This window comes from Stenotrophomonas sp. YJH_SMC_91, from assembly GCF_059368495.1.
In genome coordinates, this window is record NZ_JCAFRT010000014.1 from 1 (window position 1) to 106,756 (window position 106,756).

Consider the following 106,756-nt stretch of genomic DNA (forward strand, 5'->3'; position numbering starts at 1 on the left):
GACCGTTGGCCGGCATCAACTCCGGTGGGTGCCGACCGTTGGCCGGCATCAACTCCGGTGGGTGCCGACCGTTGGCCGGCATCAACTCCGGTGGGTGCCGACCGTTGGCCGGCATCAACTCCGGTGGGTGCCGACCGTTGGTCGGCGCACCTTATTCCGCCACCACGCGCGCGCGCAGCGAATTGGTCAGCGCCTCGGTGATCACCACATCCACGAACTGGCCGATCAGCCGCGCCGGCGCCGGGAAGTTCACCGAACGCATGTTCTCGGTCTTGCCGGTCAGTTCGTTCGGGTTCTTGCGCGAAGGGCCTTCCACCAGCACGGTCTGCACGGTGCCGACCATCTTCTCGGAGATGCCGGCAGCGTGCGCATTGATGCGCTCCTGCAGGCGCGACAGGCGCGCGTGCTTCTCGGCATCGCTGATCGTGTCCTCCAGGTCGGCCGCCGGGGTGCCCGGGCGGCGCGAATAGATGAAGGAGAAGCTGTGGTCGAAGCCGATGTCCTCGATCAGCTTCATGGTCTTCTCGAAATCGGCATCGGTTTCGCCGGGGAAGCCGACGATGAAGTCCGAGCTGATCGAGATGTCCGGGCGCACCGCGCGCAGCTTGCGGATCTTCGACTTGAATTCCAGCGCGGTATAGCCGCGCTTCATCGCCGACAGTACGCGGTCGCTGCCGGCCTGCACCGGCAGGTGCAGGAAGTTGGCCAGCTGCGGCACGTCGCGGAACGCATCGATCAGCGAGTCGCTGAACTCCAGCGGGTGCGAGGTGGTGAAGCGGATGCGGCCGACGCCGTCGATCTCGGCGATGGTCCGGATCAGCAGGCCGAGATCGGCGAACTCGCCATCTCCATAGGGGCCGCGATAGGCATTGACGTTCTGCCCGAGCAGGTTGATTTCGCGCACGCCCTGCGCGGCCAGCTGCGCCACTTCCACCACCACGTCCTCGAACGGGCGGCTGACTTCGGTGCCGCGGGTGTAGGGCACCACGCAGAACGAGCAGTACTTCGAGCAGCCTTCCATGATCGACACGAACGCCGAAGCGCCTTCGGCACGCGGTTCCGGCAGACGGTCGAACTTCTCGATCTCGGGGAAGCTGATGTCCACCTGCGGGCGCTTCTGCTCGCGTCGGGCGCGGATCAGCTCCGGCAGCCGGTGCAGGGTCTGCGGGCCGAACACAAGGTCCACGAACGGCGCACGCTTGATGATCGCCTCGCCTTCCTGCGAGGCAACGCAGCCGCCCACGCCGATGATGACCTCGCGGCCCTTGTTCTTCAGGCCCTTCCAGACGCCCAGCTGGCTGAACACCTTCTCCTGCGCCTTCTCGCGGATGGAACAGGTGTTGACCAGGATGACGTCGGCGTCTTCCGGGGTATCGGTCAGTTCCAGGCCATCGCTGGCGGCGAGCACGTCGGCCATCTTGGCCGAGTCGTACTCGTTCATCTGGCAACCGTGGGTCTTGATGTACAGCTTGCCTTTCACCTGGTCGGGCTTGCGCGGACCGGCGGGCAGGGCAACGAGCGGGGCACCGCCCGGCGGGGCGGGCGGAAAGACGTCTGGCGTCCCGGTCATGGCGCTTAATCCATTCGGGTGGCGGGAAAGCCGGCAATTCTACCTGCATCCCGGCGCGTACGCCGCGCTGTGCGCTCGCGGGGCACGGCCCCGCGCTACCCGCATCCCGCCGGCCCCGGTAGCGCCGGGCGGTGCCCGGCGGGCGCCCTTACGCCGCCGCCAGCTCCGCATCGATCTGCCGCGAACGGTCGAACGCGGTCATCGCGCTCATCCGTGCGATGTAGTCAGCCGTGGCCGGCGCCGGCTGTACCAGGCCAAAGGCCGTGGTCCACGCCAGTGCATTGCCCCACAGCACGTCGGCGGCGCTCATGACCTCGCCCAGCAGGTACGGGCCCTGCGCCAGCTGGGCCTCGACCACCTGCAGCACGGTCTCGGCATCGTTGTACGGCGACATCAGGCGCGGCGGCGGCTCGCGGTGCATCGCCTTGTCGATCATCGCCGGCTCGAAACAGGCGCCATAGAAGGCCATCCAGCGCAGGTAGGGGCCGCGCAGGGCGTCGCCGATCGGCGGTGCCAGCCCGGCTTCCGGGTAAAGGTCGGCCAGGTACAGATAGATCGCCACCTGCTCGGTCACCAGTGCGCCGTTGTGGACGATGGCCGGCACCTTGCCCATCGGGTTGATGGCCAGGTAGGCCGGGGCCAGGTTGGCGCCGGCTTTCAGGTCCAGCACCTGCATGCGGTAGTCGGCACCCAGCGCTTCGAGCAGGGCCACGGCGCCGCTCGAGCGGGAACGGGCGGCGTGGTAAAGGGTGATCTGGCGTGAATTCATGGCATTGCTCCTTGCGGTGGGTGGTGAACTGGAGGCCATCCTGGGGCACTATTGCGGACGACTTCTGTCCTCGATCCTTCATGCGCCATACCGCCCATCGTCTGCTGCGCCTGATCGCCCTGCTGCAGGCCCGCCGCCAGTGGTCCGGGGCCGAGCTGGCCGAGCGCATGGGCGTGGACCGGCGCAGCATCCGCCGTGATATCGAGCGCCTGCGCGAGCTGGGCTATCCGGTGCAGGCCTCGTCCGGGGTCGGCGGCGGCTACCAGTTGGGGGCCGGGGCCCCGGTGCTGCCGATGCTGCTGGACGAGGAGGAGGCGACCACCCTGGCCATCGCCCTGCGCGCAGCCTCGGCCACCGTTGCCGGGATCGACGACACCGCGCGTGGCCTGTTGTCCAAGCTCGATCCGCTGGTGCCGACCCGTCGTCGCCAGCAGGCCGGCGAGGTGCATGCAGCGACGGCCACCCTGTCCGACCTTCCGTCCACCGACGCACGCCTGCTCGGGCGGCTGGCCCAGCACTGCCGACAGGCGTCACGGCTGGCCTTCGAGTACCGCAGCGCGCAGGAAGCCGTCACCCAGCGCGAGGTCGAGGCCCAGCACCTGGTCAATTACGGGCGACGCTGGTATCTGCTTGCCTGGGACCTGGGGCGGCAGGACTGGCGCACCTTGCGCGTGGACCGCATGGGCGCCGTACGTGAGTGCGCCGGGCCGGGCCTGCACCGGCGCGCCCCGGCGCCGCCTGATGTGATGGTGCGGCAGGCGGTCAGCCAGGCGCCGTTCGCGCTGCAGGCCATCCTCCGCCTGTCCGGCAGCCATTCCGAGCTGGAAGGCCGCATCCCGCCGTGGTGTGGAGTACTGGAAGCGGATGGCCCCGACCACTGCCTGCTGCGCATGGGCGCCGAGAGCCGCGGCATGATGCTGGCGCAGATTCTCAGCCTGGACCGCCTGCCCGTGGCGCTTTGGACCACCCCGCCGGGCCTGCGCGACGAACTGGCACAGCGCCTGGCGGGCCTCGGCCAGCTGCTGGCTGTGCCGCCGGTCACAGGCTGAGCCACGTCGCTTGGCAAGCCCCGGCGAAGCTGGGACACTCGCCGCCATGAAGGGGATACTGGGGACAACGGCGATCATCATCGCTGCGCTGACCGCTGCGCCGGCCAGCGCTGGAACCCTGTACAAGTGCCAGGGGCCTGATGGCGTTACCAGTTATGTGAGCAAGCGGGTGGCGGGTGCGCGCTGCAGCACCATCAGCTACACCCGTGACACCCGCCCGGCACCTCGACCGGTGGTGGCCGCGCCCAGGCCGGCACCGACCACGGTGGCCAGCATCGAACGCAATCCGGTGGCCGTTGCCGCGAGTGCCGCAGCGCCGGCAACGGTCGCGCCTGCGTCCGTGCCGGCATCCGGTCCCGCACAGCCGGTCGCCTCGCGCAGCGGGCGCATGGTCAGTGGCCAGGTGTATTCCTTCATGAAGGATGGCGTGCGCCACTACACCAGTGCGCGCCCGACACAGGTGGCCAACCTCGGCCCGGTCCGGACCATCCGCTACAGCTTCATGGAGCGCTGCTATGCCTGTGGGGTCAATCCACGCGTGGACTTCGGCACCGTGCGACTGAACACCTCGGCCTTCCAGGCCGAGATCACCTCGGCCGCGCGCGAGTTCGGTGTGGAGGAGGCGGTGGTGCGCGCCATCATCCATGCCGAGTCGGCCTACAACCCGACCGCGCTCAGCCGTGCTGGCGCGCAGGGCCTGATGCAGCTGATGCCGCCGACCGCCGCGCGCTTCGGTGTAAGCGATTCCTATGACGCCGGGCAGAACATCCGTGGCGGCGTGCAGTATCTTGCGTGGTTGCTGAAACGCTTCAATGGCGACCTGACCCTTGCCGCAGCCGGCTACAACGCTGGCGAAGGCGCGGTCGACCGCCACGGTGGCGTGCCGCCCTACAGCGAGACCCAGTACTACGTGCGCCGGGTCGGGCAGCTGGCCGAGCGTTACCGCACCGCCCTGAGTCACCAGTAGGTGCCGACCGTTGGCCGGTACTCCTTGAACGGTAGGTGTCGACCGTTGGTCGGCACTCCTTTGAAAGGTCGTGCCGGCCGCTGGCCGGCAACCCCGCAATCAATGTTGTTGCAATGCGTTGTGTGGCGCGCGACGGTTCCGCTACACTCGACCGTGATTCAATGCGGCTCTGGCCCCCACCGGATCCGCTGGCAGCCTTAAAGCTACCTAATCAATATCGGAGTGCCGGATGGCCAACGATGGGGTACACGATCCAGTCAACACCGGACGTCGGCGTTTTCTTTCTGCCACCACAGCCGTGGTGGGCGCCGTCGGCGTCGGATTCACCGCCGTTCCTTTCATCAAATCCTGGAACCCCAGTGCCCGCGCCAAGCTTGCCGGCGCACCGGTGGTGGCCGACATCAGCGCCCTGCAGGAAGGCCAACGCCTGATCGTGGAATGGCGTGGCCAGCCGATCTGGATCGTCAAGCGGTCCAAGGCCATCCTCGATGCGCTGCACGGGCTGGACGGCCGGCTCAAGGACCCCGAGTCCGGCGAGAAGGACCAGCAGCCGGACTACGTGCTGAAGCAGAACCCCGAACTGCGCTCGATCAAGCCGGATATCTCCGTACTGGTCGGCCTGTGCACGCACCTGGGCTGCTCGCCGGAAATGGTCGCCGAAATCCGGCCTGAGCCCTACGACCCGCAGTGGAAGGGCGGTTACTTCTGCCCGTGCCACAAGTCGCGCTTCGACATGTCCGGACGCGTCTTCAAGGACGTGCCGGCGCCGATCAACCTGAAGGTGCCCGCGCACCATTACCAGGACGACAACACCATCATCATCGGTGTCGATCCGCAGGGGGCTGCCTGATGGCCAATATCCTCAGCCGTACCGCCAGCGGCGTGGCCGACTGGGTCAACGCCCGCGCGCCCGGCCTGATGCCGGTCTACCGGAAGCACGTCAGCGAGTACTACGCACCGAAGAACTTCAACATCTGGTACTACTTCGGTTCGCTGGCGCTGCTGGTGCTGGTCAACCAGATCGTCACCGGCATCTTCCTGACGATGCACTACAAGACCAGCGCCGCCGAGGCGTTCGGCTCCATCGAATACATCATGCGCGATGTGGAGTGGGGCTGGCTGATCCGCTACATGCACTCCACCGGTGCCTCGCTGTTCTTCATCGTGGTCTACCTGCACATGTTCCGTGGCCTGCTGTACGGCAGTTACCAGAAGCCGCGCGAGCTGGTGTGGATCCTCGGCATGCTGATCTACCTGGTGTTGATGGCCGAAGCCTTCATGGGCTACGTGCTGCCGTGGGGCCAGATGTCGTTCTGGGGCGCCAAGGTGATCATCTCGCTGTTCGGCGCGATACCGGTGATCGGCAACGGCCTGACCGAATGGATCATGGGCGATTACCTGCCCAGTGACGCCACGCTCAACCGTTTCTTCGCGCTGCATGTCATCGCTCTGCCGCTGGTGCTGTTGCTGCTGGTGGTACTGCACCTGGGCGCGCTGCACGAAGTGGGTTCGAACAACCCCGATGGCGTGGAGATCAAGAAGGGGCCGAAGGGCAACCGCTGGTCGCCGAACGCACCGGCCGATGGCATTCCGTTCCACCCGTACTACACGCTCAAGGATGGCGTCGGCGCCGGTTTCCTGCTGATCATCGCCGCCTTCATCATCTTCTTCGCGCCCGGTTTCGGCGGCCTGTTCCTGGAGCACGACAACTTCACCGAGGCCAACCGCCTGGTGACCCCGGAACACATCAAGCCGGTCTGGTACTACACGCCTTACTACGCGATGTTGCGCGTGGTGCCGAACAAGCTCGGTGGCGTGCTGGTGATGTTCTCGGCCATTGCGATCCTGTTCCTGGTGCCGTGGCTGGACAAGGCCAGGGTGAAGTCGGTGCGCTACCGCGGCTGGATATCGAAGGTGATGTTGGGCGTGCTGGCGGTGTGCTTCGTGTGGCTGGGCGTGATTGGTTCCGGCCCGGGCACCGACGTGCACGAGACCTACATCGGGCGGGTGCTGACCTTCCTGTACTTCGCGTTCTTCATCACCATGCCGCTATGGACACGGTTGGACAAGACCAAGCCGGTACCGGAGAGGGTGACCACCCATGACTGATCGCTGGATGGTCCGGTTGGCCCTGACGGCCACCCTGATGCTGGGCAGTTTCCTGGCCTCCGCCGCCGAAGGTGGCACCAAGCTGCTGCAGGCCGGCAACGATCTGGGCGACCGCGCTTCGCTGCAGCGCGGCGCGCAGCTGTACATGAACTACTGCTCCGGCTGCCACGCGCTGAAGTACCTGCGCTATTCGCGGATGGCGCAGGACCTGGGCCTGACCGAGGAAGAGGTGATGAACAACCTCAACTTCACCGGCTCGGCGATCGGCGACCCGATCCCGGTGGCGATGCCCAAGGAGAACGCGGAGAAGTGGTTCGGCAAGATGCCGCCCGATCTCAGCCTGATCGCGCGCGTGCGGGGCAGTGACTGGGTCTACACGTACCTCAAGTCGTTCTACCTGGACAGCAGCCGGCCGCTGGGCTGGAACAACGCGCTGTTCGCCAATGCCTCCATGCCCAACCCGCTGTGGGAGATGCAGGGCCTGCAGCATGCGGTCCATGGCAAGGCGGAAGCGCCCGGCATGGACCCGCCGGTGACCGGCCTGAAGATCGAAACGCCGGGGTCGGTCGATGCCGGGCAGTACGACCAGGCGGTGCGGGACATCACCAACTTCCTCGAGTATGCCGGCGAACCGGCCGCGCTCAAGCGCCAGCAGCTGGGCGTGTGGGTGATCCTGTTCCTGGCCCTGCTCACCTTCCTGCTGTACCTGCTGAAGAAGGAATACTGGAAGGACGTTCACTGAATCTGCCGCCGGCCATCGCACGGGCCTATTGGCTTTTGTGATGGTCGGTTGCACACTCGGGGAGGAGTCGACCGCCGGCACGGTGCCGGCGGCGCCGATGCGGCAGGCGGTCTCCTGTCGTGGGAGAGCCTTTGATGGCGGCGAGCGTACGCATGCGCAATACACTGACGCTGTTTTCCTCGAACGACGATGTACTGTGCCACCGTGTACGCCTGGTGCTGGCGGCCAAGGGTGTGACCTTCGACTTCGTTCCGGTCGATCCGCAGAACCCGCCTGAAGACCTGATCGACCTCAATCCGTATCACTCGGTGCCGACCCTGGTCGAACGCGAGCTGGTGCTGTACGCCGCATCAGTGGTCAGCGAGTACCTGGACGAACGTTATCCGCATCCGCCGCTGATGCCGGTCGATCCGCTCTCGCGTGCGCGCATCCGCCTGGCGATGCTGCGCATCGAGCACGACTGGGTGCCACAGGTGCAGGCCATCCAGCTCGGCAACAAGACCCAGGCCGAGGCTGGCCGCAAGCGCCTGAAGGAGCTGCTGACCGCCTCGCTGCCGCTGTTCAAGGCCAGCAAGTTCTTCCTCAACCCGGAAATGAGCCTGGCCGACTGCGCGATGGCGCCGATCATCTGGCGCCTGCAGTCGCTGGACGTACCGCTGCCGAAGGACGGCAAGGCGATCGAGGACTACGGCAACCGCATCTTCCGCCACCCCGGTTTCGTCCGCAGCCTGACCGATCAGGAAAAGAAGCTGCGCGATCTGCCGGTCTGATCCGGGCCTGCGTTACCCGTCTGCACGCCGACCGGCGTGCAGGTGATCCGCCCCGGCGGGGCGCCGGGCGCGTACACTTCACGCATGACCGAAGACTTCTTCCACATGACCAGCCACCGCCCGTACCTGCTGCGGGCGCTGGTGGAATGGATCAACGACAACCAGCTGACCCCGCACATCCTGGTCGACGCCGGCGTTCCCGGCGTGCAGGTCCCGCCTTCGGCGGTCAAGGATGGCCGGGTCGTGCTCAACATCGCCGAACGTGCTGTCGTGCGGCTGATGATCGACAACGAGATGGTGAGCTTCTCGGCGCGCTTCTCCGGTACCAGCTACCCGGTGCAGGTGCCGATCAGCGCCGTGCTGGCCGTCTACGCCCGCGAGACCGGGCAGGGCATGGCGCTACCGGATGACATCCCGGGCAACGAGACCGCTCCGACCAGCGATGAGCTGCTGCACGAGGAAGGCACGCCGCCGGACGATACGCCGCCAGCCAGCCCGCCGCCTAAGGGGCGCCCGAACCTGCGCGTGGTCAAGTAACCAGGTAACGGTGGGTGCCGACCATTGGTCGGCACGCCTTCAGCCCTTACACATCCTCGGCATCGTCCACATCCGCGCGGATCTGGCTGATCCGCGCCGCGCCCGGACCAGTGAATGAGATCAGCTGGTCGCCGCGCAGCACCATGCGGCCCACGTGGCGATCGATGCCGTCGTAGGAATACTCGAACTTGAAGGTACGTTCGAAGCCGAGCCGGCCATCTTCGCCGCGCGACAGGCGCAGGCCGGTGGCGTGCACCGCCTGATCCAGCCATTGCACGTCGGCAGCACGGCAGGCATTGCGCCCCAGTTCGACCGCGCGCTCGGCGGCCGAACGCGCCGCGTTCCAGAAGAAATAGATGATTCCGCCGGCAATCAGCAACAGCAGCAGGGTGGGCATGGCGTCAGCCGTCAGGGGTCGATCCCGCAAAGATGGCGGCGAACGCGCGCGGGATCAAGCGCTGCACTCACCGCCGCGGCTGCGGTTCGCTGGACATCGGCTGCGCGGGCACGATGACCGGTTGCGGTGCCGGAGTGGGCTGCATCGGCGTCGCAGTGGGCGAGGGCATCACCAGCGGTGAGGTTGCAGTGAGCTGCAGCAGCGCTGCCCAGTCCTGCCGGTTGAAGCTGCATTCGTCCTCGCGACCTGGTGTGCAGCCGGGGTCGATGCCGGTGCTGTTGCGTTCGCGTGCCGGAGGCAGCTTGATCAGCCCCGTACGATCCAGCTGCAGCAACCGCATCGCTACGGTGTTCATCACGTTGCCACCGACCAGGTACAGGGTCTGGTCGCCGCCGAGGTTGGCCGCCACCACCACTTCGCAATGCGATTTCCAGTGGCCCACCGAGCCATTGCCCAGTGCCTGCACCAGCCCGCTGTAGCTGAGCGTGGTGCTGCGGTCGCGCAGGAAGCACAGCAGGTCGCCCGGTGCGGGTTTGGCCGTGGCCGGGTCGACCAGCCGGTACGGCACGCCCGAGGGGCCGCCCTGGTAGGCGGCACGGATGTAGTCGATGTGGCGTGGCGACGTATTGAAGCCAGGAACGCCGGACTGGACCATCACCCAGGAAATGAACGCGGCCGACCACGGGTTGTCGATCAGGAAGGCGCGGCAGTCGCTGTCGGTGTAGCGCGTGCCCAACGGCGCCAGGCAGCTGCTGGCGCCCGCGATGCTGCCCATCGCATTGAGCGTGCCGCTGTTGCGCCAGTAGCCGGCCACGCGCTGCCAGGCGATCAGGCCATTGTCTGCCAGGTGATCGCTTTCGGCCTCGGTGACGCTGAGGCTGGCGGCACGGCCTTCACGATCGATGAAGGGCCGGTACCAGAGCCGGTGCTCATTGCAGGCGGTGTTGCGGATGGCCACCGCCAACGGACTCAGGCCGAAGCGGGGCGGAACATCGCAGGCTTCGGCGGCCGCTGCGGACAACGGTGCCGCGGCCAGCAGCAGGCAGGCAGGCAAGAGCATCCGGCGCATGCGCGGCTCCTGTGGGGGATACCTCAGCGTCGCAGCGCTGTCGTGAACGCCGGGTGTGAGAACGGGGTCAGATCCCTTTTCCACGGGAAAAGGGATCTGACCCCGGCCAGGCCTCAACCCGGCGGCGGGCCCAGCTTCAGCGACAGATCGATGGCCTGCACGTGCTTGGTCAGTCCACCGATGGAGATGCAGTCAACGCCGTCCTCGGCGATCGAACGCAGGCCGCCCAGGCCCACGCTGCCTGACACTTCCAGCGGAATGCGGCCGGCCGTGATGCGCACTGCCTCGCGGCGCAGGTCGGGGCTGAAGTCATCCAGCAGGATGCGTTCGCAACCGGCTTCCAGCGCCTGGCGCAGCTGGGCCAGGTCCTCGACCTCGACCACCAGCGGCAGCGCGGGCCATTGCCGGCGCGCGGCGGCCACCGCCGCGGCCAGCGAACCGGCGGCACGGATGTGGTTTTCCTTCAGCATCACCGTGTCATAGAGGCCGAAGCGGTGGTTGTCGCCGCCGCCACAGCGCACTGCGTACTTCTGCGCCAGGCGCAGGCCAGGCAGAGTCTTGCGGGTGTCGAGGATGCGCGTGCCGGTACCGGCCACCGCCGCCACGTAGCGGGCAGTGGTGGTGGCGGTGCCAGACAGCGTCTGCAGGAAGTTCAGCGAGGTGCGTTCGGCGCTGACCAGGCTGCGGCTGCGCCCGTGCAGCAGGGCCAGCACGGTGCCTGCGGTGACCGCGTCACCTTCGGAGACACGCCATTCGATGCGCACGTCCGGGTCGAGTGCGCGGTGGGTGGCGTCGAACCACGGACGGCCGGCAATCACCCCGTCCTGCTTGCACAGCAGGTAAGCGCTGTCGGCCTGGTCGGGCAGCAGGGCGGCGGTGACGTCGCCGCTGCCCAGGTCCTCGGCCAGCGCCCGCGCGACATCGGCGGCGACAACGGCCGCATCCGGCGTCGGCAGCGCGCTCATGCGGCCGGGAAGTCGGCGATCTGGGCGGTCGGGATGGCTTCTTCGGCCAGCAGCACCGGGATGCCGTCGTCAACGCGGAACACCTGCTTGCGGTCGCGGGTGACCAGCGCTTCGCGCAGCGGCTGCGCCAGCGGGTTGCCATCGGCCTTGTTCACCGCGCCGGCCGAAATGGCCTTGTTGAGGGCTTCCAGGCCCTTGCCATCCAGCAGGGACAGGGGCTGGCGGGTGTCCGGCGACACCAGCAGGTCGAGCAGCTTGCGATCCATGGTTCTTCGTCTTGCGTGGAAGATGGCTAGAATACGTCTTTAAGGCAGGTGACGGCCAATGACCCCCAACCCGATCGCGCCGCTTGTCGGCATCGTCATGGGTTCCCGTTCCGACTGGGAAACCATGCAGCACGCCGCCCAGAAGCTTGAAGCCCTGGGTGTTCCGTTCGAAGTGAAGGTGGTGTCCGCGCATCGGACGCCGGATGTGTTGTTCAGTTACGCCGAGCAGGCGGGCCCGCGTGGCCTGCGCGCGATCATCGCCGGCGCCGGCGGGGCCGCCCACCTGCCGGGCATGATCGCCGCCAAGACCGCCGTGCCGGTGCTGGGCGTGCCGGTGCAGTCCAAGGCCCTCAACGGCATGGATTCGCTGCTGTCGATCGTGCAGATGCCGGCCGGCATTCCGGTTGCCACCTTCGCCATCGGCAATGCCGGCGCGTCCAACGCGGCGCTGTTCGCTGCTGCGATGCTGGCCAGCGACCAGCCGGCGATCGGCCAGGCGCTCGACGCCTTCCGTGCACGCCAGACCGAAGACGTGATGGCCCACGACGATCCGCGCCAATGAGCCTGACCGTCGGCATCCTGGGCGGCGGCCAGCTCGCCCGCATGATGGTTCTGGCCGGTGCGCCGCTGGGACTGCGCTTCCAGCTGTACGACCCGGCGGCCGACGCCTGCAGTGGCCCGCTGGCGCCGCTCACCGTCGGTGCCTTCGATGACCGCCACGCGCTGGCGGACTTCGCCGCCAAGGTCGATGTGGTCACTTTCGATTTCGAGAACGTGCCCGCAGACAGCGCGCAGTTCCTGGCCGACCGCGTGCCGGTCTATCCGCCGCCGGCCGCGCTGGCGGTGGCCCAGGACCGGTTGAGCGAGAAGACCCTGTTCCAGCAGTTGGGCATCCCGCTGCCGGCCTTCGCTGATATCCGCAGCCGTGACGAGCTGGCTGCGAAGGCGGCTGAGTTCGGCCTGCCGTGCATCCTCAAGACCCGCCGCCTTGGTTATGACGGAAAGGGCCAGTTCCGCCTGCGCAGCGAGGCCGACATCGACGCCGCGTGGGATGCACTGGGCGCGCAGGTCGAGCGTACCGGCCTGATCCTGGAAGGCTTCGTGGCGTTCCAGCGCGAGGTCAGCGTGGTCGCCGTGCGTGGCCGCGATGGCAGCTTCGAAGCCTGGCCGGTCACCGGCAACTGGCATGTCGACGGCGTGCTGTCGGCCAGCGTGGCACCGGCTGTGCTGTCCGATGCCGAGCAGCAGGCCGCGATCGGCTATGCCCGCCGTGTCGCCGAGCACCTGCAGTACGTCGGCGTGTTCGCGCTGGAGCTGTTCTGTCGCGATGGCGAGCTGTTGGCCAACGAGATGGCGCCGCGCGTACACAACTCCGGCCACTGGACCATCGAGGGCAGCGAGACCTCGCAGTTCGAGAACCATCTGCGTGCCGTGCTGGGCCTGCCGCTGGGCAGCACCCGCATGCTCGGCCACGCCTGCATGCTGAACTGGCTGGGCGCGATGCCTGGCCCGGCACCGGTGCTGGGCCAGGCCAGCGGCCATTGGCACGACTATGGCAAGGAGCCGCGCGAAGGCCGCAAGGTCGGCCACGCCACGTTGCGCGATGACGATGCTGCCGCGTTGGCCGATGCGCTGGAGCAGGTCGGCCTGGAGCTGGATCGCCAGGCCCAGGTGGCGCCGGCGGTGCACGCGCTGCGCAATCGCTGAGCCCGGTAGTGCCGGCCGCTGGCCGGCAGTGCAACGCTGTGAAGCGCCGGTGCAGGCATCGGCGCAACATTCCCGGTGGTAGCGTGGAGCTCCTTTCACAGGAGTCACCCCCATGCTCGACTGGAATGCCTACCGCAAGGAACTGAAGGGCCGTATCGGTGAGATCGGCAAGCTCTCACCGGATACGGTCAAGGGCTACGCCACCCTGGCCAACGCTGGCGCGCAGACCAACCACCTCGATGCGAAGACCCGCGAGCTGATCGCGTTGGCGGTGGCGGTGACCACCCGCTGCGACGGCTGCATCACCGTGCACGTGGATGCCGCGCTGAAGCACGGTGCCAACCGCGAGGAAATCGCCGAGGCGCTGGGTGTGGCGGTGTCGCTCAATGCCGGTGCGGCGCTGGTGTACTCGGCGCGGGTGATGGATGCGGTGGCCGCGCACGAGAACGCGTGAAGCCACGCTCTGCTTTCCGGTAGTGCCGGCCGCTGGCCGGCAGATTCGCCATCTCTTGTACACCGATGGGGATGCCGGCCAACGGCCGGCACTACCCCGGGGCGGAGCCGTTGCCTCAGCGTAGCTGGCTCTCAGCGAATTCCCAGTTGACCATCTGCCAGAACGCATCCAGATAACGCGCGCGGTCATTCTGGTAGTCGGTGTAGTAGGCGTGCTCCCAGACATCGCAGCACAGCAGCGGCGTACTTTCACCCGTCAGCGGCGTGCCGGCATTGCGGGTCGCCTGGATGCCCAGCTGTCCGCCCGGATGCTGCACCAGCCACACCCAGCCGGAGCCGAACAGGCCCAGCGCGGTGCGGTTGAATTCCTCGCGCAGGCGCTGCACGTCGCCGAACTGGCGCTTCACCAGCTCGCCCAGGCGGCCCTGCGGTTCGCCACCGCCACGGGGCCGCAGGCACTGCCAGTAGAAACCGTGGTTCCACGCCTGGGCGGCCGCATCGAACAGCTTGCCCTGGGCCTGGCGGACGATCTCTTCCAGTGGCGCGTCTTCCCACTCGGTGCCGAGGATGCCGGCATTGACCGCATCCACGTAGGCGCGATGGTGGCGGCCGTGGTGCAGCTCCAGGGTCTGTGCGGACAGGTGCGGCTGCAGGGAGCCGGAAAGGTAGGGCAGGGCAGGCAATTCGACAGGCATGGACAGGTTCGTGGCCAGAGGGGCGGCGGCAGCCGGTTCCATCCGCTTACAATGGCGGCTACCGTGGGCAGTCTAGCCGACCACCGCGGTCGGTTTGTCCGGCGAAGCAAGGAGTGAGGTTGTGGCGGTAATGCAGCAAATCCAGGCCGAGGTCGATCGTTACCCGCTCGTGCTGTTCATGAAGGGCACCCCGCAATACCCGATGTGCGGTTTCTCCAGCCGCGCCGTACAGGCGTTGATGGCTGCCGGCGCGGTCACCCTGCGCACCGTCAACGTGCTGGAAGAACCCGAGATCCGCGCCAACCTGCCGCGGTTCTCCAACCTGCCGACCTTCCCGCAGCTGTTCATCAATGGAGAGCTGATCGGCGGCTGCGACATCGTCCTGGAACTGTTTGAAGCCGGCGAGCTCAAGCGCATCGTCGAAGAGGCGACCCAGGGATGAGTGCCTGGCCATCGACGTCACCGACCAACGGGGCGCTCGATGGCCGCCCGTTGCAGGATCGCGTGGTGCTGGTTGCCGGCGCCGGCGGTGGGCTGGGCAGTGCGGCGGCCGTTGCCGCCGCCGCCGCCGGGGCCACCGTGGTCCTGCTGGGCCGCAAGCCGCGCCGCCTGGACCGTGTCTACGCCCAGGTCCAGGCCGTCGGCCCGGAACCGCTGCTGTATCCGCTGGATCTGGAGGGTGCGGGCCCCGACGACTATGCCGAACTGGCCCAGGCCCTGCAGCGCGAGCTGGGGCGCCTGGATGGAGTGCTGGTCTGTGCCGCCCATTTCCCCGGATTGACCCCGTTCGAACTGGCCGACCCGGCCAGTTTCGCCCGTGCGGTGCATGTCACGCTCACTGCCCCGGCGTGGCTGGCCCAGGCCTGTCTGCCGCTGCTGCGGCAGCGCGAGGACGCGGCCCTGGTGTTTGCGGTCGATGCCTCCGAACGGGTGGGGCAGGCCTATTGGGGGGGATACGGTGTGGCCCAGCATGGCCTGCGCGGGCTGATCACCAGCCTGCATGACGAACTCGGCCGCAGCCCGGTGCGGGTCAGCGGCCTGTATCCGGGCCCCCTGCGCACGGCGCTGCGCGCCAGGGCCTATTCCGTCGACCAGGACCCGGCCGCCCGGGGCCCGGAGGCCGCCGCTGCGGCGGCCGTGACCCTGCTGTCCAGCGCTGGGCTTGCCTGGCGGGGCCGGATTCTCGACGCCAGTGAGGCGCCCCTGCCGGAATGAGGCCGGGGGAAAGGCGGAGTGAAGATCCCGTCACGATTGCGTTGCGATCCGGTGCCGTTTGTCGCACAACCGTCACATTGATGGCGTAGCGTGTTAATCTAGTGTTAACCGTTGTGGCTGCCTTCAGCCAAGCGGTAGGGAACCCCAGATAAATCTCCGACCAGCCACCCGCAGGGCTGTTTGGATGCGCTTTTTTTCCGCCATCGCCAACTCGCATCGAGGCTACCGAAAAATGACCCACCCACTCCGGATGTCCAAGCTCACCCTTGGTCTCGTGGCTGCGCTCGCCGCCGCTCCCGCCTTCGCCCAGAGCACCTCTGCCGGTGTCGGCGGCCAGGTGATGTCCGCCGCAGGCCAGCCTGTCGCCGGCGCTGAAGTCACCATCACCCACACCGAGTCGGGCACCGTTTCGCGTGCCACCACCGATGCGTCGGGTCGATACAACGCGCGCGGCCTGCGCGTGGGTGGTCCGTACACCATCACCATCACCAAGTCCGGTGAAGGCACCAAGACCGAAGAGGGTGTCTACCTGAACCTGAACCAGGTCAACACCGTCAACGCCAACCTGGGCGGTGACCTGGCTGCGACCAACCTGGACGCGGTGAACGTTGTTGCGACCGCCGGCGGCCTGGACCTGTTTAGCGCCAACAAGATGGGCACCGGCAGCAACGTGACGCGCGAAACGATGGACGCGCTGCCGTCGGCCAACCGCAACATCCAGGACTACATCCGCCTGGACCCGCGCATCTCGCAGGTCAGCAAGGCTGACGGCGCGATCTCGGCCGGTGGCCAGAACACCCGCTACAACGCCATCCGCATCGACGGCATCAGCGCCTCCGATCCGTTCGGCCTGGGCTCCAACAACCTGCCGACCGAGCGTCAGCCGGTGTCGATGGATGCCATCCAGGAAATCAACATCGACCTGGCCAACTACGACACCACCATCGCCGGCGGTACCGGTGCGGTGATCAACGCCGTGACCAAGTCGGGTACCAATGAGTTCCACGGCACCGTGTACGGCTCGTACCGCGACAAGGACATGGTCCGTTCGCGCCTGGAAGGTGACAAGTCGGACTTCAATGGTTTCAAGGACGAGAAGACCTACGGCATGACGTTCGGCGGTCCGATCCTCAAGGACAAGCTGTTCTTCTTCACCAACTATGAAAAGTACGAGCGTAGCGGCGGCGGCGTGAGCCTGAGTGACAGCCCGTACAACAAGGATCCGTCCAAGGGCGGCATCAGTGACGCCGACATCTCGGCAGTCCAGAAGCGCATGAGTGATCTGGGCTATCCGGTCGGCGGCGTTGACGGTCTGAACAACAAGACGACGATCGAAGAGTACGCCGTCAAGCTCGACTGGAACATCAACGAGAACCACCGTGCGGCCTTGCGCTACAACAAGATGAAGCAGGACGTCGTCCGCTTCCCGCAGGTCAGCAGCAGCGCGCTGTCGCTGAGTGACTTCTGGTACACCCAGCCGACCCAGTACGAAACCTGGATGGGTGAACTGTTCAGTGACTGGTCCGAGAACTTCTCGACCGAGTTCAAGGTTTCGCACAAGGACTACTCGTCCAATCGTGTCGCGGCTTCGCACCTGCCGCAGATGCGCGTGCGCTTCGGCAACAACTCGCTGTACCTGGGCACCGAGCAGAACACTCACACCAATCTGGTCGAGTCGAAGGAACTTAGCGCCTTCGGTGCCGGTACCTGGTACATCGGTGACCACACCGTCAAGTTCGGTTTCGATTACACCGACAATAACCTGATGAACTTCTACGGCCGTAATCTGTACGGCGCGTACGACTTCCGCGACTTGGCGTCGTTCCTGAAGGGTACCGCCAACGGCTACCAGCTGCGCGTGCCGCGTCCGGGTGGCAGCTTGGATGATATTCCGGCCAAGTTCCATCTGAAGAACACTGGCCTGTTCATCCAGGACACCTGGGCGATCAACTACAACCTGAGCCTGATGTTTGGTGTCCGTCTTGATATCCCGGACTTCACCAGCCAGAACAAGTACAACACCGACATCCAGTCGCGCTACGGCTACGACAACACCAAACTGGTGGACAAGAGCCTGTTCCAGCCGCGTGTTGGCTTCAACTACACCTTCGACAGCGATCGTCCGACCCAGCTGCGCGGTGGCGTTGGCTTGTTCGGCGGTGCAGCACCGAACGTGTGGCTGGCAGGTGCCTACCAGAACACCGGTCTGAACTACGTCGAGTACAACGTCAGTGGCAACCCGGGTGGTTTCAGTGCTGATGCCGACAATCCGTTCATTCCGGATCCGTCGAAGATCATTGCTCGCCAGAACGTGGACATTATCGCTCCGGGCACCCGCCTGCCGTCGGTGTGGAAGGCCAACCTGGCGTTCGACCATGAGCTGCCGTGGTACGGCATCGTGGCGTCGGCTGAAGTGCTGTTCACCAAGGTCAAGGATGGTCTGTACTTCGAACGTCTGGACCTGACGGACGGCAAGGGCAAGGGTGCGACCTTCGTTTCGGCGCAGGACGGTCGTGAGCTGTACTGGAACCCGGCAGGTCTGAATCAGGCCAACAGCAAGATCGACAGCCGTTCCGGCGACAACCTGGGCATGGAGAACGGCACCAACGGCGCGCTGAACCGCGCCAACCGTCCGAACAACATCGGTGACGTGATGTTGCTGCGCAACACCGACAAGGGTCGTGGCAGCCAGGCTACCTTCTCGCTGGCCAAGCCGCTGACCGAGAACTGGGGCTGGTCGCTGGGTTACACCTACACCCAGTCGAAGGAAGTTAGCCCGCTGACCAGCTCGCAGAACACCTCGAACTGGAACAACACCCAGATCCTGAACGCCAACGAGAACATCGCGTACAACTCGCGCTATGCAATCAAGGACCGTATCACCGGCACCCTGGAGTGGAAGCACAACTTCTTCGGTGACAACGCTACCCGTATCGGCCTCTTCTACGAAGGTCGCTCGGGCCGTCCGTACAGCTACGTGTTCTACAACGATGCCAACGGCGACAGCGCCATCGGCAACGATCTGTTCTACGTGCCGAAGGGTGTGGGCGACGTGCTGTTCACTGGCGGCGCAACGATGGAGAAGAAGTTCTTCGATTGGCTGGCGCAGAACCCGGAACTCGAGGCCTACCGTGGCAGCGTGGTCCCGGCCAACTCGCACCGCGCCAAGTGGGTCAACAGCTTCGACGTTCGTATCAGCCAGGAATTCCCAGGCTTCGTGAAGGGTCACAAGGGTGAAGTCGCCCTGGACATCATGAATGTCGGCAACCTGCTGAACAAGAAGTGGGGCCTCATTGACGACTACGGCTTCTATGCAACCCGCCGCGTGGGCAACTTCGCAGGTATCGATCCGGCCACCGGGAAGTATGTGTACTCGTTCACCGGTGCGGATGATTCCTCGATCCAGGAAAACAACAATGACAAGGGCAACACTGCCGTGTCGCGTTGGTCCATGCAGCTGACTGTGAAGTACAAGTTCTGATCCGTCAGAGCTTGATGATGTAAACGGAAACGGCCGGGGAAACCCGGCCGTTTTCCGTTCAGGCGAAAGTCCTTGCAGGCCACTCTGCATCGGCGTAGCATCCAGAAATGTGCGCGGTGCCAACGCCGCCGATGCGGTCCCGGAAAGGCGAACGCGGGGAGCACACATCCAACGGTCGGGCTTCCCGGCCGTTTTGCTTTTTAAGGGGGCGGCAGTACAGTCGGAAACCTTGAAGGAAGCAAAAAATTGGACATGACCACGAACGAAAAATCAGCCCGCGCACTGCCAGTGCAGGACGCGCGGATCTACCCGCGCGGTGGGCTGGATGTGCTGTCGCGGGCCGAAGTGGCCCGCTTGCGCGATGCCTCTGCCGGCGGCATGCACGAGCTGCTGCGCCGCTGCGCGCTGGCCGTGCTGACCAGCGGCAGTGCCTCTGACGATCCTCGCGCGGCGCGCGATCTGTATCCCGATTTCGACATCCAGGTGGCGCAGCAGGATCGCGGCGTGCGCATCGACCTGGTCAACGCACCGGCCATGGCCTTCGTCGATGGCGAGATCATCCGCGGTGTTGCCGAACTGCTGTTCGCCGTGGTGCGTGACCTGGCCTACATGGCCATCGAAATGGGCCCTGCCTACGCGGCCGAGCTGGAGTCGTCCGAGGGCATCACCAACGCGGTGTTCGGCCTGCTGCGCAATGCGCGCATCCTCAACCCGGGTGACCCGAACCTGGTGGTGTGCTGGGGCGGCCACTCGATCTCGCGCGACGAGTATCTGTACACCAAGCAGGTGGGCTATGAACTGGGCCTGCGCGGCCTGGACATCTGCACCGGCTGCGGCCCGGGCGCGATGAAGGGCCCGATGAAGGGGGCCACGATCGCCCATGCCAAGCAGCGCCGTACCGTGACGCGCTACATCGGCCTGACCGAGCCGGGCATCATCGCCGCCGAGTCGCCGAACCCGATCGTCAACCACCTGGTGATCATGCCGGACATCGAGAAGCGCCTGGAGGCCTTCGTCCGCATCGGCCACGGCATCATCGTGTTCGCCGGTGGCGTCGGTACCGCCGAGGAAATCCTGTACCTGCTCGGCATCCTGCTGCGCGAGGAAAACAAGGACCTGCCGTTCCCGCTGATACTGACCGGACCGACCGTGGCGGCGCCGTACTTCGAGCAGATCGACCGCTTCATCCGCCTGACCCTGGGTGACGCGGCCGCCGAGCGCTACGAGATCATCGTCGGCGACCCGGTGGCGGTGGCGAAGAAGATGGCCAACGGCATCAAGCGCGTGCGCGAGCACCGCCTGGCGCAGAAGGACTCGTTCTTCTTCAACTGGTCGATCGAGATTCCGTGGGAGTACCAGCAGCCGTTCGTGCCCACCCACGAGGCGATGGCCGCATTGGACCTGCACCACGGGCGTGCGCCGCATGCGCTGGCGGCCGACCTGCGCCGCGCGTTCTCGGGCATCGTCGCCGGCAACGTGAAGGAAGACGGCATGCGTCGCATCGAACAGTTCGGACCGTTCCAGATCCATGGCGACCCGGACATGATGCAGGCGCTGGACGCGTTGCTGCGCGCTTTCGTCGAGCAGCGCCGGATGAAGATCTCCGGCGAATACCAGCCCTGCTACCAGGTGCTGGCCTGAGCCCGGGCCGGTGCGATGGGGATCGCGCCGGCCGGGGTGGGAAGGTGCGGGTCGTCAAGGCTTTGACGCCCGTCGCCCTGGATTGACCGTTCATCCTGCCGCCGCTTGCCGGTGGCGGGACGATGGCCCATCGTGGCCATCAACACGCTGGGGAGCGTCCAATGTCTTTGCGCCGGCAAAACGGCTTCACGCTGGTCGAGTTGATGATCACGCTGGTCATCCTGGTCATTCTGGCCAGCATCTCCTATCCCAGCTTCCGCACCGCGATGCGCTCGAACCGGCTGACCACCACCAACAACGAGGTGATCGGTCTGTTGTCGCTCGCTCGCAGCGAGGCCATCCGCAACCGCCATGGTGGCGGGGTGTGCGGCAGCAGCAACGGCACGTCCTGCGATGGTGAGTGGAGCAAGGGCATGCTGGCCTGGGGCGACGCCGATGGCGATGGCTCCGTCAGCGGCAGCGAAAGCGTGCTGCGCTTCTCCAAGGGCAGCAGCAGCCTGGCGGTCGAGGCTCCCAGCCCAACCGTCATCACCTTCGATTCCCAGGGACGCCGCCGCGCGTCCGCCGACCAGGTCGTGAGCCTGGTGCCGCAAGGCTGCAAGACGGGTGACCCCATGCGGACCCTGACCGTCCTATTCTCCGGCCAGGTCCGCTCCACCGCAGGAACCTGCAAATGAAACGTCGTCGTTCCGGCATGGGCGGGCCTGCCCGCAGTCGTGGCTTCAGCCTGATCGAGGTGCTGATCGCGCTGCTGGTGCTGGCGTTCGGCCTGCTTGGCTTTGCGCTGCTGCAGACCATGAACGTGCGGTTCGTGCAGAGCGCCAGCCAGCGCACCCAGGCCACCAGCCTGGCCTACGATCTGATCGAGCTGATGCGCGTACAGCGCAGCGAAACCCTCAACGGTGGCGAATACACCAAGGCCTCCTTCACTGCCGGCTCGGTCACCGCGCCGGCTGGCCCCTGCACCTGGCCCAACAGTGCCGACGTGACAGCCTCCAAGGCGAACGTGGCGCGCTGGCAATGCCAGGTCGTCAAGGTGCTGGGAGGCAAGGCCAGCGCCAACGTGACCGTCAATGATGGTCTGGTCACGGTGGGCATCGGCTGGGGAGACGAGCGATGGAACGCAGCCAATCCCGACAGCATCACCACGTTCACCCTGGTTACCCGTCTATGAAGCGCGCGCCTTCCGCTGCCAGCCATGCGGCTGGCCTCTCGCTGGTTGAACTGCTGATCTCGCTGGTCATCGGCCTGGTGCTGATGCTGGGCGTGACCCAGATCTTCATGGCTTCGCGGGCGGCCTCGCAGCTGTCCGAAGGTGTCGCGCGCACCCAGGAGAACGCCCGATTCGCGTTGGAGTTCCTCGAGCGCGACATCCGGATGGCCGGGCACATGGGCTGCGTGAATGACCAGGCGCACCTGGTGCGCGCCCAGGACAGTGTCAAGGTCAACATTGCCGGCGTGAAGTCGGGTGATGGCAGCCCGATGGACTTCTCGGTGCCGATCCAGGGTTACGAGGCACAGGGCACCGCGCCTGGCAACAAGCTGACCCTCGGCGCAAGCTGGGGGGCTGCCGGCAGCACGCCGTCGGCGATCACCAATCTGAAGCCCAAACCGCTTGGCGGCAGCGACATCATCGTGATGCGCTACCTTGCGCCGGAAGGCTCGCCGGTGCTGTCCATCGGCTCCGGTACTTCGCCGGACATCACGATCGCCAGTGACGCGGCGGCCCGCCTGTCGGCCGGTGCCGTCACCACGCCCTCGGCGTTTGCCGTGGCCGATTGCAGCAAAGTGGACGTGTTTGCCGGAAAAATCGCCGGCAGCACGATCACGGCCAGCAAAGCCGATCTCTCGGCGTATTCGGCCAACAACGCGGTGACCATGGTCTATCGGGTGGAATCGATGGCGTACTACGTGGCAACGAATACCGCCGGCGAACCCGCGCTGTACCGCGCGCGTGGCGCTGGCGACAACACGTTCGCCACCGGTGAGGAGCTGGTGGAGGGCATTGAGAGCCTGCAGTTCCTCTACGGCCAGGATACCGAGACGGCGATCAGCAGCACCGCGCCGCCGACCGGGTTAATCGCCTTCCAGAAGACTGCCAGCGGGGTCAGTACCGGTACCGATGCCGCCGCTGTCGCTGCGTGGCGACGGGTTGGCCTGGTGCAGTTTGGACTGCTGGTGCGCAGCCCGCAGCGCGCCGCGGCCGAGCAGGCCAATACGGCCGTGGCCCAGCTGGGCGTGCTCGGCGTTGGCTTCAATCCGCCCACGACCTACGACGATCGCTACCGCGCCTCCTACGAGGTGTCCGTGGCACTGCGCAACCGACTGTTCGGGAACTGACCCATGAAGCCCTCCGTCTCCCGTCGATTCCAGGGGCGTACGCAGCAGCGCGGTGCGGTGCTGTACGTGGCTCTGATGCTGTTGATCCTGCTGTCGCTGATCGGCGTGGTCGGCATGCAGGTGGCGAGCATGCAGGAGCGCATGTCCTCCAACTACCGGGCCGCCAACGTGGCGTTCCAGGCCAGCGAGCGGGCGGTCCGTGACGCCGAGCGGTCGATCGAGGAGATCGACAACAATACCGGCGACGGCGGCTCGTTGAAGGCTGACGCCATCAAGCGCATCTGCGATGACGGCTTCGATCCCACCCGCTGGGTGGGAGAGCAGAAACTGTCGGCGGCGCCGGTGGTCAGCGTGCGCCGCATCGACGCCTGCATCCAGGGCGAATCGACGCTGGGCATGGGCACGCCGGAAAGCGAAGAGCCCACCCGCGTCTACCAGATCACCGCGTTCGGCTCCGATCGCGATGCCGCCACCAGCAACGAGGGTACTTCCTCGGCGGCTGTCGACACTGTTTTCAAGCTTTGAGGAACCCGGTCATGGCGACCCGAAAGATCAAGATCCTGGCCGGCTCCGGGCTGTTGCTGGCGGTGGCTGGCGGCACCTGGCTTGCGATGAACCTGTTCGCCGCGCAGGCGCAGGGCACATTGTCGCAGCACCCGATGAACCTGAAGGTCTCCGCGCCGCCGTCATTCATCATGGCGGTGGACGATTCGGGTTCGATGACCTTCCAGACCCAGTTCCCGGGGCAGGACGGAACGGCGTGCTGGCACTACGGGAGGAAGAGTTTCTTCCGGTCGGCCGGTGTTCTCAACACGCCCGATGACGTACTCCCCACCTATGATCGGTGGGGCAATGCCATCCAGACCGGCGAATGCAGCTATTTCTACGTGTTGCCGGGCGCCCGGATCAACAACTACAACGGCATCCCCGCTCTGGATGTCTTCGGGTTCGCACGATCAGCGGCCTACAATCCAACCTACTACGACCCCGCAATCAAGTACGAGCCCTGGTTGCGGATCGTAAATGAAGAGGTGCAGTCGTATCCGGACGCGAGCACGTCGGCCACCCTCATCGATCCTCGTGAGACAGATACACTCGCGATCGCCAGCAGCTATCTGGGTACTTCGTCCTGGGACGTCCAGAGGATGCAGGAAGGGATGACGGTACCGGCCGGGCAGTCCTACAGGACTGCAAGCAGGGCCAATGGTAATTTTGGCAACGAGAACGCCAATACGAGAGGCACGACCTGGAGCTCGGCGGGCTATGCGTCGCTGCGCTATGTGCCCGCAACGTTCTACATGCCGTACACCAGCGATGGTGACGCCTATCCGCAGTTGCCAGGCACTGCCAATGCGTATGCAGGTATCCAGCGAACCAAGGTCACCGGCGCCTGCGGTTCCGGATGTGACATGTGGAAGTACGTCATCGGGACCGGTGATGCTGCCGCATTGCAGAACTTCGCCAACTGGTACTCGTACTACGGTAACCGCAACCGGGCGATGATCGCCGGCATGACGCGCGCATTGAATGTCAATGACATGTATGTCGGGTATTTCCGGATCAACGATTTCCAGAATTACAACAGTTCGACAGACTCCAACAAACGGCTTGCGATCCGGGACATGAGCGTGATCGGGCAGAAGTCCGCGCTCTACAGCAGCATGATCGCGCTGACGGCCAGTGGTGGCACGCCGAATCGACATGCCGTCAACGCTGCGGGCCTGCAGTTCATGCGGACCGATGACAATGCCCCCATCAAGCTGTCCTGCCAGAAGAATGCGGTGATGCTGTTCACCGACGGCTACAGCAACAATGGCAACAACCTTTCGTCATCCCTCGCACCTGCCCCGGGCAACGTGGACGGGGACATGGGCACTCCCTTCTCGGATGGCAATTCCAACACCATGGGTGATATTGCCGCGTACTACTACGTGAACCCGTTGCGAACCGATGATCGGATGCCCCGGGGACAAGTGCCGGTGCCGGAGCAATGTGCGACCAGCACTGACAAGTCGCTGGACTGCAAGAAGGACCTGCATATCAACTTCTACGGGATCACGCTGGGCGCGCGTGGCAATCTGTTCGATCCGAACAAGCAACAGAACCCGTATACCGATTCGGCGGTCTACAGCAACTGGCCAAGTCGCCAGAACGACAACCCCAGCACCGTGGATGACATCTGGCACGCCGCGACCAATACCCGCGGTGAGTACATCAACGCGCGTACTCCGGCAGACATCACCACGGCCATGCGCCGGGTGCTCTCGTCGGTCACCTCCGGGCCAGCGCCTTCGGGCAGCCAGGGCCTGACCGGCGCGCGTATCGGTACCGGGTCGCTGGCGGTCACGCCCCAGTTCGAAGTGGCCAACGAGGAAACCGATTGGTTCAGCCGCCTGAAGGCATCCAAGCTTGCGGTGAACGACAAGACGCAGCAGACCGAGTACACGCAGGTGTGGGAAGCGGCCGAGAAACTGGGCGCGCAGCGTTCGCGCACCATCGTCGCCACCAAGGGCAATGCTGCAGTTGACTTCAGCAGCACCAACATCGCCTTCACCGATCTCTGCAACAAGGACGAGAAGCAGTATCCGGGTATTGCGCGCTGTTCTGCGACCGAGGCTGAAAAGCTGGGCGGCGACATCGCCACGGCCATGGCTTATCTGCGCGGCGACGCATCACGCGAAGTGCGCAACTCGGGGGGCATCTATCGCACCCGTACCACCGTGCTGGGTGACATTGTCAATTCCAGCCCGGTGATCAGTTCGCCCCGCGACGACTATGGCTACCAGCGCATCAGCACCGCGATGGCGACCTCGTATGCGACGTACCTGACCCGCAAGCGCAACAATGGCCGCTACATGGTCTATGTCGGTGCCAATGACGGCATGCTGCATGCCTTCGACGGTGGCATGAACGGCAATGGCGTAAGTGACGGTGCCGGTGGCAGCGAGACCTTCGCCTACATCCCTGGAACCGCGCTGGGCCACATGGCCAACCTGCTGTATCCCTACGTGGCGGCCAACAAGTCCGACCAGCGCTTCCGTCATCGCTACTACGTGGATGGACCGATCGCGGTGGCGGACGCGCAGATCGGTGGCAACTGGGCCACGGCACTGGTCGGTACGGCCGGCGCCGGTGGGCGCTCGGTGTTCGCGCTGGATGTGACCACGCCGTCCAGCTTCGGTACCGGCAATCGCCTGTGGGAAATCAGTGACGTGGCGCCGGGGCTCGACAGCACCGTGAAGGCGAATATCGGTCATGTCCTTGGCAAGCCGGTGATCGTGCCGGTGAAGGAAGGGACCGGGGTGGCGTGGAAAGCGATCTTCGGCAACGGTTACAACAGCCTCAGCCGCAAGGCCGTGCTGTTCGTGGTCGACCTGGGATCGGGCGCGGTGCGGATGATCACTGCTACCGAGGCCGCAGCAACCGCACCTGCCGGTGACAATGGCCTGGGCAACATCGTAGCTGTCGACCGTTGGCGCGCCGACAGCGCCGGTGGGACCGGGCGTGTACGTGGCCGTGACGGCCTGGCGGACACGATCTATGCGGCCGACCAGCGCGGCGCGCTGTGGAAGTTCGACCTGGAAAGCACGGCGACCTCGGTCACCACGCCGGTGTTCACCACGGCGCGCCAGACCAACAACAACAACCAGGTGTATCGCCAGCCGATTACCGGTGGCATGACCGCCGTGACCGGACCCGGTGGTGGCGTGATGCTGGTGCTGGGTACCGGCAGCTTCTCCTTCGACAATGACCCTCAGGATCTCACCGCGCAGTCGCTGTACGGTGTCAACGACACCAGCAAGGATCAGCCGGAGGCCACGATCGTGCCCGCCAATCTGGTGGCCTATACGGTGACCACCACCAACAAGTTGCGCACGGTCACGGCCACGCCCTTCTCCGGGGCGGCGCGCGGATGGAGCATTGCACTGCCCGGCGCAGGTGAACGCTTTGTTGGTAATCCTGCCGTGGCGTCGGGAACGGTGTTCATGCCGACCTACATGCCTACCGCGGGTGGCCGTGGCTGTTCGACCGAGGGAAGCAACTGGCTGTTTGGCCTCAATCCGATCTCGGGTGTTGCATCGCTGGAGCAGGCGCGGGTCGGGTCCATTACCGGCACGCCCTACGGAGCGGGCACGGCTGGCGTGAGTCTCGACACCGGCGGCACCGCACCGGTGAAGGACGTCAATGTCTCGGTGATGCCGCGCCTGGCAAAGGGTGCCGATCGAGGCGGACGTGCCTGCTGGATGGCGGTCAATGTGGCGGGTGCTCCGACGATGTACGTGCCTTATCCCTGCGGTCGCCAATCCTGGCGCCAGATCCAGTAACGAAGACATGCCCATGAGCCTGAACACTCTTTCCCGTACCCTGCGTCGTCCCGGCAAACAGCACGGTTTCTCCCTCATCGAACTGATGATCGTGGTGATCGTGCTCGGCATCCTGGCCGCGATTGTCGTTCCGTCGTACCAGCAGTACATCCGCCAGTCGCACCGGGGCGTGGCCAAGGCGGACCTGGTGGAATACGCGCAGCGTGCTGAGCGCTACTACTCGGTGAACAACACCTACTCGGGCTTCGCGCTGCCCAGCAAGGTGTCGCCGCGCGAGGGCGGGACCACACGGTACGCGATCACGTTCGATGGCAAGGCGTCCTCGTTCACGCTGACTGCGACGCCCCAGGGCAACCAGACCAAGGACAGCTGCGGGACGCTGAGCGTGGACCAGGCCAACCGCAAAACGGCCAGCGGCACGGTTTCCGATTGCTGGTAAATCAGGTGTTGATCTTCCTCTGAACGCCCAGTACAATGCGCCTCCCCGCCCGAATAGCTCAGCCGGTTAGAGCACTTGACTGTTAATCAGGGGGTCGTTGGTTCGAGTCCAACTTCGGGCGCCAGATACTGCAAAAGCCGCGAGAAATCGCGGCTTTTGTCGTTTTGGCCCGTCAGCAGGGAAGGGTGCGGTCGACACGCTCGCTGCGGATGCGGCCGCCGTTGTTGATGACCAACCTGCCATGCAGCCGGTCTCCTGCGCAGATGCGCAGCGTCAGATTGGCACCGGGACTGCGCCCGTCAGGCTGGAAGAACAGCAGCGGCCGTCCACCGCTGGCCTGGGCGACGATGGCGATGTCGGTCCGGCCTTGATGGTGGATCAGGATGTCCTGGGCGGATGCTGGTGTCCCCCGGTGCCTGCCGCTGCGATAGATGATCCACCCTGCGCTCCAGTCGCGGGAGCACTGCTCACCGTCGTCGCTGGCGCACAGCCCGATCAGTTCGCGGCGCTTCAGGGCCTCGCTTCTGGCGCTGGAAAGACTGGCATGCAGGGTCAGCTGCAGGGCGTCGGCGCGTTGCCGCAACAGCACCGGGCGCAGGGCCGGCCAGCCCACGGCCAGCAGAACGGAAAGGATGGCGATCACCACCAGCATCTCAACCAGATGCATGCCGGGTGATGCTGAACGACAGTGGGCGGGAGTGCGATGCATGGCATCAAGCCTCGCGCCGCAGCGGGACGGCCGCCATCAGGCACTGCCGCGCCCGCCTGCCCGGAAAGCCCTCAGCCGGCCGTCACCCCTTGCCCCGTATACTTGTCCTTCCCGGGAACTGGCAACACCATGAGCGACCGTTTCGAACTCGTCTCGCCGTATTCGCCGGCGGGCGACCAGCCTGATGCCATCGCGAAGCTGACCAGCAACTTCGAGGCGGGCATCGCCAAGCAGACCCTGCTGGGCGTCACCGGCTCGGGCAAGACCTACACCATCGCCAACGTCATCCAGAACGTGCAGAAACCGACGCTGATCATGGCGCCGAACAAGACGCTGGCGGCGCAGCTGTATGGTGAGTTCAAGGCGTTCTTCCCGCACAACGCGGTCGAGTATTTCGTCAGCTACTACGACTACTACCAGCCGGAGGCCTACGTGCCTTCGTCGGACACCTTCATCGAGAAGGACAGTTCGATCAACGAGCACATCGAGCAGATGCGGCTGGCCGCGACCAAGACCCTGCTGTCGCGCCCGGATGCGATCGTGGTGGCCACGGTGTCGGCGATCTATGGCCTGGGTGCGCCGGAGGACTACCTGTCGCTGCGCCTGATCCTGTCCAAGGGCGAGCGCATCGACCAGCGCGACCTGATCAATCACCTGACCCAGCTGCAGTACACGCGCAATGAGTACGAGCTGCAGCGCGGCACGTTCCGCGTGCGTGGCGAAGTGATCGACGTGTTCCCGGCCGAGTCGGACAGCGAAGCGCTGCGCATCGAGCTGTTCGACGGCGAGGTCGAGAGGATCACCCTGTTCGACCCGCTCACCGGTGAGACGATGCGCAACATGCAGCGTTTCACCGTCTACCCCAAGACCCACTACGCCACTACCCGCGAGCGCGTGCTGGCCGCGGTGGAAACGATCAAGGTGGAGTTGAAGGAGCGGCTTGAGCAGCTGTACGCGGAAAACAAGCTGGTGGAGGCGCAGCGCCTGGCACAGCGCACCCAGTTCGACATCGAGATGATGGCCGAGGTCGGGTTCTGCAACGGTATCGAGAACTACTCGCGGCACCTGACCGGCAAGAACGCCGGCGAGCCGCCACCGACGCTGTTCGACTACCTGCCGCCGGACGCGCTGCTGGTCATCGACGAATCGCACGTGACCATTCCGCAGATCGGCGCCATGTTCAAGGGCGATCGCTCGCGCAAGGAGACCCTGGTCGAGTTCGGATTCCGCCTGCCGTCGGCACTGGACAACCGACCGCTGCGTTTCGAGGAATGGGAGGCGCGCTGCCCGCGCGCGATCTACGTGTCCGCCACGCCGGGCCCGTATGAGTACCGCGAGGCCGGCGACGAGATCACCGAGCTGGTGGTGCGCCCGACAGGCCTGATCGATCCGGTGGTGGAGATCCGCCCGGTGGGCACCCAGGTCGACGATCTGATGAGCGAGGCCAACGCGCGCATCAAGGCGGGTGACCGAGTGCTGGTCACCACGCTGACCAAGCGCATGGCCGAGAACCTCACCGAATACCTGACCGAACACGGTATCCGCGTGCGTTACCTGCACTCGGACGTGGATACGGTCGAGCGCGTGGAGATCATCCGCGACCTGCGCCTGGGCAAGTTCGATGTGCTGGTGGGCATCAACCTGCTGCGCGAAGGCCTGGACATGCCCGAGGTGTCGCTGGTGGCGATCCTCGACGCCGACAAGGAAGGCTTCCTGCGCTCCACCGGTTCGCTGATCCAGACCATCGGCCGCGCCGCCCGCAATGTGCGCGGCAAGGCGATCCTGTATGCGGACAAGGTGACCCGCTCGATGCAGGCAGCGATCGACGAGACCGACCGCCGCCGCGCCAAGCAGGTCGAGTACAACGAAGAACATGGCATCGTGCCGCGCTCGGTGGCGCGCCCGATCGTCGACGTCCTCGAAGGTGCGCGTTCGGATGCGGCGGAGAAGGAAGCCAAGAAGGGCAAGGGCAAGGGCAGGGCGGGTGTTGCCGAGGACGGAGCCGATTACCGTTCGCTCGGTCCGGCCCAGCTGGCGGCGCGTCTCAAGGCGCTCGAACAGCAGATGTACCAGCACGCCAAGGACCTGGAATTCGAGGATGCCGCACGGGTGCGTGACCAGATCCGGCAGCTGAAGGAAGCGAGTCTGGGCTGAACGCGGCGGTGCAGCATCTTCTTCACAAAAGTGTTGCGCTTCACGGCCGGCATCCGTAATATACGCGGCCTGCACCGACGCAATCGCGGACGTTCAGAAGCAAAAACGGGCGGTTAGCTCAGCGGTAGAGCACTACCTTGACATGGTAGGGGTCACAGGTTCGAACCCTGTACCGCCCACCACGAAGTCTCCGGAAGGGGGCTGTCGTGAACTGAAGAGCCCGGCCCTGGCGCCGGGTTTTTACGTAGCAAGGCCAGCTTTCGGGCGGCAGGAACAAGATGGGCGGTTAGCTCAGCGGTAGAGCACTACCTTGACATGGTAGGGGTCACAGGTTCGAACCCTGTACCGCCCACCACTTTGCTCCCGGCATTGCCGGTGCAGCGGTGGATCACGATGAAAGCCGGCCCTGGGCCGGCTTTTTCGTTTACGACGGTTGCCGGTGTCGAGCGTCAGCGCTGGGCAACCCATTCGTCGATGCTGATCATGCGCTGCAGCCGCCAGTGCCCGTCCACGCGTTCCCAGACCTGCGCGAAGCGCGCCGAGCCGGCTTGTCGCTGAGGGGCGTCGGCCTGTGGCGGCTGATTGCCCACGCGCAATACGCGATCCTGGCGTAGCCGGTACAACTGCAGGGTGGCCGGGGCCGCTTTCCGATCCGGCACCGACGATGTTTCTGCCTGCCCGACGTCGGCCTGCAGGATCTGGCTGCGCAGGGAGGCATCCCCGGCGTCGGCATCGCGGCCGAACAGGCCAGCGCACAACAGCAGCAGGGCAAGCATCGGCATGGCACGGTGCTCCGGAGAAGGGAGTCCAGCGTGGCACTGCCCCCCGCACTGTGAAACCGGTATGCGACGAAAGCCGGAAAAGCGCCCGCCAAGTCGCTGCGGGAAGGATGAATCCGGGCCAGGAAGTGCCGGGCCGCGCTTCAAGGCGGCCCGGCGTGGTGGGCCACTGCGGGGTGGCCCGGTCATGGCCGCGGCGCTGGCTCAGCTCCGCGGCGGGTGTGGCAGGTCAGCGATGCCGACCCCATGCACGCATCCGGTTACAACGGATCGCAGCACAGCAGCTGGCCGTGCTTGCCCGCGTTGCCGAACGGGCACTGCGGGTGTGGTTCGCAGCCCGGTGCATATCCGGTCTTGGGCGAGACGGCGAAGGCCTGGCTGGCGCCGAAGGCCATGGCCGCGACAACGACGATACCGGCGACGGACGAAAGCACTTTCTTTCCGATCATGTGTATCTCCTTGGTTGGCGTTGTGGAGTTGCAGTTGCCGAAGGCACGGGAGTGCCGGTTGTGGCGCGAATGCGGTAACAGGGGGCCGCGACGCAATGCGCGGCACGCGGGATCAGGGCAGCGCCGGCTTCGGTGCGAGCGACGCGACGGCAGCCTGCACGACCTGGGCGTCGAGCTGGCCGACATGCTTGTAGGCAACGCGGCCATCGGCAGCCAGCACCATCAGCATCGGCGTGACGGTGGCGCGATAGCGCGTGGACGCGGCGGCTTCGTTGTCGATGGCGATCGGGAAGCGCAGTGCATGTTTGCCGGCGTAGTCCGCCAGCTGGTCGTATGGCGGCATGCCGACACCGACCAGTTCGCTGTTGCCGCGGGCCGCAGCGATCTGTTGCAGCTGCGGTACCGAGGCCAGGCAGTAGCGGCATGCGGTGGAGAAGAAATAGAGGATCTGCGGAACCTCGCGGGCACCGCCGATATCGACGAAGGTCTGCTGCGTGGTGCGCAGCGCCAGCGCATCCGGGCGACTACCCAGTTCGAGGCCATGTGCTGCAAGACGCATGTCCTGCAACTGCGTGGCCATCTGCTCATTGATCTGCCGCAGCTGGCGGTTCTGCCATCCGAGCGCGATGACCAGCACGGACAGCAGCAGGGCGACAACGGGGAACAGGACGCGCTTGAGCATCGATCATCCTTGAACACAGCGTTGGGTCGAACATACCCGAACTGGCGCGCAGGTTGTTAAGCGGATGTTCCCGGCACATCCTCCGACGGAGCGCATGTACTAGAGTTGTGCCCGCGCAGGCATGCGTGCATGCCCTCCACCCATCCCCAGGATCTTTCAACGATGAGCGATCATGTGCCGGTTTCCAAGCCCAATCCGTTCTTTGAACTGCTGTTCGGCGGCAACATGCTGGAAGGTACGTTCAAGGCAGTGATCTGGGTCGCCCTGTTGTCCGCTGTGCTGGCCTGGACCACGTTCCGCTGAGCGGGGGCGCGGCACTGCCGCCGCGTTGCGGCTGGCCGGTGCTCAGGCGCTGAAGGCCTGGCGCAGGCTGCGCAGGGTGGCCTGCCGGTGCTCTTTCGCGCTGGCCTCGCCCATCTCCAGTTCCTGCAGGCGCAGCCCGACCAGGGTCATCGAAAGCGCGTATCCCCGGGCTGCGTCGGCAACGCGCGACTGGCCGAGCGCTCGACGTGCAAGCGCGCTTACGTGCTCAAGGTCGGGCATCAGGCCAAGGTAGACGCGTTCGGCGCTGTCCAGATCGGGCGCTCGCAGGATCGCGTGTGCTTCGGAGGTGGGGGAGACGGAGGCCATGGGGAGTCCTTGTCCGTAGCGGGTGCTCGTTCAGAACGAGCGCATCAGGGAAATGAAGGCCGATGACTGAGTGCCGCGTCGTGCCATCGGGCTGTCCTTTACTGCATCGCCGAACCACTGGTTGGCGACCACGCCGGTCGCGCGCCACTTCGTGCCCAGGGGCGTGCTGACTGCGATCTGCAGGCTCGGTGATGTCGCGCTACCCGGGTTGTAGGCGGCAAGTCCCGAGCGCAGCGCTTCCTCATCGTTGATGCCGTAGTAGTAGTCGAGCAGGCGCGCACTGGAGTGCACCACGCCGACCTTGGGCACCCAGGTGAAGCGACCAGCCTGGATCGGATAGCTGTAGTGCAGGCGCGACTCCATGCCACCTCCGTGCCCGGTGACCTCGCGCATCACGCTGGCCTCGACGATGCCCCAGTCGGCGCTGTATTCACCATTGATGCCGGCCATGGCGGACATCTGCCGGCTGTGCAGGAGACGCAGCTGAGGATCGTTCACGTCGTCGGTCTTGAAGCGCAGCGTGTAGGGCGTGGCCGCCGCCGACAGGCGCAGGCCCTCGCGCTTGTACAGGTACATGCCCAGCGAGCCCGGGCTGGCGAAGAAGCGCTGGCCCTGCCAGGCAATGGACGGGACCACCAGTGGCTTGACGTCGTAGTGCGCATACGCGCCCGAGGTCGCGCCAGCACTGATGCCGGCCTGTACGCCCGGGTTGCTGTCGGCGGCCTGCGCGAACACCGGCAGGCCAAAGGCAGCGGAGAACAGCAGCGGGCGCAGCAGGGTCGAGGGCAGTGGCGGCATCGGTCAACGACGTTGCGGAGGATGGCTGCGCATGATGGGGGAGCAACATTGTCAGAACATTGCGTCGGCGCATCCGCCAGGCCGAAGCGGAAAAAGTGGGCGCCAGGCACTATGATCGGCACCGTTTCCGGTAGCCGAGCCCCCGATGCGCATCCTCCTGGTCGAAGACGATCCTGACCTGTCCCGTGCCCTGCAATCGGGGCTGGAGCGGCAGGGCGTGGTCGCCGATGTGGTTGGTTGCCTGGCCGAAGCGGCCATCGCGCTGCGCGAACCGGTGCACCAGCTGATGCTGCTCGACCGCCAGTTGCCTGATGGCGATGGCGCTGGCTTCGTTGCCGTTGCGCGGGCCCTGCGTCCGAACCTGGCGGTGATCATGCTGACGGCCAAGGGCACGCTGTCGGACAAGGTCGAGGGCCTGGATGTCGGCGCCGATGACTATCTGGTCAAGCCGGTGGCGATCGAGGAACTGATGGCGCGCATCCGTGCGGTCTCGCGACGGCCCTCGGCAATGGTGACACCACGCCTGCGACTGGGCCGGCTGGAGTTCGATTTCGAATCGCTGCAGGCGCAGGTCGATGGCCAGCTGCTGGCGCTGCCCCGGCGCCAGGTGCTGGTGCTGCAGGCGCTGGCGATGCGGCAGGGGCGTACCGTCACCCGCAGTGCACTGGAGGCGGCGGTGTACGGCTTCGATGACGAGATCCAGTCCAATGCACTGGACGCGCATATCTCCAAGCTGCGCAAGGCGCTGCAACAGGCCGGGGCCGGCGTGGAGATCCATGTGATCCGCGGCGTCGGCTACCTGCTGGCGGAGGCCTGAGATGGCACGCCCGATCCGTTCCATCACCCTGGGCCTGGCCTGGCGCCTGTTCCTTGCGCAGGCGTTCACCGTGCTGTTCGCGGTGGTCGCGCTGATCCTGACCTGGGGTGACAAGGACTCCTGGGGCATGGACATGTTCACGGCCGAGGCGGTGGCCAAAGCCGTGCACAGCGAAGGCGGCCGGCTGGAACTGGACCAGGCGCGCTGGGACAAGCTCAATGCCGGGGCCGGCGGCAACCTCTGGTTCGCGGCGGTTGATGACAGGGGCACGTGGCTGGAGCGCGGCACGATTCCTGCGGTCCACGCGCCATTGCTGGCACGCTTGCCGACAGTGGGCGCCACCGAACTGGGTTCACTGGTGCCACCCTATCTGGACGTGGCGCGGGTGATGATCCGCAACGAGGATGGACGCCGCATCACGGTGATGGTCGGTGGTGCTCCAAAGGGCGGGTTGCTGGATGGCGCGCTGATGGTGCTGCGCCTGATCGGCCTGTGGTTCTTCCTGCCGTTGATCGTGGTCACGCTGCTGGTGATGCCGACGGTGATCCATCGCGCGATGCGCGGCGTGCGCCGCTCCGCGCAGCAGGCCAAGGAACTGGACATCGGCCAGCCGGGCGCGCGCCTGGATGCGCAGCTGGTGTCCACCGAGGTCGCACCACTGGTGGAAGCGTTCAACGATGCGATCGACAAGGTGCAGCAGGGCTATGCAGCGCGCGACAAGTTCCTCGCCGATGCCGCGCATGAGCTGCGCGTACCGATCGCGGTGGTGCAGGCGCGCCTGTCGCAGCTGCCGCAGGGTGAACTGAAATCGCAGTTGCTGACCGACGTCGCCCGCCTCGGCAACGTGGCTGAGCACCTGCTCGACCTGCAGCGTCTCGATCGCAATGTCGGCGCGCTGCAGCGGCTGGACCTGGCGTTGCTGGTGCGCGAGGCGGCCGCCGATCTGGCGCCGCTGGTGGTCGGTGCCGGTTATGGCTTCGAGGTGGATGCGCCGGAGTCGCCCGTGTGGATCCATGGCGACAGCCTGGCGCTGGGGCGGGTGATCGCCAACCTGGTGCACAACGCCATCGTCCATGGCGGCGGGCGCGGCACGATCTGCGTGCGCCTCGATGCACGCGGCCTGCTGGAGGTCAGCGACCAGGGCGCCGGCATTCCGGTCGGCGACCGCGAAGCGATCTTCGAGCCCTTCCACCGCCTGCGTGCAGCCGGCAGCGGCAGTGGCCTTGGCCTGCACCTGGTGAAGGAAATCGTGCAGCACCACGGTGGCTCGGTCAGCGTTGGCGAAGCGGCTGGCGGCGGCGCCAGCTTCAGAGTCAATTTCCACCGCGGTACCGTACGGCGCTGACAGGCGCACGGGGAAAGGCCCGATAGGCAGCCTGCGGCCTCCAGCGGCAGGCTGGGGAAATGGTTCCCGATCGATCCGCTCCGGCCCTGTTTGGCTTTGGCTGCGCTGCAGGCCTGGTGCTGGGGGCGCTGGCCTGCGTGCAGATGCCGATGTTGCTGCCGCTGTGGCTGAGTGTGCCGATGGCGATCGCCGGCGTCGGCGGCTGGCTGTTGCCCTGGCGCGGCCGTGCCTGGGCCGCGGCCCTGCTAGGCCTGGCCTGGGCAACGGTGCACGGGCACTGGGTCCTGCATGGCCAGCTGCCACCCGGCGCCCCACCGCAGGATGTGCAGGTGCGGGGCCGGGTTGCCGACCTTCCCCGGCAGGGGCCCGGCTACACGCGTTTCGTGCTGCATGTCGAAGATGCCGGCGCGCTGCCATCGCTGCGTGGCAAGCGCCTGCAGGTGACCTGGAACGATCCGTGGCGCGGATCGCCGGCGCACGAGGCGGAGGGCGGGCGCCATGCGGTTCGCGCAGGATCGCATTGGCAGTTGTCGCTGCGCGTGCGCGCGCCACGCTCGCGGATCAATCCCGGCGGCTTCGATGGCGAGCGCCACGCCGTGCTGCGGGGCATCTCCGGCAATGCCTCGGTGCGTGATCCGGCCCGTGCGCGGGAATGGCTGCCGGCGCAGGGCCTGCAGGCCTGGCGGGAACGCAGCAGTGCAGCGATCGCCGTGCAGGTGGCACATCCTGCCGCGCGGTTCGTGCAGGCGCTGGCACTGGGCGATACCCGTGGCCTGTCCGATGCCGACTGGGAACACCTGCGCGCGCTGGGCCTGACCCATCTGGTCGCCATCTCCGGTTTCCACGTGGGCGTGGTGGCTGGCTTCGGTGTACTGCTGTGCCGCTTGTGGTGGTGGCTGTGCCCGTTGCTGGGACGGTACTGGCCACGGCCGCAGGCCGCCGCATGGGGAGCGGCGCTGGCCGCAGCCACCTATGCCGTGGCGGCGGGTGGTGCGCTGCCGACGGTGCGCGCAGCGCTGATGATCGGGCTGGTCGCACTGGCCAGGGCCGGGCGTCGCCCGGTGGGCGCAGGGCAGGGGCTGGCGTTGGCCGCGATGGTGATGCTGTTGCCTGCGCCGCTGTCGGTGCTCTCGGCTGGATTCTGGCTGAGCTTCGGTGGCGTGCTGTGGCTGCTCTGGTGCCTGCCGAGGACGGGGCCGGAGGGAATCGGTGGCGGGCTGCGCGGGTTCCTTGCCGCGCAAGGTGTTGCCAGCCTTGGGCTGCTGCCGCTGTGCATCGCCTTGTTCGGCGGGACCGCGCGGCTGGGGCCGCTGGTCAACCTGCCGATCATCCCGTGGTGGACAATGTTGGTTGTTCCGCTGTCGCTGCTCGGTACCGGCCTGCACGTGCTGCATGACGGCGCGGGGCGTTGGGCCTGGCGTGCCGCGGCCTGGCTGTTCGAGCTCAGCTGGGGGGCCCTGCAGCCGTTGGCGCTGCATCCGCAGGCGATGTGGTGGCTGGCCGAGGCGCCGCGCTGGGCGCTACCCGTGGCCTTGCTGGGCGTGTTCTGGTGGCTGCTGCCGCGCGGCGCCGGCGGTGGCCTGGCGGGCCTGCTGCTGTGCCTGCCGCTGCTGTGGCCGGCCCGGCATGCACCGGCCGCGGGGGAACTGGAGCTGCTGGTGCACGATGTCGGCCAGGGCACGGCGGTGCTGGTGCGCACGGCACGGCACGCGCTCTGGTACGACGTGGGGCCGCCGACTGGCGGCGAGGGCAACGAACGCATCCTGGTCCCGGCCCTGCGCGCGCTCGGCCAGGGGCCGCCCCGGCAGGTGATGCTCAGCCATGACCACCTGGATCACACCGGCAGCCTGCCCAGCCTGCGACGGCAGTTGCCCGGGCTGCAGCTGCTGGCGCCACCGGGCAGCACCATCGGCGGCGCCACGCCCTGCCAGCAGGGGATGCGCTGGGAGTGGGACGGGGTTGATTTCCAGGTCCTGCACCCGGCGCCGGGCGGCCGGCAAGCCGAAAACGAGGACAGCTGCGTGCTGCGCATCGCCAGCCGTCACGGCGTGGTCCTGCTGCCGGGTGACATCGGTCGACCGGCCGAGGGGGCGCTGCTGCAGGCGTACCCGCACGCGCTGAGGGCGGACGTGGTACTGGTGCCGCACCATGGCAGCGGCGGCAGCTCCAGTGCGCCGTGGGTTGCGGCGGTGGCGCCGCGGCTGGCGGTGGTCTCGGCCGGGCACCGGAACCGCTTCGGCCACCCGCGCCAGGAGGTGGTCCAGCGCTGGCAGGCGCAAGGCGCGGAGGTGCTGGCCACGGCCGACTCCGGGGCGATCCGCGTATGGCTTGGCGCACAAGGCCTGCAGCTGCGTGAACAGCGCATCCATGCATCCCGGTGGTGGGATGCCGCTGGGCGGGCGCGGTCGGCTGCTATCCTATCGCCGATCGAACAAGCGGCCGTTGGGCCGGAGGGTTGAAACGTGTGGGAACTGGTCAAGGCCGGTGGCTGGCCGATGGTGCCGCTGCTGCTGTTGGGCGTACTGGCTTTGGCGATCATCCTGGAGCGTTTCTGGTCCCTTCGGCGGACTGAAGTGCTGCCGCCCGGCCTCGGCCAGGAAGTGCGCAACTGGGCCGCTCGCGGCAAGCTCGACCCGGCCCACCTGCAGACCCTGCGGGCGAATTCGCCGCTGGGCGCGCTGCTGGCTGCCGCACTGGAAGCCCGCAACCGCCCGCGCGACCAGATCCGCGAGCGCATCGAAGACACCGGCCGCCACCTGGTGCACCGCATGGAGCGATTCCTGAACGCACTGGGCACCATTGCCTCGGCGGGCCCGCTGCTGGGCCTGCTCGGCACGGTGATCGGCATGATCCAGATGTTCCTGGGCATCCTCGACCACGGCGTGGGCGACGTGAACCAGCTGGCCGGCGGCATCGGCAAGGCGCTGGTGTGCACCGCCACCGGCATGATCGTGGCGATTCCGGCGCTGATGTTCCATCGCTACTTCAAGGGCCGCATCCACGGCTACGTGGTGGAGATGGAGCAGGAAGCCAGCGCCCTGCTGGATACGCTCGACGGCCGCCCCGGGGTGATGAACCCGGCCCCGGCCGCGCGCCAGTCCGGCGCCGCCACGGCGAAGGCCTGATCGATGCGTATCGGCAACGACCGATCCCAGGATGAGCCGCATATCGACCTGGTGCCGCTGATCGACGTCATCCTGGTGCTGATCATCTTCTTCGTGGTCACCACCACCTTCGACGCGCGTTCGACGCTGCAGGTGCAGTTGCCGACCGCCAGCCAGCAGCAGACCAACGAGCCGCCGCGCTCGCTCAGCGTGCTGATCAACGCCGAAGGCCGTTACTTCATCAACGACCAGGAAGTGCTGCGCAGCGACGTAGAGTCGGTCAAGCAGACCATCGCCGCCGTGGCCGGCAGCGATCGCGAGCAGACCGTGCTGCTGCGTGCCGACGCACGCACTCCCTACCAGGCCGTGGTGACCGCGCAGGACGCGCTGGGTCAGCTCGGCTTCCGCCGTATTGCCATTGCAACAGCACCCGAGGTGCGTCCATGAGTTCCAATCACGCGCCGGTGTGGCCGATCTACAAACGTCTGCTGGGGTACACCCGCGCCTACTGGGTGTTCATGGTGGCCGCGGTCATCGCCATGGTGGTCGAAGCCCTGGCGGGCTACCACTTCACCAAGTTGATGGAGCCGCTGGTCAACCGCGGTTTCGTCAACCCGGAACCGCGCATGGCGGTGATCCTGCCGCTGACCATCCTGGGCCTGTTCCTGATGCGCAGCGTCGCCACCTGGGTGAGCGACTACGCGCTGGCCAAGACCGGCCGCAGCGTGGTGCGCGACCTGCGCGAACAGGTGCTGGCCAAGTACCTGCACCTGCCGTCCTCGCATTTTGATACCGAAGCGACGCCGGTGATGGTCAGCCGCCTGAACTTCGATACCGAACAGGTCACCCAGGCCAGTGCCGACGCACTCAAGACCGTGGTGGCCGACACCCTGACCATCATCGCCATGCTGGCGGTAATGCTGCAGATGAGCGTGAAGGTCACCGTGGCGATGCTGGTGGTGGTGCCGCTGATCGGCGTGATCGTGTCCTACGTGGGCAAGCGCTACCGCCGCATCAGCCGTGGCATCCAGGATGGCATGGGTTCGATGGCGCAGACCGCCGAACAGTCGCTGGCGGCGCAGCAGGAAGTGAAGGTGCACGGCACCCAGCAGCATGAGATCTCGCGCTACTCGCGCCTGGCCAACCGCATGCTGTCGCTGAACATGAAGGTGGAAGTCACCCGTGCGGCGGCGTCCAGCGTGGTGCAGTTCCTGGCCGCACTGGCGCTGGCGGTGATCGTCTGGGTATCGACCCGCGAAGCGCTGGCCGGCCGCCTCAACGCCGGCCAGTTCATGGGCCTGATGACCTCGATGATGGCCATCATTCCTTCGCTGCGCCGCCTGACCAGCGTGCAGACCTCGATCTCGCGCGGCGTGGCCGCCGCAGAGCGCCTGTTCGGCATCCTCGACATGCAGGTCGAGCGTGACGAGGGCCGCAACAGCGTGCAGCGCGTACGCGGCGAACTGGCCTTCGACCACGTCATGCTGCGCTACCGCGAGGACAGCGGCATTGCCTTGGACGACATCAGTTTCGTTGCCAAGCCCGGCACGGTCACCGCCATCGTGGGTCGTTCCGGCAGTGGCAAGACCAGCCTGATCCGGCTGGTGCCGCGCTTCTATGAGCCCAGCGGTGGTGTGATCACCCTCGATGGCGTCGCGCTGGATGACTATCCGTTGGCCGACCTGCGTCGGCAGGTGGCGATGGTCGGGCAGAAGGTCATGCTGTTCGATGACACCATCGCGGCCAACATCGCCTATGGCATGGAAGCGAGCGAGGAACAGATCCGTGCGGCGGCCGAAGCGGCCAATGCGTGGGAGTTCATCGCGCGCATGCCGCAGCAGCTGCAGACCCCGGTCGGCGAGAACGGCGCGCTGCTGTCCGGCGGCCAGCGCCAGCGCCTGGCGATCGCCCGCGCGATCCTGCGTGACGCGCCGATCCTGATCCTCGACGAAGCCACTGCCGCGCTGGACAACGAATCCGAGCGACTGGTGCAGGATGCGCTGCAGCGCCTGATGCCCGAACGCACCACGCTGGTCATCGCGCACCGCCTGTCGACCATCGAGCATGCCGATCAGGTGCTGGTGATGGACCACGGCCGCATCGTTGAACGGGGTACCCACAAGGAGCTGCTTGCCATGGGTGGCCTGTACCAGCATCTGCACAGCATGCAGTTCCGCGAAAGGCAGGACTGATGGCTGGCAAGGGTACCCAGACCCCGCCGTACTGGTACGACGGCAGCCCGGTTCCGTGGGCGATGCGCCTGCTGGCGCCGCTGTATGCCGGCGTCACCGCGCTGCGCCGCCGTGCCTACCGGCGTGGATGGCGCAAGCGCTACGCGCTGCCGGTGCCGGTCATCGTGGTTGGCAACATCACCGCCGGCGGCACCGGCAAGACGCCGCTGACCATCGCCCTGGTCGAGCGCCTGCGTGCGGCCGGCTGGAAGCCGGGCGTCGCCAGCCGTGGCTATGGCCGTGAAGACGCTGACAAGCCGCTGTGGGTGCAGGCCGACACGCCGACCGCCAAGGGCGGTGACGAACCGGTGCTGATCGCCTGGAAGACCGGCGTACCGGTGCGCGTGGACGCTGACCGCGTGGCCGCAGGCAGGGCACTGGTCCAGGCCGGCTGCGATGTGATCGTCTGCGATGACGGCCTGCAGCACTACCGGCTGGCGCGCGACATCGAGATCGAAGTGGTCGATGCCCAGCGGCGCTACGGCAACGGCCGCATGATTCCCGCCGGACCGCTGCGCGAGCCGGTCAGCCGTGCCGGCGAATGCGATTTCCGCGTGGTCAACCTGGGCCAGGCCGATGAGGAAAGCGCGGCACAGGCCTGCGGTTTCGGCCAGTGGCCGATGGCCCTCCACATCGACAGTGCGCAGCCGCTGGCCGGTGGCCGCGCGCGCCCGTTGTCGTACTTCAAGGGCCAGCGTGTTCATGCGGTGGCCGGCATCGCCCATCCGCAGCGCTTCTTCGACATGCTGCGCGCGCGTGGCATCGGCGTGGTGCCGCACGCCTTTGCCGACCACCAGGCCTACCAGCCGCAGGACCTGTCGTTCGGCAGCCAGCTGCCGGTGCTGATGACCGAGAAGGATGCGGTGAAATGCCGCGCGTTCGGCAACGATTGGCATTACGCGGTGCCGTTGCGTGCCGAGCTGCCTGCCGCGTTCTGGGTGGCGCTGACCGACCGCCTGGACAAGCTGCGACCGAACTGAGCGGCGCGGCGGCGCTTGCATTCACGTGCCGCCGGCCGCATCCCCGTTGTAACGAGCCTGCCGAGTATTGCCCCATGACCGAATTCGTCGTCGCCATTCCGGCCCGCTATGCCGCCTCGCGGCTGCCGGGCAAGCCGCTGCGCCTGCTGGGCGGTGAGCCGCTGGTGCTGCACGTGGCGCGCCGCGCGCTGCAGGCCGGCGCTGGCGAGGTCTGGGTCGCTACCGACGATCAACGCATTGCCGACGCGCTGTCCGGGCTGGCCGAGGTGAAGGTGGCCATGACCGCCACCTCGCATGCCTCCGGTACCGACCGCCTGGCCGAGTGCGCGCGCATCGCCGGCTGCGCCGACGACACCGTGGTGGTCAACCTGCAGGGTGATGAACCGTTCGCGCCGGCTGCGGGAATCCGTGCGGTGGCCCAGGCGCTGGTTGAAGGCAATGCACCGATGTCGACCCTGGCGACCGCCGTGGAGGATGCAGAAACCCTGTTCGATCCGAACGTGGTCAAGCTGGTGCGCAACGTGCGCAACGAGGCGATGTACTTCAGCCGCGCGCCGATTGCCTGGCACCGCGATGGCTTCGCGCGCAGCCGCGACGTGCTGCCGGAAGGGCATGCCTGGCTGCGCCACATCGGCATCTACGGCTACCGCGCGGGCTTCCTGCAGCAGTTCGCGGCGATGCCCCCGGGCCGGCTGGAGCAGGTCGAATCGCTGGAGCAGCTGCGCGTGCTCGAGGCCGGCTATCCGATCAGCGTGGCGATCTCGCCGGAGCCGTTCCCGCCCGGCATCGATACGCCCGAGGATCTGGAACGCGCTGAAGCGCTGCTGCAGACGCTGGCCGCGCGATGAGGCTGCTGGTCGTCTGCCTCGGCAACATCTGCCGTTCGCCGATGGCCGAAGGTGCGCTCCGCGCACGCCTGGACGCTTCGCCGCTGGCGGGGCGCGTGCAGGTGGATTCGGCCGGCACCGGCGACTGGCATGTGGGCGAGCCGCCGGACCGGCGTGCGATCGCCTGCGCGGCCGGGCACGGCGTGGACATCGGCGGCCTGCGTGCGCGCCAGCTGCACGCCGCTGATTTCGACCGCTTCGACTGGATCCTGTGCGCCGACGAGGCGAACCTGCGGGACGCGGGACGCTTGGTGGCACCCGCCCAGCGTGAGCGGCTGGCGCTGTACCTGCCCTGGTCGGGCGGGGAGGGGCAGGCGGCCATCCCGGATCCTTACACCGGCGGCAGCGATCACTTCGAACAGGTCTGGACGCTGGTCGACAATGCTGCAAAACGTGCAGTGGCACGACTGTTGCATGACGCCGACTCCGGCATAATCGGGCCATGAACGTCCAGCCCGTCCCGGACCTGCCCGAGTTCGCCACCTGGCTCAATGCCGCCCCCTGTACCCTGACCGAACTGCGCGGTCGGCCGGTGGCGCTGTTGTTCGTCAACGCCGCTTCTGCCTGGAGCGCGCAGCGCCTGGCCGAATTCAGTCAATGGCTGTCGCGTCACCCTGGCATGCTGCAGCCGCTGGTCCTGCAGGTACCCCGCTTCGATTTCGAGCGTGACGCCGGCGCCGCACTCAAACTGCTGCGCCGCCAGGGGCTGTCAATGCCGGTCCTGCTCGATGCCGACTGGGATGGCTGGCGTCGCTTCGGCATCACATCGTGGCCGACCGTGGTGCTGCTGGACGCGCAGGGTCGCGAGCAGCAGCGGCTGGTCGGGCTGGGGGCTCCGGGAGAGCTTGAGCGTGCGTTGAATGCGCTGTGCCACGGTGCGCCGTCGGCACCGCCGCGCGGCGGTACCGAGCTGCATCCGGAGCCGCGGCAGGCCCTGCGTTTTCCGCTGGGCCTGGCGGTCAGCACCGAACGCCTGTACATCGCCGACAGTGGCCATCACCGCATCCTCGAATGCAGCCACGGCGGCCGCATCCTGCGCCAGTTCGGGCTGGGGACGGCCGATTTCATGGACGGCAACCTCGCCGAAGCGGCGTTCCATCGCCCGCAGGCGCTGGTGCTGGAGCGCGACGCGCTGTACGTGGCCGACACCGGCAACCATGCCGTGCGCCGCATCAACCTGCTGACCGGCATCGTCGACACGCTCTGCGGCAATGGCCGCCCCGGTGCGCCGGTGGAGGGCCCGGTAGCACAGGCGCGGCAGGTCTCGCTGGACCACCCGGTCGGCCTCGCCATCGCCGATAACCAGCTGCACATCGCCATGGCCGGCGACAACCGCATCTGGAGCTACCACCTGGGTCAGCGCAGCCTGCAGTGGCGCGCCGGCAGCGGTGCCATCGACGAGCGTGACGGCAGCGGCCATCTGGCCGCGTTTGCTCAACCGACTGCACTGGCCGTGGTGCAGCAGGTGCTGTACGTGGCCGATGCGCTGGGCTCCTCGATCCGTGCACTGCAGCTGCGCGGGGATCTGGTGCAGACGCTGGTCGGGCAGGGCCCCTGGCGTTTCGGTGACGAAGATGGCCCGCGCGCGCAGGCCAGCCTGCAGTTCCCACAGGCGATCGCGCTGAGTCCGGATGCGCCGCTGCTATGGATTGCCGATACCGGCAATGGCCGCCTGCGCACGCTGCGCCTGGGCGGTGGCGAACTGACCACCCAGCCGCTGCCGCGCCGCCTGCACGGCCCGGCCGGGTTGGCCGTGGGTGCCGGTGCGGTGTGGATCGCCGAGACCGACGCCCACGCCATACTGCGATTCGACCCCGAAAGCGGCGTGCTCAGCGAAGTGCCGATCAGCGAATGACCGACGTTCCCGCCCCGGCCTTCGACGGCAAGGCCTTCGCGGCCCAGCTCAGTACCGCCCCCGGTGTGTACCGCATGTACGCGGCCGACGACACCCTGCTGTATGTCGGCAAGGCGCGTGCGCTGCGTAACCGCGTCGGCAGCTATTTCAACGGCAGCCCGAAGAATGCGCGGATCATGTCGATGATCTCGCAGATCGTGCGCATGGACGTGACGGTGACGCGCTCGGAAGCCGAGGCGCTGCTGCTGGAAAACCAGCTGATCAAGTCGCTGTCGCCGCGTTACAACGTCTCGCTGCGCGACGACAAGACCTATCCGCATGTGCTGCTGACCCGCGAGGACTGGCCGCGCATCGCGCTGCATCGCGGCCCGCGCGCCATTCCCGGCCGCTATTTCGGGCCGTATCCCGGCGTCACTGCGGTGCGCGAAACGCTGAACCTGATGCACAAGCTGTTCAAGCTGCGCAGCTGCGAGGACAGCGTGTTCCGCAACCGCTCGCGGCCGTGCCTGCAATACCAGATCGGGCGTTGCAGCGCGCCCTGCGTGGAGCTGGTGGCGCCTGCCGAGTACGCCGAATCGGTGCGTCGCGCTGCATTGTTCCTGGAAGGCAAGAGCGACGAACTGACCCGCGAGCTGGGCGAGCAGATGCAGGCCGCCAGCGAGGCACTGGAATTCGAGCAGGCCGCGCGCCTGCGTGACCTGATTTCCTCGCTGCGCAGCATGCAGACCCGCCAGTACGTGGATGGCCGTGCTGCCGACCTGGACGTGCTGGCGGTGGCCATGCAGGGCTCGCAGGCCTGCGTGCTGCTGCTGGCGTTCCGCGATGGCCGCAACCTCGGCACCCGCCCGTTCTTCCCGCGCACCAATGGTGAAGAAAGCCCGGAGGAAGTGCTGGCCGCGTTCGTCTCGCAGTACTACATCGAATTCGAGCCGCCGCGCGAGATCCTGCTGGACCGCGAGATCCCCGATGCCGACCTGCTGGTCGCCGCGCTGTCGGCCTCGGCCGAGCGCAAGGTGCAGCTGAAGTGGAACGTGCGCGGCGAGCGCGCCGGCTACGTGGAACTGGCCAGCCGCAACGCGCAGCTGACCCTGGCCACCGAACTCAACAGCCGCAACGCGCAGCATGCGCGCAGCGACGCACTGCGCGAGATGCTGGGCCTGGCCGAGCCGGTCAAGCGGGTCGAGTGTTTCGATATCAGCCACACCCTGGGCGAGGCTACCGTGGCCTCGTGCGTGGTGTTCGACGCTGCCGGTCCGGTGCGCGCGCAGTATCGCCGCTTCAACATCAGCGGCATCGAGCCGGGCGATGACTACGCCGCCATGCGCCAGGCCATCGACCGCCGCTTCCGCCGTGCGGTGGAAGAGCAGGGCGTGCTGCCGGACGTGCTGCTGATCGACGGCGGCGCCGGGCAGCTGGCGCAGGCCCAGGCCGCACTGGCCGACCTGGGCGTGGAAGGCGTGCTGCTGGTGGGTGTGGCCAAGGGCGTGGAGCGCCGCGCCGGCCATGAAGCGCTGGTGATGCCCGACGGCCGCGAGCTGCGCCCCGGCGCGGCCAACCCGGCGCTGCAGTTCATCCAGCAGGTGCGCGACGAGGCGCACCGCTTCGCCATCACCGGCCACCGCGGCCGCCGGCAGAAGGCGCGGATGACCAGCAAGCTGGAGGACATTCCCGGTATCGGGCCGCGCCGCCGCGCCAGCCTGCTCAAGCATTTCGGGGGCCTGGTGGGGCTGAAAGCCGCTGGCGAAGCGGAAATCGCCAAGGTGGAAGGCATCAATGACGCCCTCGCGGCACGTATCTACGCTAACCTGCACGGGTTGGCCACGCCTGATGCGGCCGAGTAGAGAGAGAAGCACGCAAGCATGAAGTTGACCCTGCCCACCTGGCTGACGTTGTTGCGGATCGTGATGATCCCGGTGCTGGTGCTGGTGTTCTACCTGCCCTACACCTGGACCAACTTCGCTTCGGCGGCGATCTTCGGCCTGGCCGCGATCACCGACTGGCTCGATGGCTGGATCGCACGCCGTTACCAGCTGGAGTCGGCCTTCGGTGCCTTCCTCGACCCGGTCGCGGACAAGCTGATGGTGGCAGTGGCACTGTTCCTGATCGTGCAGGGCCATCCGACGCCGTGGATGGCGTTCTGGGCGGCGGTGATCGTCGGCCGCGAGATCGCGGTATCGGCGCTGCGCGAATGGATGGCCGAGCTGGGCCAGCGTGCGAAGGTGCGCGTGGCGATGATCGGCAAGGTCAAGACCACCGCGCAGATGGTCGCGCTGCTGTGCCTGCTGTACTCGGTGGCCCCGAACGTGCCGGTGGAAGACATCTGGATGGGCTGGCCGGTGTTCCATATCGGCGACTGGACCCTGGCGATTGCCGCGGTGCTGACCCTGTGGTCGGGACTGCAGTACCTGCACGCCGCCTGGCCGAGCCTGCGCGATGACGAGCGCGCTGCGCGCGAGCGTGCGCGGCAGAAGAAGCTGGGCAACTGAGCCCGGGGTCGGATCCCTTTCTGCAGGAAAGGGCTCTGACCCCACGGTTGCTGCCATCCACGCATGGCGTGGATCTATTGGAAATGCCGCATCCACGGAGGGGGCGGATCCATCAGTTTGCGGAGACGCTGTAGTAGATCCACGCCATGCGTGGATAGGCGGTGCAAGGCGCCTCACAGACCCTGAAAAAAGCCCTTGACGCCATCCTTGGAATAGGTAAAATTTCGCCTCCCAAGCGGGAATAGCTCAGTTGGTAGAGCGCAACCTTGCCAAGGTTGAGGTCGCGAGTTCGAGTCTCGTTTCCCGCTCCAGATTCAAGAGAAACGCTCCCGCAAGGGAGCGTTTTTCGTTTGCGTGTTCCACGCTTCATCCTCACTTCACCGCCACTCCTTCGCCTCACCACGCGGCAGTTCGAAGCTGCATCTCCGACTCTCCACGGCGATGCCGCAATGCCTCACACTCTCTCCGCCTACGACCACGACGTCGTCATCGTCGGCGCCAGCTTCGCCGGTGCCGCCTGCGCACTGGCTGCCGCCCAGTACGGTCTGCGCGTCTGCGTGCTTGAACGCAAGGCCGACCCCGGCGAGCGCCTGCACACCACCGGCATCGTGGTGAAGGAAGCGATGGAGCAGACCTGGCTGGGGCGCATGCCCGAGCATCTGGTGCAGCGGGTCGCAAACGTGCGCCTGTATGCGCCGAACCTGCGCAACGTGTTGCTGGCCGCGCCGGGCTATTACTTCCTCACCACCGATACGCCGAACCTGATGCGCTGGCTGGCCAGCGAGCTGCGCGCGAATAGTGTCGACCTGCGCCTGCAACGGTCTTTCACCGATGCCCATCGCAGTGGTGACGGCTGGCAGGTGGATGGGGCAGGGCGATGCGCCTATCTGGTTGGTGCTGATGGCGCACGCTCACGCGTGGCACATCGCACCGGACTTGGCCAGGTGCGTGACAACCTCTACGGCATCGAGCGTGAGTTCGCCGGCCTGCAGGTGTCGCAGGGCGACGCACTGCACTGCTTCGTCAGCAAGCGCTACGCGCCGGGCTACATCGGCTGGGTCGCACAGAATCCGACCGGGCTGCAGGTGGGATTGGCGCTGCGTCATGACCCGCAACAGGTGCGGCCGCCGGATATCGATGGCTTCCTCGACCACGTGCGCGATGTGGTCGGCATTCCGCCTTCGGCGCGTCCCTCGGCCACCCGCGCCGGCTTGGTCCCGTGCGGCCGGCCGGATGGGCCGTTCACCGGCCAACGCGTGATCCTGACCGGCGACGCGGCAGGCATCGTCTCGCCGCTGTCCGCCGGGGGCATCCACTCCTCGTGGCGGCACGGCTGGGCGGTCGGCGAGGCGATTGCCCGCCATCTGCGTGGGCAAGGGCCGGAAGCGGAACGGGTGGCGCGGCGGGTGGCGCCGGCATTCCATGGCAAGCGCCTGCTGCGCTGGGCGATGGACCATCTGCAGGCCGACTGGCCGCTCAATGCACTGCTGCACACGGCGGCCACGCGGCGCATCGCCGAGCAGGTCTACTTCCACCGCCGTGGCCTGCGAACCTGAGGTATCGGTCCTGGGGGCCTGAACGCCTCCCCGAAATGCAGGCGAAAATTCCTGTTGACGCCGTGCAGCAATATCGACACAATAGCGCTCCTTCGACGCAGGTCGAACGAAATCTGCGGGAATAGCTCAGTTGGTAGAGCGCAACCTTGCCAAGGTTGAGGTCGCGAGTTCGAGTCTCGTTTCCCGCTCCAGATTCAAGAAGAACGCTCCCGCAAGGGGGCGTTTTTCGTTTGTCATGACGTTGGCGGCACGGGGCGCTACAGTCGCGCCATGGCGTCGTCATGGCGGGCGTGATATCGGCGGCCTGGCGGGACGATTCCAGCGTTAGTGTCGCAATCGGAATGGCGGGGCGTATCGGTCGTGGGGATGACCGCAGGGGCGGGGCTCGGGGAAGTTGGCAACAAGACGCAATGGCCCGGATGTCGCACCAGCGTTCCGTGCGTCGCATGCAGTGAAAGGCTGGCGAAAGGCCAACGCCATCGTTGCCTGAACCGCATGCGTGTTGTGACCTTTTTCGGACCAATTCTCCATGTTCGCTCCACAATCGCACGGTAGCCTTCATGCTCCTTCTACACGTTGGCGGGCTGGTGGTCAGGCGTATCACTTCAGTGGCAGTGCCCAGGACCGGGCGCGGACTCTCCCTGCAGGCAGTGCTGCGCCCCGGTGCGTTGTTGGCAACCCTGGCCCTGGCCGGCTGCATGTCGGTGCCCGTCCCGGACCTGCCTGATCGCACACCCAGCGCCTGGACCCAGGTACCGCAGGGCCAGGGCGTGGCGGTGGACGCCAGGCAGTGGTGGAAGGTGCTGGCCGACCCGGCGCTGGATGGCCTGGTCGATCAGGCGGTCGCCGGCAATCTCGACCTGCAGCAGGCCACCTTGCGCCTGCAGGCCGTTCGGATCGTCGCTGGCACGTCCGACTCGCGTTTCCTGCCGGAAATCTCCGCCAGCGCCAAGCAGGTGCAGGACGCCGCCGCTGTCGATACCTACTTCCATGCCGGCATTGAAGCGATCTGGGACCTGGGCCTGTTCGGCGCCGCCGAGAGTGCGCAGCTGAGCGCGCAGGCCTCGGCCGGCAATGCCGAGGCGCTGCGCAATGCCGCGCAGGTAGCGGTGATTGCCGACGTGGTGCGCAGCTATCTGGACCTGACGGTGGCGCAGGCCCAGCAGGATCTGCTGGCCCGACAGCAGGCCGTGGATGATCGCGGCGAACAGCTGGCGCTGGTCCGCCAGCGCCTGCGTCTGGACGAGCCGGGCGAACTGGATCGCCTGCGTGCACGCCAGGTCGCCACCCGCGCGGCCACGGCACAGGCCCGGGAAAACGCTGACAACGCGGCCCGCGCGCTGGCAGTGTTGCTGGGCCGAGATGGCCCGGATCCGGCCTGGCGCGCCTATCGCACGCCGCCGACGCTGGGCACGTTCTCGCTGCAGCAGGTCCCCGCCGATCTGCTGCGCCATCGGCCGCAGATCCTGCTGGCCGAGTCGGAAGTGATGCAGGCCGCCGCCAGCAAGGGCTCGGCGCGCGCCGCGATGTACCCGCGGATCAGCCTCGGCGGCTCCATTCTGTACGCCTACAACCTTACCCAGAACGCGCGCTCCAATTCCGACTCCAGTCCGTCGATCGGCCCGTACGTCGATATTCCGCTGTGGGACTGGGGCCAGCGCCGCGCGCGGTTCCATGCCGACGAAAAGCAACTGGACGCCGCCTTGCTCGGCTACCGCAAGGCCGTGCTGGAAGGCGTTAGCGAAGTGGAAGGTGCACTGGGCAGCCTGGCGCGCCAGGACAGCAGCATCCAATCGCTGCGTGCGGCCAATGATGTCGCCAACCAGCAGGTCAAGCGGCAGGCGCGGCAGGTGCAGTTGGGCCTGTCCAGCGAGTTTGATGGGCTGGATACGCAGCGTGCCGCATTGGCCTCGCAGGCCGACCTGATCGGTGCGCAGGGCGCGCGCGTGCTGGCGTTTGCGTCGCTGTACCGCGCCCTTGGTGGCGCACCGCTGCCGGTCGAGGCTGAGGGCGAACCGCAATGATCGCGCTGGCCCGCAAGACCCTGGCCTATGAGTGGCGCCGGTTCCTGCCGGTGGTGCTGGCGATGTGCTTCGCCGGCGTGCTGCTGATCGTGCAGGCGGCGCTGGTGCTGGGCATCTTCGGCACCGCCGCGATCTATGTGAAGGCATCTTCGGCCGATATCTGGGCCGGTTTCCCCGGTACCCAGAGCGTCAACTACGGCCATGCGATCAGCGCCGATGTGGAAAGCCACCTGCGCATGGATCCGGATGTCACCCGCGTCGAACCTTACGAATGGGTCGATGGTGAGTGGCGGTCCGGCGCGCAGGGCACCGGCAACGTGTCGGTGTACCTGTCCGGCATCTCCACCCGCGACGATGCAATGATGTTCGCGCGCATCCTGCCTGCCGACCTGCGTGCACAGCTGCGCGAACCGGGTGCGGTGATCGTCGACAGCGCCGACCTGGATACGCTGGGCGTGGACCTGCAGAACAACCGCGCCTGGATCAATGGCAAGGCCGTGCGCGTGGTTGCCGCGCAGCCGGGCCTGCGTGGCCTTGGTGGTGTCAACGTACTGGCTTCGCTGGATACCGCGCGCGCCATCGCCGGTACCGACCCACATGAGGGCAGTACCTACTTCGTGGCGGGCCTGCGCTCGCCGGACCTGGCCGACCGCGTGCGCGATCGCCTGGCCGCGTCAATGGGCCAGGCTACGCCGGTCGAGTTCTGGACCGCGCCGGAGTTCGCCAGCCGCTCGCAGCAGTACTGGCTGTTCGACACCGGTGCCGGCATCGCGGTGTTGTTCATGGCCGTCATCGTCTGCTTCGTCGGCGCGGTGATCACCAACCAGTCGTTCGCGTCGGTGGTGGCTGGCTCGGTTCGCGAGTACGCCACGCTCAATGCACTCGGTGCAGGCCGCTATGCGCTGGCACGGGTGGTGTTCGAGCAGGCGTTGCTGATCGGTGGCGTGGGCATGTTGCTGGCGGCGGCCTTCAGCACCGTGGTGCTGTTGATCGCGCAGACCCAGCGCGTGCCGGTGCAGCTGACACCGATGGTGATCCTCGGCTGCGTCGCACTGGTTGCGGTGATGGCCATGCTCTCCAGCATCATGGCGGTGCGCAGTGTCGTCCGCTCCGATCCATCGTTGCTGCTGCGTTGAGGACCGGCCGATGACTTCCACACGCGCCGTCGCCCCGACCCTGCGGGCCGATGCACTTGAAAAGGGCTTCATGTCCGGCGACGTGCAGGTGCCGGTGCTGCGCGGCCTGTCGCTGGACATCTATCCTGGCGAGCTGACCCTGGTATCGGGCCCGTCGGGTTGCGGCAAGAGCACGCTGTTGTCGCTGCTGTCCGGCCTGTCCGCGCCCGATGGTGGCCGCGTGCACGCACTTGGCCAGGATGTGGGGCACATGACCCGAAGCGAGGTGGAGCGCTTCCGCCTGCACCATGTCGGTTTCGTGTTCCAGGGCTTCAATCTGTTCCCGGCACTGACTGCGCTGGAGCAGGTGCAGCTGCCGCTGGGCTACCGCGGCATGCGCAATCGCGAAAGCGAACCGCTGGCGCGCAAGGCGCTGGAAGAAGTGGGCCTCAGCCACCGCAGTCACATGCGCCCGGCGCAGCTGTCCGGCGGCGAGAAGCAGCGTGTGGCCGTTGCCCGCGCCTTCGCCAAGTCGCCGACGCTGATCTTCGCAGACGAACCCACCAGCGCGCTGGACGCCGAGAACGGCCAGCGCGTGATCGACATCCTGCATCGCTACGCACGTGCGCATGGCGCCACCGTGCTGTGCGTGAGCCACGATCCGCGCCTGATCCGGCATGCCGATCGGGTGATCGCCATGGAAGACGGCATGGTCCGTGATGACCGCCGCCAGAACGAAACTGTAGAGTCCGCCCCATGACCAAGACGTCGCACCTGCTTCCCCTCAGCCTGGCCCTGTCCGCGGCACTGCTGCTCGGCGCCTGTTCCAGGGACGCGCCTGCGCCTGCACAGTCGCCTTCGGGCAAGGCCGGTGCAACCGCCGTCGGCAAGGTCGCGGTGGCGCGCGGCATCATCGACGTCGAGGGTGGCCTGATCGCGCTGGCACCGCCGGTGGATGGCTCGATCACCGCCGCACCGGTGAAGGAAGGCGCCACGGTGAAGAAGGGGCAGCTGCTGCTGTCGCTGGATGGTGCCTTGCTGCAGCAGGAGGTGGCGATGGCCAGCGCCGATCTCGCCCTGGCCAATGACCGCCTGAAGGGCAGTCAGGCGCAGCTGCGCGAACTGGAGCGCAACGCTACTCGCCTTTCCACGGGGGCCAGCGAAGGCGTGTCGTCCAACCAGCAGGCCGATGCGGCCAAGCAGCAGCTGGCGGGTGTGCGCGCCGATGTTGACGTGGCCGGTGCGCAGGTCGACCTGGCCCAGCACAAGCTGGAACACGCCAGGCTGAAACTGCAGCAGATGTCGCTGAGCGCGCCGGAAGCCGGCACCGTGGTCGGCCAGGTGCCTGGCCTCGGAGCTTTCGTGCAGGCGGGCAAGCCGGCGATCTCCCTGCTGCCCGCGCGCCCGCTGCAGGTACGTGCCGAACTCAGCGCCGCCTATGCCGATGCCGTGCAGGTGGGCATGAAGGCTACCGTGGTGCCGGACAGCGATGGTGCCGAGAACACCGGCACGCTGCCGTCCGCACGCGTGGTGCGCATCAGCCCTGTGTTCGCGCAGGCACGCCTGCCTGAAGATGCAGGGCGTGGCGTGGCCAAGGTAGTGGAGTGTGTACTGGAGTTCGATGGCGAGGCCAAGGCGCGCTTCGGCCAGCATGTGCGGGTGGAGTTCCGGAAGTAGGTCCGGTCAGCCGTTGAGCCAGCGGCGTAGGCGCGGGCAGACGGAGGCCGGGACCACGACCAGCAGCGCCAGAAGAAGGATGCCGCTGGTTGCAAGCAACCAGAACAGGTGCACATCGCGCACGGGAGACTGATGCATGGCGGTCACGCCCCAGAGTGTTGTCCAGCCCAGCCAGGGGAAGGCGCAGACAAGCATTCGCAGCCACAGACGGTGAAATCGCCATGGCTGCACGATCAGGCCCAGGGCAACAATCTCCACCAGAATGATCAGCGTTAAGGTGACGACTGAACTTGTGGGGTAAGGCAGTGTTCCAGACTCGGTGTGACGCAGTTGCCAGTAGTCTGGCTTGAAGCCGGCATGGATGAGTGCGAACGCCAGTAGCAGCCATACAACGGATGCGGATAGCCAGAAGACCTGGATTGCCGTCGGTTTCTGAAAGAGGTTTGGCATCTACTCGGGCAGGTATCCCTGCTGCTTCCAGAAGTTCATCGCGAACGCATGGTCTTTCGCGAGGTAGGGTGTTCTTCCTTTCAGTAAGCCCGAATTTGTGCCGCGCATTTCCCTTGCGCCACGCTTGAACAGGTGTAGTGCGTCGGCCAGCGCCTCCCCTCCGACGGGATCTATCTGAACCGGCGAGTCTTCAGTGCGCAGGTCTGCCTTGTAACGAATGTGAACGCGCTCCCCTCCATCCATGCATGTCTCAATGCAGTAGTAGTAGCTTTCGATGACGCTGCTACCGTCGACCTGTTGAAGTTCCCGTGAAAGGCGGAGCATGGGCTCCTCGCGGCCAGGCCCGCGTTTCTCTTGGCGAAATGCAGCATGACAGTGACCCACCCAGAATCCGCAACGTTCACCATCGCCGTAGTCGTCGTATGGCTGGCAGATCGGAAGCGCCAGGAGATCGCGTATCTCGGCCGCTGAAATTGTCTCCGTGGTCCTTTGGCGGTTCGATGCGCCTTCCTTAAGAAATCGCCACCCGTCGAGGATAAGTGCGATGAAGGGGGGCTGGATGTCGTGTGACTCCACCTCGTCCCATTCGGGCTGAACTTGTCCAGCATCGCTGCAGACGTATTTCAATAGGCTCCAACCAGATCCAGCACCTCCCATGTGAGAGGCTGTGGTGCTGGCGGTCGCTTCAGTGCGCCGCATTACGAGGCGTGCAGCGATGTTCTTCGATGGATCTTCCATCTGCACGGTGTATGCGCGGGCGTCGGCGTCGGTGTTGTCCGCACTTGCTAGAAGTGAGATGCCGCTGCGGTGGAATTCATAGGTCCGGGTATCCATGGGAAGCATGTCTTCTCCACAGACGCGTAGCAGACTTTCTGGGCTGACAGTTGCATCGCCAAACAGGTTCACTGTGCATAGCGTCGGGTCCGGCGCTGACAGACCCTCCGCACGGATGACGCTCTTCCCGGCAGTGAGCCTTTGCAGCATGGCTCCTGCATCCAGTGACCAGAAGCTGTCCGGACCCTCGGATTCGCGTGAGAGGCAATCGGGCTCGATGATCTGCTCAATTCCGTCGTCAATGATGGCTTCGTCGTCCATCCTGCGAATGCAGTGAACCGAGCCATCGAATTGCATGGAGTAGTCGGTCTGAATGAGAAGCGCTGCCTGGGTGTTCCCGACCACGTGCAGTTCCCCGTGGTTGTAGTCGCCCCAGAACAGCTCGCGTATCAGCAGGTTGCCGCCTACGCGGATTTCCTGTCCGCCGGCGATGGCATTGGTTGTCGTCAGGTCGCCCGAGACAAGCAATCCGCATGCGCCGTCGGTTTCAAGGCTGTGAACATGGCGCGCTATCTCTGCATTGCCGCGAACCAGGATGAAACGGATGTACGCACCAAGATCTTCTTCCCGCCACGGGGCCAGCGGGTCGTCCAGGTCCAGCGTGTCGAGCTTGAGGTCGCCATCAACCAAGAGAACTAACTCATCGGGATCACCCCAGACGTAGTGCTCTGGTGCGTATGTTGAGTCCTGCGGTACCTCACCCTTGATGTCGGCGTATCGGACGACCTGAAAGGGGCAGGCTGCGGAAAGTCGCGTGGCAAGTTCCAGGGGAGTAATCGGCCGGTCTCCAGCCATCGCTGGTAACGCTGCCTCAAGCGGATCCGCGTCGTCGGGGAGCTGTGATGCCTGCTGGCTCGACTGCTGCATGAATTATCCCGGTTTGGCAGAGGCATATGCAGAGCAGCGACAGTGAAAGTATTGCCGGCTCTGTGGGCCTCGGGTCAGGTACTGTCCTTCGCCGGTCCGCTGCGGGTCCATGCAACTATTCTGAAATGCGTAGGCCATCTCTGCGCGTCTTCTCCCTGCGGAAGCCATGCGGTGAGCTTATGAAAGCCCGCCACGCGCTCACCGCCGACACCAAGCACAGCGCCAGCAGTAGTCCCACGTCCAGCATCAACAACCACAGCAGATGCATGCCGTGTACCGGCGGCTGGTGCATGGCTGACAGCATCCACGGCACCGACCATGCCAGCAGCAGGGCGAAGGCGATCAGCAGGCGCAGCCACAGTCGTTTCAGTCGCCACGGCCGCACGATCAAGGCGGCTACCACCAGTTCGACGGTGCCCAGCAACGCGAACACGATGACAGTGCTGGTCGGGTAGGGCGACTCGGCGCCTTCCAGGTGATGCAGCAGCCAGTAGTCTGGGGTGAAGCCGGCATTGACCAGTGCGGCGATCAGCGCCAGCCAGGTCAACGCAACCAGCAACCAGAACAGGCGGACGTAGCGTCTAGGCATCGGCGGTGTCCGTGGTGGCAGGCAGGCGCTTGCGTGATGCATACCACGCGGTTGTGACGATCGCGGCCAGTGCCAGCAGGCCGGGCCCGAGGGTGAAGTACAGCAGGCGCAGCGGATGGTTGTGCATCAGTGTCCAACTCGCGAACGCCAGGGGAATCGCCAGCACCAGCAGCTTGGCAAACAGTGGCCGCAGCACCGCGATCAGCGGCTGGGCGCCAATGAACATCCAGAACAGATAGAACTGGGCGATGCCCAGGCCGATGTCACGATGTGAAGCAAAGCCGAAATGGTCGCGATACCAGTTCATTCCCATCGGCATCAGCGCCCAGTACAGCAGGGCCACCAGCAGATGCAGCAGCAGGGCGATCAACAGAGGCGTGCCGCGAAGGAGCATGGGCGAACGGGGCCGGGCGGGGCAGCGTACCCCACTGCGGACGCCCGTGACTGCATGATGTGAAGACTGTTGACGGCGTGAAGGAATTTGGACACAATAGCGCTCCTTCGACGCAGGTCGAACGGAATCTGCGGGAATAGCTCAGTTGGTAGAGCGCAACCTTGCCAAGGTTGAGGTCGCGAGTTCGAGTCTCGTTTCCCGCTCCAGATTCTACAGGGCCCCGGCAGGGGCCTTGTTTTTCTCCCGCCACGGCAAGGCGGGGCACGTTGGGCCACAAGGCTTTGCGCGCAGTCAGAAATGTGAAATCGCTGGTGTGTTTTCCGGATTTCCGGTAGCATGTCGGCTTACGCGGGAATAGCTCAGTTGGTAGAGCGCAACCTTGCCAAGGTTGAGGTCGCGAGTTCGAGTCTCGTTTCCCGCTCCATGTTCCGACAGGCCCCATCATGGGGTTTTGTCTTGTCAGGGCCCAGTTCCTGGCGCGCAGTACGTTGGCCTCATGGCAGAGTGGCTATGCACCGGATTGCAAATCCGTTTACAGCGGTTCGATTCCGCTTGAGGCCTCCAATTGAAAAGCCCTGACTCCGGTCAGGGCTTTTTTTTGCGTGGCGTTCGATGCCTTTGTGCAGAATCTCCTGATTCGGCCATGAAATCATCTGTTTGCCACCCGTTGTCAGCAGGTCCTATGAAGCCGAGGAACGAGTATGTACGTCGTCTGGACGTGCTGCTTGACCGCGGCGTGGTGCCGGAGGAGCTAGCCAACACCGAGGCGGCAGCGGAGAATCTGCGACGCGAACACGCCTCTCGATGCCATCAGCGGCTTGGCCGGGGCAAGTGTCGCGGTGGTGTGCAGTCCGACCCGGCGCAGCCGGTGTTGCGGGTTCGGGCCAGCTATCCAGTCAGCCCGTAGCTTTGGCGGGAATCACCTCCTGATCACGTTGTGCAGGAGGACATCGTCCTTGCCGAGAGCCTCCAGATGCGTAGCGAACCGCTGCACGATGCGGTGGTGGTCACTGGTGAGCTGCCGGGAAAGGGCGTCACCTGCAAAGTACGCAAGGACGGTGAGGCAGGTCAGCTTTTCGCACAGCAGGTCAGCAGCCCACTGATCATGCTGCTGCCGTCGGCGCCGAGCGCGGGCGGAACATCCTTGGTGAACGAAGTGAGCAAGCGGCCGTCGACCTCACTATGCCGCTGTTCCCCAAGCCGATTAAGCCAGGTGAGGTCGGCCCAGTCATGCCATTGGACCTGGTGGAAGTGGTTGGCGCTGCGGGGAGATGGCATGGGCAGTGCGAGTCGCTGCGCGTTGATGTTGTGATCGAGCACACCGTAACCCTCGAAAGGCACTACAACGATGCGAACTGACCTTTGGGATCAATTCGGCGAACTGGTCAGCAGCAATCCTCGATTGCTGGCGACCGTCACCGCGCACAACAGTGATGGCACCAGCAAGCTGACGACGTATGACGGGGTACAGGTGCGGGCTTTCGGCCAGCGGCGGCAAACCATTCCTTACAACGTCTGGGTTCGAGGTGGTCGCCTGATTGAAGCGGCTCCCAACCTTCCAGTGATGGAGGTCACCATCTAAATACTCCTCACAGGAGAAGCGTATGTGCTATTACGCCCGGATCATCGCTGCCTACTGGAATCTGGTCAGGATGACCGGCGCGCGTGGCATTTGTGAGAAAAGCCCTGCTCGTTGAGTGAGCTGGGCTTTGCATCGGTAAATCAAATTTGCTGGACTGGGCCGACATCTATCCTGCCACTGCAGTTGCCGACACATCCACCGCCAAAGTTGGTGCCACCGACGCCAACTCCGCCACCCCCATTCTCGGTGCCGCCTCCGCCAGTCTCCACGCCGCCGCCTTCGTAGATTGGCTCGGGCATAACACCCTCGCGAGGGGTCCGGCCTTCGCCCACCCAATTGGATTCAAAATTCTCGTGATAGACGGTGCAGTGGGTGGGATTGCATATCTGGTACGTTGTTCCAGTCGCCCACGCAAAGAATGGCACATAGTCGATTGGTGCCCGCGAGTCTTTAATGACCTCTAGGGTTCTTGCGTCGGGTACCGGTGATTCGACGTGACAATCGGTGCAGAAGTAGGGGCCGCGTTCGAAAGCGAACGTGCTTGCTGCGAGTGCGATCGCAGCGACGACTATCAGAAGTAGAATGGCCTTGCGGCGGGGGATGCGGAAGAACTTCTTATCTGCAGCATGAGTCATAGAGTTGATTTCCCTTTCGAAGTGCCAAGTTCAGCTGTTCTGCACTTAGCGATTTGTCCAAGGTACTAACTTGTCGAGCTGGCACTATCGACGGATCTGCGAGACGAACTGCTTCAAAGTAAGCTCTGCTTGTAACTCGGTCCTCGTCGACAAGTACACCAGCGTGATAGGCATTACCAAGCTGTAGGAGTGCGTCCGCACTGCCTTGGTTTGCCATTTCTTGCAGATAGCCAACAGCTGTCTGCTTGTATTCCTTCGTGCGGTCTGGATTGCGAAGCAGCTCCGCTGGTCCTCCAAGGGCGGATTGTGAGTCCGCGGCATAAAGGAGTCGTGCTCCAATGTTCCCCTGCTCTGCTGCAAGCGAGAGCCATCTACTGGAACTCAGTTCATCTTCAGCGGATAGTTCAATGCACGCGGTCGCGACATTCTCGGAAGCGTGAAGTGCGACGCCTCGAGACGCGCGTCGATTGATGTCCTTACACTCATTGAGCTTCTGGAATATTCCGTAGGACGCTGTCGCATCACCAGCTAATGCCAACGGCGAAAGTCTTGAAATGACTTCGTGCACTGTCCCTGGTGGGATTGGTCCATAGTCTTCCACTGCGTACGCGCGTCCGGACAGTTGCCGCACACGAACTAATCTGTTGGCCGCAGACCCTGGTGTGGATCTTGAAGAGACCGGCCGCGAGGCGGAGATCGCGGGCCCTCGAGTGGCGTGCTCCAGAGCGCTGGATGGCTCTGACGATGAGGCGGCTTTGTTTGGCTGCGTACTCGGTGCGGTTGTTCCGTACCAAACTGCCGCTCCTGCCAGCATGGCTAGTACAGCGAGGCTCAGGGCTTTGATCCGTCGACTCATAGCGCTCCTTTGTTGCTGATGAACGTAGTGCGTGTACAGGGGGGGGCATAGATGGTGCTCGATCTGGGGTGTCTCCGAGTGCCAAGTGCTTTACAGACCTCTATTTGTAAACGGCGACGGGCGGAACCACCCCCGGCCAAGGTGCAACTGAAGTTCATTTTTTGTTCACAATAGTGGCTGGTGGGAGCTTTGCGGCATCGGCGACTGGCTCAGTTACAGGCCGGGGACTTGGGCGCGCCTTGTCGAATCGTTGACGCGGTGGCCGGTCGTGTCCTTCTGGCCATGCGTCCTTCCCTTCCTACGGTTACCAGGGCTTCTGCACTGCGCCCATTCCCTCTGGTTGGGTCCAGACCGGTGAGCGCTGGGCGCTCTGGTAGAACGGTCAGGAGACGGCCGGCGTCACTCCCCTTGGGGTGCGCCTGTGGATGGAAGGCCAGAAGATGGGGCAGGTGAAGGGGGCGCGCGGCCAACGTCCGGCAGGCGAAGCGCTACGCGGAACGCTGGTGCGCGGCCCGGCTGTATCCCGAGCTGCCTCTGCGTGAGGCCGTCGCCCGGCTGACCGACAGCACGCCGATCCAGTTGCCCCCGCCACTGCCCGGTCTGCCGCCGACCCGCGAACAGCAGCAACAGGCCCGACGCCTGGCCGAGGCCAGAGCGAAGGCGGTTGAGCGGATCAAGGCAGCACTCGATCGGTTGGGGCGGTTGGGCCGGTGTCGCCTCCGCTCAGGCTATTGATGAGTAAGGATTTGATTGGGATTACAAATCCGTTTACAGCGGTTCGATTCCGCTTGAGGCCTCCAATTGAAAAGCCCTGACTCCGGGCAGGGCTTTTCGTTTTTCTGCGGTCTGGAATGTGCTGTACGAGCGCTATGATCGGGTCTGGGCCTTAGCGGACTTCATGCGGATGACTCCCAGACACATCGTGGAAACCTGGATCGAGCGCTTCAACGCAGGCGATGCTGCTGGCCTGGCGGAGCTGTATCACCCCGACGCGATCAATCACCAGGTCACCCAGGACCCGATCAAGGGCCGCGATGCGATCCGTGCCACCTTCGAGCGTGAATTCAGCACTGCTGAAATGGTCTGCATTCCCGAAGTCATCCATGAGGCCGGCAATGTCGCTGCGCTGGAATGACGCGACCCTCTTGGCCTGCGTGGATGCGGCTTCTTCACGGTTGACGGAGGATTGATCACGTTCCAGCGCGGCTACTGGGACAAACTCTCGTTCCTGAAGATGCACGGTCTTCCGATCGAGTGAGCCGCAAGGCCGGGCGGCATCCGTGCCGCCTTGGTCGTGGCCTGATCGGCTACAGCCTGGCCAGCGCCTGCACCGTGGCCTGCGTCAGCGGCTGGGGCAGAGCATCCCCGGCAAACCAGCCCAGCCCGGTCTGCACGCCCGGCTCCTGGATGGAAGCCTCGGCACCCGCAAGTGCCCGTGCCTCGTAGATAGGCGCGACCCAGTGCTGAGCAAGCGCCGGCTCGAAATGATCGGCCACGCACAGCAGGCGCAGCAGCTGCACTTCCAAGGCGGTCTCCTCGCGGACTTCGCGGACCACGGCAGCCTCCACCGTTTCCATCCAGTCGACTTTGCCGCCAGGCAGGCCCCAATACCCGCGCTCCGGATCGCGTCCGCGCTGGATCAGCAGGATGCGGCCGCCGGCATCACGGACGACGGCGCCGCATCCAAGGCGGGGAATCTGCAGTTCAGTCATGGCGGTGAATGAAGAAGGGACGGTTTTCATTCTTGCATGCACGCCGCATCAGGCGAACCCGCGCTAAGCTGGACACCTGTGCATCAACAACCTCGCGGGTGTGTCGCATGGTCATCCGGCAACTTGGTGCTGACGACGCCGACATTCTCTGGCAGGCGCGGTTGCAGGCGCTTCGCGAGTCGCCCGCTGCGTTCCTGTCCACGCTGGCCGAGGCGCAGAATGAGACAGCAGACGTGATGCGCGCCCAGCTTGCTGATCCCGGGACGCGTTATTTCGGCGCTTTCATCGACGGCAAGCTTGCGGGCTTCCTGCGCTACGTACGCCCGATGCGGACGGCGCGACGGCATACGGCGGAAGTGCACAGTGTCCATGTGGGCACCGGCCACCGTGGCCAGGGTATCGCCCGCCACCTTCTTCTTGCTGCGTTTGCATCTGCGCGCGCCGAGGGCATTGAATCGCTCACCCTCACGGTGCTGGAGGACAATGCTGCTGCGCGCGGGCTGTATGAATCGCTGGGTTTCAGCGTACTCGGCAGGGAGCCGCGCGCAGTCAAGCGCGAGGGCATCTACACGGATATCGTCTCGTACTGGATCACATTGCACTGACAGTGAAACGTTACTGCGGGCCCGGTCATGTTTCCGTGGCACGATGGGCCTGGACACACATTCATTCGACGAAGATAGGGCAATGCGCGTTCAGGTATGCCGCTGGCAAAGCGTAGCGCCGCAACACCGTCAGCAGGCGGTGGATCTGCTCCGCCAGGCTTTCCCGGACATGCAGGGCGAGGGCTACGCCATCCCGGGGCAGGTCGCTCTGGTCCTGGCAATGGGAGGTGATCACGTTGTCGCACATCTCGCGCTGTATGAACGCAACGTACTGCTGGACGGCGAGCCGGAACGCATGGGCTTGATTGGCGGCGTGGTGGTGCGTGCCGACGTTCGCCGGCAGGGCGTTGCCTCGCGGTTGATCGAAGCGGCCCATGCAGAGTTGCGCCGGCACGGTATCGATTTCGCCGTGCTGTTCGCCCTGGATCATCGGCACTATGCTTCTGCGGGCTATGTACCGATGCAGAACGAGACCTGCTTCATTGAAGACGGCCACGTACGCAGGTTCGTCTATCGCGGCGGCATGGTGGCCGCGCTGGGAGCGCGCCGCTGGACCACGGCCTTGCTCGATCTGCAGGGCGAAACGGTCTGAACGGCGCCAGCGTGCGGTCGCCACCAAACCACCGTATCGTGGCGGTTGTCCAATGAACCAGGGAGCGGTGCAGGATGAAGGGGAAGGTAGTGATGGCGATGCTGCTGCTGGGGTGTTTCCCGCTGGCATCGGCCCAGGTCTACAAGTGCAAGGGCGCTTCCGGTGAAACGGTATACAGCCAGAATCCCTGTGCTGCCGGCGCTGAACCCATGAAGCTGCGTTCCAGCCGTTCCTCCACGGAAACGGCGGGGGAGGCATCGAACCGCGCGGCGGTGTACCAGAACACCGAACTGGCCGACGCCGGTATCGCCGAGCGCAACTGCGTGCAGGGCGAGCGCTCGCGCATCTACGGTCCGCTGGAGTCGCGCAGCCAGCAGATCGGTCGGCAGATCGCCGAGTTGAACCGGCAGATGGCCGCGTCGAGCAACAACCTGGCCGGCGCAACCCGTGACTCGGGCATCCGTGCGCAGATTGCCAGCCTGCAGCAATCGTTGAGTGCCGAGCGGATGGCGGCGGATACACAGATGGCGAGTGCGCGCGAACAGTGCGCCTCGACCCGGCGTGAACGCGAGCGCTCGGTGCGCGACAAGTTCAGCAACGTACCCGCGGGTACGCCATGAGTCGTTCCCGCTAGGCGGGAAGGCGCATGGGTGTCTCCGCACGGAAGTTGCGCCCAACCGGCGCGCTCACGCCCAGGTAGTGCCGGAACAGGTAGATCAGCGGTTTCCAGCGCGTCACATCGATGTGCTGGGTGCCGTCCACGGTGATGTCTTCGTGCGCATGCACGCAGCGGATGCGGCCTTCGACGATCACGAAGCCCTGGCCATCATCCTCGCCGGGTGGATGCATCGCCATGACGGTGGCCTCCACCTGCAGCGGGCACTCGGCAATGGCCATCGGAGCAACATGCGTCGACACGACGGCAGTGAATCCGCCCAGTGCGAACTTGTCGCGCACGTGCACGTAGCCCATCGCCTGCTTGGCGGTCGGCACCGGGTTACAGCCGGTTGCCCGCGCGATCGCCTCGACCTGTGCGGCCTGCGCGGATGAGGGGAAGTTCAGCACGCACTCGCTGCGCAGCTGCAGGTTGCGATAGCCCTGGCCCTGCGTACCGAGACCCAGCACTACCCGGTTGCCCAGCGCCCAGAACGAAGAAAGCGGGCTGATGTTGCTGCTGCCGTCGTCATTCAACGTGGTCATCAGCAGCACGGGCGTGCCTGGGTACAGGACCGAAGGGGTGATGCGGCGGCGATGGATCGAAGCGGTCCTCACGGCAGGTCTCGCGGTTGCGGGCGAGCACTGTGCCGCGCAGTCGGCTGCTGACGCTTCGGCCTGCATCGAACTGTTGGCAGATGACGGCATGCCACAATGGGGCATGGTCCACACCTCCGGTTCCCTTGTCAGTGTCGGTGCCCTGGTCGGGGACCAGGCGCGTGCCGCCATGCTGCTGCAGTTGATGGATGGACGGGCCTACACCGCGATGGAGCTGGCGCGCGTGGCCGGGGTAACGCCGCAGACGGCGAGCACGCACCTGCGCAGGCTGGTCGAGGGCGACCTGCTGGTGGCGGTGGCGCAGGGGCGTCATCGCTACCACCGGCTGGCATCGAGCGAGGTGGCAGAGATGCTCGAAGGCATCCTGCGCGTGGCCGACCGTACCCCTTCGTGTACCGCTGCGGCCACGCGCAGCATGCCTGCACTGCGCGAGGCGCGTTCCTGCTATCGGCACCTGGCCGGCGTGCACGCGGTCGCCATCACCGATCGCCTGCTGCAGGCGGGGCATGTACTGCCATGCGAAGGGCATTGGCAGATCAGCGCTGGAGGCGCCGCATTCCTTGCCGGACTGGGCCTGCCGTTGCGCGAGCTCCTGCAGCAGCCGGTGGCGGCCAACCCGGCGCGCTACTGCCGTGGCTGCCTGGACTGCACCGAACGGCGGCCACACCTGGCAGGGCTGGTCGGTGAGGCGATGCTGGATAGTTTCGTGAACAACGATTGGCTGCGGCGCGTCGAGGGCCGGCGCGAACTACGGCTGACGCCACCCGGGCGCGAGGCGTTGTGGCGGCTCTTCAACCTGGCGACCTGAGCGGCGCGGCCAGTCTCAGTCACCCGCGACATGGCAAGGCGTTATGGTCGAGTTCCACGTCTCAGGGAGCTGCAATGGCGAGCAAGGACATCACGGGTCGCTTCGGGCACGGAGCGAATCGGAAATGAGCAAAATCATGGCAGATGTGCGTTGGCTGACCTTTCGGTTGAAGAACGGGCAATCCATCGGGCCGGAGCGGCTGAAGGACGGATGGGTGATAGCCTCGGAAACCGCCCGCTGCGAGGTCCGCCGCGAACATATCGAGGGATCGGGCCTGGTGTATGCCCTGTATGCGCCGGCCAACCTGGCCTCACCGCGGCGCGCGGAAATGCGCATGCGCGAATTCCTGATGAGCTCGGGCTACACCTTCACGATGGGCACGCTGGGCGGCTGATCCCCGCCTGCCGCGGCCACGGGCGCACGGCCAAGACCTGGCCGAGCGCGCCGATCTGACCGCGCGCATCGAACGGCACTGTGCTGGTCGGCCGACACCCGGGTGGCCAAACGGCACCGACATGTCGAAGCCCAGCCACTCGCCTTCGGGCATGCCGAACAGGTGCGCGGTCAGATCGAGGGGAGGCGGCACATGCTGCGCGGGTCCCTGCACCGTAAGCGTTACCAGCGTGGCGGACGCGTTTCGCTACGCGATGGACTCAGCGTTGCACTGTCTTCAAGGCATCGACAACCTGTGCTTCAGAGAAGCCACAATGTCCTTCGCCCACCGATGGCAGTACCCGTGGCGCTGGCCGCGCACCTGCGTGTGCGGCCAACTGCGGATACACCGTCTGCATGTGCGGCACGATGGTCGGGTCGTTGTGGTTGAACTGGATCACCAGCGGGCGCTGCAGTGCGCCGGTCAGCGCCAGCGTCGCGCGCACCCTGGCCTGCGCGGCAGGTACAGCATCGATGCGCCGCACCCCGGCGTTGAATGCGGCGTCATCGCCGAAGCCGCTGTAGACCATGCCCCTGTTGCCGACCGGCATGCCACCGCTGCGTGTGGCCAGCTCGTGCAGGACCAGGGCGTGCAGGCTGATCGTGCCGGCCACTTCATCGGGGGAAACCTGCAGCCGCTGCGCCAGCAACGCGGCATGCGCCGGGTCGCGTTGCAGCGCGGTGACGATGCCCTGGTAAAGCTCGCTCTGGGGCAGCATGGCTGCTTCGCGCGACGCCAACCCGGTGACCGGCAGCCCCTCAGCTTTGGGGAAGAAATAATCGAACGCGACCAGTGTGGTCAGCAGGTCGGCCGCGATCTGTTCGCCACTGAGATTGGCGCCGCACAGCGACACACCACCGGCATAGTGCTGCGGGAAACGCTCGAGGCTGCCAATGGTTACGGCACCACCCATCGAGAAGCCCAGCATCCAGGTGTGTCGCACGCGCTTGAGTTCACCCAGGGCATGCTGTCGCAGGTGTTCCATGTCGGTGATCGCCTCGGCCACCGCCCAGCCTTGGCTGGAATACGCGCTCTGCGCGACGGCGTAGCCCGCGCCCAGCAGTGCTGCGGTGCTGTCACCGGCGGCCATCGGCGTGGTGCGTGGCACGCCCACGGGCTCATAGCCATGGGCCAGCATCACCAGGTCGCCGTTCCAGTCTGCCGGTACATCCAGCCGCCAGGGGGCGCCCTGCAGCTCGCCGCTGAGCGTGCGTGGTGCCGTGGTTGGTGCTGCCAGCGATGCCGTCGAAGCATGCAGCAGGCCAAGGGCGAGGGCACATCGAAGCAAGGGGCGCATCGTGGTCATTCCATGCGGGAATGGCGCAGAGCATAGATGCCAGCGGAATGTTGCGCGCGCTGCACTGCCGCAGGGGATTGCGGGCCGAACAGGCGGCGCTCTACGCTGGCGACATGGTCCCGCACGTCACCGCGTTGATTATCCGCATTCCCCACGGGAAGGCGGGGTAGCGCGCGGTCGTCACGGCCCTGCAACCCGCCCGGGAAGGCGGATTGCATGCAGCGCTCTCCCGGGAACTGGAATCCACCGAGGAGATCGCAGATGCAACACCCTTCATCCGCCGATGGCGGCGCAACCCTGCACCTGCTGTGCGGCAAGATCGGCGCAGGAAAATCGACGTTGTCGCAACAGCTGGCGGCCAAGCCTCGCCACGTATTGATCAGCGAAGATGCCTGGTTGGCCACGCTGCACCCGGGCGAAATCCACTCCGTCGCCGATTATCTGCAGCGCGCAGCCACGCTGCGCAGCGTGCTGACCGATCATCTGCGTACGCTGCTGCGGGCCGGCGTCTCGGTGGTGCTCGATTTCCCCTTCAACACGCCCGCCACCCGCGGGTGGGCACGTGAGGTGTTCTCGCCAGTGGGCGCCGCGCATCAACTGCACTTCCTCGATATCGCCGACGAGGTCTGCAAGGCGCGGCTGCGTGCACGCAATGCATGCGGCGAGCATCCCTTCCAGGCCAGCGATGAGGAATTCAAGCAGATCACCCGCCACTTCGTTGCACCGGCCGCAGAAGAGGGTTTCATGGTGATGCGCTACACCGAGGCAGGCCCGGCATAGCGCGGTCGGCTCAGTCGCCGAATGCCGGCTTGCCTTCGGTGGCGGTGCGCACGAGCGTCCTGCGGAAGGTCTCGACCAGGGGGCGCAGGTTGATGCGGTGCCAGGCCGCCCACAGCGGTGTGCGGTAGCTGAACCACGGCAGCTCGCGCAGCACCACGCCGTCCGGCGCCTGGTGATCCAGGCTCTGCTGGACGGTGGTCAGGCCCAGGCCGGCGGCCACCAGGCCAAGCGCGGCCAGTGGCTCGGTCGCTTCCATGGCGATGGTCGGGGTGAACCCGGCTTTCGCACACGCGGCGATGAAGGTGTCGTGGCGCAGTGCGTTTTCCCTGTGCATCACGCCGATCCACTGCTGGCTGGCCAGATCCGCGGGCGTGATGAGTTCTGCGCTGGCCAGTGCGTGCGCTGCCGGCACGGCCAGCAGCATTGGGTCGTTCAGCACCTGCGTGGCCTCCAGGTCCGGATCGTCGAACGCCGGTGGTTCGCAGACCAGGGCGATGTCCAGGCTGCGTTGTCGCAGGCCTTCCAGCTGCACGTCCGACTGCTGGTTGTAGAGCGCGATATGCACCGCCGGGCGATCGCCGCGCAGTTCGCGCAGGGCGGTGGGCAATACGCCGGAGTGCATCGCGTACTCCAGATAGCCGATGCACAGGCCGCCTTCGTCGCCGCGGCCGAGCCGGCGTGCCAGCGATTCCAGCCGGTTGGCATGGGTCAGCAGGGCCCGCGCCTCGGCCAGGAAGGTACGGCCATCGGCGGTCAGCCGGATGCGCTGCTGCGAGCGTTCGAACAGCTGCAGTTCCAGCCGTTCCTCCAGCTGGGCGATCTGCCGGCTGAGCGGGGATTGGGAGATGTGAAGGCGCTCGGCAGCGCGGCCGACGTGTTCATCTTCGGCGACGGCCACGAAGTAGCGCAGTTGGCGGAGGTCGAGCATAAGACCTTGTAGGACTCAAGATAATTAAATTATGTCTTGGACAGTCTTATCGGGCAAGCCTAGCCTGTGCCTCAACTTCAACAACCTCCCCAAGGGGGAATCCATGAGCATCAACACGCTGCTGGCTGGCAAGACCCTCGGCTTCGGTACCGCGCCGCTGGGCAACATGTTCCGTGACATCCCGGAAGCCGAGGCCCAGGCCACGGTGGACGCGGCCTGGGAACAGGGCACCCGCTACTTCGATACCGCCCCGTTCTATGGCGCAGGCCTGGCCGAGATCCGCCTTGGCGACGCGCTGGCCAAGCGCAACCGCGATGACTTCGTGCTCAGCACCAAGGTCGGCCGCCTGATCCTGGACGAAGTGGAAGACACCAGCGCCCGCGACCTTGGCGAGAAGGGCGGCCTGTTCGTCGCCGGCCGCCCCAACAAGCTGGTCAACGACTACTCGGCCGATGCCACCCTGCGTTCGATCGACGACAGCCTCAAGCGCCTGAAGACCGATCGCCTGGATATCGTCTGGGTGCACGACATCGCACAGGACTTCTATGGCGATGAGTGGCTGTCGTACTTCGAGACCGCACGCCGCGGTGCCTTCAAGGTGCTGACCCGCCTGCGCGAGGAGGGCGTGATCAAGGCCTGGGGCCTGGGCGTCAACCGTGTCGAGCCGATCGAGCTGACCCTGGACCTGGACGAAGCCCGTCCGGATGGCTTCCTGCTGGCAGGCCGCTACTCGCTGCTCGACCACGAGCGTGCGCTGCAGCGGGTGATGCCCAAGGCGGCCGAGCGCAACACCGGCGTCGTGGTCGGCGGTCCGTACAGCTCCGGCGTGCTGGCCGGTGGCAGCCACTTCGAGTACCAGAAGGCGTCGCCGGAGATCCTGGCCAAGGTCGAGCGCATCAAGGCCATCGCGGCCGAGTACGGCATCAGCATCAAGGCGGCCGCGTTGCAGTTCTCGCTGGCCAACCCGGCAGTGGCTGCGGTGATTCCGGGCGCCAGCCGTCCCGAGCGCATCGCCGAAGACTACGCCGCACTGAAGGAAATCATCCCGGCCGGGTTCTGGCAGGCGCTGCGCGCCCAGGGCCTGGTCGCGGCCAACGCCCCGCTGCCGATCGACAACATCTGAGTCCCGAAGGAGACATTCCCATGGCAACTGCTTCTGTATCCATCACCGTGCCGACCCCGGCCGACCAGGTCTGGAACCTCATCGGCGGCTTCGATTCATTGCCCGACTGGCTTCCGTACATTCCCCAGAGCACGCTCAGCGAAGGCGGTCGCGTGCGCCATCTGGCCAATCCCGATGGCGATGCCATCGTCGAGCGCCTGGAAGCCTTCGACCAGGCCGATCGCAGCTACACCTACTCGATCCTGCAGGCCCCGTTCCCGGTCAGCGGCTATCGATCCACCCTGCGTGTGGTCGAGCAGGGCGACGGTTCGCGGATCGACTGGTCCGGTGAGTTCACTCCGGTGGGCGTCAGCAACGAAGAAGCGTCCGCGCTGTTCGAGGGCATCTATCGCGATGGCCTGAAGGCCCTGGAAACCACGCTGGCCGGGTGAATGCCCGTGTGGCGTTGACCGCATGCAGGCGCCCCGGCCGGCCCGGGGCGTCTGCGTGTCAGGGTGCGGGCGTCGGTCCACCGCAAGCGACGCGATGCATGGGAAAGTCCATTGCCTGCTTCGGATTGTCCTGCGCGATCTCGATGCGCGCATGTGCGCGCTGGTCGTCGAGGCGCCGGTAGTGGATACGTTGTGGGAAGTCGTTGGCAGGATTCTCGAAGACCGCCTCGTTGGCATCGACCCGGGTGGCGATGAAGTCCGTGGCGTTCTGGCCAGAGGGCAGGGCAGTCAGCACCAGGCGCCCATCATCGTGCTGGCGCAGTTGCATGAACTCGAAGCCGACGGTTCGCCCGTCGCGCAGGCTGCGGCTGCTGCCGAACAGGGTGTTTCCAGCCAGGCTGGTCCATTGCTCGCCGGCACCGGGTGGCTGCCCATCAAGCTGCCAGCAACCGGCCAGCCAGGCCAGGTGTTCGATCTTCGAGGGTGAGGCGGATAGCGCGTGCGGGGCCGCGAGCAGCAGCGGCAACAGGGCCAGGGCGATGCGGAGTGACATCGGTGCCTCCATGCGCGGGAATGTGCGGCCTGTATAGCGCCCGCCAGATCATGCGGCCAGTGCCGTCCTTTCCAGTGCCGATTCCGATACGATCTGTCACATTGAGCTTGTCTCGCTTGACCCGGAGTCCCGTCATGGTCGACCGTCTCGCCATTCTGCTTGAACGCTTCGCGGTCACCGCCTCGGTGTTCCATGCCGGTGCGCTGTGCGGCATCAACACGCTGGAGGGTGAGGATGAAGCCGGGCAGCTGCACCTGGTGCGACGTGGCCCGCTGCAGGTCAGTCATGCCCAGCAGACCGTACAGGTGGATGTGCCCAGCCTGCTGCTGTATCCGCGGCCGATGCCGCACCGCTTCAGTACCGACCCACAGCAGGGCGCCGACATGGCCTGCGCGAACCTGCATTTCGAAGGCGGCCGGCTCAATCCGATCAGCGCCGCGTTGCCGGATTTCATCTGCCTGCCGCTGGCTGGGCTGTATGGCGGCAACGCAGCGCTGGAGTTGTTGTTCGAAGAAGCGTTCGAGCAGCGTTGCGGGCGCGCGGCGATGGTCAACCGCCTGTTCGAGGTGGTGATGATCCAGGTGCTGCGCCAGCTGATGGAAGGTGGCGAAATGCGCGGCGGTCTGTTCGCTGGGCTTGGCCACCCGCGATTGCGGCTGGCGCTGGTGGCGATGCACGAAGCCCCGGCGCAGGGGTGGACGCTGGAGGATCTGGCCGAGGTGGCCGGCATGTCACGCAGCGTGTTCGCCGCCAGCTTCCGCGAAGCGATGGGGACCACCCCGGGCCAGTACCTGCAAGGCTGGCGGGTCGGGTTGGCACAGCAGGCGCTGCGCCAGGGCCGGCCGCTGAAGCGGATTGCCGACGAGGTGGGCTATGGCAGCGAGGCGGCACTCTCGCGCGCGTTCAAGGCGCACACGGGGCAGTCACCACGCGAATGGCGCGGACAGGCGCGTGCTGGCGCGGCCTGAGCCTCAGCCCAGCACCAGCCGGGCCAGCTTCATGCCACCGAACAGGCCGGCCAGGCCCAGCGCCACCGAGCCACCGGCATACAGCGCGGCCAGTCCGTGCTGCCCGCGCTGCAGCAGCAGGCCGATCTCCAGCGCATAGGTAGAGAACGTGGTGTAGCCACCAAGGATGCCGGTGGCGAGCAACAGGCGAAGCTGCGGCGAGGCACCATTGCGCATCGCGAAGACCTCGACCACCACGCCCATCAGCAGGGCGCCACTGATGTTGATCAGGAAGGTCGACCACGGCCAGGGGCTGCCGACGGCCACTCGGGCGCCGATCAGGTTGCAGGCGTGGCGCAGGCAGGCACCGATGCCGCCGCCGACGAAGACCAGGAAATAGTTGTTCAATGCTTGCATGGCGTGCCTCGAATGCGGGTTCGCAGGGTCAATGGCGAACGCCGAGGGCAGGCAAGACCTGCCGTCGACGAACACCGGGTTCGTCCTGGCAGGAGCCATCAGCCTTGTCAGGCGGTTATCGGGGGAGCCCCATCCCCATCGCGGTCCATGCTACCAGCGGCGGTGCATTCACGTCATCGAGGTCGTCAGCACGCGGGCCACCTTGCTGCGGCTGAAGCCATCCATCAGCAGTTCGAACGCGAGCAGGTCCAGCGCCGCGTGGCGGCGGTGGTCGATTTCCAGGCCATTCTCGGCCACCAGGTGACTGACCAGCTCGTAGGCGTCCTGCCAGACGTCAAGGTGGGCCTGGCTGGGAATGTAGGCGTTACCCGGCTCCCCGACGCCGCGCCCGTTCACTCCATACAGCAGCTCGCGTGCGTCCAGCTTGGCCGCATCGGCGATGCGGAACAGCTGCTCGGCTTTCACATGGGACGCACTGACATGGTCGTTGAGCCAGTTGCTGATGGTTGCCGTGGTGGATTTGGCGGCGCGGGCCAGATCGGCCGGGCGGGGGTGCCCGGCTTTCTTCATGGCGGCGGCGAGTCGTTGGCCGAGAGTATTCATCTATGCAAGCCAGCTTAACGCGTGGAATGCGAAGAATCCTTGCCGCAAGAATAAGTCTGGTTAACAAAAGGGCAGACCATGACCGAATTCTGGAACAAGCGGCAGGTGCGCACGCGGCTGGGGTTCCAGACCGATGCGGAGCTGGCGCGCTTCTTCGGCATCAGCCGTTCCGCAGTATCGCAATGGCCGAAAGACTTCCCGATCCCCGCTCTGCGGCAGTACATCCTGCATCAGCGTTACCCGAACCTGTTCCCCGCAACGGGCGCCGCCGAAGTCGAATCCGCCTGAATTACGCCGCCTTTTGTCGCATTTAGCGTGCTAAGCGCATTCTGTTAAGTACACTTAGCAAAATAGGAAAAACTGATCGTTTTGGCAGTACCTATTGTCGACGCCTACCGGCTGCCGGACAGGTGGCTGGGGCGCGTTGTCGGCTTCACCCCATCCGGGAGGGGCGGGGTCCCGTATGTGGTTTCGTGAACGATTAATAATTTCAATCGCGAAAGTCGCTGCGTGTAATTGACCTGTCGTGAAATCTGTGACTAATTTGGATCAACCGGGCGTGAAGCCTGGGAGTCTTTCAGTAGCACGCAAGTGAGTCGGTAGACCGTCAACGATGCAGAACAAGTCCAACGGAGGTCGTATGGAATACGGCATGCATGGCTTGGCTGAACGGGTACGCCGCGAACTGGAAGCCAGCTATCACAAACACGGATGCGGTCCGGCGTTCTGGGATACCTACCAGCAGGTGCTGGACCGGCTCGTCCCGCAGGGGACCGAGCGTACCGAGTTCACCAACGAAATGGCGCTGATCATCGAGCAGCTGGGCATTGTCCGACGCGCGCAGCTGGTACCACCGCACGCCGACGGGCCGCGTTGATTCAGAGCAGGCGCCAGGCGCCGCAGGCAAGCAGCGCCAGCAGCAAAGACAGCAGGGCCAGGGTCCGGGGGCGCCACCAGCGCTTCGGTTGTCCGGCCATCGCCTGCGGACTGCAGTAGCGCACCAGCCCCGGACCGAACCCGGCCCGGTGCTGTTGCTGTGCGCAGGCCTCCAGACAGGCGCCGCAGGCCAGGCAGTCGGCCTGCGGCCCCTGGCGGATGTCCAGCTGCATCGGGCAGGCGCTGATGCAGGCCGCGCAATCGGTGCAGTCGCCAAGACGGTCGGCGCTGAAGGTCGGCATCGGTCCGGCCAGCAGCGGATGCGCGGCGCGGAACACGTAGTCCTGTGCAGTGGTCGGGTCGAGCAGGCCGCGGCCGCGGCCCAGCACGCCGCCCAGGCCGGATGGGCGAGGCCCACGTGGCTCGCCGCGGCGGGCGTCGTACAGCATGCGCGGCGTATGTGGATCGGTCAGCAGCGGCTGCATGCGTGCGAACGGGCACAGCGAACGGCAGACCTGCTCGCGCAGGAAGCCGGCGTTTGCCCAGGTGGCGGCGGCATAGAACAGCACCCAGAACGTTTCCCAGCCGCTCCAGCCGGCACGCGGCGCTGCGATCACCAGCTCGGCGATCGGACTGAACAGGCCCACGAAGGTGATGCCGGTCCACAGCGAGAGCAGCCCCCAGGCCAGCTGTGTGGCCGTGCGCGCAACGCGTGCCGGAAGCGTGCGGGCCATGCCGTCGGCGATCCAGTCGAAGGCACGGCGCCACAGTGTCTGCGGGCAGGCGTGGCCGCACCAGATGCGCCCGGCGAGGTGGGTGAGCAGTGCCAGCCCCACCGCGAGCACCGCCAGCAGGCCGACCAGCACCCCGACGTCTCCCGGCCACAGCGTCCAGCCGAACAGATCGAAGCGGCGGGCGTTGATATCCAGCAGCAAGGCCTGGCGGCCGTCCCAGTGCAGCCATGGCAATGCGTAGAACAGCACCAGCAAGGCGGCGCTGAGCGTGCCGCGCCAGTGCCGTGGTCTCGGTGTGCAGGTCGTACTCATCCCAGCGGCAACTCGTCGTCGTCGCCGCTGGGCATCGGTCGCTGCAGGTACCAGGTGATCGCGCTGGACAGCGCCGTCACCGTCCAGAACATGAAGAAGCCTGCCGTGTAGCCCATTTCACGGCTGATCTGCGTGCCCGGGAAACTGATGGCCTGCAACCGCAGCGGGTCGACGAAGGCGAAGAACACCACGCTGGCCAGGCCGGCAGCGATGAAGCTGGGCCAGAGGATCGCGCCCCATTGCTGGATCAACTGCTGGCGACGGTTGGGAGAGGGTCTGTTCATGCTGTCCCGGATCGAAAAGTGGGCGGCGCGTATACTCGCCTGGGTTGGCGCGGCATCCGCAGGGCATGCTTCCTGCAAGCGTGCCAGCCTAGGTGCAGCGGACTGCGCCGACATTGATCTGGATCAACGGTGGTGCCGGCCGGCTGCGGCACACTGCCGGCACGCTTTGGGTACCCCGATGAACGCAACGCCGCCTGTCCTTCCTGTCGCCTCGCCCGAGCTGTGCACCGAGCAGGAAGTGACCCGCCTGGTCCACGACTTCTACGCCCGCGTGCGCGGGGAGGAGCGATTGGGGCCGGTGTTCGAGGCCCACGTCCACGACTGGCCGGAGCATCTGGCCCAACTGGTCGACTTCTGGTCGGCGATGCTGCGCGGCACCCGGCGCTTCAAGGGTTCGCCGATGTCCAAGCACATGGCCATCGAGCTGGACAAGGATCTGTTCGACCGCTGGCTGGTGCTGTTCCGGATCACCACCGCCGAATGCAACAACCCGCCGATGCAGGAGCTGGCCAACGACGTGGCCGCGCGCATCGGTGACACCTTCTGGAAGCGCTACCAGATGCTGCGATGGCCGCAGGTCGGCCTGCCGGTGCTGGCGATGCCCGCCAAGGATTGATCTGGGTCAAGGCGGCGCAGGCCGCCCGGCGCGATGCTGGCGCCATGGACACGTTCTCTCCCGCCGCTGGTGGCCTGGCCTGGACCTTCGACCCCGACCTTCTGCGCCGGCACGACCGGCCGGGCCCGCGCTACACCTCGTACCCGACCGCGCCGAATTTCCATGATGGGTTCGACGCGCCGGCGCTGCGCCAGGCGATCGCCGACAGCAACCAGCTGGCCCGCGCGCTGTCGCTGTATGTGCATGTGCCGTTCTGTTCCAGCCCGTGCTTCTACTGCGGCTGCAACCGGGTGATCACCCGCGATCGCGGCCGTGGCCACAGCTATGTGTCGCGCGTGCTGGCCGAGGCCGATCTGCTGGCACCACAGTTCGAGGACGGTCGCGAGGTCATCCAGCTGCATCTGGGCGGTGGTACGCCGAACTTCCTCGATGCCGAGGCGATGACCACACTGGTGGAAGGGTTGCGCCGGCGCTTCGATTTCAGCGATTCACCGCAGCGCGATTTCTCGATCGAACTCGATCCACGCTTCATCGACACCCGTGACGTCGCCATGCTGGCGCGCCTGGGCTTCAACCGGGCCAGCCTGGGCGTGCAGGATTTCGACCCGCAGGTGCAGGAATCGATCAACCGCATACAGGGCGTGCAGCAGACACTGGACATCCTGCGCGCCTGCCGCGACAGCGGCATGCGTTCGGTCAACGTCGACCTGATCTACGGCCTGCCCGGGCAGAGTCTGGAAGGATTCGGCCGCACCCTCGAACGGCTGCTGGCGCTGCGCCCGGACCGCCTGGCGGTGTATGGCTACGCGCACCTGCCGCATCTTTTCCGGGCGCAGAAGCAGATCGACGAAAGCCGGTTGCCGTCGCCGGAAGACAAGCTGGCGCTGCTGGGCCTGGCGGTGGAGAAGCTCTCCGCGGCTGGCTACCAGTACATCGGCATGGATCATTTCGCATTGCCGGAAGAGGATCTGTCACGCGCGCAGCGTGCTGGCCAGCTGCATCGCAACTTCATGGGTTACACCACCCACGCCGATACCGATCTGCTCGGCCTGGGCGTAAGTGCGATCAGCCATATCGGCGCCACCTACAGCCAGAATCCACGTGACCTGGCGTCCTGGGAGGACGCGGTGGACCAGGGGCAGTTGCCGGTCTGGCGCGGTGTCGCGCTGAGTGCCGACGACCAGCTGCGCGCGGAGCTGATCCAGCAGCTGATGTGCCAGGGCGAGGTGGATGGTGCGGTGCTGGGGCAGCGCCACGGCGTGGATTTCCAGCAGTACTTCGCCGAGGACCTGCGTTCGGTACAGCGGCTGCAGGAAGATGGCCTGGCCGAGTACCGCGATGGCGTGGTGCGTGCGAGCGAACCCGGGCGACCGTTGCTGCGGTTGCTGGCAATGTGCTTCGACCCGTATCTGCGTGCCGCACATGAGCAGCCACGTTACTCGCGGGCGATCTGAAAGCGGGATGTGCTGCATGCGTGTGGTGCCCGGAGCCGGAATCGAACCGGCATGGGGTTGCCCCCGGCGGATTTTAAGTCCGATGCGTCTACCAGTTTCGCCATCCGGGCCTGCAGCGCGGCGCCGATTGTAGCCTACCCGTGTCGCTGCAGCCGGATTGCGCGGGAGCGACGTGCTTAACTGTTATCCCTGTTCATGTCATAGTCCCAGCCACCGTTCCCAGGGGGGGAGCCACCCGATGTCGCTGCACGCGATTGCCTATGCCAGTGAGGCCCGCGCCGATCTGCGGACAACCGATCTTGATCGCCTGCTGGCCGACGCCACGGCATTCAATCGTGTAGCCGGTGTCACCGGTGTCCTGATGTTCGACGGCAGCCGCTTCCTGCAGTATCTGGAAGGCCCCGAAGATGGCATCGATTCGGTGTTCCAGCGCATCTTCAATGCACGCAGCCACGCGCAGATGAGGCTGTTGTGCCGCGCGCCGGTGGTGCAGCGTGCGTTCCCGCGCTGGTCGATGGGGACGCGGCGGATCGATGCGGACCTGCTGACCCAGATCGTTGACGCGGCGTGGCCGGGTTTCCTGCTTGGCAGCGGTGGTTTCGAGCGCCTGCTGCAGGCCTGGACCGGTGCCGACGGCGAGCTGGAACCCGCTGCGGTCGCGCTGGGTTCCTGAGCCCGCCTTGGCGGCGGGGTACCGGGGCCGGTAGGCTGTAGCCTTTCTGGTGCGGGTTTTCCGGAGTGGTACAGCGAATGAGTGGGTTGGCCCAAGCCATGGCGGCACGCATCCGGTTTCACCCGGTGCACGGGACATGCCGATGAGCGTGCCCGTTGCGGCGGCGGTGACGCCGCGTTTCGCCGTGATCGGCCTGGGTTACGTCGGCCTGCCATTGGCGGTGGCGTTTGGCCGGCACTGGCCGACACTGGGCTTTGACATCGATGCCGGCCGCATCGCGGAGCTGCGCGGTGGCCGCGATCACACGCTGGAGATGGAGGCCGACGAGCTGGCCGAAGCCACGCATCTGCAGTACGGCAGCGATCCTTCGCTGCTCGATGCCTGCAACGTCTATATCGTCACCGTGCCGACCCCGATCGATGCATACGAGCAGCCCGACCTGGAGCCCCTGCGTTCGGCGACACGGCTGATTGCCAGTCATCTTCGCGCCGGCGATCTGGTGATCTACGAGTCCACGGTGTACCCCGGCACCACCGAGGAAGTGTGCGTGCCGCTGCTGGAACAGGGTTCGGGCCTGGGCTTCAACGAAGACTTCTATTGCGGCTACAGCCCGGAACGGGTCAGTCCCGGTGACCGCCAGCGGCGCCTGGCCGACATCCGCAAGATCACGTCTGGTTCGACCCCGGAAGTCGCTGCGGTGATCGATGGTCTCTACCAGCGCATCATCGACGCCGGTACGTTCCCGGCGCCGTCGATGCGCGTGGCCGAAGCAGCCAAGGTGGTCGAGAACATCCAGCGCGACGTCAACATCGCGCTGGTCAACGAGCTGGCGCTGATCTTCGACCGGCTCGGCATTGATACCCAGGACGTACTGGACGCCGCTGGCAGCAAGTGGAATTTCCTGCCGTTCCGGCCAGGCCTGGTTGGCGGTCACTGCATCGGCGTCGATCCGTACTATCTGCTGCACAAGTCCGAAAGCGTGGGCTACCACCCGGACCTGATCCACACCGCGCGGCAGGTCAACAACCGCGTCGGCGAGCACGTGGCGGCGCGCGTGCTGGCGATGCTGGCCGAGCGTGGCCGTGCACCGGCGGAGGCACGCATCCTGGTGCTGGGCGTGACCTTCAAGGAGGATTGCCCGGACCTGCGCAACAGCCGCGCGCTGGAACTGGCCCAGCGCCTGCGCGATGCGGGGGCGCAGGTGGAGGTGAGCGACCCGTGGGTCGGCCCGGCGGCATTGACCGGCGAGGGCCTGGATTGGCTGGCCGAGCCCGGGGCGGGGCGCTATGACGCGGTGGTACTGGCGGTGGCCCACGCCCGTTTCAAGGCAATGGATGAAGACGCAATCCGGGCGCTGCTGGCGCCAGGCGGCCTGGTCTACGACGTCAAATCGGCCTGGCCGCGCAACGTGGTTGACGATCGTTTGTAAGCCTTGGCAGCGAGCGGCGCGGTAGACTCGGGAACAGTTGCAACCGAGGAAAGCCATGCACCGGTACATCGTCTACCTGCTCGCCATCCTGATGTTCCCGATATGCCTGTGGCTGGCCACGATCTGGCCGGCCTGGTACTGGGGCGTCGGCCTGACTGCCGCGATGGTGGCATTGGGGACCTGGGACCTGCTGCAGAAGCGCAGCACGCTGCGCCGCAACTATCCGGTGATGGCGCACTTCCGCTACGGGCTGGAATCGATCGGCCCGGAGATCCGCCAGTACTTCGTGCAGAGTGACCTGGAGGACGTGCCGTTCTCGCGCCAGCAACGTGCACTGATCTACCAGCGCGCCAAGAACGAGATGGACACGGTACCGTTCGGCACCCTGCGCAGCACCTATGCGGTGGACTACGAATGGATCAACCATTCACTGGCGCCGACTGCCATCGCCAAGCATGACTTCCGCGTGCTGATCGGTCCGAACTGTGCCAAGCCCTATTCGGCCAGCGTGTTCAACATCTCGGCGATGAGCTTCGGTTCACTGTCGGCCAATGCCATCCGCGCACTGAACGAAGGCGCACGGCGTGGTGGTTTCTACCACGACACCGGCGAAGGTTCGATCTCGCCCTATCACCGTGAGATGGGCGGCGATCTGGTCTGGGAAATCGGCTCGGGCTACTTCGGTTGCCGCGACGAGAAGGGTGGTTTCAGCGAGGAACGCTTCGTTGCCAATGCCACCCATGACCAGGTCAGGATGATCGAGATCAAGCTGTCGCAGGGTGCCAAGCCGGGTCATGGCGGCGTGCTGCCAGCGCCGAAGGTGACTGCCGAGATCTCGGTGACCCGTGGCGTGCCGATGGGCGTGGACTGCGTGTCGCCGTCGCGTCACTCGGCGTTCTCGACACCGGTCGAGCTGCTGCAGTTCGTCGCCCGCCTGCGCGAGCTGTCCGGTGGCAAGCCGGTCGGTTTCAAGCTGGCGATCGGCCACCCGTGGGAGTGGTTCGGCATTGCCAAGGCGATGCAGGAAACCGGGTTGCTGCCGGATTTCATCGTGGTGGACGGTGCCGAAGGGGGCACAGGCGCGGCGCCAGCCGAGTTCGTCGACCATGTCGGCGTGCCGATGCACGAAGCGCTGCTGCTGGTGCACAACACCCTGGTCGGCCTCGATCTGCGCGAGCGCATCCGCATCGGTGCAGCCGGCAAGATCACCAGTGCGTTCGACATTGCGCGCACCATCGCGCTGGGTGCCGACTGGTGCAATGCCGGCCGCGGCTTCATGTTCGCGCTGGGCTGCATCCAGTCGTTGAGCTGCCATACCGACAAGTGCCCCACCGGCATCGCGACCCAGGACCCGGCGCGCTGGAAGCATCTGGATGCACCGGACAAGGCCACCCGTGTGTACAGCTACCACGAGCACACGCTGCATGCCTTGAAGGAACTGCTGTGTGCCGCGGGCCTGAACGACCCGGCGGAACTGGGCCCGGAGCATATCCTGCGTCGGGTTTCGCCTGTTGAGATCCGTTCGCTGGCCTCGCTGTACCGCTACCTGGAACCGGGCGAGCTGCTGCACAAGGTGCCGGACCACGCCGTGTTCCATGCGTTCTGGGCCGATGCGCGCAGCGATTCCTTCCAGCCGCCGCCGAAGATCCAGGCGCTGCGGGCCAGCAAGTCGCGATAACGTGTTGCTGTAGAACCGAGCCCATGCTCGGCTGCTTCTCTCATCGCGATGTTGGAACGAAGAACCGTCGAGCATGGCTCGACGCTGCAAGGAGATGCCATGCGGTTCCGGATCGGCACCACGGATGACGTGGCCACGCTGTGGGCGTTGCGCACGCGTTGCGTGCGCGAGACCTGCAGCAGCCATTATCCGCCCGAAGTGATTGCGCCCTGGTCGGCCTCGCCGCCGCCGTCGCAGTACGCGCGGTTGCTGGGGCAGGGCGGCTGCGTGGTGGCCGAGGATGGGCAGGGCGGCCTTCTTGGCTTCGGTGTGTTCGATGCCGATGCCAATGAAGTCGACGCGTTGTTCGTTGATCCTGATCGTGGCGGCCAGGGAATCGGCCAGGCGCTGATGCAGCGCCTGCTGGCAATGGCCGATCGTGAGCGTGAGGTGGTGCTGTCGGCCTCGCTCAACGCGGTGCCGTTCTACCAACGGCAGGGATTCATCAGCGTGCGCGAAGAGGTCTATCCGCATCCCAGCGGCGTGGCGCTGGCTTCGGTGAGCATGCGCAGGCCATGGTGAGCGCCCGGGGACTGTAAGGCAGTCGAGGATGGCTCGACTCTACAATGCAGGCGTCACCGCCCGGCCAGCCACCTGATTACGCCCTCGGCGGCACGCAGGCCACTGGCGTAGCACGCGGTCAACAGGTAGCCACCTGTCGGCGCCTCCCAGTCCAGCATCTCGCCGGCGCAGAACACGCCGGGCACGGCCCGCAGCATCAGGCCATCATCCAGCGCATCCAGGCGCACGCCGCCGGCGGTGCTGATCACCTCGGCCATCGGCCGGGGACGCAGCAGGCGCAGCGGCAGGCGCTTGAGCGTAGCCGCCACGGCAGGCAGGTCGTTGCCGGCTTCCTTACCCAGAATCTCGAACACCAGTGCGGCCTTCACCGCATCAAGGCCCGCCTGGCGACGCAGGTGCTCGCCGAAGCTGCGGCCCTTGCGCGGGCGTGACAGATCGGCCAGCAGGCGCGCCTCGTCGCGGCCCGGCACCAGATCCAGCCACAGCATCGCGTGGCCATCGCGGTTGATGGTCTCGCGCAGGTCCGCCGCCAACGCATAGATCAGGCTGCCTTCGATGCCGTACTCGCTGGCCACGCATTCGCCCTGCAGCGACTGTGGCTGTCCGGCCAGGTCGATCCAGTGCGCGACCACCGGCTTCAGCGGTGCACCGGCATTGCGCTGGGCGAAGAACGGGGTCCAGTCCACGTCGAAGCCGCAGTTGGCTGACTGCAGTGGCGTGATGTCCACGCCACGGGCCTGCAGCGGGGCAACCCAGGCGCCGTCGCTGCCCAGCTGCGGCCAGCTGCCGCCGCCCATCGCCAACACGGTGGCATCGGCGTGGACATCGATCTCGCCGGCTTCGGTGGCGAAGCGCAGCGCGCCGTCGTTGCTCCAGCCGATCCAACGGTGGTTGGCATGCAGGCGCACGCCCTGTTCCTTCAGCCGGCGCACCCAGCCACGCAGCAGCGGCGCGGCCTTGCGGTCGACCGGGAACACGCGGCCGGAGCTGCCCACATAGGTCTCCACGCCAAAACCGCCGGCCCAGTCGCGCAATGCCTGCGCATCGAAGCCATCCAGCCAGCGGCCCACGGTCGTGGACTGCTCGCGGTAGCGGCTGTCGAACAGCGGACGCGGATCGGAATGGGTAAGGTTGAGCCCGCCCTTGCCGGCGATCAGGAACTTGCGGCCGGGCGAACCTTTGGCCTCGTACAGGTCCACCTCCAGACCGGCGGCGCGCAGGCGCTCGGCGGCGAACAGGCCGGCCGGGCCGCCGCCGATGACGGCGACCCGCGGAAGCGGTGCGGCATTACGGTTTGACATCGAGCAGCTCGACATCGAACACCAGCGACGAGCCGGCCGGAATCGGGCCAACCCGGCGGTCGCCGTAGCCGTAATCCGGCGGGATCATCAGGGTGCGCTTGCCGCCGACCTTCATGCCGGCCACGCCCTCATCCCAGCCGCGGATGACCTGGCCGGCGCCGAGTGCGAAGGTGAACGGTTCGCCGTGCTTGAAGGAGCTGTCGAAGGTCTTGCCGTGCTTGGTTTCGGTGCGGTTGTCGTAGATCCAGCCGGTGTAGTGCACGGTGACCTTGCTGCCGGCAACGGCTTCGGTGCCGGTGCCGGGCACGGTATCGATGCGCTCGAAGGTGGTCAGGGTGCCGCCGGGCGGTGGGCCGGACGGTTCGGTTGTGCAGCCAGCGGCGGCGAGGGACAGCAGCAGGGGAAGCAGCAGGCGGCGCATCGGGCGTCTCCGGAAGGGCGCAGGGCGAGGGCGGCAAGGGTAGCGCATCGGCGCCGGGTATCATGGGGGCATGGCAAAACTCCTGCTCAATCTGCGCAATGTCGGCGACGACGAATATGCCGATGTCTGCACGCTGCTCGACCAGCACGACATCGCCTGGTATCGCACCGAACCCAGCCCCTGGGGCATCTCCAATGGTGGCCTGTGGCTGCGCGAGGACGCTGATCATCCACGAGCGAAGGCGCTGATGGCGGAATACCAGGCCGAACGCGGGCCGCGCATCCGTGCCGAGCGTGAGCAGGCATTGCGTGATGGCACGGCGGAGACCTTCGGCAGCCTGTTCCGGCGGCGGCCGGTCTACGTGGTGCTGGTGCTGCTGGGGATGGCCGGTGCGGCGGCGCTGGTGCTGCTGCCGTTCGTGCTGTTGCGGGGGTAATGGGGCTTCTGGCCGGGTTGCACCCGGCACCCGCAGACGCAACGGCAACAGCAACGTCAAAAGCCGGGCTTCAGTGGGAGGGCGGGGCGGTGTGGACAGGCGGGGGACGGCAAAAGCTGCTCCTGCGTGCCTCGTAGAGCGCCATCCATGGCGCTCTGCGCCCCCGCCTGCCCACACCGCCCCACCCATGACAGATTCCGGTTGTTTGCCGGGCTTGGGGTCGGGTCCCTCTGCTGCGCAGAGGGCTCTGACCCCTGAATCTGCCCGGAGGGGCGGGAGGCGCTAAAATGCCCGGATGATCGCCAATACCGCTGCCTATCATTTCGCCGTCATCGACGCTCCCCAGGCCCTGTGCGACCAGTTGCTGGCGCGTGCCGAGGCGGCGCAGTTGCGGGGCACGATCCTGGTGGCGGGCGAGGGGCTGAACCTGTTCCTGGCGGGTGCGCCGGAGGCGGTCGAGGGTTTCTACACGGCGCTGCGTTCTGACGCGCGGTTTGCCGATATGCGGGTCAAGACCAGCTTCAGTGAACATCAGCCGTTCGCGCGGCTGAAGGCCAAGGTGAAGGACGAGATCATCAGCTTCCGCCGTGACGACGGTCAGCCGCTGGACTATCCGCGCGCGCCGGCGGTCGATCCGGCCACGGTGCAACGCTGGTTGCGGCAGGGGCATGACGACGCCGGCAAGCCGGTGGTGATGCTCGATACCCGCAACCTGCAGGAAGTGGAGTACGGCACCTTCAAGGATGCGCTGGTGCTGCCGATTCACAAGTTCACCGACCTGCCCGAGGCGCTGGCGCCGCACCGCGAGGCGCTGAAAGACAGCACCGTGGTCAGTTTCTGCACCGGCGGCATCCGCTGCGAGAAGGCGGCGCTGTGGATGGTCAACGACGGCATGGACAACGTGCTGCAGCTGGACGGTGGCATCCTCGGCTACTTCGAGGAGGTGGGCGGCGAAGGCTACGAAGGCCGCTGCTTCGTGTTCGATGAGCGCGTGGCGCTGGATGCCGAGCTGAAGCCGATGGTCGACCAGCCGCTGCCGGAGCCGCGCCCCAGCGCGTTCTGACGCTTCCGCGGTAGAGCCGGCCGCTGGCCGGCTGCGAAGCCATCTACCTGTATGCCGGCCAGCGGCCGGCACTATCAATCGCGCTTGGCGCATCAGGACACCCCGGATCGGCCCGGTCAGCCCTGAACCCGCCACACGGGAATCAGCATCCCGCCACCGTCACTGGCCGCGGCGCCTGGCCGACCCCATGCATGGGGGATCCTGTGACGGAAAAACGCCTGATGATCCCGTTGTCGATCCTTGACCTGGCCCCGGTCTGCGAGGGCAGTGACACCACCGCCGCTTTCGCCAACATGCTGGAACTGGCCCAGCACGCCGATGCGCTGGGCTACCGCCGCTACTGGTTGGCCGAACACCACAACATGCCGGGCATCGCCAGCGCGGCCACCGCCGTGCTGATCGGCCACGTGGCGGGTGGCACAAAGCGCATCCGCGTCGGTGCCGGCGGCATCATGCTGCCCAACCATGCCCCGCTGCAGGTGGCCGAGCAGTTCGGCACGCTGGCTTCGCTGTATCCGGACCGCATCGACCTCGGCCTGGGCCGTGCACCCGGTACCGACCAGCCGACCGCGCGCGCGCTGCGCCGCTACTTCGACAGCGCCGACCAGTTCCCGCAGGACGTGCGCGAGCTGCTGCATTACTTCGAGCCGGTACAACCCGGGCAGGCGGTGCAGGCGGTTCCGGGTGGCGGCCTGCGGGTGCCGACCTGGATCCTCGGTTCGAGCCTGTTCGGTGCGCGCATGGCCGCCTCGATGGGCCTGCCGTATGCGTTCGCCTCGCACTTCGCACCCGACGCGATGGATGAAGCCGTTGCTGTATACCGGCGCGAGTTCCGCCCCTCGGCCACGCTGAAGCAGCCGCACGCGATGCTGGCCCTGAACGTCGTTGCCAGCGACAGCGAAACCGAATCGCGGCGCCTGTTCACCAGCCAGCAGCAGAGTTTCGTGAACCTGCGTCGCGGCCGACCGGGCAAGATTCCGGCACCGATCGACGACATCGAGTCCTTCTGGGAGCCGCACGAAAAACTGGGCGTGGAGCGGGCGCTGGCCTGCACCGTGCTGGGCGATCCGCAGCAGGTGGCGGAGGGCATCGCCGCGTTCGTCGAACGGCACAAGCCCGACGAGCTGATGCTCACCGCCAACCTGTACGACCACCGCGCGCGCCTGCGCTCGTTCGAACTGACCATGCAGGCCTGGCACGCCCGCCACGCGGGCTGAACAATTGCGTCACGGCCCATTGCGGCCAAACCGCGTCTGATGGGGGCTCATATCGAAGGAGCCCCCACATGGCCGACACCCGTGCCGAACACATCGCCCAGCTGGCCGAACTGATCAAGGACGTGGAGGTGGCGATGTTCACCACCACCGGCGTCGATGGCCGCCTCTACAGCCGGCCGTTGGCCACCCAGCAGGTCGCCTTCGACGGTGACCTTTGGTTCGTGATCACCGGCGACAGCCCCAAGGTGGCCGAGATCGCGCTCGACCCGCGGGTCAACGTGGCGTATGCCTCGCCCTCGAAGAACACCTATGTGTCGGTGGCGGGGCGGGCACGCGTGGTCGACGATCGCGCGAAGATCGAGGAGCTGTGGTCACCGGCGATGAAGCTGTTCTTCCCCGGTGGCAAGGATGACCCCAACCTTCGCCTGATCCATGTGCGCGCCGACAGTGCCGAGTACTGGGACGGTCCGGGCACGCTGCTGGGCAAGGCGTTGACGTTCGTGCTGTCGGCGGTGCAGGACGAACCGGCGGCGCTGGCCGACAACGGTTTCATCGATCTTCGGTGATGACCGATGTCCGGTATGGGTAGTGCCGGCCGCTGGCCGGCAAACCTGGGAAACGTGGCAGCCGGCCAGCGGCCGGCTCTACCGGATTCCGGATCAGAACCAGCGCTGGAACAGCTCCACCGTATAACCCACCAGCTGCCCCGAACTGAAACCGAAGAACGCGATCGCTGCCACGGCGGCGATCCAGTTGAACAGCATCAGCGCGCCATCGCGTTCCAGCAGCGCCAGCGAGAACAGCAGCAGCTGGAAGCCGAACAGGAAATTGGTGAAGGGAATCGGCAACGACAGCAGCAGGCCCAGCAGCACCAGCAGCAGGCCGGTGAAGGCGTGCGCCATCAGCGGTGTCAGCAGTTGCGGCAGGCGGGGTTTCAGCATCTTGTCCAGGCGCCGCAGCGGGCGGTCGATGCGGTCCAGGAAACGATGCATGGTGCCGCGCTTCGGCCCGCGGCGGGCAATGAAGCCGGGCAGCCAGGGCCGGCGCAGGCAGAACAGCATCTGCAGGCCGATCAGGACCACCAGTGGGCCGCTGACCGCGCCGCCCATGCCCGGGATCGGGATGAACGACGGCAGGATCGCCACGAACAGGAACACGCCGAACGCGCTCTGCTGCAGGTTGCCGAGGATCTGGCCCAGCGGCATGTGCTCGGCGGGATCGCCAGAGGCGAACATCTCCAGCAGGGTACGGATGCCCTCGTTGCGGTAGGCCGGGCGCTCGTCGCCCGGACCCTTGCCGGCCTCAGGCGGTGAGCTCATCGGCCTGCTCGTCGGACAACGTGCGCAGCAGCAGCTTGTCCACGCGCGCACCATCCAGGTCAACCACTTCGAAGCGCCAGCCCGCCCAGTCGAAGTACTCGCCTGCGTGCGGAATGCGGCCGAAGTAATGGATGCACATGCCGGCCAGCGTGTAGTAGTCGCCGTCCTCGGCGTCGGGCAGGTCGTTGCTGCCGATCAGTTCGCGCACGTCTTCGATCGGCAGCGAGCCGTCCACCAGCAGCGAGCCGTCTTCGCGGGTCACCACCAGCGCGTCCTCGTCGGCGTTCTCCACCGCCTGCAGGCGGCCGACCACCGCGCCCATCAGGTCGCTGATGGTCACCAGGCCCTGGATCTCGCCGTACTCGTCCACCACCAGTGCCATCGACTGCTGTTCCTCGCGGAAGATTTCCAGCAGCTTCATCGCGTGGGTCGATTCGGAGACGTACAGGGGTTCGCGCAGGGTCTGGAACAGCGCGTTGTCACCGCGCGCCATGCGCGTGGCCAGCGATTTCAGTTCGAGCACGCCGACCACGTCCATGTCGTTGTCGCGGTACACCGGGTACCGGGAGAACTCGTGTTCGGCCATGATTTCCAGGTTGCGCTCCAGCCCGGCCTGGGTATCCAGCCACGCGATGCGGTTGCGCGGGGTCATCAGGCTGTCGGCGGTGCGGTCGCCCAGGCGCATGACGCGGTTCATCATGTCGCGCTCGTGGGCATCGATCACGCCGGCCTCGTGGCTTTCGGCGACCAGCATGCGGATCTCTTCTTCGGTCACCGAGGCGACTTCATCCTTGCCCAGGCCGAACAGGCGCAGCACCAGCTGGGTGGTTCTGGACAGCAGCCAGACGAAGGGCAGGGCGAGCTTGGCCAGCCAGCTCATCGGCATCGCGACCAGGCCGGCAATGGCCTCCGAACGGGTCAGCGCCAGGCGCTTGGGCACCAGTTCGCCGAAGATCAGCGTGATGAAGGTGATCAGGCTGACCGCCAGCGCGGTACCGATGTTGCCGGCATAGGCGAAGCCCGGCATCAGGCCCTGGATCCAGCCGGCGAAGGCTTCGCCCAGCGCTTCACCGCCGAGGTAGCCGGTCAGCACGCCGATCACGGTGATGCCGATCTGCACGGTGGACAGGAAGCTCTCCGGCTTCTCGGACAGCTCCAGCGCCTTGGCCGCGCGCTTGGAGGTGGCGGCCATCTGCTTCAGGCGGCTCTTGCGCGAGGTCATGACCGACATCTCGGACATGGCGAAGAAGCCGTTCAGCAGAACAAGCGCAAAGACAATCAGGATCATTTCAAACACGGGCGTCGTCCCCGGTTGGTGGCAGGGAGGGCGGGTGCTTGCGATGGCGGCAGGCGCTCAGGAACGGGGTCCGGCGCGGCGCTGGGGGATAAGGGTCGTCGTCCATAGGATGCGCCCGAAGGCGCGCTGGCATCTTAGCAAAGGGGCATGGCAGGGTGGCAACCGCCTGTTCAGGTTCAGGGTTCCGAGCCCCGGAAAGGGGGCGGGGATACCCGTGATGGTCATCTAGCCGTCATAATTCCGTCTGGTGCCGTCCTTCCCGCGACGGCTGACAGGTTTCTCAATGTTCTCTCTGCAGACCATTTTCGGTTCCGGCAAACAGTTCTACACCCTGCTCGATGAGGCCGCCGTCGCGGCCTCCGACGCCGCCAAGGCGCTGCATTCCATGCTGCGCGAGGCCGACCGCCAGCCCGCGCTGGACGCCTTCAAGCTGGCCCGCCTGCGCGAGCGCGCGGCCTCGGACAAGATCAGCCAGGCGCTGGTGGACAGCTTCATGACCCCGATCGAGCGCGAAGACATCGAAGCGCTGGGCTCGGCCCTGTACAAGATTCCCAAGCAGATCGAGAAGTTCGCCGATCGCTATTCGCTGGCCACGACCCACCTGGAGCACATCGACTTCGCGCCGCGCGCGGCGATGCTGGAACAGGCCGCCGGCGTGGTGGTGGAGATGGTGGCCGACCTGCGCCACATGAACCTGGACCGGATGACCGCGCTGAACGAGAAGCTGCGCTCGCTGGAAAACGAGGCCGACCGCCTGATGCTCGAGCTGTACCGCGACATCTATTCCGGCCGCCTGGACAACCTGCAGATGTTCCTGCTGAAGGAATTCTTCGAGATCCTGGAAAAGGCCATCGACCGTTGCCGCGAGGCCGGCGTGGTTGCGTACCAGATCGTGTTGAAGAACAGCTGACGGACGCCTCCGCATGTTGACCCTTGTCCTGGTGGTGATCCTGGCCGCACTCGTCTTCGAGTTCATCAACGGCTTCCACGACACCGCCAATTCCATTGCCACCGTGGTCGCGACCAAGGTGCTCTCGCCCGGCTGGGCGGTGATGCTGGCCGCCTTCATGAACCTCATCGGTGCGCTGACCGGCACCGCGGTGGCGCTGACCATCGCTTCGGGCCTGCTCAACACCAACGTGGTCGAGGTCACCCCGCAGGTGATCCTGTGCGCGCTGCTGGGCGGCATCATCTGGAACCTGATCACCTGGTGGAAGGGCCTGCCGTCCTCATCCTCGCATGCGCTGATCGGTGGCCTCTGCGGCGCCGGCCTGGCGGCCGCCCACAACAACTGGGACGCGCTGATCTGGTCCGAGCGCCTGGGCAGCTGGGCGCAGAACAAGGGCCTGCTGTGGAAGGTGTTCGTGCCGATGATCACCTCGCCGATCGCCGGTTTCCTGCTCGGCATCGTGGTGATGGTGCTGCTGTGGGGCCTGATCGCCGGCCTGGCCAGGATCGGTGGCGCCATCGGTCGCCTGGCCCGCCCCCGCATCGTCAATGCCTTCTTCGGCAAGGCCCAGATCGCCTCGGCGGCCTACATGGGCTTCGCCCACGGCCACAACGATGCGCAGAAGACCATGGGCATCATCGCCATGACCCTGATCGGTGCCGAGGCCACCGGCGCACTGGATGACCTGCCGTCCTGGCTGGCCTTCATGCACCCGGACGCCCACGCCGGTGACGGCATCGCGATGTGGATCGTGCTGACCTGTGCGGTGGTGATGGCCGCCGGTACCGCTTCGGGCGGCTGGAAGATCATCAAGACCCTGGGCCACAAGATGGTCAAGCTGCACCCGATCCACGGCTTCGCCGCGGAGACCAGCTCGGCCACCATCCTGACCCTGGCCGCCCACTTCGGCATGCCGGTCTCGACCACGCACAGCATCTCCACCGCGATCATGGGCGTCGGCTTCGCCAAGAACCCGCGCTCGCTGAAGTTCGGCGTGATCGAACGCATCGTCTGGGCCTGGATCCTGACCATCCCGGCAGCCGGCGGCTGTGCGTACCTGATCCTGAAGCTGTTCGAGCTGTTCGGCTGGACCTGATCGCCACGCCAAGGTTGCAAACGAAAAAGCCCGCCGATATCCGGCGGGCTTTTTTCATGGGCAGAGAATTCTTCCGGACACATCGGGTCGACCAAGGTCGACACCTACCAGAGCAGAAACAGGGATCCGATCCCGTGCCGACCAACGGTCGGCACCCACCAACAGCAGCAGGAACCTGTCAGCGGCGGGGTGGGGTGGGGTTGCAGGACCGTTGGCGCCATGGATGGCGCCATCGAGCCCCCAGGGACGGGTTTACGGCGTGTCCAGCAACCCCACCCCACCTCGCCAGCCCACGGAAACCCTGCTTTTGCCGTTGCCGTTGCCGTTGATCCGGCGGGTGCCGGGCCGCAGGCCCGGCCGAACCCCTCAATTGCGCTGGAACAGCGCCTGCACATCCTTGCGGAACGCCGCCTGGCTGTCCGTCCGGCTGTAGAACATGTGCCCGCCCGGATAGCTCCGCACCTGCACCCGGTCCGGGTTGCTGCCCATCGCCGGCATCTGGTCCACCGTCAGGATCGAGCCCATGAACGGGCACGACAGGTCGTTCCAGCCATGCACGATCAGCACCTGCAGATGCGGATCGATCGCCACCGCCTGGCGCAGCTGGGTCACCGCACCCTGGCGCAGCTCGCCGTTGCGGTCCCACAGACGATTCACGTCGTAGTTCAGCGCCTGGTAGCGCGCATCCACCTTCCAGCCGACCACGCGCGTCACGAAGTCGACCATCGCCGTGGTGGTCGGCGCAATGATGCTGTCCAGCAGCGGATCATTGGCGCGCTGCTCCGGGTCATTCGGGAATGGATCGAACGCGGTCACATTGGAGTCGTAGCGGCTGCCCAGCGTGCCCTTGTCGCGGAATACTTCGCGCAGGTAGGCCTGGGTTTCAAGACGGCCACCGGCACGGCGCACGAACTGCGGGTCAAGCCCGGTCAGCTCGGTCACCCGGCGCAGCATCGCCTCGGTCGCCTGCGGATCGCTGCGGCCCTTCATCAACGCGGTGGCGTAATCGCCACGGGTGTACTCCACCACCTCGCGCATTGCCGCGTCGGTGAGCCTGCCCTGGCGCTCCAGGTGCGCCGCGGCGATCGACGGCAGCGTCTGCATCCATGCCATCGGCGAGACGTCGGCGTTGTCTTCCAGCGTCGGGCTCAGGTACGGCGAGACCAGTACCAGGCCGTTCATCGCCACGCCCAGCCGGGTCTGCAGGAAATGGGTGATGCGCGGGCCGCGATAGCCGCCGTAGCTTTCGCCGGTCAGGTACTTGCGTGACGCCATGCGCTGGTTGCGCAGCAGCCAGTCGTAGATCGAGCGCGACAGGTACTCGATGTCGGCGCCGGGGTTGTACAGCTGCTTCTTCGCCTCGTCATCGCCGATGCGCGCGCGGCTGAAACCGGTGCCGACCGGATCGATGAATACCAGGTCGGTGAAATCCAGCCAGGTGCCCGGGTTGTCATGCAGGGTCGCGGGCGCCGAGGCGCTGTCGCCTTCCGAACCGAAGGTGACCACCTTGGGCCCGATCGCGCCCATGTTGAGGTACACCGACGAGGCACCGGGGCCGCCATTGAGCGCGAACGTCACCGGCCGGTCCTTGCCCGGCATCGTGTACGCAGTGAACACCACATCGGCGATGACCTTGCCCTTCTCATCGCGCACCGGCAGGGTGCCGACGGTGGCGGTGTAGTCCAGGGTGCGGCCGGCCAGGCGCATGCTCTGGCGCGCCGACGCATCGGCAGGCAGCGCAGGCGCGTCGGTCCTGTCGTCTTTCGAATCGGGCTTGGTGTCAGCGGCGGGCGCGGCCAGCACACTGGTGGGGGCGATGAGCAGGCCGACGCAGAGCGCGGCAGTGTGCAGCAGGGACTTCATGGCACCGGATCGGCAGCGGAAGGGGGGTCCGATGCTAGGCCGGTGGAGTGCCATGCCGTATGTGTCCAAAGGCATGGCCACGTTCTGCAGCGGCTTGCGGCCAGATTGGATCAAACGGGCAGGGTGGCTGCCGCTTCGTCGTTGGCCAGCAGGCCATAGACGGCCGAGTCCGAAAGCTCGCCCTGGATGCGCCAGCGCTGGCGCAGCACCCCCTCGCGGTGGAAGCCGAGGCGGTCAAGCACATGTGCCGAGGGTACGTTGCGTGGATCGATCTCGGCTTCGATGCGGTGCAGGTGCAGGGTGTGGAACAGATAGCCCAGCATCTGCTGCAGGGCCTCATGCATGTAGCCCTGGCCCTGGCGGTCGGGCGCCAGCAGATAGCCGATCTCGGCCCGCATGGCCTCACGATCAATGGCGAATGCGACGCAGACGCCCAGCAGTGGGCCGTTGGGTGATTCGCGCAAGGCCAGCTTCAACTGGGTGCCGATCGCGTGCGCGGCAAGGTCGTCGTCGATCTGTTCGCGGGCTTCGGCCGGTCGTGTCCAGGCCGGATGGTTCCACCAGCGCATCACGTCCGGATTGGATTGCAGCGCGAACAGCGCGGCCGCGTCGTCACGGCGGATCGGGCTCAGCACCAACCGCGCGCTGTGCAGCGGCAGGGCGGGAAACAGCAGCGAGTGGCTGGCCAATACGATGGTCCACACGGGTGGACGCGCATTATGCCGCCGCCGGGTTTGCCGATGGCGGCGTAATGCCAAGGGCGCATGAGCCGGTAATGGCGGTCGCTGGCCGGCAGTCGAGGTTGCCGGCCAGCGGCCGGCACTACCGGGCAACCGGGTCAGAGCCCTTTGCCACAAAGGGATCCGACCCCGTGCCGGGATCAGACTTCCAGCGAGGCCAGGTCGCCCTTGCTCTCCAGCCAGCCCTTGCGGTCGGAGGCGCGCTTCTTGGCCAGCAGCATGTCCATCAGCGAGCTCGTCTGTTCGCGATCGTCCACGGTCAGCTGCACCAGGCGGCGCGTATCCGGGTGGATGGTCGATTCGCGCAGCTGCGGCGGATTCATCTCGCCCAGGCCCTTGAAGCGGGTGACGTTGATCGCGCCCTTGATCTTCTCGCGTTCGATCTTGTCCAGCATCGAGCGCTTTTCTTCCTCGTCCAGGGCGTAGAACACCTGCTTGCCCACGTCGATGCGGAACAGCGGCGGCATCGCCACGAACACGTGGCCGGCATCGACCAGCGCCGGGAAGTGCTTCAGGAACAGTGCGGTCAGCAGGGTTGCGATGTGCAGGCCGTCGGAGTCCGCGTCGGCCAGGATGATGACCTTGCCGTAACGCAGGCCGCTGATGTCGTCCTTGCCGGGGTCGCAGCCGATGGCGATGGCCAGGTTGTGTACTTCCTCCGAGGCCAGCACGCTGTTGGACGAGACTTCCCAGGTGTTCAGGATCTTGCCGCGCAACGGCATGATGGCCTGGAAGTCCTTGTCGCGGGCCTGCTTGGCGCTGCCCCCTGCCGAGTCACCTTCCACCAGGAACAGCTCGGTACGCGACAGGTCCTGGCTGATGCAGTCGGCCAGCTTGCCGGGCAGGGCCGGGCCCTGGGTGACCTTCTTGCGGACGACCAGCTTCTCGGTCTTCAGGCGTGCGCTGGCGCGCTCGATGGCGATCTGCGCGATTTTCTCGCCCAGCTCGACGTTCTGGTTCAACAGCAGGCTGAAGGCATCGTGGGCGGCGCCTTCAACGAAGCCGGCGGCCTGGCGCGAGGACAGGCGTTCCTTGGTCTGGCCACTGAACTGCGGATCGGTCATCTTCAGCGACAGCACGAACGACACGCGGTCCCACACGTCTTCCGGGGCCAGCTTGACGCCGCGCGGCAGCAGGTTGCGGAAGTCGCAGAACTCGCGCAGCGCCTCGGTCAGGCCGGTACGCAGGCCGTTGACGTGGGTGCCGTGCTGGGCGGTGGGAATCAGGTTGACGTAGCTTTCCTGCACCAGCTCGCCTTCCGGCAGCCAGGCCACGGCCCAGTCCACCACCTCGGTGTCCTTCTTCAGGTTGCCGACGAACAGGTCGGCCGGCAGCGATTCGCGTTCGCCCAGTTCCAGCTTCAGGTAATCGCGCAGGCCGTCTTCGTAGTACCAGGTGTCGACTTCACCGGTGGCCTCATCGGTCAGCTTGACCGTCAGGCCCGGGCACAGCACGGCCTTGGCGCGCAGCAGGTGCTTCAGCGCGCGCACCGCGAACTTGGGCGTGTCGAAGTATTTCGGGTCAGGCCAGAAGCGCACGCGGGTGCCGGTGTTCTTCTTGCCGACGCTGCCGACCACTTCCAGCGGCGTGGCGCGGTCGCCGTTGCGGAAGGTGATGCGGTGCTCGGCACCTTCGCGCTTGATGTGCACTTCCACCAGGGTCGACAGCGCATTGACCACGCTGACGCCGACGCCGTGCAGACCGCCGGAGAAGGTGTAATTGTTGTTGCTGAACTTGCCGCCCGCATGCAGGCGGGTGAGGATCAGCTCGACACCCGGGATCTTCTCTTCCGGGTGGATGTCCACCGGCATGCCGCGGCCGTCATCGCTGACCTCCACGCTGCCATCCTTGTACAGGGTGATCTCGATCGAGCGGGCGTGGCCGGCGAGGGCCTCGTCCACCGAGTTGTCGATCACTTCCTGCGCCAGGTGGTTCGGGCGCGCGGTGTCGGTATACATGCCGGGACGGCGCTTGACCGGGTCAAGGCCGGACAGGACTTCAATATCGGCGGCGTTATAGCGGGCGTTCATCTGTCTTCGAAAGCTTGGAGCGACGGGCAAGTGTGGGGTCTGGCACGGGATTTTGCACGCCTGCGGTTCAGTCTCGGCGACGCAGAGGGGGTAAAATGGCAGCCGCTGGAATCTGAATGCCGGCGACCCCCGTTGGGTCGAAACATCCAAGCCATACCGCGAGGAGGACCTCATGAAGAAGTTGCTGACCATTGCGATCCTGGCCGCTGCCGCCGTTGCAGTGCCGCTGGTGGTGGCGCAGAACGCCGGCCAGCCGGCCCCGCAACAGGGTGGCCAGGCCGACAAGGCGCAGGCCGAAGCCGATGCCAAGGCCAAGCGCCGCGCCCAGGCCAATGCCGAAATGAAGGCGCAGGGCCAGCCGGCCCCGCAGCAGGAAGAGGAAGAAGAGGCGCGGAAGAAGAAGTAATTCTTCCGCCCTCCGAAGCCCTTGCCGCAAGGGATTCGCCCCCCGACGCCCCGCCCAGCGGGGCGTTTCTTTTGGGTGACGGCCGCAACTGCCCCTTGGGTTGGCGGCCATCAATCTGTAAACTATGGCTTTCCGGGAGTAAGTGCGTGTCCACCCTTTGCGAATGGGCTGGCACGGCCATGCGTGGTCGCCAGCAATGCGGGTCGCAGGTGACGGTCGATTTGACCGGCACGGCCGCCCCGACCTCGCAGGGTGGTCCCCGTCCGGCGCCTGCCGCCGCACGGCCCAGCACCTCCCTCGCTGCCCCAGCGAACCGGAAAACCCCCTTCAAGCTCCATGCCCGCCCTCCGGGTGCGCGTGGTGCTGCCGTTTTCCATTTCCAGACAGGATGCTTGCAGCCATGACTCCCTTGATTTTCGTAACCGGCGGCGTGGTGTCCTCGCTCGGCAAAGGCATTGCCGCTGCGTCACTGGCCGCCATTCTCGAAGCCCGTGGCCTGAAGGTCACGATGATGAAGCTCGACCCGTACATCAACGTCGACCCGGGCACCATGAGCCCGTTCCAGCACGGTGAGGTCTACGTCACCGACGACGGCGCCGAGACCGACCTCGACCTGGGCCACTACGAGCGCTTCGTGCGCACCCGCCTGAGCCGCAAGAACTCGGTCACCACCGGCCGCATCTACGAGAACGTGATCCGCAAGGAGCGCCGTGGCGACTATCTGGGCGCGACCGTGCAGGTCATCCCGCACATCACCGACGAGATCCGCCGCTGCATCGATGAAGCCACCGAAGGTTACGACGTGGCGCTGGTCGAGATCGGCGGTACTGTCGGCGACATCGAGTCGCTGCCGTTCCTGGAAGCGATCCGCCAGGTGCGCACCGAGCGTGGCCCGGAGAAGGCGCTGTTCATGCACCTTACCCTGGTGCCGTACATCGGCGCCGCCGGCGAGCTGAAGACCAAGCCGACCCAGCATTCGGTGAAGGAGCTGCGCTCGATCGGCATCCAGCCGGACGTGCTGCTGTGCCGCTCCGAGCAGGCGGTGCCGGATTCGGAGCGCCGCAAGATCGCCCAGTTCACCAACGTCTCCGAGCGCGCGGTGATCAGCGTGCCGGACGTGGACGTGCTGTACCGCATTCCGTCGGGCCTGCACGCGCAGGGCCTGGACGAGATCGTGGTCAACCAGCTGAAGCTGGCCGACAAGGCCGGCCCGGTCGACCTGTCGATGTGGGAAGACGCGGTCGACGCGACCCTGCATCCGCTGGACGAAGTGACCATCGCCGTGGTTGGCAAGTACGTCGATCACCAGGATGCCTACAAGTCGGTCGGCGAAGCCCTCAAGCACGGTGGCCTGCGCCAGCGCACCAAGGTCAACCTGAAGTGGCTGGAAGCACAGGACCTGGAAGGCACCGACATGGCCGCACTGGCCGATGTCGACGGCATCCTGGTGCCGGGTGGTTTCGGTGACCGTGGTTTCGAAGGCAAGGTGCTGACCTCGAAGTTCGCCCGCGAGCAGCAGGTGCCGTACTTCGGCATCTGCTACGGCATGCAGGCGGCCGTGGTCGACTACGCGCGCAACGTGGTCGGCCTGGAAGGTGCCAACAGCACCGAGAACGACCGCCAGTCGCCGAACCCGGTGATCGGCCTGATCACCGAATGGCGCACCGCGACCGGTGACGTGGAAAAGCGCGACGACAAGAGCGACCTCGGCGGCACCATGCGCCTGGGCCTGCAGGAACAGCGCCTGAAGCCGGGCACGCTGGCCCGCGAGCTGTATGGCAAGGACGTCGTCGCCGAGCGTCACCGCCACCGTTACGAGTTCAACAACCGTTACCGCACCCAGCTGGAAGATGCCGGCCTGGTGATCGCCGGCAAGTCGATGGACGACACCCTGGTGGAAGTGGTCGAACTGCCGCGCGACGCGCACCCGTGGTTCCTGGCCTGCCAGGCGCACCCGGAATTTCTGTCCACGCCGCGTGACGGCCATCCGCTGTTCATCGGTTTCATCCGCGCCGCACGCGAGCGCAAGGCCGGCGGCAAGCTGCTTTCCGAAGCGCGCGCCTGACTTGTGAATGGGGGCTTCGGCCCCCATCCTGCATGCTTCAACCCCCAGCGCACCGGCCCGGCCGGTGCTGCGGACAACAAGGAAACGCCATGAAACTGTGTGGATTCGAGGTCGGGCTGGACCAGCCCCTGTTCCTGATCGCCGGCCCCTGCGTGATCGAGTCGATGCAGCTGCAGCTCGATACCGCCGGCAAGTTGAAGGAAGTCACCGACAAGCTCGGCGTCAACTTCATCTTCAAGTCCAGCTTCGACAAGGCCAACCGTACTTCGGGCACCGCGTTCCGTGGCCCGGGCATGGAAGAGGGCCTGAAGGTCCTGGCCGAGGTCAGGAAGCAGATCGGCGTGCCGGTGCTTACCGACGTCCACGAATACACCCCGATGGACGAAGTGGCCTCGGTGGTGGACGTGCTGCAGACCCCGGCGTTCCTGGTCCGCCAGACCGACTTCATCCGCAAGGTGTGCTCGGCCGGCAAGCCGGTCAACATCAAGAAGGGCCAGTTCCTGGCGCCGTGGGACATGAAGCCGGTCGTGGAGAAGGCCAAGGCCACCGGCAACGAGCAGATCATGGTCTGCGAACGTGGTGCCAGCTTCGGCTACAACAACCTGGTCAGCGACATGCGTTCGCTGGCGGTGATGCGCGACACCGGTTGCCCGGTGGTGTTCGACGCCACCCATTCGGTGCAGCTGCCGGGCGGGCAGGGCACCAGTTCCGGTGGCCAGCGCGAGCACGTGCCGGTGCTGGCCCGTGCCGCCGTGGCGGTGGGCATCTCCGGCCTGTTCGCCGAGACCCATCCGGATCCGTCCAAGGCGCTGTCCGATGGCCCCAATGCGTGGCCGCTGGACCAGATGGAAGCACTGCTTGAGACCTTGATGGAACTCGACGCAGTGACCAAGAAGCACGGCTTCTCGCGCTTCGCGTGAGTCGTGACCCGTGGCTGGCGCTGGAAACCCAGCGCCGCCGCCGGCACTGCAAACAGTGGCCGTGGGGCCTGATCGCACTGGGCCTGGCCGTGCTGTTCACCGTGGGCATGTTCGGGCTGGTGCTGATCGGTGCCGCGTCCGTGCGGCCGCCGGGTGATGGCAGCAGCGCACTCGATCTGCGCGCGTACTTCATTGCGCTGCTGGTGGCAGAGCTGCTCGGTGCAGTGGGATGCGTCGCTGCTGCTGTGCAGGCCTGGAGGCTGAATCGCGGCAAGGTGGCCGCCGGCCTGGCGATCATCCTGCTCTCGCTCTGGCTCGGCGCCCTGTTCTACGGAGTGCTTTGATGAATGCGACCACATCGGCGCGAGGCTGGCCCTGGGGCCTGATCGCTCTGGGGCTGTCCGTGTTGACCTGGATCGCCCTGGTGGTGGGCGTACTGGCCTTCACCGCCGGTTTCCGGCCGCCGGGGGACGGGAACAACGGCGTGCAGACCACGCAGTGGTGGTTGCTGGGCGCACTGGTCACGATGGTGCTGTCCTTCCTGGGTAGCCCGGTTGCGATGGTGCTGGCCTGGCGACGGCGGCGTGGCCCCATCCTGGCGGCGGTTGCTGGTGCATTGCTGGTGATGCTGGTGTCGATGGTCCTGATCGTGATCGGGTCCAGCTGGGGCTGAAGCCGCCCACGCCATTTGGCAAGTGGCGGGCAGCCGGGGATAATCACGCGGCATTCGTTTTGTCGCCCCCTCTCCAGACAGGTAACCGGTCCGACCATGAGCACGATCCGCAGCATCCACGCCCGTGAAATCCTCGACAGTCGTGGCAACCCCACGCTGGAAGCCGAAGTCATCCTGGAGGACGGTTCGTTCGGTCGTGCCGCGGTTCCCTCCGGCGCCTCGACCGGCACCAAGGAAGCGGTCGAGCTGCGTGACGGCGACAAGACCCGTTACCTGGGCAAGGGCGTGCGCAAGGCCGTCGACAACGTCAACACCACGATTGCCGCCGCGCTGAAGGGCTTTGAGGCCACCGACCAGGCCGGCCTCGACCGTCGCCTGATCGACCTCGACGGCACCGAGAACAAGGGCCGCCTGGGTGCCAACGCGCTGCTGGGTGTTTCGATGGCCGCTGCGCACGCCGCCGCCGCGTCGAACAAGCAGGCGCTGTGGCAGTACCTGGCCGCCAGGACCGGCGTGACCCCGTCGCTGCCGGTGCCGATGATGAACATCATCAACGGCGGCGCGCACGCCGACAACAACGTCGACTTCCAGGAATTCATGGTGCTGCCGGTCGGCTTCACCTCGTTCTCCGAAGCGCTGCGTGCCGGTACCGAAATCTTCCATTCGCTGAAGTCGGTGCTGAAGGGCCACGGCCTGAGCACGGCGGTCGGCGACGAAGGCGGCTTTGCTCCGGACTTCCGCAGCAACGTCGAAGCGCTGGACACCATCCTTGAAGCGATCGGCAAGGCCGGCTACACCGCCGGTGAAGACGTGCTGCTGGGCCTGGACGTCGCCTCCAGCGAATTCTTCGAGAACGGCAAGTACAACCTGGTCGGCGAGAACAAGCGCCTGACCTCCGAGCAGTTCGTCGACTTCCTCGCCGACTGGGCCGCGCAGTACCCGATCATCACGATCGAAGACGGCCTGGCCGAGAACGACTGGGCTGGCTGGAAGCTGCTGACCGACCGCATCGGCAAGAAGGTGCAGCTGGTCGGTGACGACCTGTTCGTGACCAACCCGAAGATCTTCCAGGAAGGCATCGACTCGGGCACCGCCAACGCGATCCTGATCAAGGTCAACCAGATCGGCACCCTGAGCGAAACCCTGGAAGCGATCGCCATGGCCGACCGCGCCGGTTATGCCGCGGTGGTCTCGCACCGTTCGGGCGAAACCGAAGACACCACCATCGCCGACATCGCAGTGGCCACCACCGCCACCCAGATCAAGACCGGTTCGCTGTGCCGCAGCGATCGCGTGGCCAAGTACAACCAGCTGCTGCGCATCGAGGAAGCCCTCGGCGCCGGCGCGCGTTACGCCGGTCGTGACGCGTTCGTTTCGCTGAAGCGCTGAGCCGATGCGCGACTGGCGCTGGATGCTGCTGGTGCTGGCCCTGCTGCTGGGCTGGCTGCAGTACCGCTTCTGGTTTGGTCCGGGCAATTCGGGCGAAGTGATGATGCTTGAAGCCCAGGTCGCCAATCAGGAGCGGGACAATGAGGGTCTGCAGCAGCGCAACGACGCGCTCGCTGCCGAAGTGAAGGACCTCAAGGAAGGCCAGTCCGCCATCGAGGAGCGCGCACGCAGCGAGCTGGGCATGATCAAGCCCGGCGAGAAGTTCTATCGTGTGGTCGAGGACGCGCCGGTCCACCCGGCGCAGCCTGCGGCAGGTGTCAGTGCGCAGGTTGGCGACCACCCGGCGGACGTGCCATGAGTGCGGCCATCTGGGTCGTGGTTCCGGCTGCGGGCCGTGGCACCCGCTTCGGCGCGCCGTTGCCCAAGCAATACCTGCAGGCAGGGGGACAGATCCTGCTTGCCCATACCCTGGACGCCCTGCTGGCGCACCCGGCCGTGGCCGGGGCGATGGTGGTGATCGGCCAGGACGACGCCGACTGGCCCGGCTGGAACGAGTGGGCGGGCAAGCCGGTGCTGACCTGCATCGGTGGCGCGACCCGTGCCGCTTCGGTGCTGGCTGGCCTGCAGGCGCTGCCGGAGACGGTGCGCGCTGATGAGTTCGTACTGGTCCACGATGCCGCGCGGCCGAACTTGTCGCCGGCCGATCTCGGCCGCCTGCTTGAAGTCGGTCGTACCGACCCGGTGGGGGCGATCCTGGCCGCACCGGTACGTGACACGCTCAAGCGTGCAGGCGACGACGGTGGCATCGATGGCACCGAGCCGCGTGAGCGCCTGTGGCGTGCACTGACCCCGCAGCTGTTCCGCCGCCACCAGCTCAGCCGCGCGCTGTCCGACGCCGCTGCCGCCGGTGTTGAAGTCACCGACGAGGCGATGGCCATGGAGCGCCAGGGCCAGCGCCCGCTGCTGGTAGAAGGCAGCGAGGACAACTTCAAGGTCACCACCCCGGCCGATCTGGACCGGTTCGAATTCGTACTTTCCCGCCGCGCCGGCTGACCGTCCGCGTGGCCCTGCTGCAAGGGTTGCATCCATGAGCACCGCACCGTTCCCGCCCGTCCGCATCGGCCAGGGCTACGACGTCCATGCCTTCGGCGAAGGCGATCACATCATGCTTGGCGGCGTGAACGTTCCACACAGCTGTGGCGTGCTTGCGCACAGCGATGGCGACGTGATCCTGCACGCCTTGTGCGATGCGATGCTCGGTGCGCTTGCGCTGGGCGACATCGGCCAGCATTTCCCACCCAGTGACGACCGCTGGAAGGGCGCCGACAGCAGCGACTTCGTGCGTCATTGCGACAGCCTGCTGCGCGAGCGCGGCTGGCGCGTCGGCAACACCGACATCACCGTGATCTGCGAGCGGCCGAAGGTTGGCCCGCATGCGCTGGCGATGCGTGAGCGCATCGGCGGCCTGCTGCAGTTGCCGCTGGATGCAGTCAGCGTCAAGGCCACCACCTCGGAAAAACTGGGCTTCACCGGCCGTGGTGAAGGCATTGCCGCACAGGCGGTCGTGTTGCTGGTGGCGGCATGATTCCGCTGCCGTTGGCATTTGGTGCGCCGTTGTTGACGGCGCGCATCCGCACCACGCCAGACGATTTCCAGGTTGACGAGCTGCCGGCCTTCGAGGCCACCGGTGAAGGCGAGCACCTGTTGCTGCACATCCGAAAGCGCGGTGCCAACACCGTGCATGTGGCCAAGGTGCTGGCCAAGTGGGCGGGCCTGCCGGAAATGGCGGTGAGTTACGCCGGCATGAAAGACCGCCACGCGGTCACCACCCAGCGTTTCAGCGTGCACCTGCCCAAGCGCATTGCGCCGGACCTGGCCGAGCTGGCCAGTGACGAGATCGAAGTGCTCGAAGCGACCTGGCACAACCGCAAGCTGCAGCGTGGCGCACTGGCCGGCAACCGCTTCAAGCTGGTGCTGCGCGAGGTGCGGGGCGATGCCGCAGCGATCAGCGAACGCCTGCAGCAGATTGCCGGGCGCGGCCTGCCGAACTGGTTTGGCGAGCAGCGCTTTGGCCGTGACGGCGGCAACGTGCCGGCGGCACTGGCGATGTTCGGTGGCCGCCGCATGCGCAAGGACCAGCGTTCACTGCTGCTGTCTGCCGCCCGATCGGCGCTGTTCAACCGCGTGCTGGCTGCGCGCGTGGAGCAGGGCAACTGGGATCAGCCACTGGACGGCGAGGTGTGGATGCTGGACGGCAGCCGCAGCGTGTTCGGCCCGGAGCCGTACACCGACGTGCTGGCCGAGCGCCTCGCGCGGTTCGACATCCATCCCAGCGCACCGCTGTGGGGCGAAGGGGAGCTGCGCAGCACCGAAGTGGCACGCGAGCTGGAGCTGGCCGCACTCCACGACGAGGAATCGAAGGCACTGCGGGCCGGGCTGGAAGACGCGCGCCTGAAGCAGGAGCGCCGCGCGCTGCGCCTGCGCCCCGCGTTGTTGCAGCACCAGTGGCTGGGCGATGACGTGCTGGAGCTATCGTTCGCGCTGCCGCCGGGCTGCTACGCCACCGCCGTGCTGCACGAGCTCGGCCCGGTCGAAGACGCCTCGCAGGCCTGAGCAGGGCGCGCGGTAGAGTCGACTGTCAGTCGACTTGCGCGCGCAGCGCGGGGTATTCGCTTGCCGCTGGAAGAGCAGTCGACTGACAGTCGACTCTACCTGGACTCATGGCGTCCCCTTTTTTCAGCGCCGCGCCAGCAGCACCAGCACCGCGCCGGTGCCGCCTTGCCCGGTCGGCGCCGAATGGAATGCCAGTACGTCGTTGCGCAGCCGCAGCAGGCGGTCGACCAGGTTCTTCAGTACCGGTGCACCGCCGTCGGACTGCAATCCCTTGCCGTGGATGATGCGCACGCAGCCATACTCGTGTGCATGCGCTTCCAGCAGGAACTGGCGCAGCAGCGTCTCGGCCTGCGCGGCGGTGGCGCCATGCAGGTCCAGTTCGTCCTGCACCGAATACTGGCCACGCTTGAGGCGCTGGAACAGGCGAGGTGGCAGGTTGTCGCGGCGATAGCTGGCCACGTCGCCGGCTTCCAGTGGCATGCTGTCGCGCAGCAGCCGGGCGAACTCGCCGGCGGCTTCGGCCTCGTCACGTTCGGCCATACGCGCGCGCGGCTTCGGCCGGGGCGCAGCCGGTGCCGGCTCGGCATCCTTGCGCAGCGGCGTCACTTCGCCGATGGCCGCACGGAACAATGCGGCCGGATCTTCGTCTTCAGGGTGCGACATGCGCACAGGGTAAACCGCTGGCGCAGGTCTGCCTATGACGGTTCGATGTCGGCCGTGACCGCCGGCAGGGTAGGACCGGCGGCTCGCATGCGGCACAATAGACGATGCCCTTGCAGGGTCGACGGCTTCCGCAGGGGAGTACGACGGTCCCGCCCACACTGCACGGTGATGGAATCGAATTCTTGGAAAATCAAGCGGTTAAATCGAAGATGCGAATCCTGGTCAGTAACGACGATGGCGTCGACGCCGCAGGCATCCGGATGCTTGCTTCGGTGCTGCGTGAGGCCGGTCACGAAGTCACGGTGGTCGCGCCCGACCGCGATCGCTCCGGCGCCAGCAATTCGCTGACCCTGGACCTGCCGATCCGCCTCAAGCGCATCGACCATTACACCGTCTCGGTGGCTGGTACCCCGACCGACTGCGTGCACCTGGCACTGACCGGGCTGCTCGAGTTCGAACCCGACATTGTCGTATCCGGCATCAACAACGCCGCCAACCTCGGCGATGACGTGATCTATTCCGGCACCGTCTCGGCGGCGATGGAAGGTCGCTTCCTCGGCCTGCCGGCGGTGGCGGTCTCGCTGGTCACCCGCAACCACGATCCGAAACACTTCGAGACCGCCGCGCGCGCTGCGGTGGAGATCGTCGCCCGGCTCAAGGCCGATCCGTTGCCGGCTGACACCATCCTCAACGTCAACGTGCCGGACCTGCCGTGGAGCGAGGTCAAGGGCTTCGAGGTCACCCGCCTGGGCAACCGCCATCGTGCAGAAGGCTGCATCGCGCAGAAGGACCCACGCGGCAACGAGGTCTACTGGATCGGCCCGGCCGGTCGTGAGCAGGACTCCGGCCCCGGCACCGATTTCCACGCGGTACGCACCGGCCACATCTCGATTACCCCGATCCAGGTCGATCTGACCCGCTACCAGGCACTGGAGAAAGTGGCCAGCTGGGTCGGCGGCCTCAGCGCCGCGCTGGACCAGCCGGCATGAGCCCACGCCTGCGCCTGCAACCGGAAGCCGTCGGCATCGGCATGACCTCGCAGCGTGTGCGCGACCGCCTGGTCGATCGCCTGCGCGAGGCTGGCATCGTCGACGAGTCGACCTTGAATGCGATCCGGGTGGTGCCACGTCATCTGTTCATCGACGAAGCGCTGGCGTCACGCGCCTACGAAGACACCGCCCTGCCGATCGGCCACGGCCAGACCATCTCGCAGCCGTGGGTGGTGGCGCGCATGACCGAAGCCGTGCTGCAGGTCTCGCCAAAGAAAGTGCTGGAAGTCGGTACCGGCTCCGGCTACCAGGCCGCCGTGCTCGGCGCGCTGGGCCTGGAGATCTACACCGTCGAACGCATCGGCGACCTGCTGCGACAGGCGCGCAAGCGCTTCCGTGCGCTGGGCATGAACATCCGCACCAAGCATGATGATGGCCGCGCCGGCTGGGCCGAGCACGGCCCGTTCGATGCCATCGTCGTCACCGCCGCGGCGCCTGCACTGGTCGATGAACTGGTCGAGCAGCTGGCCGAGGGCGGCCGCCTGGTGGCGCCGGTCGGCGGGCCGGGTGGGCAGTCGCTGGTGCAGCTGGACCGCAGGGCTGACGGCAGCATCGAACAACGCGTGCTGGCGCCGGTCACCTTCGTGCCGCTGCTGTCCGGCATGCTCGACTAATCCACGGAGCAGGGTTGCATGAAGATTTTCGGGCCGCTGTACGAGCGGGCGATGAAGTGGGCGGCGCACGAACGCGCGCCGACCTACCTGACGGTGTTGAGCTTCTTCGAGGCGATCATCTTTCCGGTGATGCCGGAAGTGATGCTGGCGCCGATGTGCGTGGCCCAGCCGAAACGCGGCTGGTGGTTCGCCACCCTCAGCCTGGCTGGCTCGATGGTCGGCGCGCTGATTGGCTATGCATTGGGTCATTATGCCTTCGAAGCGATCAAGCCGTTGTTCGAAGCACTGGGCATGCTGCCGGCCATCGAGCAGGGCATCACCACCGTGCAGGCCAAGATGGCCGAGTCGCCATGGGCGGTGTTCACCTTCCTGGTGCTGGGCGGCTTCATGCCCATCCCGATGAAGGTCTTCACGTGGGCATCGGGTATCGTCGGCGTGCCGATGCCGCAGTACCTGTTGAGCATGCTGATCGGTCGCGGCAAGCGCGTGTTCGTGCTGGCTGCGGTCATCCGTATCGGTGGTGCGCGTGCTGAAGCGGCACTGCGTCGCTGGATTGAACCGCTGGGCTGGATCGCCACCGCGTTGGTGGTGGTGCTGATCGCCTGGCTTGTATGGAGGTCGAAGTTCGCATGAATCCTGATCGTCTGAGCAAGGGAGTGCGCATCGGCGCGCTGGCGTTGCTGGTTTCCACCCTGGCCGCCTGCGGCACCGCAACCGTGGTTCGTCCTGGTGGTGGCAGCACCGGCGGTGGTGTGACCACGCCGAAGACCTCGGTGCCCAAGCCCGGGCAGACCGTGGTGGTGCGCAAGGGCGATACCATCTATGCGCTGGCCCGCATCCATGACATCACCCCGGCCGACCTGATTGCCTGGAACAGCCTGGACAACCCCTCGACTATCCATCCGGGGCAGGTGATCCGACTGTATCCGGCCGGTGCCAGCGGCGGCCGCGCGCCGACCACGGTGGTCACCCCGCCGCGCTCGGGTGGCAGCAGCGGCGGCAGTACCACATCGGCCCCGGCCCCGGCCCCGGCGCCGGTGGGTCCGGTGAAGAGCAATATCGCCTGGCGCTGGCCGGCCGATGGCGCGATCGTCGGCCGCTACGTGGCCGGTGACGCGACCAAGCAGGGCGTGGACATCGCCGGTACCAGCGGCCAGCCGGTCAAGGCCACCGCCAACGGTGTGGTGGTGTACTCCGGCGCCGGCCTGGTCGGCTACGGCGAGCTGATCATCATCAAGCACAGCGACCAGTGGCTGTCGGCCTATGGCCACAACCGCAAGCGCCTGGTGAATGAAGGACAGAGCGTGAAGGCCGGTGAGCAGATCGCCGAGATGGGCCGCACCGGTGCGAACCGCGACATGGTCCACTTCGAGATCCGCTATAACGGCAAGCCGGTGGACCCGCAGCAGTACCTGCCGGCACGCTGATCGTTGATTCGCCATCTGGGCGGATCCCCGGCCCGGCGCAGCGCGCCGGGCGTTCGCCAACGGCGCGGCCCATGGGCCGCAAACGCCCTCGGCTCA

At 66.1% G+C, this 106,756-nt stretch carries 114 protein-coding genes, 9 tRNA genes, 1 pseudogene and 1 riboswitch; of the genes and pseudogenes, 87 read left to right on the top strand and 37 right to left on the bottom strand.

Annotated elements, in window-relative coordinates; genetic code table 11:
* Positions 1–151: 151 nt before the first annotated feature.
* On the bottom strand, positions 152–1,570 hold the full coding sequence (gene miaB, locus AC5P5X_RS15900; RefSeq protein WP_005408836.1) for a tRNA (N6-isopentenyl adenosine(37)-C2)-methylthiotransferase MiaB: 1,419 nt from the start codon (positions 1,568–1,570) through the stop codon (positions 152–154).
* 148 nt (positions 1,571–1,718) lie between these two features.
* Positions 1,719–2,339: a glutathione S-transferase family protein gene (locus AC5P5X_RS15905; protein WP_005408837.1), complete on the bottom strand. Its 621-nt coding sequence runs from the start codon at positions 2,337–2,339 to the stop codon at positions 1,719–1,721.
* Positions 2,340–2,419: 80 nt separating this feature from the next.
* On the opposite strand from AC5P5X_RS15905, the gene AC5P5X_RS15910 reads away from it, so the two are divergent.
* The 7 genes from AC5P5X_RS15910 to AC5P5X_RS15940 all read left to right on the top strand — a co-directional run bounded on the left by AC5P5X_RS15910 (position 2,420) and on the right by AC5P5X_RS15940 (position 8,513).
* On the top strand, positions 2,420–3,388 hold the full coding sequence (locus tag AC5P5X_RS15910; protein WP_005412803.1) for a helix-turn-helix transcriptional regulator: 969 nt from the start codon (positions 2,420–2,422) through the stop codon (positions 3,386–3,388).
* Positions 3,389–3,434: 46 nt separating this feature from the next.
* The gene (locus AC5P5X_RS15915; protein WP_005412804.1) at positions 3,435–4,355 is read left to right on the top strand and encodes a lytic transglycosylase domain-containing protein; all 921 of its coding nucleotides are present in this window, start codon (positions 3,435–3,437) and stop codon (positions 4,353–4,355) included.
* 229 nt (positions 4,356–4,584) lie between these two features.
* Positions 4,585–5,205 carry a ubiquinol-cytochrome c reductase iron-sulfur subunit gene (gene petA / locus AC5P5X_RS15920; RefSeq protein WP_004151998.1) on the top strand — a complete coding sequence of 207 codons (621 nt, stop codon included), beginning with the start codon at positions 4,585–4,587 and terminating at the stop codon, positions 5,203–5,205.
* Positions 5,205–6,464 (top strand): cytochrome b, encoded by a 1,260-nt coding sequence (locus tag AC5P5X_RS15925; protein ID WP_005408840.1) that lies wholly within the window; start codon positions 5,205–5,207, stop codon positions 6,462–6,464. Before petA ends, AC5P5X_RS15925 begins: the two co-directional genes overlap by 1 nt.
* Complete coding sequence (locus tag AC5P5X_RS15930; RefSeq protein WP_005408841.1) at positions 6,457–7,206, top strand: cytochrome c1; 750 nt, start codon at positions 6,457–6,459, stop codon at positions 7,204–7,206. Before AC5P5X_RS15925 ends, AC5P5X_RS15930 begins: the two co-directional genes overlap by 8 nt.
* Positions 7,207–7,340: 134 nt before the next feature.
* Positions 7,341–7,976, top strand: a complete 636-nt coding sequence (locus AC5P5X_RS15935; RefSeq protein WP_005408842.1) for a glutathione S-transferase N-terminal domain-containing protein — start codon at positions 7,341–7,343, stop codon at positions 7,974–7,976.
* An 84-nt stretch (positions 7,977–8,060) separates the two neighbouring features.
* Complete coding sequence (locus AC5P5X_RS15940) at positions 8,061–8,513, top strand: ClpXP protease specificity-enhancing factor (RefSeq protein ID WP_005412806.1); 453 nt, start codon at positions 8,061–8,063, stop codon at positions 8,511–8,513.
* 46 nt (positions 8,514–8,559) lie between these two features.
* Here AC5P5X_RS15940 and AC5P5X_RS15945 read toward each other — a convergent pair whose 3' ends face one another.
* The 4 genes from AC5P5X_RS15945 to AC5P5X_RS15960 form a co-directional block, all read right to left on the bottom strand.
* On the bottom strand, positions 8,560–8,910 hold the full coding sequence (locus AC5P5X_RS15945; RefSeq protein ID WP_005408844.1) for a DUF3301 domain-containing protein: 351 nt from the start codon (positions 8,908–8,910) through the stop codon (positions 8,560–8,562).
* Positions 8,911–8,977: 67 nt separating this feature from the next.
* The gene (locus AC5P5X_RS15950) at positions 8,978–9,979 is read right to left on the bottom strand and encodes a DUF2272 domain-containing protein (protein ID WP_005412807.1); all 1,002 of its coding nucleotides are present in this window, start codon (positions 9,977–9,979) and stop codon (positions 8,978–8,980) included.
* Positions 9,980–10,092: 113 nt separating this feature from the next.
* Positions 10,093–10,944 carry a carboxylating nicotinate-nucleotide diphosphorylase gene (gene nadC, locus AC5P5X_RS15955; RefSeq protein WP_005408846.1) on the bottom strand — a complete coding sequence of 284 codons (852 nt, stop codon included), beginning with the start codon at positions 10,942–10,944 and terminating at the stop codon, positions 10,093–10,095.
* Positions 10,941–11,210: a Trm112 family protein gene (locus tag AC5P5X_RS15960; RefSeq protein WP_005408847.1), complete on the bottom strand. Its 270-nt coding sequence runs from the start codon at positions 11,208–11,210 to the stop codon at positions 10,941–10,943. Before AC5P5X_RS15960 ends, nadC begins: the two co-directional genes overlap by 4 nt.
* A 58-nt stretch (positions 11,211–11,268) precedes the next feature.
* Here AC5P5X_RS15960 and purE point away from each other — a divergent pair, with 58 nt between their 5' ends.
* The 3 genes from purE (at position 11,269) to AC5P5X_RS15975 (ending at position 13,371) form a co-directional block, all read left to right on the top strand.
* Positions 11,269–11,772, top strand: coding sequence for a 5-(carboxyamino)imidazole ribonucleotide mutase (gene purE, locus AC5P5X_RS15965; protein ID WP_005412808.1), 504 nt, complete (start codon positions 11,269–11,271; stop codon positions 11,770–11,772).
* Positions 11,769–12,917 carry a 5-(carboxyamino)imidazole ribonucleotide synthase gene (locus AC5P5X_RS15970; RefSeq protein ID WP_005412809.1) on the top strand — a complete coding sequence of 383 codons (1,149 nt, stop codon included), beginning with the start codon at positions 11,769–11,771 and terminating at the stop codon, positions 12,915–12,917. Before purE ends, AC5P5X_RS15970 begins: the two co-directional genes overlap by 4 nt.
* A gap of 112 nt (positions 12,918–13,029) precedes the next feature.
* Entirely contained in the window at positions 13,030–13,371 is a 342-nt protein-coding gene (locus tag AC5P5X_RS15975; protein WP_005408850.1) for a carboxymuconolactone decarboxylase family protein, read from the top strand.
* Between the two features lie 115 nt (positions 13,372–13,486).
* Here the strand turns inward: AC5P5X_RS15975 and AC5P5X_RS15980 are convergent, their stop codons facing one another.
* Positions 13,487–14,065: a superoxide dismutase gene (locus tag AC5P5X_RS15980; protein ID WP_012479673.1), complete on the bottom strand. Its 579-nt coding sequence runs from the start codon at positions 14,063–14,065 to the stop codon at positions 13,487–13,489.
* A gap of 121 nt (positions 14,066–14,186) precedes the next feature.
* On the opposite strand from AC5P5X_RS15980, the gene grxD reads away from it, so the two are divergent.
* From grxD to AC5P5X_RS16035, 11 genes are all read left to right on the top strand, one after another.
* On the top strand, positions 14,187–14,507 hold the full coding sequence (gene grxD, locus AC5P5X_RS15985; protein WP_005408852.1) for a Grx4 family monothiol glutaredoxin: 321 nt from the start codon (positions 14,187–14,189) through the stop codon (positions 14,505–14,507).
* A complete protein-coding gene (locus tag AC5P5X_RS15990) occupies positions 14,504–15,280 on the top strand; it encodes an SDR family NAD(P)-dependent oxidoreductase (protein WP_005412811.1) in 777 nt (258 codons plus the stop codon). The genes grxD and AC5P5X_RS15990 overlap by 4 nt, the downstream gene beginning before the upstream one ends.
* A gap of 232 nt (positions 15,281–15,512) precedes the next feature.
* Positions 15,513–18,761 carry a TonB-dependent receptor gene (locus AC5P5X_RS15995; RefSeq protein WP_080101792.1) on the top strand — a complete coding sequence of 1,083 codons (3,249 nt, stop codon included), beginning with the start codon at positions 15,513–15,515 and terminating at the stop codon, positions 18,759–18,761.
* A gap of 252 nt (positions 18,762–19,013) precedes the next feature.
* The gene (ppnN, locus tag AC5P5X_RS16000) at positions 19,014–20,402 is read left to right on the top strand and encodes a nucleotide 5'-monophosphate nucleosidase PpnN (RefSeq protein WP_032966556.1); all 1,389 of its coding nucleotides are present in this window, start codon (positions 19,014–19,016) and stop codon (positions 20,400–20,402) included.
* Positions 20,403–20,563: 161 nt separating this feature from the next.
* Positions 20,564–21,079 (top strand): GspH/FimT family pseudopilin, encoded by a 516-nt coding sequence (locus AC5P5X_RS16005; RefSeq protein ID WP_005408856.1) that lies wholly within the window; start codon positions 20,564–20,566, stop codon positions 21,077–21,079.
* Positions 21,076–21,576 carry a type IV pilus modification protein PilV gene (gene pilV / locus AC5P5X_RS16010; RefSeq protein ID WP_005408857.1) on the top strand — a complete coding sequence of 167 codons (501 nt, stop codon included), beginning with the start codon at positions 21,076–21,078 and terminating at the stop codon, positions 21,574–21,576. Before AC5P5X_RS16005 ends, pilV begins: the two co-directional genes overlap by 4 nt.
* A complete protein-coding gene (locus AC5P5X_RS16015) occupies positions 21,573–22,742 on the top strand; it encodes a PilW family protein (RefSeq protein WP_111189159.1) in 1,170 nt (389 codons plus the stop codon). Before pilV ends, AC5P5X_RS16015 begins: the two co-directional genes overlap by 4 nt.
* Positions 22,743–22,745: 3 nt before the next feature.
* Positions 22,746–23,267 (top strand): pilus assembly PilX family protein, encoded by a 522-nt coding sequence (locus tag AC5P5X_RS16020; RefSeq protein WP_005408859.1) that lies wholly within the window; start codon positions 22,746–22,748, stop codon positions 23,265–23,267.
* 11 nt (positions 23,268–23,278) lie between these two features.
* Positions 23,279–27,067 carry a pilus assembly protein gene (locus AC5P5X_RS16025; RefSeq protein ID WP_005412814.1) on the top strand — a complete coding sequence of 1,263 codons (3,789 nt, stop codon included), beginning with the start codon at positions 23,279–23,281 and terminating at the stop codon, positions 27,065–27,067.
* 13 nt (positions 27,068–27,080) lie between these two features.
* Positions 27,081–27,506, top strand: coding sequence for a type IV pilin protein (locus AC5P5X_RS16030; RefSeq protein ID WP_005408861.1), 426 nt, complete (start codon positions 27,081–27,083; stop codon positions 27,504–27,506).
* A gap of 47 nt (positions 27,507–27,553) precedes the next feature.
* A tRNA-Asn gene (locus tag AC5P5X_RS16035) sits at positions 27,554–27,630 on the top strand.
* A 48-nt stretch (positions 27,631–27,678) separates the two neighbouring features.
* Here the strand turns inward: AC5P5X_RS16035 and AC5P5X_RS16040 are convergent.
* Positions 27,679–28,173: a GspH/FimT family pseudopilin gene (locus tag AC5P5X_RS16040; RefSeq protein WP_012479680.1), complete on the bottom strand. Its 495-nt coding sequence runs from the start codon at positions 28,171–28,173 to the stop codon at positions 27,679–27,681.
* A 171-nt stretch (positions 28,174–28,344) separates the two neighbouring features.
* Between AC5P5X_RS16040 and uvrB the strand changes: the two genes are divergently transcribed.
* From uvrB to AC5P5X_RS16055, 3 genes are all read left to right on the top strand, one after another.
* A complete protein-coding gene (gene uvrB, locus AC5P5X_RS16045) occupies positions 28,345–30,369 on the top strand; it encodes an excinuclease ABC subunit UvrB (protein WP_111189158.1) in 2,025 nt (674 codons plus the stop codon).
* 107 nt (positions 30,370–30,476) lie between these two features.
* Positions 30,477–30,551: transfer RNA gene (locus AC5P5X_RS16050), tRNA-Val, on the top strand.
* Between the two features lie 98 nt (positions 30,552–30,649).
* Positions 30,650–30,724, top strand: a tRNA-Val gene (locus AC5P5X_RS16055).
* Between the two features lie 94 nt (positions 30,725–30,818).
* Here the strand turns inward: AC5P5X_RS16055 and AC5P5X_RS16060 are convergent.
* The 3 genes from AC5P5X_RS16060 to AC5P5X_RS16070 all read right to left on the bottom strand — a co-directional run bounded on the left by AC5P5X_RS16060 (position 30,819) and on the right by AC5P5X_RS16070 (position 32,279).
* Positions 30,819–31,151: a hypothetical protein gene (locus AC5P5X_RS16060; protein WP_111189157.1), complete on the bottom strand. Its 333-nt coding sequence runs from the start codon at positions 31,149–31,151 to the stop codon at positions 30,819–30,821.
* Between the two features lie 257 nt (positions 31,152–31,408).
* Complete coding sequence (locus AC5P5X_RS16065) at positions 31,409–31,597, bottom strand: hypothetical protein (RefSeq protein WP_005408865.1); 189 nt, start codon at positions 31,595–31,597, stop codon at positions 31,409–31,411.
* Between the two features lie 112 nt (positions 31,598–31,709).
* Entirely contained in the window at positions 31,710–32,279 is a 570-nt protein-coding gene (locus AC5P5X_RS16070) for a TlpA family protein disulfide reductase (protein ID WP_005408866.1), read from the bottom strand.
* Between the two features lie 162 nt (positions 32,280–32,441).
* On the opposite strand from AC5P5X_RS16070, the gene AC5P5X_RS16075 reads away from it, so the two are divergent.
* Positions 32,442–32,582 carry a hypothetical protein gene (locus AC5P5X_RS16075; protein ID WP_173364575.1) on the top strand — a complete coding sequence of 47 codons (141 nt, stop codon included), beginning with the start codon at positions 32,442–32,444 and terminating at the stop codon, positions 32,580–32,582.
* 42 nt (positions 32,583–32,624) lie between these two features.
* Here the strand turns inward: AC5P5X_RS16075 and AC5P5X_RS16080 are convergent, their stop codons facing one another.
* Entirely contained in the window at positions 32,625–32,909 is a 285-nt protein-coding gene (locus AC5P5X_RS16080) for a hypothetical protein (RefSeq protein WP_005408868.1), read from the bottom strand.
* Between the two features lie 30 nt (positions 32,910–32,939).
* Positions 32,940–33,707: a MipA/OmpV family protein gene (locus AC5P5X_RS16085; protein ID WP_012479683.1), complete on the bottom strand. Its 768-nt coding sequence runs from the start codon at positions 33,705–33,707 to the stop codon at positions 32,940–32,942.
* Positions 33,708–33,852: 145 nt separating this feature from the next.
* Here AC5P5X_RS16085 and AC5P5X_RS16090 point away from each other — a divergent pair, with 145 nt between their 5' ends.
* From AC5P5X_RS16090 to AC5P5X_RS16180, 19 genes are all read left to right on the top strand, one after another.
* Positions 33,853–34,524 (top strand): response regulator transcription factor, encoded by a 672-nt coding sequence (locus AC5P5X_RS16090; protein ID WP_005408870.1) that lies wholly within the window; start codon positions 33,853–33,855, stop codon positions 34,522–34,524.
* Position 34,525: 1 nt separating this feature from the next.
* Complete coding sequence (locus AC5P5X_RS16095; protein WP_005408871.1) at positions 34,526–35,869, top strand: sensor histidine kinase; 1,344 nt, start codon at positions 34,526–34,528, stop codon at positions 35,867–35,869.
* A gap of 59 nt (positions 35,870–35,928) precedes the next feature.
* A complete protein-coding gene (locus AC5P5X_RS16100) occupies positions 35,929–38,328 on the top strand; it encodes a DNA internalization-related competence protein ComEC/Rec2 (RefSeq protein WP_043034364.1) in 2,400 nt (799 codons plus the stop codon).
* 3 nt (positions 38,329–38,331) lie between these two features.
* Positions 38,332–38,994 carry a MotA/TolQ/ExbB proton channel family protein gene (locus AC5P5X_RS16105; protein ID WP_005412819.1) on the top strand — a complete coding sequence of 221 codons (663 nt, stop codon included), beginning with the start codon at positions 38,332–38,334 and terminating at the stop codon, positions 38,992–38,994.
* 3 nt (positions 38,995–38,997) lie between these two features.
* Positions 38,998–39,420, top strand: a complete 423-nt coding sequence (locus AC5P5X_RS16110) for an ExbD/TolR family protein (protein ID WP_004152323.1) — start codon at positions 38,998–39,000, stop codon at positions 39,418–39,420.
* Complete coding sequence (gene msbA, locus AC5P5X_RS16115) at positions 39,417–41,165, top strand: lipid A export permease/ATP-binding protein MsbA (RefSeq protein WP_005412820.1); 1,749 nt, start codon at positions 39,417–39,419, stop codon at positions 41,163–41,165. The genes AC5P5X_RS16110 and msbA overlap by 4 nt, the downstream gene beginning before the upstream one ends.
* On the top strand, positions 41,165–42,184 hold the full coding sequence (lpxK, locus tag AC5P5X_RS16120) for a tetraacyldisaccharide 4'-kinase (protein WP_005412821.1): 1,020 nt from the start codon (positions 41,165–41,167) through the stop codon (positions 42,182–42,184). Before msbA ends, lpxK begins: the two co-directional genes overlap by 1 nt.
* A gap of 74 nt (positions 42,185–42,258) precedes the next feature.
* Positions 42,259–43,032 carry a 3-deoxy-manno-octulosonate cytidylyltransferase gene (gene kdsB / locus AC5P5X_RS16125; protein WP_111189156.1) on the top strand — a complete coding sequence of 258 codons (774 nt, stop codon included), beginning with the start codon at positions 42,259–42,261 and terminating at the stop codon, positions 43,030–43,032.
* Positions 43,029–43,517, top strand: coding sequence for a low molecular weight protein-tyrosine-phosphatase (locus AC5P5X_RS16130; protein WP_043034362.1), 489 nt, complete (start codon positions 43,029–43,031; stop codon positions 43,515–43,517). The genes kdsB and AC5P5X_RS16130 overlap by 4 nt, the downstream gene beginning before the upstream one ends.
* Positions 43,514–44,926: a hypothetical protein gene (locus AC5P5X_RS16135; protein WP_005408878.1), complete on the top strand. Its 1,413-nt coding sequence runs from the start codon at positions 43,514–43,516 to the stop codon at positions 44,924–44,926. Before AC5P5X_RS16130 ends, AC5P5X_RS16135 begins: the two co-directional genes overlap by 4 nt.
* Positions 44,923–46,767: an excinuclease ABC subunit UvrC gene (uvrC, locus tag AC5P5X_RS16140; protein ID WP_005408879.1), complete on the top strand. Its 1,845-nt coding sequence runs from the start codon at positions 44,923–44,925 to the stop codon at positions 46,765–46,767. The genes AC5P5X_RS16135 and uvrC overlap by 4 nt, the downstream gene beginning before the upstream one ends.
* 18 nt (positions 46,768–46,785) lie before the next feature.
* Complete coding sequence (gene pgsA / locus AC5P5X_RS16145; protein WP_012510614.1) at positions 46,786–47,412, top strand: CDP-diacylglycerol--glycerol-3-phosphate 3-phosphatidyltransferase; 627 nt, start codon at positions 46,786–46,788, stop codon at positions 47,410–47,412.
* A gap of 235 nt (positions 47,413–47,647) precedes the next feature.
* Positions 47,648–47,723, top strand: a tRNA-Gly gene (locus AC5P5X_RS16150).
* A gap of 138 nt (positions 47,724–47,861) precedes the next feature.
* Positions 47,862–48,968: an NAD(P)/FAD-dependent oxidoreductase gene (locus tag AC5P5X_RS16155; protein WP_111189155.1), complete on the top strand. Its 1,107-nt coding sequence runs from the start codon at positions 47,862–47,864 to the stop codon at positions 48,966–48,968.
* A 115-nt stretch (positions 48,969–49,083) separates the two neighbouring features.
* Positions 49,084–49,159: transfer RNA gene (locus tag AC5P5X_RS16160), tRNA-Gly, on the top strand.
* Between the two features lie 369 nt (positions 49,160–49,528).
* On the top strand, positions 49,529–50,992 hold the full coding sequence (locus AC5P5X_RS16165; RefSeq protein WP_111189154.1) for a TolC family protein: 1,464 nt from the start codon (positions 49,529–49,531) through the stop codon (positions 50,990–50,992).
* The gene (locus AC5P5X_RS16170; protein WP_049459963.1) at positions 50,989–52,128 is read left to right on the top strand and encodes an ABC transporter permease; all 1,140 of its coding nucleotides are present in this window, start codon (positions 50,989–50,991) and stop codon (positions 52,126–52,128) included. Before AC5P5X_RS16165 ends, AC5P5X_RS16170 begins: the two co-directional genes overlap by 4 nt.
* 10 nt (positions 52,129–52,138) lie before the next feature.
* Complete coding sequence (locus AC5P5X_RS16175) at positions 52,139–52,867, top strand: ABC transporter ATP-binding protein (protein ID WP_012479691.1); 729 nt, start codon at positions 52,139–52,141, stop codon at positions 52,865–52,867.
* Positions 52,864–53,784, top strand: coding sequence for an HlyD family secretion protein (locus AC5P5X_RS16180; protein WP_111118174.1), 921 nt, complete (start codon positions 52,864–52,866; stop codon positions 53,782–53,784). Before AC5P5X_RS16175 ends, AC5P5X_RS16180 begins: the two co-directional genes overlap by 4 nt.
* A 6-nt stretch (positions 53,785–53,790) precedes the next feature.
* Here the strand turns inward: AC5P5X_RS16180 and AC5P5X_RS16185 are convergent, their stop codons facing one another.
* From AC5P5X_RS16185 to AC5P5X_RS16200, 4 genes are all read right to left on the bottom strand, one after another.
* Complete coding sequence (locus AC5P5X_RS16185; RefSeq protein WP_043034359.1) at positions 53,791–54,234, bottom strand: hypothetical protein; 444 nt, start codon at positions 54,232–54,234, stop codon at positions 53,791–53,793.
* Positions 54,235–55,935, bottom strand: coding sequence for a hypothetical protein (locus tag AC5P5X_RS16190; protein ID WP_043034358.1), 1,701 nt, complete (start codon positions 55,933–55,935; stop codon positions 54,235–54,237).
* Positions 55,936–56,050: 115 nt separating this feature from the next.
* Positions 56,051–56,524, bottom strand: coding sequence for a hypothetical protein (locus AC5P5X_RS16195; RefSeq protein ID WP_100443202.1), 474 nt, complete (start codon positions 56,522–56,524; stop codon positions 56,051–56,053).
* A complete protein-coding gene (locus tag AC5P5X_RS16200; RefSeq protein WP_043034356.1) occupies positions 56,517–56,918 on the bottom strand; it encodes a hypothetical protein in 402 nt (133 codons plus the stop codon). Before AC5P5X_RS16200 ends, AC5P5X_RS16195 begins: the two co-directional genes overlap by 8 nt.
* A gap of 130 nt (positions 56,919–57,048) precedes the next feature.
* On the opposite strand from AC5P5X_RS16200, the gene AC5P5X_RS16205 reads away from it, so the two are divergent.
* The 3 genes from AC5P5X_RS16205 (at position 57,049) to AC5P5X_RS16215 (ending at position 57,482) form a co-directional block, all read left to right on the top strand.
* A tRNA-Gly gene (locus tag AC5P5X_RS16205) sits at positions 57,049–57,124 on the top strand.
* A gap of 142 nt (positions 57,125–57,266) precedes the next feature.
* A tRNA-Gly gene (locus AC5P5X_RS16210) sits at positions 57,267–57,342 on the top strand.
* Between the two features lie 66 nt (positions 57,343–57,408).
* Positions 57,409–57,482 (top strand) — tRNA-Cys (locus tag AC5P5X_RS16215).
* A 504-nt stretch (positions 57,483–57,986) separates the two neighbouring features.
* Here the strand turns inward: AC5P5X_RS16215 and AC5P5X_RS16220 are convergent.
* Entirely contained in the window at positions 57,987–58,238 is a 252-nt protein-coding gene (locus AC5P5X_RS16220; protein WP_157806719.1) for a hypothetical protein, read from the bottom strand.
* Between the two features lie 28 nt (positions 58,239–58,266).
* Between AC5P5X_RS16220 and AC5P5X_RS16225 the strand changes: the two genes are divergently transcribed.
* Positions 58,267–58,500 (top strand): hypothetical protein, encoded by a 234-nt coding sequence (locus tag AC5P5X_RS16225; protein WP_100443203.1) that lies wholly within the window; start codon positions 58,267–58,269, stop codon positions 58,498–58,500.
* A 140-nt stretch (positions 58,501–58,640) separates the two neighbouring features.
* Here the strand turns inward: AC5P5X_RS16225 and AC5P5X_RS16230 are convergent, their stop codons facing one another.
* The gene (locus AC5P5X_RS16230) at positions 58,641–59,135 is read right to left on the bottom strand and encodes a hypothetical protein (protein WP_143566029.1); all 495 of its coding nucleotides are present in this window, start codon (positions 59,133–59,135) and stop codon (positions 58,641–58,643) included.
* Positions 59,136–60,320: 1,185 nt separating this feature from the next.
* Here AC5P5X_RS16230 and AC5P5X_RS16235 point away from each other — a divergent pair.
* A pseudogene (locus AC5P5X_RS16235) lies at positions 60,321–60,681 on the top strand (hypothetical protein); the annotation flags it as partial.
* Between the two features lie 214 nt (positions 60,682–60,895).
* The gene (locus AC5P5X_RS16240) at positions 60,896–61,126 is read left to right on the top strand and encodes a YybH family protein (RefSeq protein WP_227415191.1); all 231 of its coding nucleotides are present in this window, start codon (positions 60,896–60,898) and stop codon (positions 61,124–61,126) included.
* A 172-nt stretch (positions 61,127–61,298) separates the two neighbouring features.
* Here AC5P5X_RS16240 and AC5P5X_RS16245 read toward each other — a convergent pair whose 3' ends face one another.
* Entirely contained in the window at positions 61,299–61,703 is a 405-nt protein-coding gene (locus AC5P5X_RS16245; protein ID WP_111189153.1) for an NUDIX hydrolase, read from the bottom strand.
* 107 nt (positions 61,704–61,810) lie between these two features.
* Between AC5P5X_RS16245 and AC5P5X_RS16250 the strand changes: the two genes are divergently transcribed.
* The 3 genes from AC5P5X_RS16250 (at position 61,811) to AC5P5X_RS16260 (ending at position 63,520) form a co-directional block, all read left to right on the top strand.
* Positions 61,811–62,308 (top strand): GNAT family N-acetyltransferase, encoded by a 498-nt coding sequence (locus AC5P5X_RS16250; RefSeq protein ID WP_111189152.1) that lies wholly within the window; start codon positions 61,811–61,813, stop codon positions 62,306–62,308.
* A gap of 82 nt (positions 62,309–62,390) precedes the next feature.
* Positions 62,391–62,900 (top strand): GNAT family N-acetyltransferase, encoded by a 510-nt coding sequence (locus AC5P5X_RS16255; RefSeq protein ID WP_258391086.1) that lies wholly within the window; start codon positions 62,391–62,393, stop codon positions 62,898–62,900.
* Positions 62,901–62,974: 74 nt separating this feature from the next.
* The gene (locus AC5P5X_RS16260; RefSeq protein ID WP_100438061.1) at positions 62,975–63,520 is read left to right on the top strand and encodes a DUF4124 domain-containing protein; all 546 of its coding nucleotides are present in this window, start codon (positions 62,975–62,977) and stop codon (positions 63,518–63,520) included.
* 10 nt (positions 63,521–63,530) lie between these two features.
* On the opposite strand, the gene AC5P5X_RS16265 is transcribed toward AC5P5X_RS16260, so the two are convergent.
* Positions 63,531–64,100, bottom strand: a complete 570-nt coding sequence (locus AC5P5X_RS16265) for a flavin reductase family protein (RefSeq protein ID WP_236672490.1) — start codon at positions 64,098–64,100, stop codon at positions 63,531–63,533.
* Positions 64,101–64,275: 175 nt separating this feature from the next.
* On the opposite strand from AC5P5X_RS16265, the gene AC5P5X_RS16270 reads away from it, so the two are divergent.
* Entirely contained in the window at positions 64,276–64,980 is a 705-nt protein-coding gene (locus AC5P5X_RS16270; protein ID WP_059033950.1) for an ArsR/SmtB family transcription factor, read from the top strand.
* A 124-nt stretch (positions 64,981–65,104) separates the two neighbouring features.
* The gene (locus AC5P5X_RS16275; RefSeq protein ID WP_005408911.1) at positions 65,105–65,374 is read left to right on the top strand and encodes a hypothetical protein; all 270 of its coding nucleotides are present in this window, start codon (positions 65,105–65,107) and stop codon (positions 65,372–65,374) included.
* A 259-nt stretch (positions 65,375–65,633) separates the two neighbouring features.
* Here AC5P5X_RS16275 and AC5P5X_RS16280 read toward each other — a convergent pair whose 3' ends face one another.
* Complete coding sequence (locus AC5P5X_RS16280; RefSeq protein WP_099497499.1) at positions 65,634–66,710, bottom strand: alpha/beta hydrolase family protein; 1,077 nt, start codon at positions 66,708–66,710, stop codon at positions 65,634–65,636.
* A gap of 261 nt (positions 66,711–66,971) precedes the next feature.
* Between AC5P5X_RS16280 and AC5P5X_RS16285 the strand changes: the two genes are divergently transcribed.
* Positions 66,972–67,490 (top strand): P-loop nucleotide/nucleoside kinase family protein, encoded by a 519-nt coding sequence (locus tag AC5P5X_RS16285; protein WP_049459687.1) that lies wholly within the window; start codon positions 66,972–66,974, stop codon positions 67,488–67,490.
* Positions 67,491–67,500: 10 nt separating this feature from the next.
* Here AC5P5X_RS16285 and AC5P5X_RS16290 read toward each other — a convergent pair whose 3' ends face one another.
* On the bottom strand, positions 67,501–68,418 hold the full coding sequence (locus AC5P5X_RS16290) for a LysR family transcriptional regulator (protein ID WP_049459686.1): 918 nt from the start codon (positions 68,416–68,418) through the stop codon (positions 67,501–67,503).
* A 103-nt stretch (positions 68,419–68,521) separates the two neighbouring features.
* On the opposite strand from AC5P5X_RS16290, the gene AC5P5X_RS16295 reads away from it, so the two are divergent.
* Positions 68,522–69,541, top strand: coding sequence for an aldo/keto reductase (locus tag AC5P5X_RS16295; RefSeq protein ID WP_005412841.1), 1,020 nt, complete (start codon positions 68,522–68,524; stop codon positions 69,539–69,541).
* Between the two features lie 20 nt (positions 69,542–69,561).
* On the top strand, positions 69,562–69,972 hold the full coding sequence (locus AC5P5X_RS16300) for an SRPBCC family protein (protein ID WP_005408917.1): 411 nt from the start codon (positions 69,562–69,564) through the stop codon (positions 69,970–69,972).
* Between the two features lie 58 nt (positions 69,973–70,030).
* On the opposite strand, the gene AC5P5X_RS16305 is transcribed toward AC5P5X_RS16300, so the two are convergent.
* Positions 70,031–70,525, bottom strand: coding sequence for a DUF6265 family protein (locus tag AC5P5X_RS16305; RefSeq protein ID WP_049459696.1), 495 nt, complete (start codon positions 70,523–70,525; stop codon positions 70,031–70,033).
* A 134-nt stretch (positions 70,526–70,659) separates the two neighbouring features.
* Here AC5P5X_RS16305 and AC5P5X_RS16310 point away from each other — a divergent pair, with 134 nt between their 5' ends.
* Entirely contained in the window at positions 70,660–71,493 is an 834-nt protein-coding gene (locus tag AC5P5X_RS16310) for an AraC family transcriptional regulator (protein ID WP_005408919.1), read from the top strand.
* Positions 71,494–71,496: 3 nt separating this feature from the next.
* Here the strand turns inward: AC5P5X_RS16310 and crcB are convergent, their stop codons facing one another.
* Positions 71,497–71,889: a fluoride efflux transporter CrcB gene (gene crcB / locus AC5P5X_RS16315; protein ID WP_005412844.1), complete on the bottom strand. Its 393-nt coding sequence runs from the start codon at positions 71,887–71,889 to the stop codon at positions 71,497–71,499.
* Between the two features lie 82 nt (positions 71,890–71,971).
* A riboswitch (Fluoride riboswitch) is annotated at positions 71,972–72,035 on the bottom strand.
* A 22-nt stretch (positions 72,036–72,057) separates the two neighbouring features.
* Positions 72,058–72,459 carry a transcriptional regulator gene (locus AC5P5X_RS16320; RefSeq protein WP_005408921.1) on the bottom strand — a complete coding sequence of 134 codons (402 nt, stop codon included), beginning with the start codon at positions 72,457–72,459 and terminating at the stop codon, positions 72,058–72,060.
* 111 nt (positions 72,460–72,570) lie between these two features.
* On the opposite strand from AC5P5X_RS16320, the gene AC5P5X_RS16325 reads away from it, so the two are divergent.
* Positions 72,571–72,780 carry a helix-turn-helix domain-containing protein gene (locus AC5P5X_RS16325; protein ID WP_005408922.1) on the top strand — a complete coding sequence of 70 codons (210 nt, stop codon included), beginning with the start codon at positions 72,571–72,573 and terminating at the stop codon, positions 72,778–72,780.
* Positions 72,781–73,132: 352 nt separating this feature from the next.
* The gene (locus AC5P5X_RS16330; RefSeq protein WP_005408923.1) at positions 73,133–73,369 is read left to right on the top strand and encodes a hypothetical protein; all 237 of its coding nucleotides are present in this window, start codon (positions 73,133–73,135) and stop codon (positions 73,367–73,369) included.
* Between the two features lies 1 nt (position 73,370).
* Here the strand turns inward: AC5P5X_RS16330 and AC5P5X_RS16335 are convergent, their stop codons facing one another.
* Together AC5P5X_RS16335 and AC5P5X_RS16340 are read right to left on the bottom strand one after the other, a co-directional pair.
* Positions 73,371–74,414, bottom strand: a complete 1,044-nt coding sequence (locus AC5P5X_RS16335) for a 4Fe-4S dicluster domain-containing protein (protein ID WP_111189150.1) — start codon at positions 74,412–74,414, stop codon at positions 73,371–73,373.
* A complete protein-coding gene (locus AC5P5X_RS16340; protein ID WP_005408925.1) occupies positions 74,411–74,698 on the bottom strand; it encodes a hypothetical protein in 288 nt (95 codons plus the stop codon). The genes AC5P5X_RS16335 and AC5P5X_RS16340 overlap by 4 nt, the downstream gene beginning before the upstream one ends.
* Before the next feature lie 178 nt (positions 74,699–74,876).
* On the opposite strand from AC5P5X_RS16340, the gene AC5P5X_RS16345 reads away from it, so the two are divergent.
* Together AC5P5X_RS16345 and hemN are read left to right on the top strand one after the other, a co-directional pair.
* Positions 74,877–75,314, top strand: coding sequence for a group III truncated hemoglobin (locus AC5P5X_RS16345; protein ID WP_049459683.1), 438 nt, complete (start codon positions 74,877–74,879; stop codon positions 75,312–75,314).
* 44 nt (positions 75,315–75,358) lie between these two features.
* Entirely contained in the window at positions 75,359–76,768 is a 1,410-nt protein-coding gene (hemN, locus tag AC5P5X_RS16350; protein ID WP_111189161.1) for an oxygen-independent coproporphyrinogen III oxidase, read from the top strand.
* Between the two features lie 23 nt (positions 76,769–76,791).
* Here the strand turns inward: hemN and AC5P5X_RS16355 are convergent.
* A tRNA-Leu gene (locus AC5P5X_RS16355) sits at positions 76,792–76,878 on the bottom strand.
* A 128-nt stretch (positions 76,879–77,006) separates the two neighbouring features.
* Between AC5P5X_RS16355 and AC5P5X_RS16360 the strand changes: the two genes are divergently transcribed.
* The 4 genes from AC5P5X_RS16360 (at position 77,007) to AC5P5X_RS16375 (ending at position 81,109) form a co-directional block, all read left to right on the top strand.
* Entirely contained in the window at positions 77,007–77,441 is a 435-nt protein-coding gene (locus tag AC5P5X_RS16360; RefSeq protein ID WP_005408981.1) for a BLUF domain-containing protein, read from the top strand.
* Between the two features lie 142 nt (positions 77,442–77,583).
* Positions 77,584–78,870, top strand: a complete 1,287-nt coding sequence (locus AC5P5X_RS16365; RefSeq protein ID WP_005408982.1) for a nucleotide sugar dehydrogenase — start codon at positions 77,584–77,586, stop codon at positions 78,868–78,870.
* A 55-nt stretch (positions 78,871–78,925) separates the two neighbouring features.
* Positions 78,926–80,548 carry an FMN-binding glutamate synthase family protein gene (locus AC5P5X_RS16370; protein ID WP_005412910.1) on the top strand — a complete coding sequence of 541 codons (1,623 nt, stop codon included), beginning with the start codon at positions 78,926–78,928 and terminating at the stop codon, positions 80,546–80,548.
* 99 nt (positions 80,549–80,647) lie between these two features.
* Positions 80,648–81,109, top strand: a complete 462-nt coding sequence (locus tag AC5P5X_RS16375) for a GNAT family N-acetyltransferase (protein ID WP_024956617.1) — start codon at positions 80,648–80,650, stop codon at positions 81,107–81,109.
* Between the two features lie 53 nt (positions 81,110–81,162).
* Here AC5P5X_RS16375 and AC5P5X_RS16380 read toward each other — a convergent pair whose 3' ends face one another.
* Positions 81,163–82,410: a TIGR03862 family flavoprotein gene (locus AC5P5X_RS16380; RefSeq protein ID WP_049459681.1), complete on the bottom strand. Its 1,248-nt coding sequence runs from the start codon at positions 82,408–82,410 to the stop codon at positions 81,163–81,165.
* Positions 82,397–82,831, bottom strand: a complete 435-nt coding sequence (locus tag AC5P5X_RS16385) for an FKBP-type peptidyl-prolyl cis-trans isomerase (RefSeq protein WP_005408986.1) — start codon at positions 82,829–82,831, stop codon at positions 82,397–82,399. Before AC5P5X_RS16385 ends, AC5P5X_RS16380 begins: the two co-directional genes overlap by 14 nt.
* A 70-nt stretch (positions 82,832–82,901) precedes the next feature.
* On the opposite strand from AC5P5X_RS16385, the gene AC5P5X_RS16390 reads away from it, so the two are divergent.
* From AC5P5X_RS16390 to AC5P5X_RS16405, 4 genes are all read left to right on the top strand, one after another.
* Positions 82,902–83,267 carry a DUF6164 family protein gene (locus tag AC5P5X_RS16390; protein WP_005412913.1) on the top strand — a complete coding sequence of 122 codons (366 nt, stop codon included), beginning with the start codon at positions 82,902–82,904 and terminating at the stop codon, positions 83,265–83,267.
* A gap of 295 nt (positions 83,268–83,562) precedes the next feature.
* Positions 83,563–84,330: a sulfurtransferase gene (locus AC5P5X_RS16395; protein ID WP_088436460.1), complete on the top strand. Its 768-nt coding sequence runs from the start codon at positions 83,563–83,565 to the stop codon at positions 84,328–84,330.
* A 221-nt stretch (positions 84,331–84,551) separates the two neighbouring features.
* Complete coding sequence (locus tag AC5P5X_RS16400; protein WP_005408989.1) at positions 84,552–85,547, top strand: LLM class flavin-dependent oxidoreductase; 996 nt, start codon at positions 84,552–84,554, stop codon at positions 85,545–85,547.
* A gap of 68 nt (positions 85,548–85,615) precedes the next feature.
* On the top strand, positions 85,616–86,113 hold the full coding sequence (locus AC5P5X_RS16405; protein ID WP_005412916.1) for a pyridoxamine 5'-phosphate oxidase family protein: 498 nt from the start codon (positions 85,616–85,618) through the stop codon (positions 86,111–86,113).
* Positions 86,114–86,206: 93 nt separating this feature from the next.
* Here the strand turns inward: AC5P5X_RS16405 and AC5P5X_RS16410 are convergent, their stop codons facing one another.
* Together AC5P5X_RS16410 and AC5P5X_RS16415 are read right to left on the bottom strand one after the other, a co-directional pair.
* Positions 86,207–86,866: an exopolysaccharide biosynthesis protein gene (locus AC5P5X_RS16410; protein ID WP_043034336.1), complete on the bottom strand. Its 660-nt coding sequence runs from the start codon at positions 86,864–86,866 to the stop codon at positions 86,207–86,209.
* A complete protein-coding gene (locus AC5P5X_RS16415) occupies positions 86,850–88,154 on the bottom strand; it encodes a hemolysin family protein (protein ID WP_032966609.1) in 1,305 nt (434 codons plus the stop codon). Before AC5P5X_RS16415 ends, AC5P5X_RS16410 begins: the two co-directional genes overlap by 17 nt.
* A 292-nt stretch (positions 88,155–88,446) precedes the next feature.
* Between AC5P5X_RS16415 and AC5P5X_RS16420 the strand changes: the two genes are divergently transcribed.
* Positions 88,447–89,073, top strand: coding sequence for a DUF47 domain-containing protein (locus AC5P5X_RS16420; RefSeq protein ID WP_004152833.1), 627 nt, complete (start codon positions 88,447–88,449; stop codon positions 89,071–89,073).
* Positions 89,074–89,086: 13 nt separating this feature from the next.
* Complete coding sequence (locus AC5P5X_RS16425; RefSeq protein WP_005408993.1) at positions 89,087–90,208, top strand: inorganic phosphate transporter; 1,122 nt, start codon at positions 89,087–89,089, stop codon at positions 90,206–90,208.
* Between the two features lie 366 nt (positions 90,209–90,574).
* Here the strand turns inward: AC5P5X_RS16425 and AC5P5X_RS16430 are convergent, their stop codons facing one another.
* The 3 genes from AC5P5X_RS16430 to parE form a co-directional block, all read right to left on the bottom strand.
* Positions 90,575–92,071: a S10 family peptidase gene (locus AC5P5X_RS16430; RefSeq protein ID WP_059033941.1), complete on the bottom strand. Its 1,497-nt coding sequence runs from the start codon at positions 92,069–92,071 to the stop codon at positions 90,575–90,577.
* Positions 92,072–92,181: 110 nt separating this feature from the next.
* Entirely contained in the window at positions 92,182–92,760 is a 579-nt protein-coding gene (locus AC5P5X_RS16435) for a GNAT family N-acetyltransferase (RefSeq protein ID WP_012479721.1), read from the bottom strand.
* A gap of 191 nt (positions 92,761–92,951) precedes the next feature.
* Positions 92,952–94,841 (bottom strand): DNA topoisomerase IV subunit B, encoded by a 1,890-nt coding sequence (gene parE, locus AC5P5X_RS16440; RefSeq protein ID WP_005408996.1) that lies wholly within the window; start codon positions 94,839–94,841, stop codon positions 92,952–92,954.
* Between the two features lie 172 nt (positions 94,842–95,013).
* Between parE and AC5P5X_RS16445 the strand changes: the two genes are divergently transcribed.
* From AC5P5X_RS16445 to truD, 10 genes are all read left to right on the top strand, one after another.
* Complete coding sequence (locus AC5P5X_RS16445) at positions 95,014–95,247, top strand: hypothetical protein (protein ID WP_005408997.1); 234 nt, start codon at positions 95,014–95,016, stop codon at positions 95,245–95,247.
* Between the two features lie 400 nt (positions 95,248–95,647).
* Complete coding sequence (pyrG, locus tag AC5P5X_RS16450; RefSeq protein WP_005408998.1) at positions 95,648–97,312, top strand: CTP synthase; 1,665 nt, start codon at positions 95,648–95,650, stop codon at positions 97,310–97,312.
* An 89-nt stretch (positions 97,313–97,401) separates the two neighbouring features.
* Positions 97,402–98,232 carry a 3-deoxy-8-phosphooctulonate synthase gene (gene kdsA / locus AC5P5X_RS16455; RefSeq protein WP_005408999.1) on the top strand — a complete coding sequence of 277 codons (831 nt, stop codon included), beginning with the start codon at positions 97,402–97,404 and terminating at the stop codon, positions 98,230–98,232.
* Positions 98,229–98,576, top strand: a complete 348-nt coding sequence (locus AC5P5X_RS16460; protein WP_111189627.1) for a hypothetical protein — start codon at positions 98,229–98,231, stop codon at positions 98,574–98,576. Before kdsA ends, AC5P5X_RS16460 begins: the two co-directional genes overlap by 4 nt.
* A complete protein-coding gene (locus AC5P5X_RS16465; RefSeq protein WP_043034332.1) occupies positions 98,576–98,905 on the top strand; it encodes a hypothetical protein in 330 nt (109 codons plus the stop codon). Before AC5P5X_RS16460 ends, AC5P5X_RS16465 begins: the two co-directional genes overlap by 1 nt.
* 96 nt (positions 98,906–99,001) lie before the next feature.
* Positions 99,002–100,294 carry a phosphopyruvate hydratase gene (eno, locus tag AC5P5X_RS16470; RefSeq protein WP_005409002.1) on the top strand — a complete coding sequence of 431 codons (1,293 nt, stop codon included), beginning with the start codon at positions 99,002–99,004 and terminating at the stop codon, positions 100,292–100,294.
* A gap of 4 nt (positions 100,295–100,298) precedes the next feature.
* Positions 100,299–100,652: a cell division protein FtsB gene (gene ftsB, locus AC5P5X_RS16475; protein ID WP_005412924.1), complete on the top strand. Its 354-nt coding sequence runs from the start codon at positions 100,299–100,301 to the stop codon at positions 100,650–100,652.
* On the top strand, positions 100,649–101,347 hold the full coding sequence (gene ispD / locus AC5P5X_RS16480) for a 2-C-methyl-D-erythritol 4-phosphate cytidylyltransferase (protein ID WP_005409004.1): 699 nt from the start codon (positions 100,649–100,651) through the stop codon (positions 101,345–101,347). The genes ftsB and ispD overlap by 4 nt, the downstream gene beginning before the upstream one ends.
* 34 nt (positions 101,348–101,381) lie before the next feature.
* Entirely contained in the window at positions 101,382–101,879 is a 498-nt protein-coding gene (gene ispF / locus AC5P5X_RS16485; protein ID WP_005409005.1) for a 2-C-methyl-D-erythritol 2,4-cyclodiphosphate synthase, read from the top strand.
* On the top strand, positions 101,876–102,907 hold the full coding sequence (gene truD, locus AC5P5X_RS16490) for a tRNA pseudouridine(13) synthase TruD (protein ID WP_099474117.1): 1,032 nt from the start codon (positions 101,876–101,878) through the stop codon (positions 102,905–102,907). The genes ispF and truD overlap by 4 nt, the downstream gene beginning before the upstream one ends.
* Before the next feature lie 123 nt (positions 102,908–103,030).
* Here the strand turns inward: truD and AC5P5X_RS16495 are convergent, their stop codons facing one another.
* Positions 103,031–103,570: a Smr/MutS family protein gene (locus AC5P5X_RS16495; protein ID WP_111189628.1), complete on the bottom strand. Its 540-nt coding sequence runs from the start codon at positions 103,568–103,570 to the stop codon at positions 103,031–103,033.
* Positions 103,571–103,779: 209 nt separating this feature from the next.
* On the opposite strand from AC5P5X_RS16495, the gene surE reads away from it, so the two are divergent.
* From surE to AC5P5X_RS16515, 4 genes are read left to right on the top strand one after another with little or no spacing between them, the layout of a single operon-like run.
* On the top strand, positions 103,780–104,559 hold the full coding sequence (gene surE, locus AC5P5X_RS16500) for a 5'/3'-nucleotidase SurE (RefSeq protein ID WP_010485979.1): 780 nt from the start codon (positions 103,780–103,782) through the stop codon (positions 104,557–104,559).
* Positions 104,556–105,233, top strand: coding sequence for a protein-L-isoaspartate(D-aspartate) O-methyltransferase (locus tag AC5P5X_RS16505; protein ID WP_099474119.1), 678 nt, complete (start codon positions 104,556–104,558; stop codon positions 105,231–105,233). Before surE ends, AC5P5X_RS16505 begins: the two co-directional genes overlap by 4 nt.
* A gap of 18 nt (positions 105,234–105,251) precedes the next feature.
* The gene (locus tag AC5P5X_RS16510) at positions 105,252–105,866 is read left to right on the top strand and encodes a YqaA family protein (protein ID WP_005409010.1); all 615 of its coding nucleotides are present in this window, start codon (positions 105,252–105,254) and stop codon (positions 105,864–105,866) included.
* Positions 105,863–106,660 carry a peptidoglycan DD-metalloendopeptidase family protein gene (locus tag AC5P5X_RS16515; protein ID WP_111173717.1) on the top strand — a complete coding sequence of 266 codons (798 nt, stop codon included), beginning with the start codon at positions 105,863–105,865 and terminating at the stop codon, positions 106,658–106,660. Before AC5P5X_RS16510 ends, AC5P5X_RS16515 begins: the two co-directional genes overlap by 4 nt.
* Positions 106,661–106,756: the final 96 nt, after the last annotated feature.

What these genes read in the sequence shown, in the direction of transcription:
- AC5P5X_RS16130 (WP_043034362.1), top strand. Translation starts at nt 43,029, where the DNA reads ATGAGGCTGCTGGTCGTCTGCCTCGGCAACATCTGCCGTTCGCCGATG.
- AC5P5X_RS16370 (WP_005412910.1), top strand. Translation starts at nt 78,926, where the DNA reads ATGCACCGGTACATCGTCTACCTGCTCGCCATCCTGATGTTCCCGATA.
- AC5P5X_RS15910 (WP_005412803.1), top strand. Translation starts at nt 2,420, where the DNA reads ATGCGCCATACCGCCCATCGTCTGCTGCGCCTGATCGCCCTGCTGCAG.
- AC5P5X_RS16375 (WP_024956617.1), top strand. Translation starts at nt 80,648, where the DNA reads ATGCGGTTCCGGATCGGCACCACGGATGACGTGGCCACGCTGTGGGCG.
- AC5P5X_RS16400 (WP_005408989.1), top strand. Translation starts at nt 84,552, where the DNA reads ATGATCCCGTTGTCGATCCTTGACCTGGCCCCGGTCTGCGAGGGCAGT.
- AC5P5X_RS16250 (WP_111189152.1), top strand. Translation starts at nt 61,811, where the DNA reads ATGGTCATCCGGCAACTTGGTGCTGACGACGCCGACATTCTCTGGCAG.
- AC5P5X_RS15990 (WP_005412811.1), top strand. Translation starts at nt 14,504, where the DNA reads ATGAGTGCCTGGCCATCGACGTCACCGACCAACGGGGCGCTCGATGGC.
- hemN (WP_111189161.1), top strand. Translation starts at nt 75,359, where the DNA reads ATGGACACGTTCTCTCCCGCCGCTGGTGGCCTGGCCTGGACCTTCGAC.
- surE (WP_010485979.1), top strand. Translation starts at nt 103,780, where the DNA reads ATGCGAATCCTGGTCAGTAACGACGATGGCGTCGACGCCGCAGGCATC.
- AC5P5X_RS16100 (WP_043034364.1), top strand. Translation starts at nt 35,929, where the DNA reads ATGGTTCCCGATCGATCCGCTCCGGCCCTGTTTGGCTTTGGCTGCGCT.
- AC5P5X_RS16425 (WP_005408993.1), top strand. Translation starts at nt 89,087, where the DNA reads ATGTTGACCCTTGTCCTGGTGGTGATCCTGGCCGCACTCGTCTTCGAG.
- AC5P5X_RS16410 (WP_043034336.1), bottom strand. Translation starts at nt 86,866, where the DNA reads ATGAGCTCACCGCCTGAGGCCGGCAAGGGTCCGGGCGACGAGCGCCCG.
- AC5P5X_RS15945 (WP_005408844.1), bottom strand. Translation starts at nt 8,910, where the DNA reads ATGCCCACCCTGCTGCTGTTGCTGATTGCCGGCGGAATCATCTATTTC.
- AC5P5X_RS16310 (WP_005408919.1), top strand. Translation starts at nt 70,660, where the DNA reads ATGGTCGACCGTCTCGCCATTCTGCTTGAACGCTTCGCGGTCACCGCC.
- AC5P5X_RS16020 (WP_005408859.1), top strand. Translation starts at nt 22,746, where the DNA reads ATGAAGCCCTCCGTCTCCCGTCGATTCCAGGGGCGTACGCAGCAGCGC.
- AC5P5X_RS16340 (WP_005408925.1), bottom strand. Translation starts at nt 74,698, where the DNA reads ATGAACAGACCCTCTCCCAACCGTCGCCAGCAGTTGATCCAGCAATGG.
- purE (WP_005412808.1), top strand. Translation starts at nt 11,269, where the DNA reads ATGACCCCCAACCCGATCGCGCCGCTTGTCGGCATCGTCATGGGTTCC.
- AC5P5X_RS16285 (WP_049459687.1), top strand. Translation starts at nt 66,972, where the DNA reads ATGCAACACCCTTCATCCGCCGATGGCGGCGCAACCCTGCACCTGCTG.
- AC5P5X_RS16430 (WP_059033941.1), bottom strand. Translation starts at nt 92,071, where the DNA reads ATGAAGTCCCTGCTGCACACTGCCGCGCTCTGCGTCGGCCTGCTCATC.
- AC5P5X_RS16295 (WP_005412841.1), top strand. Translation starts at nt 68,522, where the DNA reads ATGAGCATCAACACGCTGCTGGCTGGCAAGACCCTCGGCTTCGGTACC.
- AC5P5X_RS16075 (WP_173364575.1), top strand. Translation starts at nt 32,442, where the DNA reads ATGAGCGATCATGTGCCGGTTTCCAAGCCCAATCCGTTCTTTGAACTG.
- AC5P5X_RS16245 (WP_111189153.1), bottom strand. Translation starts at nt 61,703, where the DNA reads ATGACTGAACTGCAGATTCCCCGCCTTGGATGCGGCGCCGTCGTCCGT.
- kdsB (WP_111189156.1), top strand. Translation starts at nt 42,259, where the DNA reads ATGACCGAATTCGTCGTCGCCATTCCGGCCCGCTATGCCGCCTCGCGG.
- AC5P5X_RS16260 (WP_100438061.1), top strand. Translation starts at nt 62,975, where the DNA reads ATGAAGGGGAAGGTAGTGATGGCGATGCTGCTGCTGGGGTGTTTCCCG.
- parE (WP_005408996.1), bottom strand. Translation starts at nt 94,841, where the DNA reads ATGAACGCCCGCTATAACGCCGCCGATATTGAAGTCCTGTCCGGCCTT.
- AC5P5X_RS16345 (WP_049459683.1), top strand. Translation starts at nt 74,877, where the DNA reads ATGAACGCAACGCCGCCTGTCCTTCCTGTCGCCTCGCCCGAGCTGTGC.
- pgsA (WP_012510614.1), top strand. Translation starts at nt 46,786, where the DNA reads ATGAAGTTGACCCTGCCCACCTGGCTGACGTTGTTGCGGATCGTGATG.
- AC5P5X_RS16110 (WP_004152323.1), top strand. Translation starts at nt 38,998, where the DNA reads ATGCGTATCGGCAACGACCGATCCCAGGATGAGCCGCATATCGACCTG.
- AC5P5X_RS16300 (WP_005408917.1), top strand. Translation starts at nt 69,562, where the DNA reads ATGGCAACTGCTTCTGTATCCATCACCGTGCCGACCCCGGCCGACCAG.
- AC5P5X_RS16015 (WP_111189159.1), top strand. Translation starts at nt 21,573, where the DNA reads ATGAAGCGCGCGCCTTCCGCTGCCAGCCATGCGGCTGGCCTCTCGCTG.
- truD (WP_099474117.1), top strand. Translation starts at nt 101,876, where the DNA reads ATGATTCCGCTGCCGTTGGCATTTGGTGCGCCGTTGTTGACGGCGCGC.
- AC5P5X_RS16515 (WP_111173717.1), top strand. Translation starts at nt 105,863, where the DNA reads ATGAATCCTGATCGTCTGAGCAAGGGAGTGCGCATCGGCGCGCTGGCG.
- AC5P5X_RS16005 (WP_005408856.1), top strand. Translation starts at nt 20,564, where the DNA reads ATGTCTTTGCGCCGGCAAAACGGCTTCACGCTGGTCGAGTTGATGATC.
- AC5P5X_RS16365 (WP_005408982.1), top strand. Translation starts at nt 77,584, where the DNA reads ATGAGCGTGCCCGTTGCGGCGGCGGTGACGCCGCGTTTCGCCGTGATC.
- AC5P5X_RS16415 (WP_032966609.1), bottom strand. Translation starts at nt 88,154, where the DNA reads ATGATCCTGATTGTCTTTGCGCTTGTTCTGCTGAACGGCTTCTTCGCC.
- AC5P5X_RS16040 (WP_012479680.1), bottom strand. Translation starts at nt 28,173, where the DNA reads ATGCATCTGGTTGAGATGCTGGTGGTGATCGCCATCCTTTCCGTTCTG.
- AC5P5X_RS15935 (WP_005408842.1), top strand. Translation starts at nt 7,341, where the DNA reads ATGGCGGCGAGCGTACGCATGCGCAATACACTGACGCTGTTTTCCTCG.
- ftsB (WP_005412924.1), top strand. Translation starts at nt 100,299, where the DNA reads ATGCGCGACTGGCGCTGGATGCTGCTGGTGCTGGCCCTGCTGCTGGGC.
- AC5P5X_RS16510 (WP_005409010.1), top strand. Translation starts at nt 105,252, where the DNA reads ATGAAGATTTTCGGGCCGCTGTACGAGCGGGCGATGAAGTGGGCGGCG.
- AC5P5X_RS15940 (WP_005412806.1), top strand. Translation starts at nt 8,061, where the DNA reads ATGACCGAAGACTTCTTCCACATGACCAGCCACCGCCCGTACCTGCTG.
- AC5P5X_RS16270 (WP_059033950.1), top strand. Translation starts at nt 64,276, where the DNA reads ATGGTCCACACCTCCGGTTCCCTTGTCAGTGTCGGTGCCCTGGTCGGG.
- AC5P5X_RS16070 (WP_005408866.1), bottom strand. Translation starts at nt 32,279, where the DNA reads ATGCTCAAGCGCGTCCTGTTCCCCGTTGTCGCCCTGCTGCTGTCCGTG.
- AC5P5X_RS16025 (WP_005412814.1), top strand. Translation starts at nt 23,279, where the DNA reads ATGGCGACCCGAAAGATCAAGATCCTGGCCGGCTCCGGGCTGTTGCTG.
- uvrC (WP_005408879.1), top strand. Translation starts at nt 44,923, where the DNA reads ATGACCGACGTTCCCGCCCCGGCCTTCGACGGCAAGGCCTTCGCGGCC.
- AC5P5X_RS16185 (WP_043034359.1), bottom strand. Translation starts at nt 54,234, where the DNA reads ATGCCAAACCTCTTTCAGAAACCGACGGCAATCCAGGTCTTCTGGCTA.
- AC5P5X_RS16390 (WP_005412913.1), top strand. Translation starts at nt 82,902, where the DNA reads ATGGCAAAACTCCTGCTCAATCTGCGCAATGTCGGCGACGACGAATAT.
- AC5P5X_RS16360 (WP_005408981.1), top strand. Translation starts at nt 77,007, where the DNA reads ATGTCGCTGCACGCGATTGCCTATGCCAGTGAGGCCCGCGCCGATCTG.
- AC5P5X_RS16305 (WP_049459696.1), bottom strand. Translation starts at nt 70,525, where the DNA reads ATGTCACTCCGCATCGCCCTGGCCCTGTTGCCGCTGCTGCTCGCGGCC.
- AC5P5X_RS15995 (WP_080101792.1), top strand. Translation starts at nt 15,513, where the DNA reads ATGACCCACCCACTCCGGATGTCCAAGCTCACCCTTGGTCTCGTGGCT.
- nadC (WP_005408846.1), bottom strand. Translation starts at nt 10,944, where the DNA reads ATGAGCGCGCTGCCGACGCCGGATGCGGCCGTTGTCGCCGCCGATGTC.
- AC5P5X_RS16240 (WP_227415191.1), top strand. Translation starts at nt 60,896, where the DNA reads ATGACTCCCAGACACATCGTGGAAACCTGGATCGAGCGCTTCAACGCA.
- AC5P5X_RS16065 (WP_005408865.1), bottom strand. Translation starts at nt 31,597, where the DNA reads ATGATCGGAAAGAAAGTGCTTTCGTCCGTCGCCGGTATCGTCGTTGTC.
- AC5P5X_RS16080 (WP_005408868.1), bottom strand. Translation starts at nt 32,909, where the DNA reads ATGGCCTCCGTCTCCCCCACCTCCGAAGCACACGCGATCCTGCGAGCG.
- ispD (WP_005409004.1), top strand. Translation starts at nt 100,649, where the DNA reads ATGAGTGCGGCCATCTGGGTCGTGGTTCCGGCTGCGGGCCGTGGCACC.
- AC5P5X_RS16385 (WP_005408986.1), bottom strand. Translation starts at nt 82,831, where the DNA reads ATGCGCCGCCTGCTGCTTCCCCTGCTGCTGTCCCTCGCCGCCGCTGGC.
- AC5P5X_RS16230 (WP_143566029.1), bottom strand. Translation starts at nt 59,135, where the DNA reads ATGACTCATGCTGCAGATAAGAAGTTCTTCCGCATCCCCCGCCGCAAG.
- AC5P5X_RS16165 (WP_111189154.1), top strand. Translation starts at nt 49,529, where the DNA reads ATGCTCCTTCTACACGTTGGCGGGCTGGTGGTCAGGCGTATCACTTCA.
- AC5P5X_RS16325 (WP_005408922.1), top strand. Translation starts at nt 72,571, where the DNA reads ATGACCGAATTCTGGAACAAGCGGCAGGTGCGCACGCGGCTGGGGTTC.
- AC5P5X_RS15970 (WP_005412809.1), top strand. Translation starts at nt 11,769, where the DNA reads ATGAGCCTGACCGTCGGCATCCTGGGCGGCGGCCAGCTCGCCCGCATG.
- AC5P5X_RS15925 (WP_005408840.1), top strand. Translation starts at nt 5,205, where the DNA reads ATGGCCAATATCCTCAGCCGTACCGCCAGCGGCGTGGCCGACTGGGTC.
- AC5P5X_RS16155 (WP_111189155.1), top strand. Translation starts at nt 47,862, where the DNA reads ATGCCTCACACTCTCTCCGCCTACGACCACGACGTCGTCATCGTCGGC.
- AC5P5X_RS16290 (WP_049459686.1), bottom strand. Translation starts at nt 68,418, where the DNA reads ATGCTCGACCTCCGCCAACTGCGCTACTTCGTGGCCGTCGCCGAAGAT.
- AC5P5X_RS16405 (WP_005412916.1), top strand. Translation starts at nt 85,616, where the DNA reads ATGGCCGACACCCGTGCCGAACACATCGCCCAGCTGGCCGAACTGATC.
- AC5P5X_RS16380 (WP_049459681.1), bottom strand. Translation starts at nt 82,410, where the DNA reads ATGTCAAACCGTAATGCCGCACCGCTTCCGCGGGTCGCCGTCATCGGC.
- AC5P5X_RS16330 (WP_005408923.1), top strand. Translation starts at nt 73,133, where the DNA reads ATGGAATACGGCATGCATGGCTTGGCTGAACGGGTACGCCGCGAACTG.
- lpxK (WP_005412821.1), top strand. Translation starts at nt 41,165, where the DNA reads ATGGCTGGCAAGGGTACCCAGACCCCGCCGTACTGGTACGACGGCAGC.
- AC5P5X_RS16060 (WP_111189157.1), bottom strand. Translation starts at nt 31,151, where the DNA reads ATGCCGATGCTTGCCCTGCTGCTGTTGTGCGCTGGCCTGTTCGGCCGC.
- kdsA (WP_005408999.1), top strand. Translation starts at nt 97,402, where the DNA reads ATGAAACTGTGTGGATTCGAGGTCGGGCTGGACCAGCCCCTGTTCCTG.
- pilV (WP_005408857.1), top strand. Translation starts at nt 21,076, where the DNA reads ATGAAACGTCGTCGTTCCGGCATGGGCGGGCCTGCCCGCAGTCGTGGC.
- AC5P5X_RS16395 (WP_088436460.1), top strand. Translation starts at nt 83,563, where the DNA reads ATGATCGCCAATACCGCTGCCTATCATTTCGCCGTCATCGACGCTCCC.
- eno (WP_005409002.1), top strand. Translation starts at nt 99,002, where the DNA reads ATGAGCACGATCCGCAGCATCCACGCCCGTGAAATCCTCGACAGTCGT.
- AC5P5X_RS16420 (WP_004152833.1), top strand. Translation starts at nt 88,447, where the DNA reads ATGTTCTCTCTGCAGACCATTTTCGGTTCCGGCAAACAGTTCTACACC.
- AC5P5X_RS16320 (WP_005408921.1), bottom strand. Translation starts at nt 72,459, where the DNA reads ATGAAGAAAGCCGGGCACCCCCGCCCGGCCGATCTGGCCCGCGCCGCC.
- AC5P5X_RS16275 (WP_005408911.1), top strand. Translation starts at nt 65,105, where the DNA reads ATGAGCAAAATCATGGCAGATGTGCGTTGGCTGACCTTTCGGTTGAAG.
- AC5P5X_RS15930 (WP_005408841.1), top strand. Translation starts at nt 6,457, where the DNA reads ATGACTGATCGCTGGATGGTCCGGTTGGCCCTGACGGCCACCCTGATG.
- petA (WP_004151998.1), top strand. Translation starts at nt 4,585, where the DNA reads ATGGCCAACGATGGGGTACACGATCCAGTCAACACCGGACGTCGGCGT.
- AC5P5X_RS15980 (WP_012479673.1), bottom strand. Translation starts at nt 14,065, where the DNA reads ATGCCTGTCGAATTGCCTGCCCTGCCCTACCTTTCCGGCTCCCTGCAG.
- AC5P5X_RS16465 (WP_043034332.1), top strand. Translation starts at nt 98,576, where the DNA reads ATGAATGCGACCACATCGGCGCGAGGCTGGCCCTGGGGCCTGATCGCT.
- AC5P5X_RS16335 (WP_111189150.1), bottom strand. Translation starts at nt 74,414, where the DNA reads ATGAGTACGACCTGCACACCGAGACCACGGCACTGGCGCGGCACGCTC.
- AC5P5X_RS16195 (WP_100443202.1), bottom strand. Translation starts at nt 56,524, where the DNA reads ATGCCTAGACGCTACGTCCGCCTGTTCTGGTTGCTGGTTGCGTTGACC.
- AC5P5X_RS16225 (WP_100443203.1), top strand. Translation starts at nt 58,267, where the DNA reads ATGCGAACTGACCTTTGGGATCAATTCGGCGAACTGGTCAGCAGCAAT.
- AC5P5X_RS16190 (WP_043034358.1), bottom strand. Translation starts at nt 55,935, where the DNA reads ATGCAGCAGTCGAGCCAGCAGGCATCACAGCTCCCCGACGACGCGGAT.
- msbA (WP_005412820.1), top strand. Translation starts at nt 39,417, where the DNA reads ATGAGTTCCAATCACGCGCCGGTGTGGCCGATCTACAAACGTCTGCTG.
- AC5P5X_RS16030 (WP_005408861.1), top strand. Translation starts at nt 27,081, where the DNA reads ATGAGCCTGAACACTCTTTCCCGTACCCTGCGTCGTCCCGGCAAACAG.
- AC5P5X_RS16180 (WP_111118174.1), top strand. Translation starts at nt 52,864, where the DNA reads ATGACCAAGACGTCGCACCTGCTTCCCCTCAGCCTGGCCCTGTCCGCG.
- AC5P5X_RS16255 (WP_258391086.1), top strand. Translation starts at nt 62,391, where the DNA reads ATGCGCGTTCAGGTATGCCGCTGGCAAAGCGTAGCGCCGCAACACCGT.
- AC5P5X_RS16280 (WP_099497499.1), bottom strand. Translation starts at nt 66,710, where the DNA reads ATGCGCCCCTTGCTTCGATGTGCCCTCGCCCTTGGCCTGCTGCATGCT.
- AC5P5X_RS15960 (WP_005408847.1), bottom strand. Translation starts at nt 11,210, where the DNA reads ATGGATCGCAAGCTGCTCGACCTGCTGGTGTCGCCGGACACCCGCCAG.
- AC5P5X_RS16095 (WP_005408871.1), top strand. Translation starts at nt 34,526, where the DNA reads ATGGCACGCCCGATCCGTTCCATCACCCTGGGCCTGGCCTGGCGCCTG.
- AC5P5X_RS16200 (WP_043034356.1), bottom strand. Translation starts at nt 56,918, where the DNA reads ATGCTCCTTCGCGGCACGCCTCTGTTGATCGCCCTGCTGCTGCATCTG.
- AC5P5X_RS16495 (WP_111189628.1), bottom strand. Translation starts at nt 103,570, where the DNA reads ATGTCGCACCCTGAAGACGAAGATCCGGCCGCATTGTTCCGTGCGGCC.
- miaB (WP_005408836.1), bottom strand. Translation starts at nt 1,570, where the DNA reads ATGACCGGGACGCCAGACGTCTTTCCGCCCGCCCCGCCGGGCGGTGCC.
- AC5P5X_RS16090 (WP_005408870.1), top strand. Translation starts at nt 33,853, where the DNA reads ATGCGCATCCTCCTGGTCGAAGACGATCCTGACCTGTCCCGTGCCCTG.
- AC5P5X_RS15975 (WP_005408850.1), top strand. Translation starts at nt 13,030, where the DNA reads ATGCTCGACTGGAATGCCTACCGCAAGGAACTGAAGGGCCGTATCGGT.
- AC5P5X_RS15905 (WP_005408837.1), bottom strand. Translation starts at nt 2,339, where the DNA reads ATGAATTCACGCCAGATCACCCTTTACCACGCCGCCCGTTCCCGCTCG.
- pyrG (WP_005408998.1), top strand. Translation starts at nt 95,648, where the DNA reads ATGACTCCCTTGATTTTCGTAACCGGCGGCGTGGTGTCCTCGCTCGGC.
- AC5P5X_RS16170 (WP_049459963.1), top strand. Translation starts at nt 50,989, where the DNA reads ATGATCGCGCTGGCCCGCAAGACCCTGGCCTATGAGTGGCGCCGGTTC.
- crcB (WP_005412844.1), bottom strand. Translation starts at nt 71,889, where the DNA reads ATGCAAGCATTGAACAACTATTTCCTGGTCTTCGTCGGCGGCGGCATC.
- AC5P5X_RS16085 (WP_012479683.1), bottom strand. Translation starts at nt 33,707, where the DNA reads ATGCCGCCACTGCCCTCGACCCTGCTGCGCCCGCTGCTGTTCTCCGCT.
- AC5P5X_RS16135 (WP_005408878.1), top strand. Translation starts at nt 43,514, where the DNA reads ATGAACGTCCAGCCCGTCCCGGACCTGCCCGAGTTCGCCACCTGGCTC.
- AC5P5X_RS16505 (WP_099474119.1), top strand. Translation starts at nt 104,556, where the DNA reads ATGAGCCCACGCCTGCGCCTGCAACCGGAAGCCGTCGGCATCGGCATG.
- AC5P5X_RS15915 (WP_005412804.1), top strand. Translation starts at nt 3,435, where the DNA reads ATGAAGGGGATACTGGGGACAACGGCGATCATCATCGCTGCGCTGACC.
- ispF (WP_005409005.1), top strand. Translation starts at nt 101,382, where the DNA reads ATGAGCACCGCACCGTTCCCGCCCGTCCGCATCGGCCAGGGCTACGAC.
- ppnN (WP_032966556.1), top strand. Translation starts at nt 19,014, where the DNA reads ATGACCACGAACGAAAAATCAGCCCGCGCACTGCCAGTGCAGGACGCG.
- uvrB (WP_111189158.1), top strand. Translation starts at nt 28,345, where the DNA reads ATGAGCGACCGTTTCGAACTCGTCTCGCCGTATTCGCCGGCGGGCGAC.
- AC5P5X_RS16265 (WP_236672490.1), bottom strand. Translation starts at nt 64,100, where the DNA reads ATGACCACGTTGAATGACGACGGCAGCAGCAACATCAGCCCGCTTTCT.
- AC5P5X_RS16175 (WP_012479691.1), top strand. Translation starts at nt 52,139, where the DNA reads ATGACTTCCACACGCGCCGTCGCCCCGACCCTGCGGGCCGATGCACTT.
- AC5P5X_RS15950 (WP_005412807.1), bottom strand. Translation starts at nt 9,979, where the DNA reads ATGCGCCGGATGCTCTTGCCTGCCTGCCTGCTGCTGGCCGCGGCACCG.
- AC5P5X_RS16445 (WP_005408997.1), top strand. Translation starts at nt 95,014, where the DNA reads ATGAAGAAGTTGCTGACCATTGCGATCCTGGCCGCTGCCGCCGTTGCA.